General features: G+C 52.1%; 101 protein-coding genes and 1 riboswitch (1 of these 102 cut by a window edge). Of the genes, 46 read left to right on the forward strand and 55 right to left on the reverse strand.

The window, feature by feature from the left end:
- Window positions 1-308, forward strand: partial view of a magnesium transporter CorA family protein gene (locus BUB27_RS06365; RefSeq protein ID WP_159434831.1) — the 3' end only. The gene continues 406 nt to the left of window position 1, outside the view; 308 of the gene's 714 nt are visible here — the last part of the coding sequence; its start codon lies beyond the left edge, outside the window; the stop codon is at window positions 306-308.
- A gap of 15 nt (window positions 309-323) precedes the next feature.
- Here the strand turns inward: BUB27_RS06365 and BUB27_RS06370 are convergent, their stop codons facing one another.
- Genes BUB27_RS06370 through BUB27_RS18890 form a run of 5 tightly spaced genes read right to left on the reverse strand, consistent with a single transcriptional unit; the run spans window position 324 to window position 2,776 of the window.
- On the reverse strand, window positions 324-1,268 hold the full coding sequence (locus BUB27_RS06370; RefSeq protein WP_143158732.1) for a hypothetical protein: 945 nt from the start codon (window positions 1,266-1,268) through the stop codon (window positions 324-326).
- A 50-nt stretch (window positions 1,269-1,318) separates the two neighbouring features.
- Window positions 1,319-1,636 (reverse strand): type II toxin-antitoxin system RelE/ParE family toxin, encoded by a 318-nt coding sequence (locus tag BUB27_RS06375; RefSeq protein ID WP_143158733.1) that lies wholly within the window; start codon window positions 1,634-1,636, stop codon window positions 1,319-1,321.
- Window positions 1,637-1,639: 3 nt separating this feature from the next.
- Window positions 1,640-1,927 carry a type II toxin-antitoxin system Phd/YefM family antitoxin gene (locus tag BUB27_RS06380; RefSeq protein ID WP_143158734.1) on the reverse strand — a complete coding sequence of 96 codons (288 nt, stop codon included), beginning with the start codon at window positions 1,925-1,927 and terminating at the stop codon, window positions 1,640-1,642.
- Between the two features lie 38 nt (window positions 1,928-1,965).
- Window positions 1,966-2,559 carry a DUF4230 domain-containing protein gene (locus tag BUB27_RS06385; RefSeq protein WP_159434832.1) on the reverse strand — a complete coding sequence of 198 codons (594 nt, stop codon included), beginning with the start codon at window positions 2,557-2,559 and terminating at the stop codon, window positions 1,966-1,968.
- A gap of 49 nt (window positions 2,560-2,608) precedes the next feature.
- Complete coding sequence (locus tag BUB27_RS18890; protein ID WP_159434833.1) at window positions 2,609-2,776, reverse strand: hypothetical protein; 168 nt, start codon at window positions 2,774-2,776, stop codon at window positions 2,609-2,611.
- A gap of 228 nt (window positions 2,777-3,004) precedes the next feature.
- On the opposite strand from BUB27_RS18890, the gene BUB27_RS06390 reads away from it, so the two are divergent.
- Complete coding sequence (locus BUB27_RS06390; protein ID WP_143158736.1) at window positions 3,005-4,996, forward strand: beta-N-acetylhexosaminidase; 1,992 nt, start codon at window positions 3,005-3,007, stop codon at window positions 4,994-4,996.
- Window positions 4,997-5,059: 63 nt separating this feature from the next.
- On the opposite strand, the gene BUB27_RS06395 is transcribed toward BUB27_RS06390, so the two are convergent.
- Window positions 5,060-6,502 carry a hypothetical protein gene (locus BUB27_RS06395; protein WP_143158737.1) on the reverse strand — a complete coding sequence of 481 codons (1,443 nt, stop codon included), beginning with the start codon at window positions 6,500-6,502 and terminating at the stop codon, window positions 5,060-5,062.
- Between the two features lie 178 nt (window positions 6,503-6,680).
- Between BUB27_RS06395 and BUB27_RS06400 the strand changes: the two genes are divergently transcribed.
- Window positions 6,681-7,646, forward strand: a complete 966-nt coding sequence (locus BUB27_RS06400) for a PhoH family protein (RefSeq protein WP_143158738.1) — start codon at window positions 6,681-6,683, stop codon at window positions 7,644-7,646.
- A gap of 71 nt (window positions 7,647-7,717) precedes the next feature.
- The gene (locus tag BUB27_RS06405; protein ID WP_143158739.1) at window positions 7,718-9,232 is read left to right on the forward strand and encodes a sulfatase; all 1,515 of its coding nucleotides are present in this window, start codon (window positions 7,718-7,720) and stop codon (window positions 9,230-9,232) included.
- Window positions 9,233-9,238: 6 nt separating this feature from the next.
- On the opposite strand, the gene BUB27_RS06410 is transcribed toward BUB27_RS06405, so the two are convergent.
- Entirely contained in the window at window positions 9,239-10,003 is a 765-nt protein-coding gene (locus BUB27_RS06410) for a hypothetical protein (RefSeq protein ID WP_159434835.1), read from the reverse strand.
- A 425-nt stretch (window positions 10,004-10,428) separates the two neighbouring features.
- Here BUB27_RS06410 and BUB27_RS06415 point away from each other — a divergent pair, with 425 nt between their 5' ends.
- The 14 genes from BUB27_RS06415 to BUB27_RS06485 all read left to right on the forward strand — a co-directional run bounded on the left by BUB27_RS06415 (window position 10,429) and on the right by BUB27_RS06485 (window position 21,648).
- Window positions 10,429-12,081 carry an HD family phosphohydrolase gene (locus BUB27_RS06415; RefSeq protein ID WP_143158741.1) on the forward strand — a complete coding sequence of 551 codons (1,653 nt, stop codon included), beginning with the start codon at window positions 10,429-10,431 and terminating at the stop codon, window positions 12,079-12,081.
- Window positions 12,082-12,094: 13 nt separating this feature from the next.
- Window positions 12,095-12,538 carry an rRNA maturation RNase YbeY gene (gene ybeY / locus BUB27_RS06420; RefSeq protein WP_143158742.1) on the forward strand — a complete coding sequence of 148 codons (444 nt, stop codon included), beginning with the start codon at window positions 12,095-12,097 and terminating at the stop codon, window positions 12,536-12,538.
- A gap of 23 nt (window positions 12,539-12,561) precedes the next feature.
- Window positions 12,562-12,939 (forward strand): hypothetical protein, encoded by a 378-nt coding sequence (locus BUB27_RS06425; RefSeq protein WP_143158743.1) that lies wholly within the window; start codon window positions 12,562-12,564, stop codon window positions 12,937-12,939.
- A 480-nt stretch (window positions 12,940-13,419) separates the two neighbouring features.
- Complete coding sequence (locus tag BUB27_RS06430; protein WP_143158744.1) at window positions 13,420-13,746, forward strand: hypothetical protein; 327 nt, start codon at window positions 13,420-13,422, stop codon at window positions 13,744-13,746.
- 49 nt (window positions 13,747-13,795) lie between these two features.
- The gene (locus tag BUB27_RS06435; RefSeq protein ID WP_143158745.1) at window positions 13,796-14,287 is read left to right on the forward strand and encodes a hypothetical protein; all 492 of its coding nucleotides are present in this window, start codon (window positions 13,796-13,798) and stop codon (window positions 14,285-14,287) included.
- Window positions 14,288-14,388: 101 nt separating this feature from the next.
- Window positions 14,389-16,305, forward strand: a complete 1,917-nt coding sequence (locus BUB27_RS06440; protein WP_234991693.1) for an amidohydrolase — start codon at window positions 14,389-14,391, stop codon at window positions 16,303-16,305.
- Between the two features lie 65 nt (window positions 16,306-16,370).
- Window positions 16,371-16,775 (forward strand): hypothetical protein, encoded by a 405-nt coding sequence (locus tag BUB27_RS06445; protein WP_143158747.1) that lies wholly within the window; start codon window positions 16,371-16,373, stop codon window positions 16,773-16,775.
- Between the two features lie 71 nt (window positions 16,776-16,846).
- The gene (locus BUB27_RS06450; protein ID WP_143158748.1) at window positions 16,847-17,155 is read left to right on the forward strand and encodes a hypothetical protein; all 309 of its coding nucleotides are present in this window, start codon (window positions 16,847-16,849) and stop codon (window positions 17,153-17,155) included.
- A 60-nt stretch (window positions 17,156-17,215) separates the two neighbouring features.
- Window positions 17,216-17,581, forward strand: a complete 366-nt coding sequence (locus BUB27_RS06455; protein ID WP_143158749.1) for a hypothetical protein — start codon at window positions 17,216-17,218, stop codon at window positions 17,579-17,581.
- Window positions 17,578-17,850: a hypothetical protein gene (locus tag BUB27_RS06460; RefSeq protein ID WP_143158750.1), complete on the forward strand. Its 273-nt coding sequence runs from the start codon at window positions 17,578-17,580 to the stop codon at window positions 17,848-17,850. The genes BUB27_RS06455 and BUB27_RS06460 overlap by 4 nt, the downstream gene beginning before the upstream one ends.
- A gap of 361 nt (window positions 17,851-18,211) precedes the next feature.
- Window positions 18,212-18,805 carry a hypothetical protein gene (locus BUB27_RS06470; protein WP_143158751.1) on the forward strand — a complete coding sequence of 198 codons (594 nt, stop codon included), beginning with the start codon at window positions 18,212-18,214 and terminating at the stop codon, window positions 18,803-18,805.
- 76 nt (window positions 18,806-18,881) lie between these two features.
- Window positions 18,882-20,471: an NAD(P)/FAD-dependent oxidoreductase gene (locus BUB27_RS06475; protein WP_143158752.1), complete on the forward strand. Its 1,590-nt coding sequence runs from the start codon at window positions 18,882-18,884 to the stop codon at window positions 20,469-20,471.
- A 186-nt stretch (window positions 20,472-20,657) separates the two neighbouring features.
- Window positions 20,658-21,275, forward strand: a complete 618-nt coding sequence (locus BUB27_RS06480) for a ribonuclease HII (RefSeq protein ID WP_143158753.1) — start codon at window positions 20,658-20,660, stop codon at window positions 21,273-21,275.
- Complete coding sequence (locus BUB27_RS06485) at window positions 21,268-21,648, forward strand: YraN family protein (protein ID WP_200797082.1); 381 nt, start codon at window positions 21,268-21,270, stop codon at window positions 21,646-21,648. The genes BUB27_RS06480 and BUB27_RS06485 overlap by 8 nt, the downstream gene beginning before the upstream one ends.
- A gap of 349 nt (window positions 21,649-21,997) precedes the next feature.
- Here the strand turns inward: BUB27_RS06485 and BUB27_RS06490 are convergent, their stop codons facing one another.
- From BUB27_RS06490 to BUB27_RS06505, 4 genes are all read right to left on the reverse strand, one after another.
- On the reverse strand, window positions 21,998-22,531 hold the full coding sequence (locus tag BUB27_RS06490; protein ID WP_159434836.1) for a hypothetical protein: 534 nt from the start codon (window positions 22,529-22,531) through the stop codon (window positions 21,998-22,000).
- A 122-nt stretch (window positions 22,532-22,653) separates the two neighbouring features.
- Entirely contained in the window at window positions 22,654-23,178 is a 525-nt protein-coding gene (locus BUB27_RS06495; protein WP_143158755.1) for a hypothetical protein, read from the reverse strand.
- Between the two features lie 54 nt (window positions 23,179-23,232).
- The gene (locus tag BUB27_RS06500) at window positions 23,233-23,649 is read right to left on the reverse strand and encodes a hypothetical protein (RefSeq protein ID WP_143158756.1); all 417 of its coding nucleotides are present in this window, start codon (window positions 23,647-23,649) and stop codon (window positions 23,233-23,235) included.
- A gap of 1 nt (window position 23,650) precedes the next feature.
- Window positions 23,651-24,121, reverse strand: a complete 471-nt coding sequence (locus tag BUB27_RS06505) for a hypothetical protein (RefSeq protein WP_143158757.1) — start codon at window positions 24,119-24,121, stop codon at window positions 23,651-23,653.
- A 75-nt stretch (window positions 24,122-24,196) separates the two neighbouring features.
- On the opposite strand from BUB27_RS06505, the gene BUB27_RS06510 reads away from it, so the two are divergent.
- The 11 genes from BUB27_RS06510 (at window position 24,197) to BUB27_RS06560 (ending at window position 39,273) form a co-directional block, all read left to right on the forward strand.
- Window positions 24,197-24,448, forward strand: coding sequence for a hypothetical protein (locus BUB27_RS06510; RefSeq protein WP_143158758.1), 252 nt, complete (start codon window positions 24,197-24,199; stop codon window positions 24,446-24,448).
- A gap of 286 nt (window positions 24,449-24,734) precedes the next feature.
- Window positions 24,735-24,914: riboswitch (cobalamin riboswitch) on the forward strand.
- Between the two features lie 43 nt (window positions 24,915-24,957).
- A complete protein-coding gene (locus BUB27_RS06515; RefSeq protein ID WP_143158759.1) occupies window positions 24,958-26,865 on the forward strand; it encodes a TonB-dependent receptor plug domain-containing protein in 1,908 nt (635 codons plus the stop codon).
- A 120-nt stretch (window positions 26,866-26,985) separates the two neighbouring features.
- Window positions 26,986-27,816 (forward strand): ABC transporter substrate-binding protein, encoded by an 831-nt coding sequence (locus tag BUB27_RS06520; protein ID WP_143158760.1) that lies wholly within the window; start codon window positions 26,986-26,988, stop codon window positions 27,814-27,816.
- Window positions 27,817-27,832: 16 nt separating this feature from the next.
- Window positions 27,833-28,759 carry a helical backbone metal receptor gene (locus BUB27_RS06525; RefSeq protein ID WP_143158761.1) on the forward strand — a complete coding sequence of 309 codons (927 nt, stop codon included), beginning with the start codon at window positions 27,833-27,835 and terminating at the stop codon, window positions 28,757-28,759.
- Window positions 28,752-29,483, forward strand: a complete 732-nt coding sequence (locus BUB27_RS06530) for an ABC transporter ATP-binding protein (RefSeq protein ID WP_159434837.1) — start codon at window positions 28,752-28,754, stop codon at window positions 29,481-29,483. The genes BUB27_RS06525 and BUB27_RS06530 overlap by 8 nt, the downstream gene beginning before the upstream one ends.
- On the forward strand, window positions 29,480-30,451 hold the full coding sequence (locus tag BUB27_RS06535) for a FecCD family ABC transporter permease (RefSeq protein WP_143158763.1): 972 nt from the start codon (window positions 29,480-29,482) through the stop codon (window positions 30,449-30,451). Before BUB27_RS06530 ends, BUB27_RS06535 begins: the two co-directional genes overlap by 4 nt.
- 43 nt (window positions 30,452-30,494) lie before the next feature.
- On the forward strand, window positions 30,495-31,316 hold the full coding sequence (locus tag BUB27_RS06540; protein ID WP_143158764.1) for a PEP-CTERM sorting domain-containing protein: 822 nt from the start codon (window positions 30,495-30,497) through the stop codon (window positions 31,314-31,316).
- 1,098 nt (window positions 31,317-32,414) lie between these two features.
- Window positions 32,415-33,428, forward strand: a complete 1,014-nt coding sequence (locus tag BUB27_RS06545) for a TetR/AcrR family transcriptional regulator (protein WP_143158765.1) — start codon at window positions 32,415-32,417, stop codon at window positions 33,426-33,428.
- Complete coding sequence (locus tag BUB27_RS06550) at window positions 33,412-34,827, forward strand: efflux transporter outer membrane subunit (protein ID WP_159434838.1); 1,416 nt, start codon at window positions 33,412-33,414, stop codon at window positions 34,825-34,827. Before BUB27_RS06545 ends, BUB27_RS06550 begins: the two co-directional genes overlap by 17 nt.
- A 24-nt stretch (window positions 34,828-34,851) precedes the next feature.
- Window positions 34,852-36,039, forward strand: a complete 1,188-nt coding sequence (locus BUB27_RS06555; RefSeq protein ID WP_143158767.1) for an efflux RND transporter periplasmic adaptor subunit — start codon at window positions 34,852-34,854, stop codon at window positions 36,037-36,039.
- On the forward strand, window positions 36,040-39,273 hold the full coding sequence (locus BUB27_RS06560) for an efflux RND transporter permease subunit (protein WP_143158768.1): 3,234 nt from the start codon (window positions 36,040-36,042) through the stop codon (window positions 39,271-39,273).
- A gap of 68 nt (window positions 39,274-39,341) precedes the next feature.
- Here BUB27_RS06560 and BUB27_RS06565 read toward each other — a convergent pair whose 3' ends face one another.
- From BUB27_RS06565 to BUB27_RS06595, 7 genes are all read right to left on the reverse strand, one after another.
- Complete coding sequence (locus tag BUB27_RS06565) at window positions 39,342-40,088, reverse strand: metallophosphoesterase (protein ID WP_143158769.1); 747 nt, start codon at window positions 40,086-40,088, stop codon at window positions 39,342-39,344.
- Window positions 40,089-40,116: 28 nt separating this feature from the next.
- The gene (tal, locus tag BUB27_RS06570; protein ID WP_143158770.1) at window positions 40,117-41,064 is read right to left on the reverse strand and encodes a transaldolase; all 948 of its coding nucleotides are present in this window, start codon (window positions 41,062-41,064) and stop codon (window positions 40,117-40,119) included.
- Window positions 41,065-41,181: 117 nt separating this feature from the next.
- Window positions 41,182-42,921 (reverse strand): hypothetical protein, encoded by a 1,740-nt coding sequence (locus BUB27_RS06575; protein WP_143158771.1) that lies wholly within the window; start codon window positions 42,919-42,921, stop codon window positions 41,182-41,184.
- The gene (gene creC, locus BUB27_RS06580) at window positions 42,918-44,351 is read right to left on the reverse strand and encodes a two-component system sensor histidine kinase CreC (protein WP_159434839.1); all 1,434 of its coding nucleotides are present in this window, start codon (window positions 44,349-44,351) and stop codon (window positions 42,918-42,920) included. The genes BUB27_RS06575 and creC overlap by 4 nt, the downstream gene beginning before the upstream one ends.
- Window positions 44,352-44,374: 23 nt before the next feature.
- Complete coding sequence (gene creB / locus BUB27_RS06585; RefSeq protein WP_143158773.1) at window positions 44,375-45,064, reverse strand: two-component system response regulator CreB; 690 nt, start codon at window positions 45,062-45,064, stop codon at window positions 44,375-44,377.
- 26 nt (window positions 45,065-45,090) lie between these two features.
- Window positions 45,091-46,065: an SGNH/GDSL hydrolase family protein gene (locus tag BUB27_RS06590; RefSeq protein ID WP_143158774.1), complete on the reverse strand. Its 975-nt coding sequence runs from the start codon at window positions 46,063-46,065 to the stop codon at window positions 45,091-45,093.
- Window positions 46,066-46,166: 101 nt separating this feature from the next.
- A complete protein-coding gene (locus tag BUB27_RS06595; protein WP_143158775.1) occupies window positions 46,167-47,594 on the reverse strand; it encodes a Gfo/Idh/MocA family protein in 1,428 nt (475 codons plus the stop codon).
- 117 nt (window positions 47,595-47,711) lie between these two features.
- On the opposite strand from BUB27_RS06595, the gene hrpA reads away from it, so the two are divergent.
- On the forward strand, window positions 47,712-51,422 hold the full coding sequence (gene hrpA, locus BUB27_RS06600; protein WP_143158776.1) for an ATP-dependent RNA helicase HrpA: 3,711 nt from the start codon (window positions 47,712-47,714) through the stop codon (window positions 51,420-51,422).
- On the opposite strand, the gene BUB27_RS06605 is transcribed toward hrpA, so the two are convergent.
- The 26 genes from BUB27_RS06605 to BUB27_RS06730 form a co-directional block, all read right to left on the reverse strand.
- A complete protein-coding gene (locus BUB27_RS06605; protein ID WP_143158777.1) occupies window positions 51,417-51,692 on the reverse strand; it encodes an acylphosphatase in 276 nt (91 codons plus the stop codon). The genes hrpA and BUB27_RS06605 overlap by 6 nt on opposite strands.
- Before the next feature lie 105 nt (window positions 51,693-51,797).
- Window positions 51,798-52,073 (reverse strand): DUF2934 domain-containing protein, encoded by a 276-nt coding sequence (locus tag BUB27_RS06610; RefSeq protein ID WP_143158778.1) that lies wholly within the window; start codon window positions 52,071-52,073, stop codon window positions 51,798-51,800.
- Between the two features lie 247 nt (window positions 52,074-52,320).
- The gene (gene hpf / locus BUB27_RS06615; RefSeq protein ID WP_143158779.1) at window positions 52,321-52,905 is read right to left on the reverse strand and encodes a ribosome hibernation-promoting factor, HPF/YfiA family; all 585 of its coding nucleotides are present in this window, start codon (window positions 52,903-52,905) and stop codon (window positions 52,321-52,323) included.
- Window positions 52,906-52,956: 51 nt separating this feature from the next.
- The gene (lptB, locus tag BUB27_RS06620) at window positions 52,957-53,757 is read right to left on the reverse strand and encodes an LPS export ABC transporter ATP-binding protein (protein ID WP_143158780.1); all 801 of its coding nucleotides are present in this window, start codon (window positions 53,755-53,757) and stop codon (window positions 52,957-52,959) included.
- Between the two features lie 14 nt (window positions 53,758-53,771).
- The gene (locus BUB27_RS06625; RefSeq protein ID WP_143158781.1) at window positions 53,772-55,088 is read right to left on the reverse strand and encodes a hypothetical protein; all 1,317 of its coding nucleotides are present in this window, start codon (window positions 55,086-55,088) and stop codon (window positions 53,772-53,774) included.
- Between the two features lie 88 nt (window positions 55,089-55,176).
- A complete protein-coding gene (gene kdsA, locus BUB27_RS06630) occupies window positions 55,177-55,956 on the reverse strand; it encodes a 3-deoxy-8-phosphooctulonate synthase (RefSeq protein ID WP_143158782.1) in 780 nt (259 codons plus the stop codon).
- A gap of 32 nt (window positions 55,957-55,988) precedes the next feature.
- On the reverse strand, window positions 55,989-56,255 hold the full coding sequence (locus tag BUB27_RS06635) for a DUF1844 domain-containing protein (protein ID WP_143158783.1): 267 nt from the start codon (window positions 56,253-56,255) through the stop codon (window positions 55,989-55,991).
- Window positions 56,256-56,280: 25 nt separating this feature from the next.
- Window positions 56,281-56,595: a DUF3817 domain-containing protein gene (locus BUB27_RS06640; RefSeq protein ID WP_143158784.1), complete on the reverse strand. Its 315-nt coding sequence runs from the start codon at window positions 56,593-56,595 to the stop codon at window positions 56,281-56,283.
- Window positions 56,596-56,601: 6 nt separating this feature from the next.
- Window positions 56,602-57,096 carry a hypothetical protein gene (locus BUB27_RS06645; protein WP_143158785.1) on the reverse strand — a complete coding sequence of 165 codons (495 nt, stop codon included), beginning with the start codon at window positions 57,094-57,096 and terminating at the stop codon, window positions 56,602-56,604.
- Between the two features lie 12 nt (window positions 57,097-57,108).
- Complete coding sequence (locus BUB27_RS06650) at window positions 57,109-57,858, reverse strand: inositol monophosphatase family protein (protein WP_143158786.1); 750 nt, start codon at window positions 57,856-57,858, stop codon at window positions 57,109-57,111.
- 34 nt (window positions 57,859-57,892) lie between these two features.
- A complete protein-coding gene (locus BUB27_RS06655) occupies window positions 57,893-59,467 on the reverse strand; it encodes a class I tRNA ligase family protein (protein WP_143158787.1) in 1,575 nt (524 codons plus the stop codon).
- Between the two features lie 35 nt (window positions 59,468-59,502).
- Window positions 59,503-59,850 carry a tetratricopeptide repeat protein gene (locus BUB27_RS06660; RefSeq protein WP_234991694.1) on the reverse strand — a complete coding sequence of 116 codons (348 nt, stop codon included), beginning with the start codon at window positions 59,848-59,850 and terminating at the stop codon, window positions 59,503-59,505.
- Between the two features lie 98 nt (window positions 59,851-59,948).
- A complete protein-coding gene (locus BUB27_RS06665) occupies window positions 59,949-61,568 on the reverse strand; it encodes a SurA N-terminal domain-containing protein (protein WP_159434840.1) in 1,620 nt (539 codons plus the stop codon).
- 140 nt (window positions 61,569-61,708) lie between these two features.
- Complete coding sequence (locus BUB27_RS06670) at window positions 61,709-62,716, reverse strand: FAD:protein FMN transferase (RefSeq protein ID WP_143158789.1); 1,008 nt, start codon at window positions 62,714-62,716, stop codon at window positions 61,709-61,711.
- Window positions 62,717-62,893: 177 nt separating this feature from the next.
- Window positions 62,894-63,715 (reverse strand): DUF4198 domain-containing protein, encoded by an 822-nt coding sequence (locus BUB27_RS06675; protein ID WP_143158790.1) that lies wholly within the window; start codon window positions 63,713-63,715, stop codon window positions 62,894-62,896.
- Window positions 63,712-64,254, reverse strand: a complete 543-nt coding sequence (locus BUB27_RS06680; RefSeq protein ID WP_143158791.1) for a DUF2271 domain-containing protein — start codon at window positions 64,252-64,254, stop codon at window positions 63,712-63,714. The genes BUB27_RS06675 and BUB27_RS06680 overlap by 4 nt, the downstream gene beginning before the upstream one ends.
- Before the next feature lie 6 nt (window positions 64,255-64,260).
- Complete coding sequence (locus tag BUB27_RS06685) at window positions 64,261-64,926, reverse strand: PepSY-associated TM helix domain-containing protein (RefSeq protein ID WP_143158792.1); 666 nt, start codon at window positions 64,924-64,926, stop codon at window positions 64,261-64,263.
- A 149-nt stretch (window positions 64,927-65,075) separates the two neighbouring features.
- Window positions 65,076-67,775, reverse strand: a complete 2,700-nt coding sequence (locus BUB27_RS06690) for an RCC1 domain-containing protein (RefSeq protein WP_159434841.1) — start codon at window positions 67,773-67,775, stop codon at window positions 65,076-65,078.
- A gap of 333 nt (window positions 67,776-68,108) precedes the next feature.
- Window positions 68,109-69,344: a 16S rRNA (cytosine(967)-C(5))-methyltransferase RsmB gene (rsmB, locus tag BUB27_RS06695; RefSeq protein ID WP_143158794.1), complete on the reverse strand. Its 1,236-nt coding sequence runs from the start codon at window positions 69,342-69,344 to the stop codon at window positions 68,109-68,111.
- Between the two features lie 45 nt (window positions 69,345-69,389).
- Window positions 69,390-69,590 carry a sulfur carrier protein ThiS gene (thiS, locus tag BUB27_RS06700; RefSeq protein ID WP_143158795.1) on the reverse strand — a complete coding sequence of 67 codons (201 nt, stop codon included), beginning with the start codon at window positions 69,588-69,590 and terminating at the stop codon, window positions 69,390-69,392.
- A 16-nt stretch (window positions 69,591-69,606) separates the two neighbouring features.
- Window positions 69,607-70,743, reverse strand: coding sequence for a 2-iminoacetate synthase ThiH (gene thiH / locus BUB27_RS06705; protein WP_143158796.1), 1,137 nt, complete (start codon window positions 70,741-70,743; stop codon window positions 69,607-69,609).
- Between the two features lie 139 nt (window positions 70,744-70,882).
- The gene (locus BUB27_RS06710) at window positions 70,883-71,323 is read right to left on the reverse strand and encodes a hypothetical protein (RefSeq protein ID WP_143158797.1); all 441 of its coding nucleotides are present in this window, start codon (window positions 71,321-71,323) and stop codon (window positions 70,883-70,885) included.
- Window positions 71,324-71,331: 8 nt separating this feature from the next.
- Window positions 71,332-72,207: an indole-3-glycerol phosphate synthase TrpC gene (gene trpC, locus BUB27_RS06715; RefSeq protein ID WP_234991695.1), complete on the reverse strand. Its 876-nt coding sequence runs from the start codon at window positions 72,205-72,207 to the stop codon at window positions 71,332-71,334.
- 6 nt (window positions 72,208-72,213) lie between these two features.
- Window positions 72,214-73,359, reverse strand: a complete 1,146-nt coding sequence (locus BUB27_RS06720; RefSeq protein WP_159434842.1) for a TMEM43 family protein — start codon at window positions 73,357-73,359, stop codon at window positions 72,214-72,216.
- Window positions 73,360-73,468: 109 nt separating this feature from the next.
- Window positions 73,469-74,974: a DUF1501 domain-containing protein gene (locus tag BUB27_RS06725; protein ID WP_234991696.1), complete on the reverse strand. Its 1,506-nt coding sequence runs from the start codon at window positions 74,972-74,974 to the stop codon at window positions 73,469-73,471.
- Window positions 74,975-75,005: 31 nt separating this feature from the next.
- Entirely contained in the window at window positions 75,006-78,278 is a 3,273-nt protein-coding gene (locus BUB27_RS06730; protein ID WP_143158799.1) for a DUF1553 domain-containing protein, read from the reverse strand.
- A 518-nt stretch (window positions 78,279-78,796) separates the two neighbouring features.
- Between BUB27_RS06730 and BUB27_RS06735 the strand changes: the two genes are divergently transcribed.
- Both BUB27_RS06735 and BUB27_RS06740 read left to right on the forward strand, forming a co-directional pair.
- Window positions 78,797-80,914, forward strand: coding sequence for a thioredoxin domain-containing protein (locus BUB27_RS06735; protein ID WP_143158800.1), 2,118 nt, complete (start codon window positions 78,797-78,799; stop codon window positions 80,912-80,914).
- A gap of 83 nt (window positions 80,915-80,997) precedes the next feature.
- Window positions 80,998-82,176 carry a vWA domain-containing protein gene (locus BUB27_RS06740; protein WP_159434843.1) on the forward strand — a complete coding sequence of 393 codons (1,179 nt, stop codon included), beginning with the start codon at window positions 80,998-81,000 and terminating at the stop codon, window positions 82,174-82,176.
- 104 nt (window positions 82,177-82,280) lie between these two features.
- Here BUB27_RS06740 and BUB27_RS06745 read toward each other — a convergent pair whose 3' ends face one another.
- Window positions 82,281-83,798 (reverse strand): hypothetical protein, encoded by a 1,518-nt coding sequence (locus BUB27_RS06745; protein WP_143158802.1) that lies wholly within the window; start codon window positions 83,796-83,798, stop codon window positions 82,281-82,283.
- A gap of 127 nt (window positions 83,799-83,925) precedes the next feature.
- On the opposite strand from BUB27_RS06745, the gene BUB27_RS06750 reads away from it, so the two are divergent.
- The gene (locus BUB27_RS06750) at window positions 83,926-84,318 is read left to right on the forward strand and encodes a DUF4174 domain-containing protein (protein WP_143158803.1); all 393 of its coding nucleotides are present in this window, start codon (window positions 83,926-83,928) and stop codon (window positions 84,316-84,318) included.
- A 5-nt stretch (window positions 84,319-84,323) separates the two neighbouring features.
- Here BUB27_RS06750 and BUB27_RS06755 read toward each other — a convergent pair whose 3' ends face one another.
- Window positions 84,324-85,490 carry a KamA family radical SAM protein gene (locus BUB27_RS06755; protein ID WP_143158804.1) on the reverse strand — a complete coding sequence of 389 codons (1,167 nt, stop codon included), beginning with the start codon at window positions 85,488-85,490 and terminating at the stop codon, window positions 84,324-84,326.
- A 234-nt stretch (window positions 85,491-85,724) separates the two neighbouring features.
- The gene (locus BUB27_RS06760) at window positions 85,725-85,928 is read right to left on the reverse strand and encodes a hypothetical protein (RefSeq protein ID WP_143158805.1); all 204 of its coding nucleotides are present in this window, start codon (window positions 85,926-85,928) and stop codon (window positions 85,725-85,727) included.
- 133 nt (window positions 85,929-86,061) lie between these two features.
- Here BUB27_RS06760 and BUB27_RS06765 point away from each other — a divergent pair, with 133 nt between their 5' ends.
- Window positions 86,062-86,730: a PEP-CTERM sorting domain-containing protein gene (locus tag BUB27_RS06765; RefSeq protein WP_143158806.1), complete on the forward strand. Its 669-nt coding sequence runs from the start codon at window positions 86,062-86,064 to the stop codon at window positions 86,728-86,730.
- Between the two features lie 84 nt (window positions 86,731-86,814).
- Here the strand turns inward: BUB27_RS06765 and BUB27_RS06770 are convergent, their stop codons facing one another.
- Window positions 86,815-87,903: a substrate-binding domain-containing protein gene (locus BUB27_RS06770; protein ID WP_143158807.1), complete on the reverse strand. Its 1,089-nt coding sequence runs from the start codon at window positions 87,901-87,903 to the stop codon at window positions 86,815-86,817.
- Window positions 87,904-88,020: 117 nt separating this feature from the next.
- On the opposite strand from BUB27_RS06770, the gene BUB27_RS06775 reads away from it, so the two are divergent.
- The 8 genes from BUB27_RS06775 to BUB27_RS06810 all read left to right on the forward strand — a co-directional run bounded on the left by BUB27_RS06775 (window position 88,021) and on the right by BUB27_RS06810 (window position 103,523).
- Complete coding sequence (locus BUB27_RS06775) at window positions 88,021-88,938, forward strand: dihydrodipicolinate synthase family protein (protein WP_143158808.1); 918 nt, start codon at window positions 88,021-88,023, stop codon at window positions 88,936-88,938.
- A 23-nt stretch (window positions 88,939-88,961) separates the two neighbouring features.
- The gene (locus tag BUB27_RS06780) at window positions 88,962-91,709 is read left to right on the forward strand and encodes a sodium:solute symporter family protein (RefSeq protein ID WP_143158809.1); all 2,748 of its coding nucleotides are present in this window, start codon (window positions 88,962-88,964) and stop codon (window positions 91,707-91,709) included.
- The gene (locus BUB27_RS06785; protein ID WP_143158810.1) at window positions 91,681-92,880 is read left to right on the forward strand and encodes an AGE family epimerase/isomerase; all 1,200 of its coding nucleotides are present in this window, start codon (window positions 91,681-91,683) and stop codon (window positions 92,878-92,880) included. Before BUB27_RS06780 ends, BUB27_RS06785 begins: the two co-directional genes overlap by 29 nt.
- An 86-nt stretch (window positions 92,881-92,966) precedes the next feature.
- Window positions 92,967-94,967 (forward strand): sialidase family protein, encoded by a 2,001-nt coding sequence (locus tag BUB27_RS06790; protein ID WP_159434844.1) that lies wholly within the window; start codon window positions 92,967-92,969, stop codon window positions 94,965-94,967.
- A gap of 444 nt (window positions 94,968-95,411) precedes the next feature.
- Entirely contained in the window at window positions 95,412-98,972 is a 3,561-nt protein-coding gene (locus BUB27_RS06795) for a hypothetical protein (protein WP_234991697.1), read from the forward strand.
- Between the two features lie 3 nt (window positions 98,973-98,975).
- Window positions 98,976-99,737, forward strand: coding sequence for a hypothetical protein (locus BUB27_RS06800; RefSeq protein WP_143158813.1), 762 nt, complete (start codon window positions 98,976-98,978; stop codon window positions 99,735-99,737).
- Between the two features lie 86 nt (window positions 99,738-99,823).
- On the forward strand, window positions 99,824-101,683 hold the full coding sequence (mutL, locus tag BUB27_RS06805; RefSeq protein WP_143158814.1) for a DNA mismatch repair endonuclease MutL: 1,860 nt from the start codon (window positions 99,824-99,826) through the stop codon (window positions 101,681-101,683).
- Window positions 101,684-101,720: 37 nt separating this feature from the next.
- A complete protein-coding gene (locus BUB27_RS06810; RefSeq protein ID WP_143158815.1) occupies window positions 101,721-103,523 on the forward strand; it encodes a DUF389 domain-containing protein in 1,803 nt (600 codons plus the stop codon).
- On the opposite strand, the gene BUB27_RS06815 is transcribed toward BUB27_RS06810, so the two are convergent.
- Complete coding sequence (locus BUB27_RS06815) at window positions 103,520-103,864, reverse strand: DUF2288 domain-containing protein (RefSeq protein WP_143158816.1); 345 nt, start codon at window positions 103,862-103,864, stop codon at window positions 103,520-103,522. The genes BUB27_RS06810 and BUB27_RS06815 overlap by 4 nt on opposite strands.
- Before the next feature lie 82 nt (window positions 103,865-103,946).
- Between BUB27_RS06815 and BUB27_RS06820 the strand changes: the two genes are divergently transcribed.
- Complete coding sequence (locus BUB27_RS06820) at window positions 103,947-104,240, forward strand: hypothetical protein (RefSeq protein WP_143158817.1); 294 nt, start codon at window positions 103,947-103,949, stop codon at window positions 104,238-104,240.
- Between the two features lie 48 nt (window positions 104,241-104,288).
- Window positions 104,289-105,101, forward strand: coding sequence for an FG-GAP repeat domain-containing protein (locus tag BUB27_RS06825; protein WP_159434846.1), 813 nt, complete (start codon window positions 104,289-104,291; stop codon window positions 105,099-105,101).
- A gap of 89 nt (window positions 105,102-105,190) precedes the next feature.
- Here BUB27_RS06825 and BUB27_RS06830 read toward each other — a convergent pair whose 3' ends face one another.
- From BUB27_RS06830 to BUB27_RS06845, 4 genes are all read right to left on the reverse strand, one after another.
- Window positions 105,191-106,345, reverse strand: coding sequence for a Gfo/Idh/MocA family protein (locus tag BUB27_RS06830; protein ID WP_143158819.1), 1,155 nt, complete (start codon window positions 106,343-106,345; stop codon window positions 105,191-105,193).
- Window positions 106,346-106,383: 38 nt separating this feature from the next.
- Window positions 106,384-107,424: a sugar phosphate isomerase/epimerase family protein gene (locus BUB27_RS06835; protein ID WP_143158820.1), complete on the reverse strand. Its 1,041-nt coding sequence runs from the start codon at window positions 107,422-107,424 to the stop codon at window positions 106,384-106,386.
- A 47-nt stretch (window positions 107,425-107,471) separates the two neighbouring features.
- A complete protein-coding gene (locus BUB27_RS06840; protein ID WP_143158821.1) occupies window positions 107,472-108,986 on the reverse strand; it encodes a xylulokinase in 1,515 nt (504 codons plus the stop codon).
- Window positions 108,987-109,211: 225 nt separating this feature from the next.
- Entirely contained in the window at window positions 109,212-110,762 is a 1,551-nt protein-coding gene (locus tag BUB27_RS06845) for an MFS transporter (protein WP_143158822.1), read from the reverse strand.
- Window positions 110,763-110,998: 236 nt separating this feature from the next.
- Between BUB27_RS06845 and BUB27_RS06850 the strand changes: the two genes are divergently transcribed.
- Both BUB27_RS06850 and hrpB read left to right on the forward strand, forming a co-directional pair.
- The gene (locus BUB27_RS06850) at window positions 110,999-111,769 is read left to right on the forward strand and encodes an AraC family transcriptional regulator (RefSeq protein WP_143158823.1); all 771 of its coding nucleotides are present in this window, start codon (window positions 110,999-111,001) and stop codon (window positions 111,767-111,769) included.
- Between the two features lie 7 nt (window positions 111,770-111,776).
- Window positions 111,777-114,329, forward strand: coding sequence for an ATP-dependent helicase HrpB (hrpB, locus tag BUB27_RS06855; RefSeq protein WP_143158824.1), 2,553 nt, complete (start codon window positions 111,777-111,779; stop codon window positions 114,327-114,329).
- A gap of 1 nt (window position 114,330) precedes the next feature.
- On the opposite strand, the gene BUB27_RS06860 is transcribed toward hrpB, so the two are convergent.
- A complete protein-coding gene (locus BUB27_RS06860) occupies window positions 114,331-114,681 on the reverse strand; it encodes a ribonuclease III domain-containing protein (RefSeq protein WP_143158825.1) in 351 nt (116 codons plus the stop codon).
- A gap of 7 nt (window positions 114,682-114,688) precedes the next feature.
- A complete protein-coding gene (locus BUB27_RS06865) occupies window positions 114,689-115,207 on the reverse strand; it encodes a hypothetical protein (RefSeq protein WP_143158826.1) in 519 nt (172 codons plus the stop codon).
- Between the last annotated feature and the right edge of the window lie 136 nt (window positions 115,208-115,343).

Raw genomic sequence — 115,343 nt, forward strand, 5'->3', positions numbered from 1 at the left:
CCATTCGCGACCTCGCAGTGGCTGCGGAACGTGCTGCTGACCTGTTGGTGCAGGATGCCAAGAGCAGCCTGGATTTCCTGATCGCTAGATCTGCCGCCCAGCAGGCTGAAGCTGCAGCCAAGGCCACCAAGGAGGCACAGAAGCTCAACCGACTCGCTGCCTTCTTCTTCCCACTGATGACCCTCGCCGCCGTGTTCGGCATGAACCGCCCGAGCGAAATGGTCGGCTATGGCGGCGTGTGGGTAGTGTGCCTCTTTGGACTGATCCTAGGAGGGATCGTCTGGAGCGCTCTAAGGAATGGGAAGTAGGGGATAAACAAGCTTTTACAGTTCTCTTAGAATACCCACCGGGGGCATCTCAAGAAACACCTGTCTTGCTGACGATACAACCAATTTAAGGATGTTGTCTGGTACGGATGGAAGGTTCTCAGGGATATTGATTACAAATTTTGAATCCAACATGGGGTGTGATGGCAAAGTGGTTCCTAATCCAAATTTATTCCGGCAGGAGCGGAGAGCAAGTACAGTGAGAGGAAAGCAATTATGAGGATAACTATCGAATTCTAACAGACCTAGTTCTTTCTCCATTGAAGATTGTGTACGAAGAAAATATTCGTCACAAACATTAACGATTGTTTTGCTAAGCTTGTTGATGTCGTCCCAGTTTTCAAATAAATCACTATATAGTCCCAAATCAGGTAGATTATCTACATTGTCTTTAGGGGATAGTTTTTCATGTATGAGTAAATACAGTTTTATTACATATCCGGCGAACTCTTTGTCTTTTGGCCAGCCCGAAAATACCTTTCCCACGTAGTTTTTTCCAAAACACAGGTCAGTTTGACTGCGATAAATCCTTTCACCTAGCCATAATGCTTCACTCCACCGATTGAATGTTAGTAATAAGCAGAATAATGGATAGGCAGTATAATAGTTAATATTTGATCTTGGTTCAGCTTCATTACGAAGGAGCAGGTCGTACCTCATTGTCATCAGAAATACGTGTAGGAACTTGTAATCCAACATCCGAGCTCCTGAAGAACTTACGTCACCAGTGTTATCCCACAATTCTTTTAGAAAGTAATTATGCCACCATACAGAGAGGTTCCGTAAGCGGGATGCTTGTAAGGTTATCGATTTAAGATCATAAGTATCGGATAATTCAAATATGGTGGATACCGAGTCATCAAGCAACCTAGCTTTGTTATCGTTTTTGTTTAGCCATCGGACTATTTCGTTATAGTTTTTAACTGGGGTAAAATGCTTCATAGATAACGATGCTGTCTTAGCTTTAATTACTTCAAGGAGAGAGTTTTCTATTAGATAGGAAAATAACTCTCCTTCGTCTGTAGGTGAAAGTCCATGTATTCGTGGAGGACGCGGGCGGTTTCTACGGTGCTGTTTTTGACCCGGTAGACGTAGTAGTGGTGCTGGACACGGTAGGTGCGGCAGCCTTCGGCTAGGTCGTCACGGCTCTTGCTGCCGATGCCGAATGGGTCTGCGGTGATCTCTTCCAGTGCTTTTGTTAGATAGCCTTTGTAAGTATCTAACTGCTCAATTCCCCATGTTTCGTAGGTATAGGCGTAGATGGAGATGAGGTCTTCCTCTGCGAGAAGGGAGAGTTTGTAATCAGCCATGCTTTACGGCTGCTTAGCTTTCACTCTTGCGATGGCAGCCAATGCTAGGTCATCCATAGAGCGGGTGGAGATTTCTCCCTTGTCGAGCTGGGCGAAGCCTTCGTTCACGGCTTCTTTGACCTTCTTGTACTCGAGGAATTCCTGATACTCTTTCTCTGAAGTCATCACGACCGTGAGGCGACCATGTTTGGTGATGCCGACTGGGTGCTGGAGAGCGGAGTCGATGACCCGGCCCAGGTGCTGCTTGGCTTCGTTGGCGGTGAATGTTTCCATGGTGGTTCCTCTTTTCATCCAAATTAGATGTTTTGGATGATTTTGCAAGCAGGGGTTTACGTCCTACTCGAGTTCTGCCAGACGATGTCGATCTGCCAGTCGAGTTTTTGGTAGAAGCTTTGGAGGGTGGACTGGGCGTTCTGGCGGGCGGCTTGGAAGTTTTCATCGGAGGCGGCAGTGGACTCGACGAGTTTCTGGGCCTGCTTCATGGCGGTATCGCGGAGGCGGGCTTCATTGTCCTTGTTGGTGAACCATTTCTTTTTCACCACATCGTAGGTGCGGCTGGCTTCGTGATCTACCCGAGCGGATGTGACCTGAGGCTGGGGCAGAGTGAGTGTGGCGGTACGCTGGACCTGATCGATCCGGGAAATGGTGGCCTTGCTGAGATCGATGGTCAGGAGGGCGTCTCCACGGATGATCCAGGTGCCTTTGTACTGGTCGTTCTCGCCTTCGAGGATGTCTGAGATGATGACCTTGGTGGAGACGAGCTCGGACATCTGCTGGAGTTCTTCCACGGTGGGGCCGGCGGAGAGGATCTCAGTAGGAGATTCATCGTAGAACTCCCGCTTCACAAAATAGAGACCGAAGAGCAGGACAGCGGCGATGAGGATGGCCGCAAGGAGTCCGAGAGTCTGGTTGATTTTTAGCATTGAGTATACGTACCCGTCGCTGTGGTGAAATGTTTCAAGAGGGAGGTGGCTACTCGACCGCTTCGTAACCCGTATTGATGCCTTTCCATTTGGCTGGGAGGGGTTCGCCCTGATTGGTGATGACGCCAGTAACATAGAGTCCTAACATGGCGAGCGCGGCCAGGATGAGGACGATGAGAAGAGCTTTCTTGGATTTGTTCGGTTTACCAGATTGCACAAATCAGGACGCTAACAGGCTTTTCGCGTTTTACAATGAATGAATGCTGACGGTCTGGATCTCTCGGTTAAGCTACTAGTTGCGCAGCTTAGGGGCAAATTGTGCTCCTGTATTGTGCCGGGGCTGGATTTTGTGTTCAGTCGTTCGCGGCACAAGTCCACTCCTTGTGCTCAAGCGCAGTAGGTGCAAGCCTGCTAGCAAATTCACGCATTCTCATCGATACATCACATGATTAAAAAAACTGTTTTCAGTTGTCTTGTGTTCACCGCTTCCGCCTTCGTGTCAGCGGGTGAACCATGTTCCATTATTCCCATGCCTGCCCAAGTGGCGGTGAAGCAAGGCCATTTCACGATCAGCCAGGATACGGTGATTGTGGCTCCGGAGTCCTTGGCCACAGAGGCTGCGGCTCTTCGTGACAGGCTTGCTCCTGCCACTGGATTGAACTTGGAAATCAAAGGGCAAGCAGCAGGTCCACAGATCAAGCTGGCTCTGGATAAAAGTTTGCGAGAGCTGGGCCGTGAGGGATACCGCTTGGATGTGGTGGAGAAAGGAATCGTGATCAGGGCAGCTGATCCTGCAGGCGCCTTCTACGGGGTCATGTCTCTGCTCCAGCTTCTGCCTGCGGAGGTGGTTTCGAAGCAAGCTGTAGAAGCCAAGTGGGAGGTTCCTTTTGTTTCGATCCAGGACAAGCCTCGCTTTGCTTGGCGGGCATTCATGCTGGATGAGGCGCGTTATTTTAAAGGTGAGCAGGAGGTTCTCAAGCTGATCGACCAGATGGCGGCGCTCAAGATGAACGTCTTTCACTGGCATTTGACCGATGACCAAGGCTGGCGCATCGAAATCAAGAAGTACCCGAAACTGACCTCAGTAGGAAGCAAGCGGAAGGACACCCAGATTGGTGGGTGGAACAGCAAGAACTACTCCGGTGAACCTCATGAAGGCTACTACACGCAGGAACAGATCAAAAAGATCGTGGCGTATGCGCAGGACAGGCACATCACCATTGTGCCGGAAATTGGGATGCCAGGACATGCCCAGGCAGCTATTGCAGCGTATCCTTGGTTAGGTACGAAGAATGAAGAGGTCGAGGTTTCCACTAGATTTGGTAAGCACTTCCACACCTACAACCCGGCTAGTGATAAGGTGTACCAGGCGATGTACGATATCTTCGACGAAGTCATTGCCCTTTTCCCTTCACCGATCATCCACATCGGTGGTGACGAGGTGCGCTACGATCACTGGAAAGAAAGCGAAGAGGTGAAAGCACTGATGAAGCGTGAGAAGCTGAAGACCAATGCCGACGTGCAGATCTACTTCACCAACAGGATTGCCAAGATCGTGGAGTCCAAGAAACGCAACATCATGGGCTGGAATGAGATCATGGGGGTCAACGTCCACGGTGGCTTGAATGCTGGCGATGAGGCCGAGGCGGCAAAGCTTTCGCCAGATACTGTCGTCCATTTCTGGAAGGGTAGCATGGAGCTGGCCAAGCAGGCCGTGAAGGACGGCCACCGCATTGTGAACTCCGTGCACTCATCTACTTATCTGGACTATGGTTACGGCTCTATTTCCCTGCAGAAAGCCTATTCCTTTGATCCGGTCATCAAGGGGCTAACGAAGGATGAGGAGAAGAATATCATCGGTACCGGTTGCCAGATGTGGGGGGAGTGGATCCCGACGGTGGAGCGTATGGAGCAGCAGATCTATCCGCGCTTGGCAGCTTATGCTGAGGTGGGCTGGACTCCACTGGAGCAGAAGGATTACGCTTCTTTCAAGGAGCGTATGAAAGGGCAGCTGAAGCGATGGGATCTCCAAGGTATCCACTATGCCAAGGACCAGGTGGCCAAGATTTCCAAGGAGGATTTCTTCAACCATGTGAAGATTGACGAATGGAAGCCGGCACAGGTGACCGAGGAGTGGAAGGAAGTGGAGTTCCAGACTGCCGGGCAGTTCAAAAATGCCGGAGTGTACGAGGTGGTGTTCCTCTATGAGAAAGGCCTCCATGCGCTGGAGGTGAGCGAGGTCTCACTCTGTGAAGACGGTAAGGCTGTGTCCGTGGACAAACACAATGCCTTCAGTGGTGGTCAGCTCAAGGATATCGTCTACAAACTAAAGCTGGAGAAGGTGAAGCCTGGAGCCAGCTATACCCTGCGCGCCAAAATCAAGGGCTCCGGCGGTACGGATTCCCTCGGGGTGATCAAGATCCGTGCAGCGGAGTAAGTAGTTAGAATTAGAGGGGCGGTGTGGCTTAGTTGCTACACCGCCTCTTTTGTTTGAGAGGTACTACGGGGTGACGAGGATGCGGTAGAAATTTTCGCCACTTGTTAGTGGGGTGGTGAAGAGAAGCTGGGTGGAGTCGTCTGATGCCTGATGCGGGGCAGAGATGGACCAGCCTGCAGAGGTGCGGGTGGCGAGGGTGGTCCAATCCAGTGAGTCGAGGCTAGAGGAGTGCTGGATTTCCAGGGTCACGGAGTTGAGATTGTTCTGGTGAGGGAGGGTGAGTGTGAGGTCCGAGCTGTCGCTGCTGATGATATCAGGCCGGGACTCGGGATTGGCTGGGTTGGTGCCGGTGAGAGCCTCGATGAGGTTACTCACACCGTCGTTGTCCGAATCTGCGCTGAGATCCGGTGCGGGGGAGTTGGCGTTGTCGCCGAGGTAAGCCCCGGCACCAGTGGCGGGGAGATTGGTAGCGGTGTTGTTTTCAAAGGCCAGAGGTAAGGCCGCCAGAGTTTCCTCGGTGATGGCGGGGTCCGGGCGCTGGAAGCGGTAATAGTCTACGTAGGCGATGAGGTCGGGATTGAAAGAAGCTCCATCGAGCACCGAGTAGTTGTGCTGGAACTGGGAGGCATGGTCTCCGCTGTTGTAGTAGACGTTACTCATGCTACTCCAGTCCGTGTAGGTGGTGAGTCCTACTTGGAGAGTCTGGCCGAAATTTGGAAATTGCTGCTGGGGAACTGAGGGGCTCTCAATGTAGCGGTTTTCCACGATCCATGGGCCGTCATCGTGTTTGCGCATGGTGACGATGGTATTGCCGACGCGTACCATCTGGAGAGTGACGTATTGGGCGGAGGCGTTGTCAGCAGGGACGCCGTGAGTGTTGTAGTAGAGAGTGGATGTGCCGTTGGAGGTGGTTTTGACCTCGTACTGCCAGGTGTTGGGGTTTCCGGCACAACCGAAGGATAGGAAGAGGTAGTTTTCTCCGTCAGGTGTCCAGTCGGTAGTGTAGTGGCCAGGCTGTCCTTCCGCTGGAGATGGGTAGGTGGGCGTGCCGGCTGGGGCGGGATCTGGAGCTGCTGAGCTGATATTTCTGGGATTGCGGACGAAGATGCCGGCGAGGGAAAAGGCTCGGGATGGAGGGCCGGATTGCTCGGAGAATGTGCCGTCGTTTGGCAGGGTGCTGTTGGTGCCGCGGCGAGTGACGCGCATGCGGGTGGTGAGGACGAAGTCCCCGGTGATTTCCTTGTAGACGAGGACGCCTTTGAGGTCGGCATACCAGGAGGATGTGTGCGGGGCCATCACCATGTGACCAGGAGCATAGCTGGGATTAAAATCCCACAGCTCCAGCTGGTCGGCATCCCACCCTTCAGTCTGATATAGGCGGCTCCATTGGGGCTGAGTGAGTGAGGTGGTGAACTCATCGCCGAGGGCTTGGAGATCATCAGCCTGGAGGGAGGCAGACGCGTGGAAAACAAGGAGGCTGGATAGCAGAGGTCTAGTGAATGACATGAGGTTTTGTCTTTCTGAGGGTTGATGCGGGATTTGAGAGTTGAGTTTTCGGGGTTAGGGGCTTAGTACCCTGTCAGTCTGGAGAGACGGGCAGAGCATTTTTTGTCCCATAGAACCTATTTAGGGGCTAGATTATCTCAGGTAACGAAAAAAAATCCTATCCAAATAAATCGTCACGATGCCGACAGTGGAAGAAAAAGAAATCAGACTGGAGTTTGAGACTCCACAGTTTTTGCATGCACTCTTCGCTAACGAGCCGAAGGAGCTCAGGTACATGGAGGATAAGCTGGGTGTGAAAGCCGTGACGCGTGAAGGTTGGATGCTGCTCAAGGGTGAGCATGCGGCTGTCGAGCAGGCGAAGCAGGCCATGCTGGATCTGGAAGAGGCTCGCCGCAGCGGCTCGGATATTTCCGCCAAGGATTTCCGCATGGCCATCGATGTGGCTGGCACCGGAGGTGAGACCGGAGTGGCGGACATGGGCAAGGTGAAGTTACTAGGCTCCAGCGGGCGCAAGCCCGTGGTGCCCCGCACGCCTCAGCAGGTACGCTACATCGAGGCGATGGCGGACCACGACGTGATTTTCGGGCTCGGGCCAGCAGGTACCGGCAAGACCTATTTGGCAATGGCGATGGCGCTGAGCATGCTCAAGGCGCGCCTGATCAGCCGGATTGTGCTGACGCGTCCTGCCGTGGAGGCTGGCGAGGCGCTGGGCTTCCTGCCCGGTGATTTACAGGAGAAGGTAGCTCCCTACCTGCGCCCTCTCTACGATGCCATGCACGATATGCTCGATCCTGAACAGGGTAAACGCTACATGGAAGACGGTACGATTGAAATTGCACCTCTGGCTTACATGCGCGGTAGAACGCTTTCCAATGCCTTCATCATCATGGATGAGGCTCAAAACACGACCCAGGAGCAGATGCTGATGATGCTAACCCGTATCGGTGAGGGCTCAGTCTGTGTGGTCACGGGGGATACGTCCCAGATCGACCTGAAGAAGGGCGTGCCGAGTGGCTTGTTAGAGGCCGAGCGTATCCTGAAAGGGGTGGATGGCGTGTCCTTCTTACGCTTCACGGGGAGCGACGTGGTACGTCACCCTGTGGTGTCCCGCATCATCTCTGCTTACGAGAAGGGGCGGGAGTAGTTTAGTTTTTCTTGTAATAGGGGGAGTCATTCTTCTCATGATATGGCAAGGTGCTCTTGTACCCACTCATTATGAAAAGACTGCTTCTATTTCTGCTACTGATCACCTCGGTTGTTGCCAAACCTCTCACGCCGAACATTGTATTTATTCTAACAGATGATCAGGGGTGGACGGATCTGGAGGGCTTCAATGAGTACAGTAGCAAGTACTATCAGACTCCTGTCTTGAAGAAGCTGGCAGCGGAAGGGTTTTGTTTTCAAAGAGCCTACGTCGAGCCTGTCTGTTCACCTACACGGGCAGATATTCTGACCGGTCTGTATCCGACCCGCCATCACATGTACACGGTGACGGATCCCAAGGACTCAGCCAAGCATCAGCTTGGAAGACGCAAGAATGAGAGACAGCTGGACACAAAGTTTACTACCATCAGCGAGTTGCTCTCCAAGCAGGGATATCGCTGCGCGCAGATCGGAAAATGGCATTTGGGTAAGGCTGGCACAGATACGGGCCCGAAGGCACGTGGATTTGAGATCACCTATGGGGGGAGTTCGCAGGGGATGCCTGGGGGTGGCAAGAGTTCCACGACTGGGCCGCAAGGTCCGAAAGGTGGGAAATACTGGGCGGCTGAGGATGGATCTTTTCCGTTTCTGGCAAATCTCCCGGCCAATGGAAAGAAGGGTCAGTATCTCACCGACCGACTGACTGACGAGGCGCTGAAGGCAATGGAGGTGATGAAGGCGGAACCCTTCTTCCTGTATTTTCCGCATTATGGAGTGCACGCCCCAGTGCAGGCTCCGCAGTCAGACATCGATCTCTATAAGAACCAAAAGAAAGATCCCAAGCATCCGGGTCACAAGAATGCGGACTATGCGGGAATGGTTAGCTCTATTGATCGCAGTGTGGAACGAGTGGTGAAGTATCTGGAGGAGACGGAGGATCCGCGTAGTCCCGGGAAAAAGCTGATCGAGAATACCTTTCTCGTATTCATGAGTGACAATGGCGCGACCAGCCGGACGGATAACCTTCCGCTGGTCGGTAAAAAAGCGACTCCCTATGAGGGTGGCGTACGTGTGCCTCTCATTATCAAATGGAAGGACTATCGTGGAGGTACCGAGACTCCGGTACATGCGGTTGATTTCTTTGCGACGATCGGTGAGCTGTGTGGGGTTAAGTCTCTGCCTGAGACAGACGGCGTTTCCATCCTTCCCTTGTTAGAAGGGAAGGAGATCGAGGAAAGAGGGCTCTTCAGGCATCAACCCGTGCATGTCTCAGGGGCTCCATCCTCCACGATTATCAAGGGTAGGTACAAGCTGCTCCTTCAATACAATAGCCCGGACTCCAAGAAATACCTGGGCTACGGTCACTATGAGTTTTACGACCTGGAGTCACCAGAGGGTGAGCAGCTCAATCTGGCCGAGGGGTTAGACCTGGCTGCACCAGCCCTGGATCAAGCATTCAAAAACAAGCAGCACAAGGAGGTGTTTCTACAGCTGGCCAAAGAACTCAATCAGTGGCTAGCGGATACTGACGCCGCCTTGCCCTATGAGAAGGGGACTAAGAAACCTGTCAAATTACCCAAATGGTAATCCGGCCTACTGCATGATGGATTTGATCAGCTCTGCCTCGGCGGGTTCCATTTTCTGGTCTTCCACCAGCTTGTCGAGGCGCTTGTAGAAGCCGCGCAGGGCATCGGGGACGAGCTCGGGCTGCAGCTCCATCAGGCTGGAGGCTGCGTGGTTCAGGTCATCGATGGCGATGCCTCTGGATTTGAACAGTGTTCTGAGTACGGAGGAGTTGAACTCCGGACCGCGGTTGCTTTCGTCATAGAGGCGCTCCACGATGAGCGGAATGTCCTCGGCTTCGACTCTGGTGAGCGATTTCTCCAGGATGTCATCGAGGTAGTCCTGGCTCTGAAGGGAGCTGAGGCTGAGGCGGAATTGCTCTACGGGAGGTCGGATGCAGGTAAGCATGCTGTGCTTGAGCGTCTCCGGGTAGTGGTCACTGCTCAGGTCTACTTTTCTGACGATGCTCTCGGCGAGGCGGGGTGATTGCTCTTCGACGTTCTTGAGCATTTGTCCGACTTGCGCTGCTTCCTCCTCAGTGAGTGGTCGGTCTAGATCGTCCAGCAGGTCGGCGACTTGCTGGACGTAGTCGAATTCCAGATTGGGCTCTGATGAGCGCTCCATGAGATTGTTTAGGCGCGATTGCTGGTGGAAAGTGCGCGCGCTTTGGGTTCGGGATGGAGCTGTCTGGGAGGTCTTGCCTTTGCTCTCATTCTGTGAGGTCGTGGAGTCTTGTTTCTCGCTACAGCTGGTGCAGAAAATGAGGGCAAGAGGTAGGGTGAGATAGGGCTTCATAGAGTGAGTGTTTTGCGCAGTCGAGGAGAGAGACTGGATGCTTCTCTCTGCTGCGTCCATGGTAAAAATGGAACATTACGGTGAGATTACAGGTGGTTTGGAGGAACAAAATGGAGTGCAGAACTAGCTCTTTTTCAGGGTAAATTGCCCTGATTGCTGGACTTTATGGCTATTTTTTTCAGCTATCTAGATGGGCATGGTTACCTAGATAATTCTAGGTTTTGGCTTCCAGGTGTGACAAAATGGCGCGTTAAGGCGAAAGGAAGGGTTGCTATCTGGCGCCAGAGGGATTAGATGTTGGGAAGAAAGAGGGCGCAGAAGTCGGCTAAGTCGGTGAACGCGCTCTTTTGCATGTTAACCAACCCTAAAGCAAATCAGTGGGATTCATTGATGCCATCAAACGCTGGAGACTAGCCCAGAAGGGTATGTCCTCCGGTAAAAAACGTCGTACACAAGAACGTGCGGTCGCTGGATCTATTGATCGTAGTCTAGGAGTAAGAATACTCCTGTACGTGATCTTCATTGTGACCAGTGCTGCGCTGGTGTACCAGGTGCCGTCAGAAAGACTGATCGTGGGGAGCACCCGCTCTGCTGTCTTTGTGCACATCATCATGTCTCTGGGGCTGGTGACGCTATTTGACATGCAGCACCTGCATCGGGTCCGGAATGGCCGTGTCTCCCTGGTGTTTGGTAGTATTCTGTTTCACTTGTGCCTGATCGAGTTCGTCAGCTTCATGGCCTTCAGCAACGGCAAGGACCCGAACTACGGGGTGCTATTGATTCCTTTCGCCTTTGCTCCTTTGGTGAACTCCGTCCTTCTAGGAAGACTGAGCGGCATGTTTACGACCTATGTGGTCACCCTCTTGGGGGCTTTGATCGTCCCCCAGGCCTATTTACTGCAGTACATGGTGATCAGCTTGATTTCCGGGATTACGGTGGTTCTGATGACGAAGAATGTCCGCCGCCGCGGAGCTCTGCTGAGAGCAGGTTTTTACGCCGGTGTGGTGGTTCTGATTCTGGCCGTCGTGTTTGGCATGATCCAGATGCCTGAAACCACACAGCTCTGGAGAACCTTTGGTATCAAGGCAGCTATTGCCCTGGGTGTGAGTATCCTGATGGCTATGGCGGTGAGTGGTATCTTGCCGGCACTGGAGAGCATGTTCGGGGTGACCACGGATATCAGTTGGCTGGAAATGAGTGACCTGAACCACAAGCTGCTTCGTCAGATGCAGCTGGAAGCACCGGGAACCTTCCATCACAGCCTGATCGTAGCCTCACTGGCCGAGGCTGCAGCGGAGCAGGTGGGCGCGAATGCCACGATGTGCCGTGTCTGTTCCTATTTCCATGACATCGGCAAGCTCAAGAAGCCGACCTATTTCATCGAGAACCAGGGGGATGAGAATCCTCATGACAACCTTACGCCGACGATGTCCGCGCTGGTCATCATTGCCCACGTGAAAGATGGGGTAGACATGGCGATGAAGCACAAGCTGAATCCCGCGATCGTGGATGTGATCCGTGAGCATCATGGTGATTCCCTCGTCTACTACTTCTACCACAAGGCGAAGGAACTTCGCAAAGATGGAGAGGAAAAAGTGGAGAAGGGGCTCGAGAAGATCGAGGACATTCCGGAAGTAGAGGAAGAGAATTTCCGCTATCCAGGACCACGCCCGCGCACACCGGAGAGTGGTATTATTTCCCTGGCGGACTGTGTGGAGAGTGCCTCCCGCACCCTTGGTAAGCCTACGCCGGCCCGTATCCAGTCTTTGGTCGATGACATCGTGATGAAGCGTGTGAACGAAGGCATGCTGGATGACACTGGCCTGACTCTGCGCGACATCAAGAAGATCCGTGAGAGCTTCGCCAAGACCCTGCGCAGCATGCTACACAGCCGCATTGATTATCCTAAGGAAGAAGACGCCGCTGCGGATGAGGAAATGCGCAAGGCTGGTCGCCCGGCCGCCAAGCAGAAGAAGGTGGAGGCTGTGGAGATCGATCTGGATGAGCCTCAGCCGAATCCGAAACGCAATCCTGCGCTTGAGCGCAAGAAGACCAAGCGCGTAGCGAAGGCTTCCTAAGCGAGACAGATTCATGTTGGAGGTCTATAATAACCAGGAAGCCATCGAGCTTTCCGACGCACTTTTGGAATGGCTGGAGGACTGCGGGCAGCGCGCCTATCCTTTGGCGCTCAGAAACCCTGCCAATGGTGGCGGAGTGCTGCCTGAGCTGGATTTCGTGGAGATCAGTCTGGTGGACGATGAAACCATTGATCTGGTGCACCGCGACTTCATGGATATCCCCGGTGCTACGGATGTGATCACCTTTGCCCACGGCGAAATCGTCATTAGCACGGAGACCGCCCGCAGCTACGCGGAGGAGTACGGTAATAGCTTCGAGCGTGAGCTGCTGCTCTACATCATCCACGGTTTGCTCCACCTCTCCGGCCACGAGGACGCCGTCCCTGAGGAACGCAAGACCATGGAAAGTATCCAGAACACCATCCTCAAAGAGGTGTACACGGAGTTTTGCCAATGAATGTGGTTTTATCCAATTGGCTCATGGAAATCAGAAATGAGTCTGACCTGGATGTATGGTACATCTCAAAGGAGAGTGTTGATGCAAGTGTGCCCGAGTGGGTGGAATTTCTGCAGGAGGTATCTATCCTCAGAAAAGAGAAGTGGGGAGATGAGCTGCTCACATATGCATGGCATGATGGACAAGCCTGTCAGTTACGTTTCGCTTCTATTCTCAACAGAGATGACGAGTTGCCATTTGGGTGTGACATAGAGCGGGTGTCGGACGCTACAGAAATTCTATCAAGTTGGCTTTCGCTGCCAGCACATATCTCGTGGACAGAATTAGAAGGTGCTGACGCAAGTGATTCTGAGGGAGTAGAAGAGAAGTCTCTGAATAAGCTTAAAGTGTGGAGTTTATAATGATGTTAGAACGCAGGAATGATCGCAGAACTCAAACAGAAGGCGATAGATAATGTTGATGCAGGTCATCGTACGGCAGCAGATGTTGAGCTACTGATGAACGTTTTCCAAAATGCGGTGTCCTATTGCTGGAGTCTTGATGGACTATATGAACAAGAGAGCTGAGGGGGGATGAATAGGAAAAAGAACGTCAAGAAAGCCCCAGAATGTCCTCACTGTAGGAGTTCGACTTCGGTTAAATACATAGGAAAGCGCTATGCGGTATACCCAGCAGGATGCGTTGCCATGATCAGTCTGCCTTTTGCAGCATTGCATCAGGCTCAACAGCCAGTCATCTACAGCTGCGAAACATGCGAGAAGGAATTTGGCGTCAGGTCTTGGATCGCTTCGATGTGCCAATTCATTTTGTTTGTGTTGCTCGCCACCATCGGGTTGGTCATATTAGCTGTATTCTTTGGTTTTTAAGTGAGTGATGTGAAGATGATCAACGAGCGCGAGAAAAAACTCCTGGCCAAGCTGCAGAAGAGGCAAGTTTGGTTGTATGGGAAAGAGGCCCACGACAGCTTGCTGATCCGGCAAGAGGTTCGTGTGCAGTTTGGTTTGGTAATCGTGTTCGGCGTTTGGCTGGTAACGAGATTGCTAGGCTATGTGGATACGGAGCGGCAGACTCCTAATACATGGGTAGTGGTGCTCAATGCTGGAGTCGTGGTGATGTGTCTGGTCGAGGCGATCCGGGCAGAGATCTTGCGCAGCAAGATTGAGGATGAGCTTCAGCAGCAGGTGGTCAAGGCTGAGTCTGGGGACTAGAGGATCTTGTTGGACGCTTTAGATATCGGCTGTTTAGCTATTGTGTGAGATGATCAAGGGTACGGTAAGTGTGTTAGAGTCTCTCTCGAAGTGGTATGTCTTCGGTGTAGGAGATCAGGCGGCTGAGGTCTGCATCGCCGGGGAGGAACACTACCGGTTGATCTACCGTTATCATTTGGAGGGGTTCAAGTCCTGTCCGGAGTTTGTGCTTTGTGATCTGGAGGGGAGTCAACTGCGGCGGTGGAGGTTCCAGATAGGTATGTTGCGTACCCATCTGGATCTGAGCGAGGAGTCGGATTTTCCCATGAGCTATGTGGTGGGGATGTTTGGCCGACGTTACTTTAAGACGAAGGAAGGCAAGATCCCGTCCTATTTTCTGATCAAGGAACAGTCGCGCTCGTTTGAACTAGATGGCATGCATTTCGAGCACCGCGATTACCAGAGCAAGATTTCCTTCCGCTGCCCGCCTGAGCGTCTACAGCAGGCCATCATCATGGCCCATCTACTCTTCCAGCCACCGCTCATGGAGCAGAACGGGTGAGAGAAGCATGGTGTTTTTTGCACATCAACTTAGTGGACAATTTTCCAATTTGTTAGTAAAAGTGTGGGGTTAAGTTTTTTAACTTCAATGTGTAAAGTGTTATGAGTGTTCGTGTTTATATTCAGTCAGTAGTGTGTGCCTGTTCCATGGCTGCTATCCCGGCTCAGGCCGACAGTGGTAGTTTGCAGGATGTGCTAGATCCTCAAAATCCCTTGCCAAAAGCAACCATCTATACGGCCAAGGAGATCATAACCATGAACCCTGACCAGCCTAAGGCGACAGCAGTAGCCGTGGTGGGAGATCGGATTCTGGCAGTAGGGTCGCTTGATCAATTACAGCAGGCCGCGGGCGATCAGCCTATCAAGGTAGACGAGACTTTTGCAGACAAGGTGATTGTTCCAGGGTTCATTGCCCAGCACGATCATCCCTTGCTGTCAGCTCTCACCATGACATCTCACATTATTTCCATCGAGGATTGGGTCTTACCCGGTGGCACCATTCCCGCAGCCAAGAGTGCCGCAGAGTATATGGAAAGACTGAAGGCCGTGCATTCTGAAATGAAGCAACCTGATGCGCTGCTGCTCACCTGGGGCTACCACCATTATTTCCATGGGGACATGAGTCGTGAGATGCTGGATAAAGTGAGTGATACCAGGCCTATCGTAGTCTGGCACCGCTCGGCCCACGAATTTTATTTGAATACCAAAGCTCTGGAACTCATTGGCTTGGATGAGGCCTTTGTATCGGCCATGCCGGAAGCTGCCAAGAAGCAGGCCGACCTGAAGAAAGGTCATTTTTATGAGGCCGGCATGTTCGCGATCCTACCAAAGCTGATGCCTGTGATGGTCACTCCCGAGCGTTTTCAGCAAGGCCTGGAGCTAACCAGAGACTATTTCCATGCTAATGGCGTGACCCTAGGCTGCGAGCCCGGGGGGCTCTTCTCCAAGAAGCTGCAGGATGCTCAGAATGCTGTCTTCTCTCGTCCGGAAACACCCTTCCGCTATTACTTCATCCCGGATGGGAAGTCGCTCTACGCGATGTATCCGGACACGACCATCACAGAGACTGAGAAAATCCTGAACTGGGGGCAAGGGATGACGAGCATGGTGCCGAAGCAGATCAAGCTCTTTGCCGATGGTGCCGTGTACTCCCAGCTGATGCAGGTGCGAGAACCCTATCTGGATGGCCACCACGGTGAGTGGATCATGCCGCCCAAAGATTTCGCAAACGCGTTTCGCATCTATTGGAATGCTGGCTACCAGATCCATATCCACGTCACCGGGGACAAAGGTGTGGATATGGTGCTGGATAATCTGGAGGCTAACATGCGCCGTTTTCCGCGCTATGATCACCGTACGGTGCTGGTGCATTTCTCACTCTCTCAGAAAGACCAGATCGAGCGTATCAAGAGGCTGGGGGCGATCGTCAGTGGAAATCCCTACTACGTGACCATGCTGGCGGACAAGTACAGCGAGAAGGGGCTAGGGGCTGAGCGCGCGGACAACATGGTGCGTATGGGGGATGTGGAACGGGCTGGCATATCCTATTCCTACCACTCGGACATGCCGATGGCTCCAAGCCAGCCGCTCTTCCTGATGGACTGTGCGGTGAATCGCAAGACAGTCTCTGGCCGCGTAGCTGGTGAGAACCAGCGTAATACCCGTGAAGGTGCCCTGAGGGCAGTGACGTTGGAGGCGGCCTTCTCTTTGGGGATGGAGAAAGAGGTAGGTAGCATCGTGTCCGGCAAGCTGGCAAACTTTACGGTGCTGGAGGATAATCCGGTGACCTGTGCGGCGGAGAAAATTAAGAGTATCCCAGTATGGGGGACGGTGCACGAAGGTCGTGTGCTTCCCGTGCCAAAGGCGAAAGATACCAAGCAAGCCGCCTCAGGTCCCTCTGCGAATGAAGCCACGCTCAAAGTACTGCAGCTGCACGCGGAACACGATGGCTGTAGCCATGGTGGTGACATCTGCACCCTGAACCATCTCATCGGCAAGGCGATGTTCCCGGATGAGTAATTAGACGCAAATGAATAGAGAGGTCTCCTTTCCTCTGAGTAGATGGTGAATGGGGTTAGAATGTGATGAGTGCGAAAGATATAGCGGATCTTTTTCTGGAAGGGACTGGTAAGATTGAATTCTACTGGAACTTCTACACCGTCACCTTGCTAGCCTTGTTTGGCTGGTTCGTGACCTCCAGCCCCAGCATGAATGTTAGACTCAAGTGTCTGCTGACGGTGGCTTATCTGGGCTTTGCGGCGATGAATCTACTGGGGTTGTGGGGATCCTATGCCTTTACGGAGGCGATTCGGCATGACCTGCTGAGCATGCCCATTCCTGAAATGCCGCACACCCGGGCAGCCTTGCTCGCGAAAAGCTATGAATCCCAGCGCAACTGGGGCCTCGCCGTCCATCTGCTGGTCGATGCCTTCGTGCTGCTGGTTATCTGGAGGTGTAAGTCAGGCAAGGATGTGTCTCATGTCGCGTAGTCCAAGCTACGAGGTCCTACTGAGAGCGCGCGTTCTTGAATCGGGTCTACTCTCTTGCTAAGTAGTCGCTGATGAAATGTGGGTTCCTGGCTTTCCTCTCTACTGTGGCACTTGCTGGCTGTAGTGGTACCCGGTCGATGACGTATGTCGAATTCTCGGAGGAAGCTCGCGGTGCCTACCAGCGGACCTTGCATCAATCCTTTGTGGCCCAGACTTACTATATCGGCTCAGAGGGGGAGCTTGATTACTATCTTGTCGAGACGCCTTTGCATTCGAAAACATACGGGGTGACTCAGGCATCAGCCCCGCCCATGGAGAGATTTCCGCTGAATGCGGAGAAACGGGTCGAGACGAAGCGGGTGGTATTTGGAGCGGAGTAGATTTCTTCTTGGACGGGTGGGCTGATGCTGTTAGTTCATGAGAGTCCTGTTATCCGATCTATGTATCCTAAAATCCTCCGCCGCGTATTGTTTGTCTTTGGTCTCTTACTCCTGCTGAGACCAGTTGGGGGGCTGTTCACGACAGCTCATTTGCATGCTCCGGGGTGGGACGGGAGTTTTTTCATTACCCAGGAAATGGCAGCAGAGGAATATCTCGCCAAGACTCCAGCGATGGAGGAACTGGCCAAGCGCAACGAGGAGTTTCGTCAAGAGTATGATCTGCAGTATGATCGCAGTGATCGGAAGCTGAACATGGTCCTAGGCTACGTCCATCGCTCAGACATCCTTCTGTTGATCGCAGGCCTTCTGATGATCCTAGCGTCAGTGGCGATGAGGAAGATGGAGGCGAGTTTGGAACAACGATGAAAGCATGGCAGGATAGGTTTTTCCGACTCAACCGTGAGCATGAGGTGGAGTTGGTGGGGAGTTCTCCCGAGAAGGTGATCGAGGTGCTAGAAAATCTGGGTTGGGGCTCTGAGACATCTGCGTGGTATCCGGATCTGGAGGTTACCTATTTTCGCAAAGGGGAAGAGGAGATGTTTCTGGTTCTCGAAACCTATTTCGATCCCAAGCTAACTGGCCAAGATGAAGAGGTTCGTGAGGTGCAGGAGGCTTTGGAAAACAGTGGGAGTTGATTGAGCTTATTTATTGGAGGGTGAAGGGGGAATGAGTGGTCAATTACATAAACCTTCAGGCGAGACAGACGGAGCGCGTGTGCTGGGGGAGTTTGTGGTTGGATTTTTTTGATTGCGGCTGTTAGTACTGCGGTGTGGCGTTTGATAGATCCAAATACAAAATAGTCAGAGCGAGTGATGTAAGTCACCGTGACGGTATTGGTGTGGAGATATACCGCGATGGGCATATGGTCTGTGAGATTTTTAGAGATGATACGGATCGGACAAGGACCGTGTGGCTGGCTAAGCAAGATGCCGCTTGAGGCGCTGGAGGGTTTTATTGAGATCTTTAAGGAGAGGGTTGATTGGGAGTTTACTAGCTATGAATAAAGCAGCGGAGATTTTACAGGAGCATATCAGTGCGATATGGGATGCGGATGATGGTATGCCCAGAGATTATGTAATGGGGTCTCCATTGGGAATGGCTTTGAACCATATTCATGATTCGGATTCTGAGGCTCTGAGGTGGCTAAGTTATTTTGTGGCTCGCAGGGCATTGCCTTGCTGGGAGTCTTTGTGTGAGGAATCGCGGCCAAGAGATGTGCTGGAGATTATTGGGGAGTCATTTCATCGTGGTTTAAATATATCTGATGAAGAATGCAGACCTATTATATCACCCCATCGTGATTGCCTATATAGTGCTACACAGGGGGCCGCGGATGCTGTGATGCATGCTTCTTGTTATCTCAAGGATGGAAATGTAATGGATGCGATCTATGGTTTGAGTAGTGCGGATTTAGCTTATGATCATATGTTACTTGAGGATGAATTTCGCAAATGGCTTATTGAGGTGGCGGTTCCTGTTTCTTTTGAGCATCGTGAAATGAGCTATGAAGAGCGGGGAGCATTTCGGGTCTCTCAATGTGGGGTGAAGGCTACGATGATGGAACCGATCATTGTTAATTTATCCTTTTAGGTCAGAAATTGCTGTGGGGTAGTCCCCCCACTTTAGTTTTGACTATCTGTGGGGGGTGGAGCATGAGTTTTGGGGTATGGCTGAGGCGCGTGTAGAACTGGTTGATATTATTCTGGCTTTGGAGAATTCCGAGGATGAGGCGGCACGCAAGCGTGCGGTCTGCCGCAAGCTGGGGGTGAAGCCGGAGCGCGTGCAGGAGATGCGCCTGCAGAAGCATTCCATCGATGCGCGTAAGAAGCAGATCAAGGTGCAGCTGCGCATGGAGGTGGGGATCGATGGTCCTCTGCCGGAGTACGTGCAGCCGGTGCCTAGCTATCCTGCCCTTAAAGGGGATGAGAAGCGCGTGGTGATCGTGGGCTGCGGGCCTGCGGGGATTTTCGCGGCGCTGCGCAGCATTGAGCTGGGCGTGAAGCCTATCATTGTGGAGCGCGGCAAGGATGCGAGTACGCGCCGATTCGACCTGGGGCCGATCATGAAGGAGGGCCGGGTGATCGAGGATTCAAACTACTGCTTCGGTGAAGGTGGTGCGGGTACGTACTCCGACGGCAAGCTGTACACTCGTGCGACGAAGCGCGGTCCTGTGCGCGATGTGTACGAGACGCTGGTGGCGCACGGTGCACCGCAGAAGATTTTGACAGATGCCCACCCGCACGTGGGCTCGAACCTGCTGCCGAACGTGGTGAAGGCGATGCGCGAGAGCATCCTGACTGCGGGCGGGGAGGTGCATTTCAATGCGAAGGTGACGGACTTCCTGATGATGGAAGGTGGCAAGAAGATGCGCGGCGTGGTGCTGGCGGATGGCAGGGAGATCACTGGTGATGCGGTGATCCTGGCGACGGGGCACAGCGCGCGGGATATCTACAAGCTGCTGGCGGATAAGCATATCCTGCTGGAGCAGAAGCCTTTCGCCGTGGGCATGCGGATCGAGCATCCGCAGCCGCTCATCGATAGCATCCAGTACTCGTATGATCGCGGGCTGGAGCGTCCGAGGATTCTCCCTGCGGCGCGTTATCGACTGGCGACGAAGATCGACGGGCGCGGGGTGCATAGCTTCTGCATGTGCCCGGGTGGCTTCATTGTCCCTGCGGCCACGGAGAATGACGAGGTGGTGGTGAATGGCATGAGCTTGGCACGCCGCGACAGCCCCTTTGCCAATAGCGGCATGGTGGTGACGGTGGAGCCGGAGGATACCGCAGAATTTCAGAAGGAGCACGGCGTGCTGGCGGGCATCGCCTACCAGAAGGCGCTGGAGATCAAGGCGAGCAAGGCTGGCGGCGGCGTGCAGAAGGCACCGGGCCAGCGGGTGAAGGATTTCATCGCAGGGAAGCTTTCCGATGAGCTGCCGAAGACGAGCTACTTCCCGGGCCTGACCAGTGCGAGGCTGGACGAGATTCTGCCGCACGATGTGAGCTACCGCATGAAGATCGGCTTGAAGAAATTCGGCCAGCAGATGAAAGGCTACGTGGGCGAGGAGGCGAACCTCCTTGGTTTCGAGACCAGGACAAGCAGTCCAGTCAGGATCCCGCGTGACGAGTCTAGCCTGATGCACCCGGAGGTGGAGGGTCTTCTCCCTTGCGGCGAGGGAGCTGGCTATGCCGGCGGTATCGTGAGTGCCGCGCTGGACGGCATGAAGTGCGCGGAGGCGGCCTTGGCGGCAATCAAGTAGGTGGTTTTCTACCACGGAATACACGGATGGCACAGAAGCGGGGTTAATGAAACCTTGCTTGATGAAACGGGTGATACTGTTGGCTACTAGCCACATGCTCCTTTTTCCTGCCACAGATTATGAGGGGGTAGAGATAGATTTTTTCTATTCTTGATTCTAAATTCATCATTCTAGATTCTAAGAACTATGCCAGATTTTGAACATGAGTTGGTAGCGATGGGTAAGGGGCACCAGGTGATTGCCGGGGTGGATGAGGCTGGGCGCGGGCCGCTGGCAGGTCCGGTGTCGGCTGCGGCGGTGATCCTGCCAGAGGGATTCACGCATCCATTGTTAAATGACTCAAAGAAGCTGAGCGAGAAGAAGCGCGAGCAGATTTATGAGGACCTGATGGCGGACAAGAGCATCCGCTGGGGGCATAGCTACGCGGAGGTGGAGGAGATCGATGAAATCAATATTTTGAAAGCCACGCATGCGGCGATGGCGCGTGCGGTGAAGGCACTGGGAGAGCCGGGGGTGTATTGCTTGATCGATGGTCTGGCGGTGCCGAATTTCCCCTTTGGCTCTGAAGGACTGGTGAAGGGGGACGGCAAGAGTCTTTCCATCGCGGCGGCGAGTATTATTGCAAAGGTGTCGCGTGACCGGAAAATGCTGGAGTACGCGCAGGAATTCCCCGAGTATAGTTTTGAGAAGCACAAGGGGTACGGTACCAAGGCCCACTTGGAAGCTCTGCAGAACCATGGGCCTACTCGGATACATCGTCGCTCTTTTGCACCCGTCTCTCAACTTTCCCTGCCGCTTGACTGACCGGCAGGGCGAGCGCATTGCGCCGCATGAGATCGGCCGGATGGGGGAAAAGATGGCGCGCCTGCAGCTGATGAAGGAAGGGCGCCGGATCCTCTATAAAAACTTCCGCGGCCCGAAAGGGGGTGAGGTGGACATCGTGGCCCGTGATGGCGAGGTGCTGACCTTTGTGGAGGTGAAGACCCGCCGCAGGCGCGAGGGTAGCCGTCCGCTGGATGCGGTGACTCCTGCCAAGCAGGAACTGATCGAACGCGGAGCCAGAGCCTGGCTGTACATGCTCAAGGAAACCGACTTCCTCTGGCGCTTCGATGTGGTGGAAGTAACCCTGGAAGAAGGCAAGAAGCCTGAGGTCAATGTGGTGAAGGATTTTTTCTAACCACAGAATACACGGAAGGGACAGAAAGCTTGCCAGATGGAGCCCTGCTTGAAGGAGCTTGATTGATGGAACCATCTAGCCACAGATTATGGGGGATTGGAGACTGATTTTTTTCTGTGCTTGATGGAGTTTTTTACCACGAATTGCACGAATCTCACGAATGGGGTCTAGTTGAAGCCTATGCTTGTTGGTGCTTTTGCAGGGTGTCTCGATACGGGAAACCCCAATGGGGGTAAGAGTGTAGCCAGCGGTATGCAACCCCGGGCTTGTGTTGCGGAACCCCTTTGGGGGTCATGCCGGAAGCCAATCTTTTGCGAGGAAACCCGTGTAGGGTTCCGTGGTGGTGATTTTATAACCTCTTATAGCCTTTGTTGAGAAGTTTCCAGCCGCCGGTGGTTCGTTCTAGGTCGTAAATCCATTCTTCTGATGTTTCGGCAGTGCCGTAGGTGGCGCGTATACGCTGAGCCCCAGATGGAGAAGATGGAAGGCGGAGCACGCGAACGGGGCGGCCTGCGGCATCAGAATAATAGATCCATTCATCTCCTTTGAGTGTCGCACCGTTTTGCTCAGTTACCCAACGGACGAGTTCTTTGGGGGGTGACTCGTATAGAGGTAGTGTTAGGGCCAATTTTTGGAGGTCAGTGGAATCTGGAGGCGAGAGTGGTACGTAGTCCTTGATGAATCTCTGCTCCATAAGTTTTGCAGGTGAAGCTGATGCGCCATATACATAGCTGGGGCCTGATGGCTGCTGAGTCTTTTTGTTGGTGTGCGCAGTATTGGATTCGGCAGGTGTGCTCTCTGGCTTTGGTAGCTCAGGTTCATCTTTTTGATTACAGCTGATGAGAGCGAGTGGAATAATGATGAGTAATGCGACACGGTACATGCATGCCATGTTGTATTGCAATTTGCTTTATTTCAATAAGTTGTTTTGGTTTTGTTCGCCGTGTACTACGGCGCGTTTGGGGCTAGCCTCAGCAATGGCCGCGGCTTTGAGGTAGGCCATGACTATGCTCGGTGCGTCACAGGAGGGAGGGTGTCCTCTGGCTGGCTTGCGGGAGCGGTTTCAATACAGTGAATATCGCGTAGTTCCAGATGTTTGGAAAATGAGTCCACGCCACCATTGTCCCAACAAAGGAGCCAGCCCTCCCATCCGGAAGAGATGTCTTGGAGAAATCCCAAGTAATCTCCCTCGATGAGTTTAGTGTGCAGTGGGTCTTCTTCTGTTTGTCCGTCAGAGAGGTCTGCGAGTTCGTTCTCGAAGTCGAGGTCTAGCACATCCTCCATCATTTCCTCGCAGTCCATCGATTCGCCAAAAACGATTGCGGTTTTCTGGTCGTGGTCAATGAGGTAACCGCCTTCGGCAAAAGCCCAGTCCATAAGGGCGCCCGTTTCCTTGTATAGTTTGAGGGCTTCAAGAGCATGGTTAAGCCCTGCTGCGAAATCATGTACACAACCAAGGGCGGCCCAGTTGTCTTCATAGGCTGTTGCGTGTCCGTCTTTAATTACGACAAAATTGGCTCTATGTCCCATAGATCTCTGTCTAACAGTTCGCTGGGGGAGGGCAAGAAGAAAGCAGTAAGAGGATTATTCTCCCAGTGGTGGTAGAGTGTACAGTACGTCGTCTTCGAATTCGAATGCGTCGGAGATCAGATCCTCTAGAGGGAAGTTAAGCTTGGGGAATTCCTCGCGGGTGGTGTGGTGGTAGTTGTAGAGTGTTAGTATCCCGGTGATAGAGGTGCTATTCTCAGTGAGGAAATGGTGAAGTGCTTTGGCGCTTCGGAGCCGCTGGGCGTGGTCATCTTCTTGCTTTAAATAGGAGCCAAAGGCGAAGCCGCAGGTGCAGCCCATGTAGGAGCCGGGCTGGTAGATGTTCTTGGTGCCAAGGATTTCCTGAGGGAGGCGGTCGTCTTCCATGATGTGGTTCAGAAAGGAGCCGTTGGCTTTATCATTGAGGGTGTGGTCTTCGTCGTCGGCGAAGGCAATGTAGGCTTGGGTGCACATATCAGAGCTTCTTGTATTCTTTACTGAGAACGTTCCAGCCGCCGGTAGTGCGTTCCAGACCGTAGGTCCATTGGTAGGGGGAGGTTGGGCCTGGGGCGATGATTATTCGGATGCGCATAGGTTCGCTGTGTGATGCGCTTAGGTTAAGCACTCGAACTGCTGGTTGCGCCGTGTCTGCGGCTACTTGCCACTCCTTCATTTCACCAGTGCGGCGTAAGGCGTGGCCGGATTCTGTCATGACTAGAGAGACCTTACGCTTGGAGCCATCATCGTAGAATGGCAGTGTACTCAAAAGGTTCAGAAAGTTAGCGCGCTTGGTGTCTTCTAGCGGGGTTGAATCCGGGATGAATGTTTGCTCTAAGCTTGGGTATGGGGCTTTGGGGAGTTCTTTTTTGGTGCTAACAATCTTCTCAGTCTCTGTGCGGGTGCAGGCGAGTGTCGTCAGTGCGAAGGCGATGATGAGTAGGCGCATATCTCGATGAAATGGGGGATTGGGCTGTGTGCTGAAGCGCCGTAGACTACGGCGCGTTTGGGGCTAGCCTCAGCAATGGCCGCGGCTTTCGGGGAGGCGGTAGAGGCCGCCGTAGGCGAGCCAGCCGAAGAGGGGGACGAGGACGATGAGCGACCAAAGCAGCTTGCGAAAGAGAGGGCCTTCGTCGGTCCAGATGTTGCGGATGAAGTAGCCGGAGATCAGCAGAAACGCGCCGCCGATGCTGCAGGCACCGAGGATGGTGCGGGTGTCTCCGGCGGAAATGCGTTCAAGGATGGGATCGAAGAGGGACATGAGGTGGCGTGTTAGGTCTTATGTTTTAGGTGTTACGTTTCTTCGGTGCGGAGCTTGTATCATGGATGACTGATTTGGTCAGGACTAATCTAGGTCAAAGTAGAAGTCTTCAATTCAGAGGGTGTTGTGTTGACGGTTGCAGGGATGTTATTCGTCGGATTCGTGCAATTCGTGTTTCATTGAAGCGATAGACCTGTATAGCAATGGAGCGGTGCTAAGGTGATTCTCACAGTGAAAAAACTACCACCACGGCTAACATTCGGCGTTGTTATTTGCTGGGGAGTGTGTATGGCGGGGGAGTCATCTTTGGGAGGCCCGTGGCACGGGCAGGAAATAGATGGGGAATCCGGTGAGCTGGCCGGTGGGGTTTTCTCTAGATTGAGGGAGCTTTGCTGAGCTGGGTATTCCGGAGCGGTGCCGCCACTGTGAGCTTGCTGAGATGCAGGTGAGTCAGACTACCAGCCTAGGGATTTACACATGAACACGCCGCCGCGCGCAACGGGGGCACATGGTAGAACTGTTTAATGATTGAAAAAGTGAAGGCCCAGAAGGGTCTGGTACTTGTTGGCTTCACGGCCTGTGCACTGGGTGCTCAGGGTGAAGAGGTTTCCGCTCAGGCGGGTGAGAAGGTGGAGCAACTGGCGCCGAGCACGGTGCTGGCAAGCAGGTTCGAGGAGCCTGTGGATGGGACGGTATCTTCCGTATCCGTGCTTCGTGGTGGTGAACTCGGGAGAATGCAGGATTACCGTATTACCGAGAGTTTGAAGATTTTCCCGGGGATCCAGGGGCTTTCGACCTCCGGCCAGCGCGGGAACTTTGAGAGTGTTTTGGTGCGTGGTTTACCAACGCGCTATTCACAGGTGGTGGTGGATGGAGTGCGCGTGACGGACTCCAGCAATGGTTTGAACAATTTCCTGAGCAATACGCAGCTGGGCCTGGTGGATCGCCTCGAGTTCCTGCGTGGTCCTCAGAGTGTGCTCTACGGGGGTGAAGCTGTGGGTGGGGTGCTTGGTTACGAGACCAAGGTAGGTGATGGTGAGCCAGAGGGGTTTCTTCTTGGTGAGGCGGGCAGTTTCGATAGCTACCGTGCGGCGCTGAACTCCACCGGAGCTGTGGGTGATGTGCAGTACGGGGTAGAGCTCGGCCGTGAGTTCACAGGGAACGACACTTACTCCGCATTTCCTATCCAGGACTACACGCTCAATACCGCGATGCTGGGCCTGAAGTGGAATGTGAATGACGACCTGAGCGTGAAATTCAGCTACCGTGGAGCCGATGGCAACCTCATCACCCGTACGGAAGACCAGTGGGGCTACTACACGAGCGATGTGGATACCGACTATCATTTGTTTGCGCTGAATACCGCGCTGCGTGTGAACGAGAGCTGGAACAGCCTGCTGACTCTGGGCTACTACGAGGAAGCCTATGATGCTGATTTTGATGGCAGCTACGGCGGCTCCGTCTTTGGTTCGGACACGGATCGCTTCTCCGTGATCTGGAGTAACAAGGTGAAGCTCAGCGAGAAGCTGGATGTCGTGGCGGGTGCTGAGTATGCCTCCACTGGCTTCAGCAATTCTAACGGAAGAGATTTCGGTTTCGCCACCTATGCGGCTTTTGCGAATAGCTATTTCCGTCCCGTAGAAAACCTGCTGTTTGAAGCAGGCGCTCGTTATGATGAGCACGAGGAATACGGTGGTGAAGTGGCCTGGAATCTGGGCGTGAGCTATGATTTCGTGCAGACAGGTACTCGTCTGAGAGCGCGTGCGGCAGAATCCTACCGTACACCGGTGCTGGCGGATTCCGAGGCATTCCAGGACATCTTTGTGAACCAGCTGGCGAACCCGGATCTGGAGACTGAAGAAGTTCTCGGCTTCGAGCTCGGGGTGGATCAGGAGATTGGCCAGGATCACCTCCTGCAAGTGACTTATTTCTATCAGCAGCTGGATAACGCGATCTACACGGAGACCATCGCTCCGGGTATGTGGCCAAATCCATCCACCACCCAGCGCCAGAATAGTGAGGGTGACTCACTGGTGAGCGGTGTGGAGACAGCGCTGCAGGGCAGCTTTGCCGACGGGTCCACGAGCTATCGCATCGCGTGGACGGCACAGATCAAGGAAGAAGTCGTTGATGTGCCGGATCACATGTTAAGTGCCGACCTCTACTATGACGGCGGTGCGTGGCTCGTGGGCTGCGGAGCGACATACCTCACCGGAGCCAGCTATGGTAATCCGGATGATGTCAACTTTGTGGAGACAGACGAGCGCTGTGTTGCTCGCCTCTACGGTCACTATCAGGTCAGCGAGAATGTGAAGCTGCATGGCCGCATTGAGAACGTATTCGATGAAGAGTACGTGCTCTCAGACATTTACGGCTCACGCATCCAGGGGCAGGGCTTTGGTGCCTTCGCCGGAGTGACTCTTAGCTGGTAAATGATATTTGCATGCAAGCCAGTATTGGTTTGCTATGTCAAGGGGGTGCAGAGTTGTACGGTGTCGGCTGTACAACTCTGCTAATTTGGGAGGATTCCATCGAACGAAAATTTTTTATCCATGCCGCGCAGTATCCATAATGAATATCTGGACCATCGTTTTGAGATTTCTGGCGAGGTGAAGCGCGTGGTGAGCCTGGTCTCATCGGCTACCGAGTATCTTGGTGAGATGGGCTTGTTAGAGCGTGTGGTCGGGGTGAGTGAGTACTGTGATCGCTACGTGGATACCGAAGGCATGGAGGTGGTGGGGCAGTATGTGACGGCAGATATTGAGCGAATTGTGCAGCTGGAGCCAGATCTACTGCTGATGACGACGGGGATTCAGCGCAAGCTGGGGCTTCGTATGGCGAAGGCAGGGGTGCCGGTCTATAATCTGCCGCTTCCTGTGAGCTTTGAGGGCATGCTGGAGAATGTGATGCTGCTTGGTGGCTTGATGGATGAGATGGGGAAGGCGAGGCAGTTGGTCGAGTGGCTTCGTGAGCGAGCGGCCAAGCTGCGGGCGGAGCAGATTTTTGAGCAGCGGCCACGGGTGTACGTGGAGCTGTGGCTGGGCAGGCATATGCGTGCTGTCGGTGGTTTGAGTTATATCCGTGATCTGGTAGAAATGGCGGGTGGAGAATTAGTCTATGGAGAGCGCTCCCAGGGCTACTTCGTACCTGAGCTGGATGAGGTTAAGCGACTGATTCCTGATGTGTACGTCTTTTTCCATGAACCGGAATACCGGGTGGATGGCGCTGCGCTGGTGCGTGAGCGAGGGTGGGATGAGAGTATTCCTGTGGTGATGAGTGACGTGACCATGGGGGAGAATGTGATCCAGGATGGTCCGAGTATGTTGGACACGGTGGTGTGGCTACGTGAGCAGATGCGGATAGCCAAACGTGGAGGAATTTGACTAAGATTTCTAGCAAGTGAAGGAGATAGCGAAATACAAGGCGATAGCGATGGGGATCGGCGTGGTGCTGGTCTTCACGCTGAGCTATTTCCTTAAGGATATTTCCAGCCGCCAAGTAGAGGAAAACAAAGGGCTGACCGAGGCGAAGGAAGTCGAGCGGGTCGTGGCGCTGGCGCCAAGTACGGTGGAGATCCTCTATGCGCTGGAGCTGGGGGGCAAGGTGGCCGGGGTTTCCCGCTACACGACTTATCCGCTAGAGGCATTGGAGAAACCGAAGGTGGGTGGCTATGTCGATGTAGATATGGAGGCCCTAGTGGCGCTGAAGCCAGATCTGGTGATTCTGCTGATGGAACAATCACAGCTGGAGGACAAGCTGAAGGGGATGGGAATCGGCACTCTGAAGGTGAAGCACATGACCGTGGATGGGGTGCTGGAGAGTGTGCGCAAGGTGGCGGAGCGCTGTGGTGTGAAGGACAAGGGGATTTTGCTAGAGCAAGCGATGAGGCAGCAGATGGCCGAGGTGGTGAAAGTCAGCGAGGGGAAAGCGAAACCCAAGGTGCTGGTTAGCATTGGCCGTGAGGTGGGCACAGGCAAGGTGCGGATGCTCACTGCCGCAGGTGCTCAGGGGATTCACCAGGAGATGATCGGGCTGGCCGGTGGGGTGAATGCCTATGAGGGGAGTGTTCCATTCCCTCAACTGAATCGCGAACATCTGATCATGATGAATCCGGATGTGATCATCGATATGGTGCCGCAGCGCGATCTGGATGCTGTTGGCGAAGAGAAATTGCTGGCGGAGTGGCAGGAATTTGGTGAGCTGAAGGCGGTGAAAAACGGTCAGGTTTATGTGTTAGGTGGGGACCAGTACTTTGTGCCGGGGCCTCGACTGGTTGAGACGCTGAAACGCTATGCTGAGATGATCCATGGAGGTGGCCATGAGTGAGTGCCTGATAGAGCTCTGCGATGCGGGTGTTCAGGTCTCCGGTAAGGAGCTTTTGGGCGGCGTGAACCTCTGTGTGACTCAGGGGGAGCATTTGGCCGTGATCGGGCCCAATGGTGCGGGCAAGAGCACGCTGGTGAAGCTGCTGCTGGGGATGCACAAGGCAAGTGCTGGCACGGTGCAGATCGGTGGGAGAGATGTTTCTTCCTATCCGCGGCGTGAGTTGGCACGGATGATCGGCTATGTGCCGCAGCTGCTGGCGGCAGAGGTGCCGTACACGGTGAGAGAATTTGTAGAAATGGGTCGCTACGCTCATGGTGATCGTGATGCCAAGGCGGTGGATGAAGCAATGGAGCTTGTGGAGGTGGGTGAATTTTCTGAAAGAGTGGTGGCGACCCTGAGTGGCGGTGAACGTCAGCGGGTCTGTATCGCTGCGGCTCTGGCGCAAGAAGCGCCCCTGCTGCTGCTAGATGAGCCGTTGGCGCATTTGGACCCGGGGCAGAGGATCGAGGTGCAGCGGGTGCTGCGCGGAGTGAGGGAGGAAGTGACCCTCATTGCGGTGACGCATGATCTGGGCTGGATGCAGCGGGACTTCGAGCACGTGCTGGCGCTGCAGGCTGGAGGGGTGAAATTCGATGGATCCGTGCGTGATCTGATGGCTGGTGAAGTGCTGGGTGAGCTCTTTGGCTCTGCGGTGATGGATCAGTTAGGGAGGAGACTGGTGTGAAGAAATTACTCGTGCTTCTGGCTCTGGCGGTGCTGACGCTTTTAGTGGCTCCGCATCTAGGGCACACGGTGCTGGAGGGAAACGACCCTAAAGGTATCAATGATCTGGTGTTTCGGGAAATCCGCGTGCCTCGGGTCTTGATGGCGTTTCTCTGCGGGATGGGTCTGAGTCTGGGGGGGCTGGTTTTTCAAGCGATGTTCCGGAATTCGCTGGCGACCCCTTTCACGCTGGGTGTAGCTAGTGGTTCCACGCTGGGTGTGGCGCTGTGGGTAATGTTCGGGATTCAGTTCTCGTTGCTCGGGATTTCCGGGCTCTCTCTAGCGGCGCTGGCGGGGGCGCTGGTCTCGATTCTTCTGGTCTACGGGATGGCGCGGGTGACGGGTGGTTTTTCTCCGCTGGCCATGCTGCTGGGCGGTGTGGTGCTGAGTTTCTTTTTCTCGAGTCTGACGCTGCTAGTGCAGCATTTCGCGGATGCGGGGAGTACTTTCAGGGTGATGCGCTGGCTGATGGGGAATCTGGGAGGCGCGGATTATGAGGGCGTCTGGCAGGTGCTGCCCTTCGTGCTGAGCGGGATGATGATCGTGAGCTTTTTCCGCAATGAGCTGGACCTGCTTTCCCTCGGCGATGAGTTGGCTCAGAGCCGCGGGGTGGAGGTCGACCGTGTGCGGAAGGTGCTGTTTTTTGCCGTGTCCCTGATGGTGGCGGGGGTCATGACGGTCTGCGGGCCGATCGGCTTTGTGGGGATCATGGTGCCGCATTTCTGCCGCATGCTTTTTGGAGTGAGTCACCGAAACTTGGTCTGGGCGAGTGTGCTGCTCGGGGGGATTTTTCTGGTCTGGTGCGATACCTTGGCTAGGTCGATCTCTGTAGGTGGTGAGCTGCCGGTGGGGGTGCTGACTGCGCTCCTTGGTGGGCCGTTTTTCCTCTGGCTACTGGTTCAGAATGGGGGCCGGGGTATGCGCTATTGATTTCTTGACGGATCGTGGGGTGTTGCTTCATAGTATTTAGTGAATGAAATCTCACGTACTCCCTACACTCACTTTGTCTCTCGCAGCGCTGCTTCCTCTCAGTTATTCAGCTGATGCAGCGACGACTGCCTTTAACTTCTTTCATACCAGCTTTGCTGCGAATACGGGAATTGATGATTCCACCGAAAACACGGATGCTTTGAATGCTGTAGCCGGGCTGGACTCGCCGAATTGGTATAATTTGGGAATTGCGGGCTCTGGTGGACCGACGGGGACTGACTCTGGAGATGGAATTGGTGTCCAGTGGTGGTCCAGTAATGCTTTTAATGCAGGATCAGAAGGAGTGACTGCTGGTGGAGATGCTTCCCAGCAGGTTTTTCGGATGTATCTGGATGATGGTGATGGTGGTACTTCCTATGCTGCCGCAGACGGCTACGGAGTGACGATTAGTGTCACTGGCTTGTCAGCTTATCTAGCTAGTCAGAGTGCTACGAGCTATACGGTCACGCTTTTCTTGTCCACAGATAGCAGTGATTTCACGCAGCCTGAAATCCGGGATGGAGCGCTGACGGGTTCTAATAATGTGACAGATCTGAGTCTGCTGGGATCACCAACCGTGAATGTGCTAGGGGATGGTACCCAGCCTGTGCCGAGTGGGGCGCAGAGTAACACGGGCGGTACCCGTGGTGTCGCTAGCTTGACTGGTTTGACTGCGGATGAAATTACGATCGCCATGCCGACGAATGCTGGTGGAGGTGTCAGGGGCTCAATTGCAGGTTTTGCAATTACCGCTGTTCCTGAGCCATCTTCTACCATGATGCTAGGTCTTGCCGGGGTGGGATTCATACTGCGCAGGCGCAGGTAAGATTGGCCAGCTTCAGCTCGTTCGTAGCGCGTCTCTAGGGAGACGCGTTTTTTATTACTGGGAAGATATGGGAATCTTAGTTTCCTGGGGCAGGGGGTAAAAAGTCAGCAAAGGCTTTGTGTGAAGGAGTCGTTCGGTCATGGTTTTTATGTACAATTACGTACTCAATGTCGGCTGTTGACTGTCATGATTGTGACATGGAGTTCGAGCTGATTCTCTGGTTGGGGAGCGCTGTGACTGTACTTAGTTTACTAGTTTTGTATGTTCCTGATGTTCATTCTGGGGAGCTTGGTTTGTGCAGGCTATGAAGCAGGCGAATTCAAGGGGTGGGGCGGAGTGGTCGCCGGGTTGTCAGGATAAGGTTCAGGTGAGCTAACGATCGTGCTGCTGATAAGTGTGGCTGAGAGGGGGGAGGGAGTCAAAATTTGGGGGTGATTGCGGGGCTGTGGGGGGGGGGGCATGTCCCTCGTTGTCCGAGGGCTTGTTTTTTGTTCGTCTCATTTTCCCTTGGGGAAAGATTGATCCAGCACATAAATAAATCGGTTGTTTGAATTTGGGGTGCAACACGCCATCACTGGATGGACGTATTTTTACATCTAGTGTGGTGGACTGGTTTTTCTAGAGACTCGTGAGGGTAGCGGGGGGAGGTTTCAAGCGTAGTTTGCGAGTGTTGTTTTGAAGTGGATCTCGTGCTTTGTCAGATATTGGGGAGGAATTAGCTAGATAAAGCATTGCCTGGTGCAAGTTGAAGTCGTGCTGGAGGTGATAGTGGATGTTTCAGTGTGATCATTTCACGGGTTGAAGTCTGGACGTGGTGTCCAGGGTATTAATGATGCAAGTGTATCAAGCGAGTGTAAATGGATGGTAATATGTACAAAATACAATAAAAGATAGAATATATTTACATGGCTTGTGATGATGTATTTAGTTTCGGTTTTTAGGAAGCTTTTGATTTATGGGGTTGATGGTATTGAAGGATTTAATCAGTTGATTGAATAGGATTTTGCTTGTTGTAGTAGTTGATTGAAGGGCTTGTTGGTCGATCTGATAGAGTTTTCTTGCAAGATTCAATCAAATGCTTTAATTGTTCGCTAGGCTATGAAGGGATCAAAATCTAGTGAAGCAACTCGTGAGCGAATTTTGGAGGCAGCGGAAGTCTTGTTTGCGGAGCGTGGGTTCGATGGGGTGTCACTGCGTGACATTACGGCGGCGGCTCTGGCGAACGTGGCGGCTGTGAATTATCACTTCGGAACCAAGGAGGCTCTGATGGATCAGATTCTGCTGAGGTATCTAGTTCCGCTGAATCAGGAGCGCCTGGAGCTTCTGGCCGAGGTGGAGAAACGAGAAGGTGGTGTTGAGGAGATTTTGGGTGCTTTGTTGAAGCCGCTCTTGGGGCGGATGAATGAGGGTGGTTTGCAGGCAGGTCTATTTTTCAAATTGATGGGCCGCTGCATGATTGGTGGTGGGGAGCATTTGCCGGAGCAAGTGAAGCCGGTGGTGCAGAATGTGATGGGGTATTTTGTGAAGTCTCTGCGTCGCGCCCTGCCGGATTTCAGTGAAGAGGAATTGTTGTGGAGGATGCACTTTTGCGTTGGTTCGATGATGCATGCATTTCTGGCTTCAGAGAAGCTGAGTGACCTTACCGAAGGGAAATGTGGCGAGGTGGATCCAGAGCAAATGCTGAAGCGACTGATTGTCTTCTGTAGTGCTGGTTTGAGTGCTGGCCAGCTCGTTGAGTCTCCTGCCAGTTTGTTGGAGGAAGTGGAGGAAAAAGAGAAAAGTGATGAGGTGGCAGAAGTGAGCAGGGAAATGGCTGGGTCAATTGAGGAGCCTGTTGCTGAGGTGGACGACTCTGTCTCAGGGGCGGCGGCTATTGATGAAGACAATGCTGAGGAAATAGAGCCGGAGGAAGATGATGCTCAGATTTTACACGAGGATGATGAAATTTTTGTGGCAGAAAAGCTGAACCGTGCAAGTGAGTCACCAGCACAAGTTCAAGAGACCGCTGAGGAGGTGCCCGAGAGTCAGCCCGATGAGAAACCTAAGAAGAAAGCGAGCAAACGCAAGAAGCCGGAACCAGAGCAGGGAGGGCAGGATGAATTTTTGTTCTAAGGGAATCGTCGCAGTTTCCGCCTGTGTGTTCTTATCGGGATGTGTAGCGACACCGCCGGACTCCCGTATGGTGGCCGTGGCTGATATGGCGCCGGGCAGCTGGACTGCCTCGAAAGAAGGCAAGAGCGGTGTGGATAGACTCTGGGTGCAGCGTTTCGGTGACAGCAAGCTGACCAGGCTGGTGGAAGAAGCGGTAACGCGTAACCCTAACATGAAGATAGCGGCAGAGCGCGTGCAGCAGGCTCGCTATGCGGCGAGGATCGCAGGTTCTGACGGCCGTCCCACGGCGAATCTCGACCTGACTGGGGAAAAGAGAAAAATTCAATTCGTAGGCTTTCCTTTCGGAGGTTCCCAGATTGCCAACTCCTATAGTTCGGAATTCCGCGTGAATTGGGACATTGACCTTTGGGGCCGTGTACGTGCGTCGAGCTCCGCTGCGATGGCGGATGCCCAGGCGACCGAGCTGGATAGAAAGGCGGCCGAGGCGAGCCTTGCCGCGGAAGTGTGCAAGGCCTGGTTTGCTCTGGCTGAGGCGAGGCAGCAGGTGGCTCTGGTGCAGGACTCAATCAATCTAAAGAAGAGGACAGTGGAGGCGGTCAGAGACCGTTTCGAGAGGAATCTGCAGGAGGAAGGAGGTACCGCCAGCCAGCTGAGACTCGCGCAGACGGATCTCGCTACCACGATGGCAACCCTGTCAGAGAGACAAGGTGAGTTGGAGGCTGCCCAGCGCAGGCTGGAGCTCTTGGTAGGGCGCTATCCTGCGGGTAAAGTAATCGGGCGTGCTGTTCTGCCGAAGATGCCCAGCAAAGTGCCGTCGGGTGTGCCGTCTGGATTACTTCAGCGCAGACCGGATGTGATCTCGGCCGAGAGGCGCTTTGCAGCAGCAGGCATGAGGCTCAAGGAAGCCAAGCTGGCTGTATTCCCGGTATTTAGTCTGACTGGCACTACGGGAACTTCCACGGATTCCCTGATCAAGGTAGTGGATAGTGATTTCGGCGTCTGGTCGCTTTCAGGGAATTTGTCTCAGGCAATTCTGACCGGTGGAGTGCTCACGGCAGAGCGTGACTCGCGTGCCTCGAAGGAGCGTGAGGAGTTGGCCAATCTGCAGCAGACCGTGCTAAAAGCATTCGGAGAAGTGGAGAACGCGCTCGCTGCGGAGAAGTGGCTGAAGAGAAGAATTACGGAACTAGAGAAAGCGAACAAGCTGGCCAAGGAAGCAGCCGAGTCTGCTGACCAAGATTACCGGGACTCTACAGGAGATGTATTGACTCTGTTGGAGACGCAGGGGCGCAAGATCGACATCGCCTCCCAGCTGGTGAGGCTGAAGCGACTTCAGTTAGATAATCGCGTGGATCTTCATCTGGCCTTGGGTGGTGGATTCTACCTCTCGGGTAAATAAAGAGATTTTTAAACTATAGGAAACGTGGAAAATACGATTCAAACAGAGAAACGGGAAGGGGCATCCAAAGTGGGGGCTGTTTTCATGGGGCTGATAGCTGTGGTCGTGATCGCAGTTGGAGTTGGTATCATGATGGTGATGGTGAAGAATCCAGTCGAGGCTACGAAGGAGGAAAGGCGTGAGCTGATCCCCAGGGTGGAGACGGTGACGGTGGATGAGATCAATTACACGGTGCAGATCGCTACGCAAGGTCAGGTGCTGCCAGTGACTCAGACCCAGATCATCAGTGAAGTGGGAGGTAGTGTGACCTATGTATCCGATAAGCTGAAGGCTGGCGGTGCTTTTGCCAAAGGCGAGGAAATGGTCCGGCTGGAGCAGGCGGATTACGAGGCCACTCTGGCAAATGCCAAGGCTCAGGTGGCGGATGCCAAGTTGAACCTAGCGCAGGAAGAGGCGCGTGCTGAACAGGCACTGCGTGAGTGGAAGAAGCTGGGTAGGGGGGAGCAGGCCAGTGATCTGGTGCTGCGCAAGCCTCAGATTGAAAGTGCGAAGGCCCGCTTAGAATCCTCCGAGGCAGCCGTGAATAAGGCTGTGCGTGATCTGGAGCGTACCGTCACGAGGGCTCCCTACGATTGTATCGTGGAGTCGGCGAATATTGATGAAGGGGGCTATGTAGCACCTGGAGGTCGTATCGCAGAGGTTTATGCCTCTCAGAAAATGGAACTGCGTTTGCCGCTGAGTCTGGAAGACGTGGGTTTTCTGCCGGAGGAATTCAAGGGGACTGAGGTGACTGTGCGTGCTGTGATTGGTGGCAAGCCGGTGAATTGGCAGGGGAAGATCGTCCGTAGCGAGGGTGGAGTGGATCGAGAAACCATGACGATGATGATGGTAGTGGAGGTGACGCCCAAGCAGGGGGAGCAAAGGTTTGCTCTGCCGCCCAAGGGGCTTTTCGTGAATGGAGAATTCCAAGGTGAGAAATTGGAGGGAGTCGTTCGTGTTCCCCGCCAGGCCCTGACTGGAGAAGGTAAGGTCTACGTGATGGGAGATGATAATACTCTCCGCATCGTGGCCGTGGAGGTAGAGCGGACTGAGCGGGATTACGTGATTGTTACCAAGGGGCTCGAGCAGGGAGATCAGGTGATTACCAGTCCAATAGAGTTGCCTGTGGAGGGGATGAAGGTAGAGCCGGTTAAACAGAAAGGCCTGAAGTAGATGGAAAAGGCGATTCGATGGTTCAGCCGGAATCATGTGGCGGCGAATTTCCTCATGCTGCTGGTGATGGTAGCAGGTATCTGGACGTGGTTCCAGCTACGGAAGGAGGTATTTCCAGAGACCTCGCTGGATGCCGTGACGGTGAATGTTCCTTTCCCCAATGCGACTCCTGAGGAGGTAGAAGATGGGATACTTCTTCTGATTGAGGATGTCATTGCAGACATCAATGGGGTGAAGCGCTACACATCTACTGCGACTGAGGGTATGGGCGCGGTGACGATTGAGGTAGAGACGGGCTACGATGTCCGTGAGGTGATGGATGATGTGAAGTCCAAGGTGGATGGCATCACCAATTTCCCAGAAGAGGCGGAGGAGCCAGTGATCGAAGAAGCTCTGATTAGCTATCAGGTGATGAGTGTTGCTGTGAGTGCGGACACTGATGAGAAGACCTTGAGGAAAATGGCTGAGACGGTGCGTGATGGTTTGCTCAATTATAGTGCTCCTGAGCCAGAGACCTTCATGGAGAAGATGGACAGGATGATGCGAGGTGAACCCAAGATCACCAAAGCTTCTTTGGCCAACGTAAGGCCTTATGAAATTTCCATCGAAATTTCCGACGATACACTGCGCCGTCACGGTCTCAGTCTGGCCGGGGTAGCTACAGCATTGCGCCAAGCCTCGATCGATCTGCCTGGAGGCACGGTGCAGGAGAAGAGTGGGGAGATCCTGGTGAGAACCAAGGGGAAGATTCGTGATGCGGAGGATTTTGCAAATGTCACCATTGTCAGTGGAGATAGCGGTGAGGAGCTGAAGCTCGGCGATATTGCCAAGATTTACGATGGCTTTGAGGATGTGAGTCTGCGTGCACGATTTGATGGAAGGCGTGCAGCCTTGGTGAATGTCTTCCGTACCGGAGAGCAGGATACGATGCTTTTGGCGAAGGCTGTGCAGGACTACATTGAGAATGTCGCCCCGAATGAATTGCCGCCGGGTGTGAATCTGGAGTTGTGGAATGACCAGAGCAAGATGTTGCAAGGTCGCTTGGCTTTGTTAGGACGCAACGGGACCTGGGGTCTTGTCCTGGTGTTTATTGTGCTGGCTCTGTTCCTGAGACCGTCCTTGGCGGCTCTTGTGGCGATTGGTATTCCGGTCTCCTTCGCGGGAGGGGTCTGGATGATGCCTTACTTTGGGGTGAGTGTGAATATGATCTCACTCTTTGCCTTCATTTTGGTGCTCGGGATTGTGGTGGATGATGCGATCGTTGTTGGTGAGAACGTCTACAGCCGTATTCGTGCGGGTGAGCATCCACGGCATGCATCCTGGAAAGGAACTCACGAGGTTGGAGTCGTGGTGACATTCGGCGTGTTGACCACGATGGCAGCCTTTACTCCGATGTTGGGGTTGAGTGGCGTAAGTGGGAAGATCTGGCCGAATATTCCTTTGGTGGTGATTCCTGTACTCATGTTTTCCCTGGTGCAGTCCAAGTTGGTCCTGCCTGCTCACTTGGCGACGTTGCGGCCACGTCAAGAGGGGGTGAAGCATGGTCCGGTCACCCGTCTTCAGCATTGGGTAGCTGATGGGTTGGAGTGGTTTATCGAGCATCTCTACAAGCCGGCGCTCAGGCGCTGCCTACAGTTCCGTTATGTGGTTTGGGCTGTCTTCTTTGCGCTGCTGCTGGCCACCCTAGGACTAGTAGCGAGCAAGCGTATTCCATTCATTTTCATGCCGAAGGTGGAAGGTGATGTGATCACAGCCAAGTTGGTCATGCCCGTGGGTGTGCCCTTCGGGGTGACTGACGAAGCTATCCAGCGTATGGAGAGTGCTGCCATCCAGGTGGGTGAGGAAATGAAGGGGCGTGATGGGCAGAGTGTGATCAAGCACTACCTCGCTAGTACAGGTACCCAACCGTTCCGTTCAGGTTTTAATCCGGGCAGCAATCAGGTTAGTAGCTATCTGGGGGAAGTGACCCTAGAATTGATCCCGGCGGCTGACCGAGATTACAGCGCGGATCAGATTATCACCTCATGGCGTGAAAAGATCGGCCAGATCCCAGGCGTGGTTGAGCTGACCTTCCGTCAGGAAACTAATGCAGGGGGGAATGCTATTGATATCGAAATTACGGGTAAGGATCTTGAGGAGCTGAAGCAGGCTAGTGATTACATCACAGATAATCTAGCCGAGATGAATGGGGTGACTGACATTACTACCAACTGGCGGATGGGTAAGTGGGAAGTCGTCTATAACCGGGATGCTCTCACTGAAGCAGGGAAGTCGCTTGGTTTCACCGTTCAGTCTGTTTCCAGTCAGTTGAGATCGGTCTTCTATGGTGATGAGGTGCAGCGTATCCAGCGTGGCCGGGATGAGGTCAAGGTGATGGTGCGCTATCCTGAGAATGAGCGTAAGTCTCTGGAGACTCTGGAGGAAGTCAGGCTGAATGCCATGAATGGAGCTGAGGTGCCTATCAAGCAGGTGATTGCCAGTGAACCGAACCGCGGCCTCTCTACCATTAACCGGGTCGATGGGCGTCGCTCCATTTCCATCTCCGCTGATGTGGACAAAACGACTGGTGCTAACCCGAACGAAGTGGTGGCTACCTTTAATAAGGAAACTTTGGCTGAGATGGAGAAGCTTTATCCTGGGGTGAGGTGGGGATATCGTGGTGAGCAAAAAGACCAGAAGGACAGTGTGAGTGAGATGGGGGTAAAGTTTATTTTCGCCCTGATCATGATTTATGTGCTGATGGCGATCCCGCTGCGCAGTTATATCCAGCCGGCCATCGTAATGAGCGTGATTCCATTTGGTATCGTAGGTGCTGTGTGGGGACACATGTTATTGGGTATGGACCTGAGTATCATGTCTCTCTGTGGCGTGGTAGCTCTCAGTGGTGTGGTGGTGAATGACTCGCTGGTTCTGGTGGAGTATGTGAACCGCCACCGCAATGATGAAGGAAGCTTGCTAGAGGCGGTCAATAACGCTGGAGCGAGGCGCTTTAGGCCTATTTTGCTGACCTCCCTGACGACCTTTGCTGGTCTGATGCCGATGTTGTTAGAGACGGATATGCAAGCGCGCTTCCTAGTGCCTATGGCGGTTTCTCTGGGCTTTGGTATTCTCTTTGCGACCACGATTACGCTGCTGCTAGTGCCCAGTGTTTATGTGATGCTTGAGGATGTGAAGAAGGTCTTCTGCAAGATCTTTGGTATCGAGTATCACGAGACTCGATCCACGGTGGATTAAGAGTGAACTAAAAAAACCAATGGGGTGACCCATTGGTTTTTGAAAATCTTAGAAGGCTGGTGCCAAGCTTACAGTGATGGAAGTGGCGGGAGGACACTTCGTTTGACGTGTTCCCATGGTTCCAGTTCTGCACAGCAGCGGTATTTCACGTTGTTAACAACAGTCTCGATTGCGACGTGGTAGTGGCCGAAGGCAACGTGCTTGGTGCGGCTGGCAGCGACGATCTGACTGATCAGGGTGCGTTCAGCTTTCACATCCTTGCGGAGATCCGGGTCGATGTTTGAGTAGTAGGCGAAGCTTTCCTCGTCTCGGTCCATACCGGGCTGGGCCTCGATAGGGCCACAGTGGGTGCAGAGGAGGTCAGCAGGGCCATAGGACTCCACCATGTTTTCCACCAGTTTTGGCGCTGAGCGAGACACTGCCTCATCTGACCACCAGTTTTCACCATCGATACGCGCCGGGTGTCCCCGGTCCAGAGAGGTCGCGCCACCCACCATGATGACGTGGATGTTACCAATCATCATACGATGAATATCGGGCGGGATGCGGATGCTTTTAAGGTGGTCATTCCACGCGTACCTCTTGAACTTCCAGATCGCCGGGTCGTCGTGGTTGCCACGCATGAGCCAGACAGTCTGGTTCTTGATGGTGGCAACTTGGTCAGGCTCATCTAGGCAATGAGGGGTCAGGGAATCAGCGAAGCCAAGTCCAATGTCGCCAACGCAGATCACGTTGGCGCCATCAGGTAGCTCCCTGAGCCTGTTCGCCAGTTCGGGGAATTTTCCGTGAATGTCTCCGATGCAGAAAATAGCCATAATTTTGCTGGCGCGGACAATGTGCTACTTAGAGGGAATCTGCAATCAGCTTTTCAAGTTTTACGATATCAGCAGAGAATTTCCTGATACCTTCAGCTGTTTTTTCGGTCGCCATGGCGTCTTCGTTGAACTCAAAACGGAAGGTTTTTTCGTCGAGAGAAACCTTCGCTAGGTCGGAAGAGGCTGCGGTGCTCTCACTAAGTTTCTCGCTGATATCTCCCTCAGCGTTCTGGAGTTCCTCAAGGAGGTTCGGTGAAATCGTCAGGAGGTCACAGCCTGCCAGTTCGGTGATCTGGCCAGCATTTCGGAAGGAGGCACCCATGACCTCGGTCTTGTAGCCAAATTTTTTGTAGTAGTTGTAAATTTGTTGCACGGACTGGACACCAGGATCCTCTGCACCCTGGTAATCAGTGCCAGTCTTGGCCTTGTACCAGTCGTAGATGCGTCCAACGAAGGGGGAGATGAGCTGCACCTTGGCCTCAGCGCAGGCGATGGCCTGAGCGAGGGAGAAGAGGAGAGTCAGATTGCAGTGAATGCCTTCTTTTTCCAGTTCCTCCGCAGCTTTGATACCTTCCCAGGTGGAGGCGATCTTGATGAGGATGCGGTCGCGGGAGATGCCTTCGGCCTCATAGGCTGCGATGAGTTCGCGTGCCTTGTCGATGGTGCCCTGAGTGTCGAAGGAGAGACGGGCGTCAACTTCTGTGGAGACGCGGCCCGGGACGATCTTGAGAATTTCGAGTCCGAAGAGAATGAGGGTGCGGTCGATGATGGACTCAATGCTGGTATTACCAGCTTCCTTGGCTTCTGAGATCGCCTTATCCAAGAGGTGACGGTACTCAGGCTTCTCCACGGCGGAGAGAATTAGAGAGGGATTGGTAGTGGCATCCTGCGGCTTGTACTCGCGCATGGACTCAAAGTCACCGGTGTCTGCTACGATGGTGGTGAACTTCTTAAGGGATTCAAGATTGTTGGACATGTGTTTAGTTATTCATGCCAACCAGATTCCGCAAGGGACGATTTCGCCTTAAGGGAAAATATTTCACGACAGGGGTTATTTTACGTTTCGGTCCCTGTCGTGAAATGGAAAGTGTGCTTATCGTTTCTGGGCTTTCAGTGCCTGCACGAGCTCTTCTTCTGTTTCGACTTTGACGGAGCCGTCGAGGCGGCAGACGATGACTTGGCCGTCTTCGTCAGCTTCGGAGAACATCAGGATGTTGCTTGCTTTCGAAGTCATCGTGAATCCAGGTAAGTATTTGACTTTCATTCCTTTCTCAGGGAAATCGATGGTGATCAGATCCTGAAGGTTATCCACGTACCCGTCCTTGGTCAGGTCCTGCAGGCTTTTTGGAAAGTTGCCGTCGTGATCTTCAGCATAAGAGTAGCAGGCCATGCAGAGATTTTTGACCTCCTGAATGGATTGAGTGCGCTTGGAGGCTTTGATGTTGCGCATGATTGGTCCGTAAGACATGGCGGAGAGCCCTGCGGCCATGAAGGTGCTATTCATCACCTTGTTACTGCCTTTGTCCGGCACAGGCGAATTACCAGCTAGAAGCAGGCCGTTTCTATCATGGCGTGCTGCCCAGGCATAGCCGAAGGGGCTGGTGAGGGTTTTATTGAGAACTTCTGGGTCAATCATGCCCTTGAGGAAAGCCATGTCTTCATCTCCCTCGGCGAGAAGTGAGCCGAATTTTGAGAGGGTGAGAAGCTGTTTGCAGGCTGCTCCTGAAATGTAGGCGTGGGCGAAGCCTTGCTGAGGAAGTCTGTTAGTAGCCTTCTGATAGCTCTCGCTGTCTGCGAGCTTGGCTTCACTGGAAAGGCACTTGTCGAGGAAGCCTTGGTCAAAGGCCATCCAGATCTGGTTTTTATCGGTATCGATCACGCACACTGGCTGGCTAGGCCCCCATGGGGTGTCCATTTTTTCAGGAATGACAATCGTGTGGACATTGCCTTTGGAGCTGTACTTGATGACGGAGCCTAACATGTCTTTGTAGAGCGGCCAGAGTGTCTTGGCAGCACCGTCGATGCGTGTGCAGTAGTAGACGGCAGGGTAGTCTTCGCCGTCAGGGCCTTTCCAGGTTTTACTCTCATCCAGATCCACGATGAGTGAGTAGCGCAGATCAAGCTTCTCGAGTGTCTCGCCGATGCGGCTCTGAGTGGCTGGTAGTGGGCCGTCCAGAAAAGCTTCAAGTTGGCTCGCTTGCTCACCAGGAAGCATGGTGGCGATTTCACGAAGTGTCTGAGGGACAAGTTTCAGATTGATGTTACTCTCTACCACGAGATCCGCTCCAGCTGGCGCATAGGATGCAGAGGCCCAAGGCTGAGGCGTATTGCCAATCAGGGAGAGGAGCCCTCGGTCTGAGCCCTTGGTCTCGATAAAAGTTCGGTTGTGGTAGAAGTCTCCAACATGCTTGGAGCTTCTGCCAATGGTTTGAGCCAGGGTAAGGCCTGAGATTTCAAGAATCTTGGTGGCGGAAAGTTTGGAAAGCTCTGGTGATTCTTTCTTGAGGACACCAAGGAAGATCTTGTCGATCAATGTGGAGAATTCGCTTAGGTCTCCTTTGATATTGGTGATGGAAAAGTGGATGCCATCAGTATCCAGCTGTTTTACTGTCTGTTGGAGTGGGGGAGATATTTTTACAGGCTCAGCTTGTTGGGCGAGTACGGAGCATGGCAATGCCAAGGCTAGGATAGGAGTAGCGATTTTCATAACGAACACGTTCAAATATTGGAATACCCCATTGGATAGACCAAGCTGGGCGTCGGCTACAATGATATTCCGAGCCAGAGGAGTGAAGAACTGTAGCTTCAGTAAGGGGAAGCTTCTGAACTTCAATGAGGTAGGGTGATGGTGGCGATGGCTCCGCCAGATGCTGAATTTTCCAATGATGCAGCTCCGTTGTGGAGTTTGGCCACCTCCAGTACAAACGATAAGCCAAGTCCTGTGCCTTTCTGTTTTGTCTCCTCACAGGGCAGGGAATAGAAGTGTTCGAACACTCTCTCTTTGGCAAAGTCTGGAATACCGGGGCCTTGGTCTCTCACCAAGATCTTGGTTTTATTATCTTCCTCTAGCAGAGATATGGTGATGGTACCCCCTTCGGGCGAAAATCGGATGGCGTTTTCTATCAGGTTGGCAACAGCAGTTGCTAGCATGTTGCTGTCACCTGAAATGGTCAGGTTCTCTGGGATGTAGCGCTCAATGGTTAAGGATTTCGCTGAAGTACGAGCTTCGTATTCATCGCATACCTCGGTGGTGATCTCAGAGAGATTGATGGTGGTGGGTTTACTGAGCTCTTGCTGCGCCTCAAGTTGTGATAGCCTGAGTAGTCCATCAATGAGGTTGGTGGATCGATCGGCTTGGCGGCTGATATTTGCGAGAAACTTCTCCCGTTGCTCTCGTGGCATGTCCTCGTTAAGTAACTCGGCTGCCCCTTTAATTGCGGCGAGGGGGCTCTTGAGTTCGTGGGTGAGCATGCGGGTGTAGTTCTCTGTGTATCGCCGCCCCTCTAGAGACTCCCGCATATCACGTAAGGCTTTGCCGAGTGTGTTTACTTCGCGACCCTGGCCAATCTTTGGAAAGGTCGGGCGCTCTCCGCGTGAGATGGCATTGGCATAAGCTGTCAGTTTACCCAGCGGGCGGAACAGCCAGATAAAGACTGCGATAATGAAGACTCCAATGCCTATGCCGATCAGGAATAGAGAAAAAATAATCCAGCGGCGACGGGCCTCAATGAAGTGCAGGACGTCCTTCTGGGCTTTGTAGGCGCTCAGAACACCTATGATTTCTCCCTCTCTATTTTTGATGGGAACGGCGACGTAGAGGATCGAGCTGGCTGCATCATCTTCATCGTTACGGGAGGAGCGCACGGCGTACTTGTCTTGCAGGGCTAGAAAGACGTCATTGAACTCCGAGAGATCTTTGCCAACACGCTCCGGGGTGTGTGAATCGAAGATGACGATGCCTTTCTTGTCTGTAATGTAGGCATGAGTGCCTACATGTTCCTTGTTGTGCTTGAAGATGCTCGCTTTAAATTTGTGAGTGTCAGCTTGCTTGAGAGCTTCGTCGAGATTGCTCATCTCAATCTGGTTCCCATCAAGTTGGCATTCAACTAGAGCCGTGAGTAGGTGGGCGGTGTCCACCATCGCTTCTTCGGTAGCCTGGAAGGTTTGCTTTTCGAGGTCTTCGTTGAGGTAGTTGTAGAGAGAGTAGAAGCCGGATGCCGTGATGAAGGCTACCAGGAAGCAGAGTATGCGCGTAATGCGCATGGTGGAGTTTTTCCAGTCCTTGATCACGGCTGAGATGGGGAGTAAAGATAGCCTAGGCCCCGTCGGGTCTGGATGGCGTTAGAATGCTTCTCTGAGATTTTCTTAAGTTTGGCGCGGATAGATTTGATGTGGGCATCCACTGTTCTATCCATGGCGGCATAAGGGTCGTCCCATGCGCGTTCTAGCAGTTGTTCGCGGGTAAATGTGCGGCCAGGGCTAGAAAGGAAGGTCGCGAGTAGCTTGTATTCGTGGGCTGTTAGGTCAAGAACAGAGCCTTCACAACTAATCGTCATCGCTGAGGCATCGTGGTGGATGCCGCAGGGGGCTAGCACTTCTTCAGAGGAAATGTGGTTGGTAGTTCGGCGCAAGATGGCCCTGATGCGGGCGACAAGAGCCCTCGGGCTGAAGGGCTTGGTGACGTAGTCATCTGCTCCCAGTTCCAGCCCCAGAACGTGATCGATCTCTGAGTTTCTTGCCGTAAGGAAGAGTACGGGAATCTCCGAGTGAGAGCGAAGCTCTTTACAGACATCGAATCCTGAAATGTCAGGAAGGCCTACATCCAGTACGATGAGGTCGAAGTCGTGACTTTTGACCAGCTCCTGCACTTCCATCCCTTTCGTGGTGTGGACGGTCTGAAAGTGCTCGGTTTCTAGAGCGTAAATCAGGTTTTCCGCGATGGGGGTCTCGTCCTCAACTATCAGAATGGAATGCACGCTCTGAGTGGTATGTCGTTTTATAATTACTGTCCAGCTACCTTGTAGAGCTTCTGGATTTGGTGAGTGATTTTCTTGGCTTCTTGCTCGGCTTGCTCAAGAGGCATACCTTTCGGAATTCCCGGGCGTTCATGGCCAGTGTAGGTGAGCCAAGCGTCGCGCTTGATCTTCATGCGCTTGAGGGTGAGTTTGGCAATGGAGGCTGGGAGCCTGTGAAGTGAAAGAACCTCTTGAATGCTTGCTTGCTGAGCAGCCCCGAGGTCTCCGAACCAAGATAAAATCGGCTGAGTCATGAACCAGTGACCCTCGGTGTTTGGGTGAACAGCGTCTTTTTGCACGGTGTACTTGGGGGCGTCTTTTCGCTTCTCCATGATCGATTTTGTCATGGCGGTATTGAGGTCGATCACATTCCAGTCATTCTCAGTCTGAGACATGAGCCAGGCAGAGTATTTGGCAAGGACCTCGGTGTAGTAGGCCTTGTTAGGATTTACCATGGAGTCGTAGTAAGGGGGGGTAATAAAGATAATCTTGGCGCCGCTCTTTTCAGCCTTGGTTTTGAGTTTGAGAATGCCGTCTTTGTATTTTTGAAAGCGCTCTTCATCAAAAGGCTGCTGGATGCCGCAGTTCATACCGTAGCAGGCGAAGATGAGATCGGGTTTGGATTTTTCCAAGACGCTATCTAGGCGGGTGTGAAGGTCTGGACGAGGGAACTTGCCATTTGCGTGACCTTTCTCACTCAGGCCGGATACCGTCTCAGAGGGGAGGCCCAGGTCGATGATGTCAAACTTGCGTTTTGGGTAGTAGGCATGGAGCCAAGTGTCAAAATTAGCCACATACTCACCCTGGTAGGTAATACTGTCTCCGAGGAATACAATGCGTCTAGCTTCCACGAGAAACTGTCTGCGCTTTGAGTAGTCTGGTGTCTCCTCGTTTGTCTGCGCTGTCAGCAGAGGCGCTAGTAGAATGGAGGCGAAAAGGATGAGTTTGGTGAGTGACTTCATGTTTGATTGATTGTGAGTATTTTTTGAGATCTTGGTACAAAAAAACGCAGGCTAGTAGAGATACTAGCCTGCGTAGGAAATCTTACTCTTTATGGCAGAGCTTATTCGATGATTGGAAGTGGCTTGGTGTTCTTCCAGTTGCCACGTGTGAAGTCTGGGAACTCAACGGATGCACCGTTCTGAGCTACAGAAGCCTCACTGAGTGGGCCTACTACGGACCAGAAAATACCTTCGTAGAGGTTCTGGTCGAGTGGCTGACCGAGGCGGAGAGCTTCGATCACACGGAAGTTCATGATGAAGTCCATACCACCGTGACCGCCCATCTTCTTGGCGTCTTCCTTCATGCGTGTGTAGAGTGGGTGGTCCCATGCCTCGTATACGGCCTGAAGTTTTTCGCCCTGAGTCCAAGCGTGGTAGTTGGTGTGCTTCTTGTTTTTGGCAGCCATCGCATTGAAGACTGCTTCAGGAAGGTCACCTTGCTTGTAGTCAAGTGCTACGCCTGTTGGGAAGCCCTTACCACAGCCAAGGGTACCTTGGATGAGGTTGTGGCGAGTGTATGGGCGTGGGGATGTTTCATCCCACTGGACCATGACGGTCTTACCCATGGTGGTCTTGATGATGGAGGTGCTGAGGTCACCGCCCTTGAATTCAAGCTTGTTCCACTTGTGGTCAGCAGGGAAGTGCTTCTTGGCGTAGAGCGCACGGCCACGGGCTGGTGTGGAGAAAGAAGTGATGCGACCAAAGTTGTCGTCACCACGAGCAAGGTTCATGTACTGAGCTACTGGACCGAGACCGTGAGTTGGGTAGAGGTTACCATCACGGTTAGCGTAGTGATAGGTTCTCCAGGAACCGGTGCCGCGCTCAACTTGGTTCATCTGACCACGAAGCTCGTGGATGTATGAAGCTTCACCGTGAAGGAGTTCACCGAAGATGCCTTTGCGGCACATGTTGAGGAAGAGGAGCTCGTCACGACCGTAGTTCACGTTTTCGAGCATCATGCAGTGCTTGCCAGTCTTCTCGGATACGTCAACGATATCCCAAGCTTCCTTGACAGTCACGCAAAGTGGTACTTCCACACAAACGTGAGCACCTGCGTTCATGGCATCGATCGCCATTGGTGCGTGCCATTCCCATGGAGTGATAACGTACACGAGGTCAGGCTTAAGTTCGGCAAGCATCTTTTTGTATGCGTGCTTGTCGCCTGTGTAGAGTTTGACGTTCTTGTGGCGCTCTGCGTCGTGCTCAAGAACTTTCTTCTTAGCGCGCTCTGCGAGATCTTGGTAGAGATCGCAAATACCGACTACCTCAGTGTGCTCGATAGCAGCGAGGTGGTTATAGTGAGTACCACCACGAGCACCGCAGCCGATGATGGCTACGCGGACTTTATCCAGCTTAGGTGCAACAAAGTCACCCATGTACTTGGCGCCGGAAGGGCGAGCGGATTGGGCGGACGCATTTGAAATGGCAGCAATGCCAGCACCGGCGGCAGCCATGGTCTTAAGGAACGATCTTCTATCTTTGGTTTCCATAGTTTGTATTCTGTGAGTTTCAGGGGTGGTAATCCTTGCCCTTTCGATACTATAGACTATGCCTAGAGCTTTCACGCCGCAAAGTTATATTGCGTATTCGTGAAAATTGATGCATTGATGAAAGATACAACGCTAGAAGTTAGCTATCCAGAGCTTCCAGTTAGCCGTCTGAGGGGAGAGATACTATCAGCCTTGGAAGGCCATCAGGTTGTGGTGGTTGTAGGGGATACTGGTTCAGGAAAAACGACCCAGCTTCCTAAAATGGCTTATGAGTTTTCCCGTAAACATAAGTTGAAGGGAAAGGTTGGATGTACCCAGCCACGCAGGTTGGCGGCGGCCAGTGTGTCAAACCGGGTTTCAGAGGAACTCAAGGTAGATCTGGGACGGGATGTTGGTTACCAAGTCAGGTTCCAAGACAAGACTTCACGCGATACACGGATCAAGTTCATGACCGACGGTATTCTTCTGGCAGAGACTCAGGGGGATATAGATCTAAAGCAGTACAGTGTTCTCATCATTGATGAGGCGCATGAGCGCAGCCTCAATATTGATTTCCTGCTAGGGTATCTGAAAAATCTTTTGGCCAGGAGAAAGGATCTGAAGATCTTGATTTCCTCGGCTACACTGGATGCTGGTGGCTTTTCTGAGTTTTTTGATGGAGCTCCTATTGTTCAGGTCGAGGGGCGCACCTTTCCTGTGGAGGTGGAGTACCTGCCACAGAGCCGCGATGAGGATATGGCGCGTCATGTGGCGCGGGCTGTCGATGTGATCAGTCGGACAGACCGTAGCGGTGATATCCTCGTGTTTTTACCGGGTGAGAGGGAGATTCGTGAGTGTGCGGACGTCTTGATTGGACGAAACTGGGCAGGCACGGAGATTTTGCCCTTGTTTGCGCGTCTAGGGCTGAATGATCAGCAAAAGGTTTTCAACCCCCAGGGGGGAGTCAGACGTGTGATTCTGGCGACTAATGTGGCGGAGACTTCTCTCACGATTCCGGGAATCATCTACGTGGTGGATACGGGAGTAGCCCGTGTGAGCCGCTGGAGTCCGGGGCGCCAGGTCCAGAGGTTGCAGATTGAGAAAACTTCTCAGGCCAGTGCCAACCAGAGAAAGGGGAGGTGTGGCCGTATTTGTGAGGGTATCTGCGTGCGCTTGTATGACGAGGAGGACTTTGAAGGGCGCCAGGAATTTTCAGATCCAGAGATCCGCCGTTCATCACTTGCGGGTGTGATTCTTAGGATGAAGGCTCTGGGACTTCCGTCTATCGAGGATTTTCCTTTCCTGGATCCACCGTCTAGTAAGCACATCAGCGAGGGATATAGAACCCTTAGGGAGATCGGCGCTCTTGATGAAGTGGATGAACTTACCAAGGTGGGTGAGCAGCTTTCGAGGTTGCCAGTAGAGCCTAGGCTCGGGCGTATGCTGTTGGAATCGGTGAAGAGGCACTGTTTCTCTGAGATGCTGGTAATCGTGAGTGGTCTGAGTGTCATGGATCCAAAAGAGCGGCCGGCGGACAAACAGAAGGAGGCTGATGAATCCCATAAGAAATGGGATGATGAGAGCTCAGATTTCCTTTCCATTCTCAACCTCTGGCGCGACCTCATGCAGTTTAAAAATGGTCGCAAGTGGCGAGGTAACCAGCTGCGTAAGTTCTGCAGACAGCGCTATGTGAATTTTAAGCGAGTTCAGGAGTGGGATAATCTTTACCATGAGCTGGCGGTGCTATGTCGGCAGACATTTAAGTGGCATGCTTCCCCCTTGGACGAGAGTACTCTTCAGTGGGCGGATGCCGATGCCATTCATAAGTCTCTGTTGGCCGGAATGCCTAAGCAGATCGGTATCTATGACCGTGAGTCCCGGGCTTACAAGGGAGTGGGTGGCAAGGAGTTTGCCATTTTCCCAGGCTCGGGAGTTTTTGGCCAAAAGAAGCCCACCTGGTTGTTAGCCTACGACATGGTGGATACGACTCGTCTCTGGGCTAGACGGGTGGCGAGGCTGGATCCTGCCTGGGTGGAGGAAGTGGCAGGGCATCTTTGTCGTAGCAGATATCATAGTGCTGCTTGGAATAAAAAGCAGGGAGCGGTCTATGCCAAGGAGACCGTCTTGTGTGGTGGGCTGAAGGTGGTGGACGGGCGCAATGTGCATTTTGGAAAAATTGATCCTCAAGCTGCGCGCGAAGTGTTTATTCGTGAGGGGCTTCTCGGTGGGGGGATGAAGCGTAAGCCTGATGTGCTGAAGCAAGTCGATCTCTACCGTGAAGAGGTGCGTGAGCTTGAGCAAAAACTGAGGCGAATCGATGGCATTTGGAGTGAAGAGAGTGTGATTACCTTTCTTGAGGAGAGACTCCCGAGTGATCTCTGTACGGCAAAGGCTTATCACCGGTGGGAAAGTAAACATGCAAGTAAGCTAGAGTGCTCGGTGCAGGATTTCGTCTACGAGGACTTGGAGGCCCTGGGGGCTAAGTACTTCCCTGATACCCTGACTTATGCAGGTGATGAGTATACTCTCTACTATCGTGTCGCCCCTGGTGAGGTGGATGACGGGGTAACGCTTGGTGTTCATGTGGATCAGTTAGGTCTGATGCCTGAGTGGTTACCCGAATGGGGAGTGCCTGGTCAGCTGGAGGAGCGTGCATTTCTCATGCTGAAGTCACTTCCCAAGTCCGAGCGGGTGGCGTGTAATCCTGCCGCTGAGGCTGCGCAGGAGTTTGCAGAGCTCTGGCAAGAACGTGAGCCGCAGAGATCCTTCTATGCAGAGTTTGCCGCCTTTCTTTCCAGGAGATCAGGGATGGCGATAGACGCGAGGATGTTCAAGAAATCTCGTTTACCCGAGGAGATGGTCATGAAGGTGTGGGTCTGTGACGATGAGGGGAACGAGCTTGCGATGGGGACTGAGGTGCTAAAGCTCAAGGATCAGCTTGCCGAGATGATGGTGGAGCGCTTTGAAGAAGAGACTGGGGCTGAGTGGGAAATGCATGGCTTGAAGAGCTGGGGCTGCGGTGACTTGCCGGAGTTCATTGAGACTGCCAGGGGCAGGGCTTATCCGGCCTTGGTGGATGAGGGAGATGGGGTTGGTGTGAAAGTATGCGCTGATGAGCGTGAAGCGGCCCGAAGTCATCTGGCTGGATGTGTGAGGCTCTTCCTCATGAGGCATGCGGATCAGGCAAAATATGTCAGCAAGAACATGCCGCTGAGCATGGAGGCTAAAATGTATATGCCTTTACTAGGAGGTAAAGGTGTCAATCAGGCAGATATTCTGAGAGCGATTGTGGAAGGGGTATTTGTGGTCAAGATACCTCGGAATCAGGCTAGTTTTGAAAAGGTAGCGGATCAAGGAAGGGGGGATCTCTACCACATGGCTGGAGAGCTCTGTGGAAAGCTGGACCAGATGATTGCGAACTATCGTAAGGTTGAGCATTTCTTGGAAGATAATCGCTCTGACCAACATCTCTCTGAGATTGTGGAAGACATGCAGGAAGAGGTTCGTTGGCTTTTGCGCGATGGATTCATGGCGCAGACGGGCTGGTTAGGTGTGCCAGCTTATGATCGATTCTTCGCTGGTATGCTTGACCGCATAGGCAAGCTGAAGTCTCAGTCATTAATGCGAGATCTGGAGAAAATGGATCGGGTGCTCAAGTACTGGTTGCCGTGGCATGATCAATGGAAAGAGAGAGGGGATGAGCCAGCGATCATCGAACTAGGGATGGCGATCGAGCAATACAGGCTCTCTCTCTACGCCCCACAGTTGGCCGGTCAGCAGAAGGTGAGTGAGAAGATACTTACTTCTATGTTAGAGGCCCAAGGAATCAGACCCGAGGCTCTCTCATGAGGCAATGGAGAAGCCTTTGACGCTCTCAAGTTCCGGGATGTCCTCAATGGTATGCTTCTTGATGTGGTGGGCTACGGAGGATTCATCGACCAGCTCGTCGATAAACTCCAAAACCTCGTCATCTTCGCCTTGAATGATTAATTCCACAGTGCCTTCCGGAAGATTTTTTACCGTGCCGATGACATCGAAGCCCAGGGCTAGCTGTTTAGTGGCGTATCGGAAACCGACTCCTTGGACTCTGCCTTCGAAAATGACCTTTTTGGATAGCATGCTGCCAACATAAGCTTGCTAGGCGGGGTAATCCAAAACAAAAAAAGCCTGCATGCCCTGAGGCATGCAGACTGAATAGGTTAGGTAAAAGAAAAAGAGGTTGGCTTATGCGCCGAGACTTCTTTCGGCAGCGATCCAGTCTGACTTATCGTTTCCTGGGATGCCATTGCTGAGGCGTTCCAAGTAGATGTAGTACGCTGCTTCTTGAATAGCTTCACTGCTTGGTGCCAGAGCCTTGCTGGAAGTGCTTGTTTTCTTTGCAGCCTTCTTGGCGGTTGTCTTCTTAGCGGCTGCTTTTTTAGCTGTCTTGGTAGCAGCTTTCTTGGCTACTTTTTTCGAAGCTGTTTTTTTGGCGGTTTTCTTTGCTGCTTTTTTGGCCATTTTTCTAGGTGGTTTTCGTGACTAGATGAAGGAGCTTAGGAGTTTGCCTAGTTTCAGCAAACGACTATCTCCCACATGCTTACGTAGCACAAAAAATGCCAACAACAGAAATAGTCAACGCGGCCTTCGGGGAGGAATTGTCACATCCATGAAAAATTCAGAACTTACTGATGTTTCCTGGACAGAGAAAAGCCGCATTGGACTCCAATGCGGCTTTGGTCTTTTGGGAGATATTCTGGTCTAACGCTTAAGGTTCGATCACAGCATAGTCACCATCGCTACGTCTGTAGACGATCTGAAGTACGCCACGTCTCTCGTTCGTGTAGACGAGGAACGGACGGTCAGAGAGCTCAAGCTCCATGATGGCATCTTCCTTGGTGAGAGTCTTGAGTTTGACACTCTCGCGATGGATGATCATTGGCTCTGGATCTTCCTGAGATTCTTCAGGGAAGGTATCCAGAATGTTCATGCCGAAGATCTTCTCATCTAGATGCTTGATGGTTTGCTCTGGTTTTGGATGCTTTTTCTTGAGGAGGCGGGTCTTGTGCTTACGCATGCGGCGAGCAATCTTAGAGATTGTCTCATCGATGGCGGCGTACATGTCCGGTCCTTCTGTAGAAGCATCGATCGTGATGTGGTTCGCGCAGAAGAGGATGATTTCCGCGATGTGCCTGTTTTTCTGCACATCAAGAACGGCTCGAGCCTCAATTATTCGCGGGTAGTCTAGATGCAGACTGCCGATTTTTTTCGTCACGAAGTCACGGATAGAATCTGTGATGGTTTCGTTACGAACGACGATAGTTACCTTTGGGTCAGCATTTGCTGTTTGCATCTTTGTTTTTCCTTTCGTTTTGGGTTTGGGTTAGAAAAGTCCGATAGAGTGTTAGAGTGTGAAATCCTCGCCCAGATAATGCTTTTTCGCAAGGGGATCATTTGCGATTTCTTCAGCAGTACCTTCTAGGATGACTTTACCATCATCCATGACATAGGCGTGGTCCACGATTTTAAGGGTTTCACGTACGTGGTGGTCAGTGATAAGGATGGAGAGGCCGTCCTGGTCACGCAATTCACGTACAATGCGGTGGATGGCTTCGACGGCTTTTGGATCGACTCCAGCGAAGGGCTCATCCAGCATCAAAAGCTTGGGGTTTGAGCAAAGGCAGCGGGCGATGGTGAGACGTCTTTTCTCACCGCCAGAAAGTGTTAGCGCCTGGGACTTGCGCAGCTTGGTAATACGGAATCTCTCCATGAGTTGCTCCGTTTTTTCTATACGCTCTTTCTTGTTGAGATCTTTCCGAGTTTCGAGCACTGCGAGCAGGTTTTCCTGCACGGTAAGTTTGCGGAAAATGGATTCCTCCTGAGGCAGGTAGCCCATGCCTAATTTGGCGCGCTTGTGCATAGGCAGGGAGGTGATGTCCTTACCGTCGAAGGTCACGACTCCAGAGTTAGGGGGAACCAGTCCAGCGATCATGTAGAAGCTGGTTGTCTTGCCGGCTCCGTTTGGACCCAGCAGTCCAACGATTTCGCCTTGGCCGACGGTCATGCTTACGCCATCTACCACTGGACGGCCGCTGTAGACCTTCCTGAGGCCTTGGGCACCAAGAAGGAATTGGATGTCCTTGTGGCGTGATGGGGTGTCTTGACCCGCTTTAGTTGACTGTTCTTTAGAGAGTGTGTTCGGCATTGGTTTGGGAGTGCCTATGGTTTCTCTGGATTGTTCTGTAAATCTTTGACGTTGGCTTTCAGTTCATGGCTGCCGTGGAAACGGATGCTCATGTTTGGATAGATGATGATGTAGCCGTCTTTGTCTGTGACTTTACCCATGTTACTGCCTTGAGTGATAGTGGGTGATCCGCCTTTCAGGATGATCGTACCATCGCCCTTGTACACTGCTGTAGCTGCTTTGGCTGTGACTGGCTTGCCGTCAGAGTCCTTGCCTTTCACCACGACATTGCCTGTAGCGATTGCCTGCTCCACACCGTCAAATGAAGAGCCGGGGTTGAGGTCCAATGGGCCAGACTTGTCTTCAGTTTTGGGATCCTTGTTTGTTGGTTTATCGCCAGTTTGTTTGTCGGCTGGAGCTTTCTTCAGGATGATTTTTAGCTCGTCAGAACAGGTGAGTGTGTACTGAGGGTGGGTAACCACGATGTCCTTGGAGTAGACGATGTGGCCAGCCTCGGCGTCGAAGTACATGCCATTGTCTGACTTGACTGTGACGAACTCAGTCTCCTCTTTGGGCTGGATGTCTGCGGGCTTCTCAGTGTTTTGGACCAAGAGTGCCTTTTCGCCGACTTCCTGCTGGAATTCAGCCATTGCGGAATCAACCGTTCTAGATGATTCCTGAGAGCTGCTGATGATGGAATTGGCTTTCTCATCGGCTTGTTGGATGTGTTCAGTCGCTGGGCGCGCCAGGACATCGATTTGTTCAAGCTGATTTGCCGTAAGTGGAGCTGGGAAGGTAGAGGCTGCCAGGGCGACACTGGCGGCAGCCATTTTAGAAGTTTTGGTGGTTTTAGGTGAGCTCTGCTCCTTAGTGGATGAAGTCATTTGTTTAGCCTTGTTAATGTATAACAATGTCTGGGTATTTCCTAGTAAAAAACCTTTGCGTTTTTCCCAGTTCAACACAACGCCTTGACAGGCAGCATCTAGGTTTTCTCCAGAGAGGGTCAAATTGTCTCCAGATTGAATAATGCCAGTCTGCTGATCATAGGTGACAGACTTCAGGAGGGTATTGGCCCGTATGGAGCCATCATCATCAAAGATGGTAATGTCCACGTTGGAGCCAGCTACGGCGTGATCGGAGAGTACTTTGAGTTGCTCGGCGTGAAGGAGGGAAGCCGGCTTGTAGTCAGCCGTGTAGCGGGGCACGCGCACGTTACTCAAGATACTGCCTTGAGGTAGTATCTTGAGCGCGGGAAGTGCATCTGTGGTTTCTTCTTCTTTCTCAACATCCTCTTCAGCGTAGCAGGGCAGCAGAAGGTACAGGGATGCAGGAATGATGAGAAACTTACGCATTTTGAATCTATGGGGTACTGTACCAAGTGTTGGTACTGATGCTAGTTGTTTCTAGCACGATGGACTACATTTTTTGCACAGCCAAATCTTAGCAATGTGCGGCTTCGTGGACGGCAATGAGACGCTTGAGAACTTCCTCGATATCCGAGAGTGGAATCTGGTTTGGTCCGTCGGAAAGTGCCTCAGCCGGGTTGGAGTGAGTTTCCATGAAGACCCCGTTGACGCCTGTCGCCACTGCTGCCTTTGCGAGCACTGGTGCAAGCACACCATCGCCACCTGTAGCGCCGCCGAGGCCGCCTGGGCGTTGTACGGAGTGAGTGGCATCAAAGATCACACGCAGGCCTTCTTCTCTCATCCAGTAGAGGGAGCGCATGTCTGCCACGAGGTTGTTGTAGCCGAAGGTGGTACCGCGTTCGGTGATGTAGAAATCTTCGCAGCCGAAGGAGCGGAGTTTGTTGCCGATATTGACGGTGTCCCAAGGAGCGAGGAACTGGCCTTTCTTCACGTTTACCGAACGGCCAGTCTTAGCGCAGGCTTCGATGAGGTCTGTTTGACGGCAGAGGAAAGCAGGAACCTGAAGGAGGTCGATGTTTTCAGCGGCAATTTCAGCTTCAGCCGGGTTGTGAATGTCTGTGGTGACAGGAACTCCAAGTTCTTTGGAGATCTCTCCGAGAATGCGGGTACCTTCTTTGACGCCTGGGCCGCGGAATGCGTCGCCAGATGTGCGGTTCGCCTTGTCGTAGGAGGCTTTGAAGTACCACTTGATGTCGAGACGGTCTGCGATTTCCTTGATGGAGCGAGCCATGTCCCAGGCGAACTGTTCGTTTTCGAGTCCGCAAGGGCCAAGGATGAAGAATGGTTGTTCCATAGTACTAATATTCGGTATTGGTGAAAGTCAGGTTAGCCAAGGTTTTCGGCTGTGGCGTAGAGTGAACGGATGTTGACCAGCGCCTTGTCTAGTAACTGGTTTTCCTGCTCGGTAAGATTTCCTTGGGTCTTTTCGTGAAGCATTTCCAAGGAATCAAGAACCGTCTTGGCGGCTTTGAGGTTCACGGAGCGCTCACCCGTAGCAGGGTTAGGTAGCTGGCCAAGGAAGAGGCCAGCATTCTGAGCTTGGAGGAAAATGAAGTCGGTGAAGCGTTGGTCAGCTTGTGGAGTATCGGACATAGGATGATAAATCGCACTATGGAGATTATTCCGGGCGTGGACAAGCGCGGTGATCCTCTTTTTTCAGCCATCCTTCGATAAAGAATGGAACGATGGGGACGAGGGAAGTGAGGAAGATCAGGAAGGCTGTTTTGATGGTCCAGCCCGCTTTTTCCATGGCTTGGTAAAGGGCCATACAATAGACGCAAAAAAGAACCCCGTGGATCATGCCTGGGACGCGGATGGCGGAATCATCACCCATCATTCGCTTCAGATAGATGGAGCAAAAGAGTAGGTAAATGAAGGAGAGAGCCTCGAGAATACTGATGATGCGGAGTCTGCCGATAGGTGAATTCAACATGGTGTCTTAGATGTGTGTAAGTTGCTTGTCTGGGAATTGGGCAGAATGTGCAGCCATTTGGTCATATGGCAAGAAGATGATGACAGAACCAGGCGTGTGACCTGGGGCAAAGTGGTACTCGTAACGGTTTATCTTCACCGTGCTGTTTTCTTCCTTGGTCTCCGGGCTAATCTGGAAGGTGGCCAGTAGGAATCCCTCATGATTGCGGATCTCATAGAAATAGTGAGAACCCGCAGTGAGTTTACGAGTTGCCAGCTCTTTGGGGACATGGACGGTTTTTACCAGTGCGAGGTCAAAATCCTGATAGCGAGCCACCATGTTGCCATTGAGGGTGTACTCACGGCCATACTTGGCTGGGACGACAGTCGCGTGCTCATCGACCTCATGGTAGAGGGTTTGTATCTTGGAGGGGTCTACTGAAGTGATTCTCCATGAGCAGCTGGCCAGACTCAGAGTGAGACTGGCTAAAGCTAGGCAGGGCCATGTGCTGAGTTCCCTCATGCAGGATCTTGATCAGAGTATCTCGTCGATAGGTATTTTGCCATTGCTGGCCACGATGGACCAGACATCGGACTCGCCTTCCTTAGGACTGAGTTGTGTAGTGCCGCCCGCAGCTTCCAGCAGGAGCTGGCCTGCTGCGATGTCCCAGAGGGAGATGCGGGATTCCACATAGGCGTCGAGACGACCACAGGCGATGTAGGCCATGCCGAGAGCGGCAGAACCCATCATGCGCATTTTGCGGGCTCTGAGAGAAGCACGCTTGAAGCGCTCAAGGCCTGTCTCCAATGCTTCCTCGGTTTTGCCACAGCCGACAAAGAGGATGGACTCCTCAAGCTTGGTGCGAGGAGAAATTGAGATCTCCCGACCATTGAGATACGGTTTGCCGCCTTTTTCCACAGTCCACAGCTCGTCCATGGATGGATCATAGATCACTCCCAGGATGAGATCTTCCTTGTGACGTAGTGCGATGGAGACACAGTAGTGAGGGATTCCGTAGTAGAAATTGACGGTGCCGTCGATGGGGTCGACAATCCACTGGTAGTCAGAGTCCTGATTACCGGCAAGACCTTCCTCGCCATAGATCGCGTGATCCGGGAAAGAGTCGAGCAGGATGCGGGTGATCAGATCCTGTGACTCTTTGTCGAGGGCGATCTTGAGGTCGTGATGGAGAGCTTCGTCCACCTCGATGGTGGTCTCGAAGTTTTCTCTGAGCAGGGCACCTGCTTGGCGGGCTGCTTGTTCGGCGGCTTCCAGGAAATTCATGTGTCTCGTTTTGTGTAGTTCGAAGGGTGAGTGATTAGGCACTAGGCTCAGGTTCTTCCAGAGTGATGCGCGGGAAGACAGGCTTTGGCTTGGCGACCGTGTGACCAACAGGGATGAGTCCCCAAGCGAGGTCCTCAAGACTGATGCTGTTCAGGTGGTCCGCCTGCAGCTGGGCAATAATGCGCTCGCTAGCATGTGGAATGACTGGACGGAGAAGCACGGCGGCAATAGCCACGACTTCTACCATGTGGTTCAGCACGGCAGTGACTTGCTCGAGATTCGCTTCGTCCTTGGCGAGTTCCCATGGCTTTTGCTTCTCGGCATAGACATTGGCAAGCGTGATGAACTTGATGGTGTGCTCTAGGGCCTCAGAAATACAGAAGCGGTCCATGGCTTCCTTGTAGTCTGCGATGGTCTTGGAAGATGCTTCACGGAGTTCTTTGGATAGATCGTCGTCGTAGCTGCTTTCCTTACATTCGCCGCCGAGGTAGCGCTTGGTCATATTGAGGCCGCGGTTGCAGAGGTTGCCCAGGTTGTTCGCGAGCTCGGTGTTGAAAAGCATGACGAGACGGTCAGGATCAAAATCACTGTCACGGCCAGTATGGATGTCACGTGCGAGGTAATAGCGTACGGCGTCTACACCGACTCTCTCAGTGAGTTCAACTGGGTCGACCACGTTTCCGAGTGACTTGGACATTTTGCCACCTTTGATGTTCCACCAACCGTGGACCAGGAGGCGAGGCATTTCTTCATCAGCAAAGCCCATGGCCTTGAGCATGCATGGCCAGTAGATGGAGTGGGAGGGGACAAGGATGTCCTTACCAATGATGTGGATCTGTGCTGGCCAGAGATCCTTGAAGTCTGGTAGCTCAGAGCCTTCAGGCTTATTATAGCCAGCGAATGAAATGTAGTTGATGAGAGCGTCGAACCATACGTAGGTCACGAAGTTGGTATCGAACGGGAACTCGATGCCCCACTGCAGGCGCTCTTTCGGGCGGGAGATGCAGAGGTCTGTATCGACCGCGCGCTCGACGGCATTCAGCACGTCAGCCTTGCGGAAGGCTGGAATGACAAAGTCTTCGCTGTTGGAAACGAACTCACGCAGCCAGTCCACGTAATCGGAGAGGCGGAAGTAGTAGTTCTCTTCCTCCAGCTCTACGACTTCGCCCCATTCCTCGCCAAACTCACCGTCTTCATTACGCTCCTTGTCAGTGAGGAATTGCTCCTGGCGGATCGAGTAGTGGCCTTTGTAGGCTTTCTTGTAGATCTTGCCTTCATCGAAGAGTTTCTGCAGGATTTCTTGAACGCACTTCTTGTGAGCTTCGGCAGTGGTTTCTGCAAAGTCATCATATTCTACCTGAAGGGCTTCCCAGGCTTTTACGAATTTCTTGGTCGTGCGGCGGACGTAGGTGGCAGGGTGTACCCCTTCGGCTTCGGCAGTCTGCTGCACTTTTTGACCGTGCTGATCCACACCTGTGAGGAAAAATGCCTCGTCTCCTCTGAGGCGGCGGTAGCGGGTAATGATGTCTGCCAATACCTTCTCGTAGGCGTGCCCGATGTGCGGGGAGCCATTCGTGTAATCAATCGCGGTGGTGATGTAGTATTTCATGGTAGCAATGTAGCGTGCTGCTAGTAGCTGGTAGATTATTGAGATTTGTCGACTTTGCCACCGAGTCCGAGGATGGTGGCGTTCTGTTTAGCGTGCTCAGCTTCGGCGATCTGGCCATCCTGCACATACATCTGGGAGAGTGCAGTCCAGGCGAGTTGATCGTTAGGTTTCAGGATGGTGGCTTGAAGCCCACAGCCGATAGCTTCCTTGAGCTGGTTGGTCTTCATGAGTGCCATGCCAAGAGCCTGCCAGCCGTCAAAATAATTCGGGTCTAGCTCGACACATTTACGGTAGCCCACAATGGCTTCCTCGAGTTCTCCGATGGCAAGGCTGCCGTTGGCGTCGTCAAAGATATCTTGGATTTCTTGGCTGATTTCACTCATAACCTGTATTCAGAAGAAAGCCCGCTGTTGGGCGGGCTGAGAAAGTTAACGGATTGTAGCAAGTCTTCGGCTGGCTTACCAGCGCATCTTGTGTCTACTTATTCCGTCTTAGGGAGCTTCATGTCTGCGTTGCGGCGAAGATTGCCGAACCAGGACTGGAAGGTCATGTACTTGAGCTGATTAGCACTGTTACTCAGTGTTTCAGCCTCAAGAGCGGCAGCATTAGGCGCAGCCTCAATGGTGCGATCCTTGACGAAGACGACTGTGGAGGAATTTTCTGTAGAAGAGAGCTCTTCAGCGACCTCACCAGGAGTGGTGACCATGGCTACTCGGAAGAGGTCCTGAGCTGACTTGGCTTGTGCTGGCTGGTCTTGGGCACCGAATGGACCTACAGGAACCACAGTGTAACCTTTTTCCTTGGCAGCTTCCTCGAATGTCTTACCAGATTTAACCAATTCGCTAAGAGTCTTGTGGGCAGACTCGGCCTCCTTCTTCATGGCTTCAGCGGCACGCTCAGCAATGAGGTCTTTGGTGGCTTCTTCTTTGGCTGCTTCGAAGGTTTTTGGTTCTGGCTTCTTCTCGTCGTCTAGGCGGACGGCAATGTAGCCATCTGGTGTGAGCTGGAAGCTTTCAATTCTGTAGGCAAGATCGTCACCAAACTTATGCTCGAAGAGGGCGCTAGGCAGAGCCCCAAGGCGAGCTGCATTCAGGTTTTTGAGCTCCGCAGGAGCATTCTTGAGTGTGAAAAACTCTGTGGTTACCACTTCAAAGCCGCTGGTCTTGGCTGGCTCTTCGAACTCCTTGTAATCAGTGTCTTCGGAGAACTCGATGAAGGTGGCGTACTTTTTCTTCATCTCATCGACTTGGAGGGCTCGAGCCTCGTTGTATGTGTCTACAGCCATCTGATGATCCAGTCTCATCTTGCTGGCTACCGCAGGCTCAGTGCCTGGGGCGATAGGAGGCATGACTGGCTTGCCTGCTTGTGAAGCTTGCGCGAGGACGTAGGAAACTTTCAGCTCACGGTCAGTGAGGTACTTCTGCTTGCGGTCGTTCCAGTATTTTTTGACCTCTTCTTCAGTAGGCTTGATGGCTTCTTTGAATTTGTCGGCTTCAAAGACGACGGTAAGGAGATCTACTTTTTGCTTCTGAGCTTCGTCGAGCTTGAGAGTCATTTCTCGAGGAGCTACGAGACCGCCGCCGATGAGGTCGCGGGTCTTTACAAAGACAAGGTACTCTGCGACGAGTGCTTTGAAGTCTTTTTCGTCGAAGCCCTGGTTACCAATGTTCTCGATGTATTGAGCGTAGGCAGCAGCGTCGTATTCGCCGTCACGGTTTCTGAAGATAGTTTCCTGGATGAATTTCTCAGCTGCTTCAGTGGATGGGTAGATACCCAGATCTGCGGCGGCCTTCTTAACGAGCAGGCGGTTTGCCACGAAGTTGACGAGAGCCTTGTCGGAGACTCTGTTGGTGGCGAGCTCGTAGTAGCTGATACCCAGGGACAGAGGATACTCCATCATGCTGGATCCTGAAGATTGCAGAATTCTGAGGGCACCAGGGCCTTGCTTTTTGAAATCTTTCTGGGCGATGGACTCGCCATTGACAGAGATGAATTCATCACTGAAGCCTCTACCACCGCCGCCGCCTGGCTGCATGGTGAGCACGAGGCCTGCTGCTAGCAGGATCAGAGTCACGGCCATGAGGCCGGTGTATTTACGCATGTTTTCGATCATGATCTTAGCGATGTAGTGTGATAAAGAATGGATGCGGGGATTTTGCCGCGATGTTGATGCGCGGTTTTAGAGTGGGAAGCAAGCTGCATCAAGCGTTATTCGCGCAGATATTTGGCAGTCTAAAGAAATTAGTCCAGAAGAGCTGCAAATTCTTCTGTGTAATGCTCCACTATGCAGGAGTCATCCAGAGAGCAAAAGTAGGCCATAAGTTTGTATTGCTCGGCCATTTTGAGTCCATCCTCCAAGCCCAAAACGAACAAGGCGGTAGCCCAAGCATCCGCTTCCATACAGTTGGGGGCGAGTACGGACACGCTGACTATTTCGTCAGTAATGGTCTGACTGGTGTGTGGATCCACGAGGTGGGTGTACAGCTTGCCATCAAGCGTGCGCTGTTTGATGGAAACTCCAGAAGTCGCCAGTGAGAGTCCACAGAGCGCTGCTGTGATTTCGGCTGGTGAGTTCTCGGATTTGGTCTGTTCCAGGCTCACCCACCACGGTTTGCCATCAGCTTTGCAACCTTCACCTCGGAACTCCCCGCCAATTTCAACCAGGCAGCTATGGACTCCCAGGGCTTTGAGCGCTCTAACGGCGTGGTCCACCGCATAGCCCTTGGCGATGGAAGATAGGTCCAGAGTGACGCCACCAGCCTGAAAAATCTGGTGCTCTCTCTCTCCATACTTCAGTTGCTTCCACCCAGTCAGGTTCCTTGCGGTGCTGACTTCTTGTGCTGATGGAGGATGGGGGAGAGGTGTCTGAGGACCAAAGCCATACATATTGACCAGCTTGCCCACAGTGGGATCGAAGGCGCCATGGGTGAGCTGCGAGATTTCGATGGCTTGCCTCAGAACCTCATAAAATTCATTAGAAAGATGGTGCCAAGTGCCAGCGGGTGAGGAGTTGAAGCGTGAAAGCTCCGAGCTGCTATCCCAGTGATTCATTTGATCGATGATCTCCTGGAATGCTTTCGTAATAGCGTGCTGGCATTCTTGCTCAGAAATTTCTCGTGGGATAAGGACATGGGCATTCCAATAAGTTCCCATGGTTTCTCCAGAGAAGGTACTCACGGGAAGTCCTGATCCCGCCGTTTGTAGGGCAGAAGGAAGAATGTCGTGTGGTATGAGAACTCTGCGCTCCATGTAAATTGTCGATCTAAAGTTCAGGCCTGCTGATCTCTAACCTTCTATGTAGGCGATTAATGCTGTGCTTAACGTGGTAAGTTACCAAAGGTTATGTAAGAGTTACCACTTAAGGGTTTTTACAATGAGTTCTGATTAAGGGCAGGTCTCACTGCCTGCCCTTAAGGGGGGGCAAGCCTACTCAGGCAGAACCTCAAAAGTAGCAGCGTATGAAGCGCGCTTGCTAAATGGGACTCCCTCAATCTCTCCGCCTTCTTCGCTCACAGATGTTTCAAGCCAGTAGCGACCAGCCTCTTTCCAGGTAATTGAGAATTCACCTTTTTCATTGGTCTTCACGCTTGTTTCACCTGCATCGTTTCGGAAGCGGTCATTACCTTTGATGATAGCGACTTCTACGTTAGCGGCTGGTTTGCCGTTGAGGTGCAGGGTGAAGGTGGTCTCTTCGCCGGAAAAAAGATCGTTGGGATGCGTGGTGGTAAAAACGATTTCGAGTCCTTTGCCCGTTGGCTTCAGTGCAGTCTTGCTCGGTTGGCCGCTAGTCACAAATGTTTCTACTCGGGAGAAACTTTCGGATACTCGAATGCCATCTTTGTTCTGTAGCCCAGCCTTTTGAAATTCTTCAGGAGTACCGCGCCAGCGCTTGCGTTCCTCGCCTTCTTTCCAGAACGCTCCAAAGCCGCCTCGTGTGGCTGCGATGCGGTAGGTGCCTTCTTGAGCGAGTTCCAAGTCAAAGGTAGAGCGGAATTTGCCTTCGGACCCATTCTGGATTTCTACCTTCTTGCCATCTGGGGCGATGGCCTCAATGGAATCCAAACTGGTAGCCCGGTGATTGGGGAAGAAGAGGTTGTTGGAGACAGCGGCATCGAAGGTAACCCAAGGTGTGTCACCTGAGAGAACCGTGGTGGAGGGTAGGATCCAAGCGCGGTGTGCTAGGGCTGGCTGTGTAGCTGAGGCTAACAGAAGGGCTATGGGGATGGTGTGTCGAATAATGGATTTCATGATTTCGGTTCGTTAGATGTTTCTTTTGAGACTGTGGTTGTGGTGATATTGAGCGTGACTTCTCCAAGTTCAGAATTGCCTTTGCCAGAGATGCTAACAGCTGTCTTGCCGTCCCACTTGAATGGAATTTTTACAAGCTCACGGCCTCCGACTTCGCGCGCGGCTTCAACCACCAGCGTGTATTCACCCTCTGCGAGAGGGGGAAGGTTTTCGGAGCTAGTAGAGATGTCATGTTTTCCAGCGGGCTTAGTCGGACTACTTACGCCATCCATGGGCATCTCTGAGCTACGGCCCACTTTGCGCCACCATTGGCGCAGGTCTTTGAGCCATTTCTCGCCACGGCCTTCCTTCATCTCTGTGTCGTACCAGACCGCTAAATTAAGTGTGGGCTTGCGATCTGGGGACTCAATCCAAGCCGCGACATAGGGGCGATGGTATTCCGCTACATTGAGGCGTGGAATTTCTACGTTTACCTGGATTTCAGCGGCTTGAGCGGTGGCCGCTATGCCTGGAGCTAAGAGCAAGAGTTTTGGATTCATAGGTATCTAATGGATAAAGAAGAGAATAAGAATGAGGGGGATAAGAATGCCGGCGATCACGACCGGCCAGGTAGTCGGTCGGCGTTTGGCGTGGACAAAAAGCAGACCCAGACCAGTGAGGCAGAAAATGACGCAGGCAGCGGAAAAGATATCCAGGAACCACGACCAGGCTGCACCAGTGTGTCTCCCTTTATGTAAATCGTTCAAAAATGAGAGAGTGCCGCGATCTGTCAGCTCGTAAGTGACTTCATGGGTTTCGCGATCGATTAAAAGCCAGGCATCTCCTCCGGGACGGGGGAGACTCAGATAGATCTCATACTCACTCCACTCGGCTTCTTTCTTTTTGAGTGGGGTTCCGAGCTCTTTGGTCAGCCATTTGGCCAGATCATCAGGCAGGGGAGCTTTGAAATCATCCTCACCTTTCAGGGATACTGTAGACCGTAATTCACTCGGTACTTGCAAGGTTTTCTCGGTGACCTTCGGCTCGACCTTGATGTCTGCGGCATGATTCAGAGTGATCCCTGTCACCGCAAAGAGCAGCATCGCTGCTAGGCAAATAGCACTGCTAACCCAGTGCCAAAGATAAAATTGTTTCGTCCAGAAGGCTTTGCGGCGGTTTTTCTTCCGGCGTACTTGCTGGCTTTGTTCACTGGTTGACTCTTCCTCTTTCATCTCACGTAGGGACGCGAGTCATTGGAAGTTCACTCCTTAATCTCGCTGTTGAGACTAGGTCTCATTATCAATAGCGAGAGTCAACGCGAAAAAGCCCCGATGATGCATTGAGAAGCGAGATGGACAGAAATTGACCTAAAACATCCCGCTTATGGCAAGGTAATGCGTACCCTACCAAAGCCTGTGCCTGAACCATTTGGGTCGATCGCTTTCTCTATCGTTACCTTTTCCCAGGTGCCATCAATACTATCAACCATGGTAGTGCCAGTCATTGCCTGATAGGATTGCAGGTTACTGGAAAATTCCGGGTTATAGATGAGACTGGAATTCTTGCGCCTGAGGAACTCGAGACGGAATACCATACCTGCTTCTGTCTCCACGGTGCTGAAATGAGGTAAGCCACTGGTACCAGCGTTTGGCTCTAGCGTGTGATTCGCATATGATGAGAGATCCATGTTTGACGACCACTTGAGTAAGTTGGATATTCCATCAACAAAGGGAACGGAGGTGATCTCTAGATCGTCTCCGCTAAGACCTGCCGCTAACATATCGGTGGTCAGGTTGTCATAAGTCTGCTGACCTGATGGGCCGAATTGGTAGAAGGTTGAGTTTGAGAAGGCATTACTGGCAATAGAGGTTACTGGTATACTCATCTGGTGGAGATGGTGTTGCCCGTTTCTGGTGTCACCCCAGGTAATTATTGAGCCATCACCCTTGAGCGCTACAGAGTGATATTGACCTGCCGCAATGCTGATCACATTAGTGAGGCCTGATGGTATATCAGATTGGCCATACGTATTATTTCCCCAGGCATAGACAAAACCATCTTCTGAGAGAGCCAGGGTGTGGGACGCGCCACATGCAATTTCTTTGATGGGGGGGAGGTCTAGAGGTACGTCGTTCTGGCCTGAGCTGTTCTCCCCCCATGCGATCACTGATTTATCTGTCAGCAGGGCAGCAGCATGAGAGCTGCTGGAAGAGACTGAGGTAACAGGCCCAATTGATTCAGGAATATTTGAAACGATAGGGTTGGCCGGATCGCCCCAGACTCTCAAAGTTTGATCTGGTTTGACGACCAGACTGACGTCATCGCCTACTGCTACAGAGATTGCTCCATCAACATCATTGGGGATGGTCGCTATATCATAGTTATCGCGACCCCATGCGGAGAGTGATTGATCCTCGCCAATGGCTAATCCATGCTTGCGGCTGATGGCTGCTGAGTGAACAGAGTTCTCAGGTGCAGCATTGATTGGATCAAACAAACCTCCCCAAGTATGGGTAGTTCCATCTTCTTCCACCACGGTGACATGCTCCCCTCCAGCTGCTACCTGAACAGCGTTGGTGATCTCAGGGTGCTCTATGAGAGTATCTCCAATAATAGAGACAACCGTGCCGTCAAGTCGTCTAGCTATCGCTAAATCGGCGCCAGTGCAGGCATCAACCTCTACGAAATTCTGAGTTCCTGCAAATGTAGTCAATGTTCTGGTCGTGCCACTGGCGTACCATCTTACGAGGGTGTTATCTGACCGAATGGCGAAAAATAGAAAGCCTGTACCCACTGCATCGATACATTCACCTAACCCATCGGGTAAAACTGCTGTTGTAGAGGAACTGGTTCCAGCATTACCCCAAGTCACTACAGTATTATCATTCTTGATAGCTATTTGTTCGTACCAGGTACAAGCGACCTTTTTGACATCAGTCAGGCCTGCAGGAGGCCTATCACCTGATGATAGCCAACCTATATGAGTAAGGGTGCCATCAGTGTGAATAGCATAGCCTCTATAGCCGCCAAGAGCTACATCTTTACAAGGTTTGAGATCAGCAGGCAGAGTTCTGATAAATCGGTTTTGTGGCCACAATGCGAGCTCTCCATTTTCTCGTACGGCGATGACATTGTCCCATTTAGCCTTTAGCTTGATAGCGTCCGAAATATTGGGAGGAAGACTATTGTCTCCTCCATAATAACTGCCAAAACTCGACAGTGTTCCATCAGCATTGATGACATGCGTGGCATACCTTGAGGCTGCTACAGCTTTTGGTGAAGGAATATTAGTTGGGATCGTATGCTGATCGGCTAGAGCAGTGAGGTTTGATCTGAGTTTGCCACCATATTGAATGGAGGCGTTATGACTACCAGCATTACATGCCCAGAGTGATCTGTTGAGTATGACTGGGGGGACTCCGAAGCCATAAAACGAATAACTTCCATCATTGAACTGGATAAAGGCGGTAGAACCATAGGTGGTGGCATGGGCTACATTGGTCAGATCATTCAGCTCTTCTATATATTTGCCGCCCCAAGCGACAACCGATCCATCATTCTTAATGGCCAGAGCTAGACCATTACTGATGGAAATAGCTTCAATATCACTTAAATCCGAAGGGGGATCTGAAACCGCGCTCGAACCGGTATTCGTCGCAAGATGTGTTAGGGTGCCATCTTCATGGAGGAAAAAATGATCGATACCCGTGGTGAGAACTTGGCAAATGTTCGTTAAGTTTACCGGGAGATCAAGTAGCTCTCCTGTGTCAGCTTTCCAGCCGACCACAGTCTTGTCGCTAAGTAGTGCGAGCCTGTATCCGCTGGCCGCGCTGAAATCTGTGACTGAGTTGGTAAATGTGGGAATGGTTGCAGATGGGTTTCCTAGGTAATCCCATTCAAGAATCTGTCCATTCTCACTGAGGGCCACTGTACTTGTGTCGTCTACGATCAGCTTGGAGAGTAGTGGCGGCGTGGGTGGAGCATTGAAATTCACAGCGGAGTCTCCCCAAGCAACGATATCACCTGACTGTAGTTGTGCTACTGCCAGGCTTGAGCCTAGAGCGAAGCATCTTGGATTCACTAAGCTTGGCGGTAGTGCATTAAGGCCTGTGTTGTTAGTAGTGCCCCATGATACGAACTCTCCATTTTCCAGTTGTGCTAAGTAACGTCCATTACCGCTTACTGCGACCTTTTTAATCGGGAGGTATGATGTAGGTTTGTGAGTCGAGGAAAATTCTGGCGACACATACCCGGAAAATGTCCATTGATCAGCAAACAGATTAGAGGTGCTGGATGCAAGGACACAGGATAAAATTGAAAAACGGAATAGCCTGGTAGATTTGAGAGCAATCAACTTCACGAGACATTACCTAGTGGCTGAAATCTCAGTCAGCAAGTAAACAATGAAGGTAAATCACTTGAGCTGTATGAGTGCAGCATACGCGCCGTCAGTGCCTTGTGCCTGAGGAGTGATGACTTCCTCTTTGCTGAGAGAGAGCTCGGGGTGATTGTTGAGGAAGCTTTGAATGAGCTTGGTGTTTTCCTCGGAGTCGATGGAGCAGGTGGAGTAAACGAGTCTTCCGCCGGGCTTGAGGCAGGCGAGGGCGTTTTCCAGAATACTGGTCTGGAGGGGAATGAGGGACTCGATGTTCTCCGGCTTGATGCGCCAGCGGGCATCGATGCGTTTACGCAATACTCCCGTGTTGGAGCAAGGAACGTCCAGGAGGATGGCGTCGAAGTGCTGGTGCCATTTGGCCGGTGCAGGTTTGGACCAGTCGTGGGCCTCAGTGGTGGCGATGTCGATTCCAGCTCGGGTGAGATTTCCAAAAAGGCGAGGAAGGCGGCGCTCATTGGAGTCGGTGCAGAGCAGGGAGCCTTGGTTTTTCATGGCTGCGGCGATCTGGGTGGACTTGCCTCCAGGGGCGGCGCAGGCATCGAGGACGGTTTCACCAGCCTGAGGTGCGAGGAGCTCGACGGCGTGCATGGTGGCTGGGTCCTGAATGTAGATGAAGCCTTCATTGATCCAGTCGCGCGGGGGAAGGCCTTGAGAAGTGTAGAAGCTCGGGTGTCCCTCCAGTGGCTTGGCTTTGCTGGAGATAGAAACGATTTCTTCAGCCTCCGGCTTGAGGGCATTAGTGCGGAAAATGGTCTGGGATGGTTGCTGGTTCCACTCTAGCAGCTTGAGCGTGTCCGCTTCGCCGAATTCTTGAGTCCATTTTTCAACCAGCCAATCAGGGTGTGAGTAGCGGATCGCAGGAGGGAGGGTTTCAATCTCAGCGAGAAGGGAATCACGCTGACGGATGACATTGCGCAGGATGGCATTGATGAGGCCACGGATGCCTTTGCGGGCGGAGTTGACTGTTTCGTTTACCGCTGCGTGGTCTGGCAGCTTCATGATGAGAAGCTGGAGTACTCCGACACGGAGATGACAACGGGTCTGGATATCCAGTGAGCCGTCGCGAAGCTTTCCAATCCAATGATCTAACAAACGCTTGTGGCGGATGCAGCCAATGACCAGTGCATTGAGGAGGTTGCGGTCCTCCGGGCTGAGTCCGTGATCCTCGGCGGCGTGCTGGACGAGGGTTTCAGCATAGGTGTGGCCGTCTTCCCATTGTTCCAGGGCTTCTGCGGCGATTCGTCGAATGTTCATGCGGTTTGCTAGAGAGATTGGTTGGGGTAGGAAAAGGTCAGGTGTTTAGCCGCCTGCAGCAATGGTGATGATTTCCACCTGATCGTTGTCTGCCAGCTGCGTGCTGTCGTAGTCACGCGGGAATAGAGCGGTGTGGTTGTGCTCTACGACAACGGGTTTGCCTTCCAGACCGAGGGACTTGAGGAGCTCGCTGATGGTGGAGGCGCTATCCAGTGAATGCGGTTTGCCGTTGAGGGTGATACTCATGGTTCAGGTAGATAGTTTAAGTGTTAGCGAGAATGGATTCATCCCAGTCTTTCCAGACGGGTTCGTAGCCCTGAGCCTGGAGTGCGGCGGCCACCTCTGCAGGGCCACGTTCATCACTGATTTTGAATTGCTCTGTGGCGCGCTGACAAGGGGAGGATTCCTCCAGTTCAACGCGGCGGCCTTTGACGGTCAGGTGAAGGTCATCGTGCCCTGCGCCCGTGTAACCACCCGGCTCGGTACGGGCACCGGCAGACATGTGGGTGACGCCGAGCTGGATGAGAGAATTTCTCAGCTGGGCTGGTTCGCGGGTGCTGAGAACGATGCCTACCTGTGGGAAGCAGATGCGGAAGGCGGCGATGAGCTGTACGAGGGTGCGGTCATCGAGGAACAGATCTGGATTCGGCGTGTACTGGTAGTTGCCTGCATAGGGGCGCATGCGTGGGAAGGCGACAGAGAAAGATGCCTTCCAGCAATGCTTGTAAAGGTACTCAAGGTGCGCGGCGAGAGCCATGGCTTCTTCTTTCCATGGAGCGAGACCAAAGAGGGCTCCGATGCCTATGCGGCGGAAGCCACCCGCGTAGGCGCGCTCAGGGCAGGCCATGCGCCATTCGAATTTTTTCTTCGGGCCGGCAGTGTGAAGCTTGGTGTAGACGTCCTTCACATAGGTCTCTTGGTACACGATGAGACCTTCGCCGCCGTGGTCTACGATTTCCTTGTACTGGTGGTCTTCCATCGGGCCGACCTCGATGGCGACGGTGGGGATGAAAGATTTGATGGCGTCGATACATTCCTGCAGGTAGCCATCGGATACAAATTTCGGGTGCTCGCCCGCGACGAGGAGAATGTTTCGGAAGCCGAGAGAGTGCAGGTGCTTGGCCTCGGTGACTACCTGCTCCACGGTGAGCGTGGTGCGGAGAATGGGATTGTCCCGAGAGAAGCCGCAGTAGGTACAGTTGTTGACGCACTCGTTGGAAACATAGAGTGGCGCGAAGAGACGCATCGTCTTGCCGAAATGCCTGCGGGTGATGCGCTGGGATTCGGCGGCCATGGCCTCGAGTTGCTCATTGCTGGCGGGGGCGATCAGTCGCTCAAACTTCTGCAGGAGCGGTGATTTGTGGGCGAGGGCGTCTGAAAATGTGTCTGGGAAACTCAAGTTCGTTATTCGTTATTTGGTATTCGTGAAGTGGGGTAATGCGGCTCTGGGGAGCCGATCGCTCATAATCGGCGGGAGCCTTTTGCCACAGATTCACCAGATTTTATACTGATTTTTGCGCCTGTGTGCATTCCGTTCTTCACTTGATGTGTGCCGGGTACTCTTTGGCACCCGCAAAGTAAGGTTCCAAGAGCTTTGACGCGGAGCTGACCTCAATGGATTGGCCCTCGGTGATCTGGATGAGAATGTTCAGATCATGGAAATTGCTGGCGAGGGTTTTGAGAATGTCGCAGTCCTTCTTGATGGTGGATTTCAGTTTCGGGTGCTGCTCAAGTTGCCGGTGGATCTGGATGATGAGACCAATGAGTGTAGCGGCATCGCGCTTGTTGAGGCGGTGGTTGATGTCCGGGATCTTGACTGTCTCCAGGTAGCCAGAGAAATCGTTGTTCTCGGTGATCAATTCAGCGGGGGGAAGCTTGATTTGGACGGTGAGAGGCTGACGCTTTTCTTGAGAAAAGGCCGAGCTTGTTGATAGCAGAGCTATACAAGAAAACAGCAGTGCGGAACCAAGCCTCGTCATCTCTCAATTTATGCCTCGATTATCTCAGGATCATTGGGAGACGCGACGAGTTCCAAGTAATGCGGGATGGTCTCTGATGGGGAGTTGTCGCGCATCAGGGATTCGCCGACGAGGATGGCATTGGCGCCGGCGTTGAGCACGCGCTGGGCGTCGGCCGGAGACTTGATACCGGACTCGGAAACGAGGAGGACATCATCCGGGACTTCATCCACGAGTTGTTCGGTGATGCCGAGGTCGGTGGTGAAGGTCTTGAGGTTGCGGTTGTTGATGCCGACGAGGTCGACCTTATCCAGATCGAGGGCGCGTTCCATTTCCTGCAGGTTGTGAACCTCGACGAGGACGTCGAGCTGGAAGTCGCGGGCGGTACCGTAGAGGCGCTTGAGCTCTTCGTCGTTAAGACCTGCTACGATGAGAAGGATGGCGTCTGCTCCGGCGACGACGGCTTCGTAGATCTGGACTTCGTGGACGGTGAAGTCTTTGCGGAGAAGCGGAATCGGGGATTCCTTGGTAATACGGGAAAGATAGGAAAGGTGACCCTGGAAGTATTTTTCATCGGTCAGGATGGACATGCAGGAGGCGCCTCCATCGATGTACATGCGGGCCTGACGCACAGGGTCAAAATTGGGGTCGATGATGCCTGCGGAGGGGGAGGCTTTCTTTACTTCGGCAATGATGCCGAGCTGGTCAGGGCCGCGGTCGAGAGCGGAGCGGAAACCACGAAAATCATTGCGCTCAAGAGCAGCTGCTTTGAGTTTCTGGAGGCGTGGCAGGACGGATTCGATTTCCTGCCTCTTGTAGTTCATGATTTCGGTGAGCTTGTCCACAAGGCGGACTTTGGAGACAGCAAGTGAACTTTCAAGTTTGAAGTTTACTTGCTGTCTCATAAAAGTTCACGCTCTCGCTTTTTTGAGCTTCACGATCAGCAAGACGAAGAATCCAACCGCGAGCACGATGAGAGGGATGCCGATCAGAGGGCGGTAGAAAATCCAGGCGACCGCGATGGTGCAGAGGGAGAGAGGCAAGGAGAGAAGAAAGGCGATAATGCTAGTGCCAGCGCCCACGATGCTGCCAGCTAAGGGGATGACGTCGGCAATGACGGAGAGTGGGGCGAACAAAAGGCCAAAGCCAATCCACATTACAATAAAGCCTACCGCTCTGAGCACCCAGGTCATGACCTTGTTGCTCTGATGGGCGGCCTCGAACATGGCGGCGGCCGATTGGTTACCATGAACCAGCATGTTGATCTTCCCACCGGCATCGGCGGTGTAGGACTCGAAGCTCTGGTCTTTTTGTTTAGAAATGATAGAAATTTCTCCGGGGGTGACGACGCTGTAGCTGATACGTAGGTCTCCCAGAGCTGGATTACTTGGATCAGCACCTAGGTAGATGTTCTGGTCGCTGACCGTCACTTTCTTACCGACGATTGTTTCTGGCATCGGTCCCACTGGTTTGATGGGGAGAGGAGTGAAATCGCTGAGTTTTGATTTCAGGGAATCCGAGAGGGTGAAGCCCCCAACGGTGATGGGATCGGCAGTCAGGCTCTGGGATTGCTCAGCAGCCATGGGGTTCTTGTATTCCGCTGACTTGTGAAAGCTAGATGAGTCTATGCGACCTTCATGCCAGACTTTGTTGTAGGAGTAGGTGGTGATGGTTTCCTCACTGCCGCCGAGTTTTTTCTTGGTTTCAGTTTTTTCATCCTCCTGCCACTGGTACATTTCCACAGTTCTCTTGAGCACGAGAGCTTGAGTGCTGATATTGTATTTCTCATCCTTGAGGACCTGCTCTGTAGTCGCTTCACCTGTCAGGTGGACGAGTTTGCCATTATTGGCGGAATCCGGCGTCGTACTTGTGAGTGAGACCACTTCATTGGATCCCTGGTCCAGGCTTTTTCTGGTCTTCACTGCGCGGCCTTCATTCCAGAACAGCAGAGGAAATGAAATGACGATGAGGAGGAGACCAAAGAGGATCCCTTTGATGGAATCACCAATTCTGCTGAACCATCCTGTGGTAGTAGAGGTAGTAAAAGTATCCGACATAACCAAGTCTCTAACCAGAAACTCGTCAGAGATACAGACCTTTTCGGGCATAAAAAAGCCACTGGAGGTGTCCAGTGGCTTGGGATCGTAGTATTGGGAGGTTAGTTAATTATCCGTGGCCCTTCTTGGCCATGTGGGACGAATGGAGAATGTCGGTGACGACTCTTGCTGGTTCGACCCCTGTGAGCTTGTTTTCAAGGCCCTGATAGAGATAAGAGAACTTGTGGAAGTCCAGACCGCAGCGCTCCAAGATAGTCGCATGGAGGTCACGTACGTGTACCTTCTGATCAGGCGTAACGATATTGAAGGAATATTCGTCTGTTTCACCATAGGTCATGCCGCCTTTGACGCCTGCACCTGCAAGCCAGAGGGAGAAAGCACGAGGATGGTGGTCACGTCCGTAGTTCTTATCTGTGAGCTGCCCCTGGGAATAAACTGTACGGCCAAACTCACCACCAAAGACAACCAGCGTGTCTTCGAGCAGACCGCGTTGCTTAAGGTCCTGAATGAGACCGTAGCAAGCCTGGTCCACATCCTTACACTGAGAGGAGATATCGCGAGGCAGGTTGCCGTGCTGATCCCAGCCGCGGTGGAAAATCTGAGTGAAGCGTACGCCACGCTCCGCGAGGCGGCGAGCCATGAGAGCACAGTAGGCAAAGGAGCCTGCTTTCTTGGAGTCTGGGCCGTAGAGCTCGTAGGTGGCCTCGGATTCCTCAGACATGTCGGTGAGTTCAGGCACTGACATTTGCATGCGGTAGGCCATTTCGTATTGCTCGATGCGGGTCTGAATTTCAGGGTCACCGACGTTTTCGAGCGTCTTTTGGTTGAGGTTGGAGAGGCCATCTAGCATGGAGCGGCGCATGTCCCTGTCGATACCTGGTGCATCTTTCAGGAAAAGCACAGGGTCGCCACTGGAGCGTAGGTTGACCCCAGCGTGCTTACCAGGAAGGAAGCCGGAACCCCAGAGACGGGAGGAAATAGCCTGCACGTTCGCATAGGGTGATGAATGCTGGGCATGGAGTACACAGAACGTTGGCAGGTCATTATTCAATGAGCCCAGACCATAGGATAGCCATGAGCCCATGGAGGCCTTACCTGACTGCATGGAGCCTGTATAGATAAGCTGGTTGGCAGGCTCATGGTTAATGGCATCCGTGTGCATGGATTTGATGATGCAGAGGTCATCAACCATTTTTCCTGTCCAAGGAAGGAGGTCGGACACCCAGGTGCCAGATTCACCGTATTGTTTGAAGTCAACGAATGATGGGGCCACTGGGAACTTGGTCTGGCCAGCAGTCATGCCAGTCAGGCGCTGCCCGGACTTCACGAGGAAGTCTTTGATGTCCTTCTTGAATTCCTTTTGTAGGTGGGGTTTGTAATCGAAGGTTTCAAATTGGGATGGAGCGCCAATCAGGGAAATATAGATGACTCTCTTGGCTTTTGGGGCGAAATGGCTGTTACCGGTGGCTTTCTCAATCGCACCCATGACCTCTTTCGGGAGCAGAGAGGTGAGGGCAGCAGCACCCAGTCCCATCGCGTTCTGGCGGAAGAATTGCCTGCGGGAGAGCGAGTTGTTGTGGAGATCCACAGCTTTGAAGATGTCAGTAAAGTTCATGACAATAAGAAGGTTGAGTTAAATTGAAATGTTATTTGTTGAGGGTTTCGTCCATGTTGAGGATCTGGTTAGAGATCAGCGTCCAAGCCGCGAGCTCGGGAGCTGGAAGGTCCTCGGCCACTTTACTTTCACCGACAGAGATCAAAGCCTTGGCTTTATCTGGCGATTTTGTGAATTGCTCCGTGGCGTACTGCAGGGTCTTTTCGATGTCTGAGCGTTCCTCGGTCGTCATCGGACGGGCGAGTAGACGCTCGGCGATGAAGTCGATGCGGTCCTGTGTGGTTTTTGCCGATTTGAGAGCATGCGTCGCGAGGACTCTGGATGCCTCAACAAACTGAGGGTCATTCATGATCACAAAGGCCTGCAGTGGGGTGTTGGTAAGTTCTCGACGGACGCAAGATACCTCGCGTGATGGAGCATTGAGGATCTCCAAGCTAGCAAATGGAGCCGTGCGCTTCCAGAAGGTGTAGATGGAGCGGCGGTAGAGCTTGTCTCCGCTGTCCTGCTTGTAGTGGCGCGTGTTAGACTGTTTCATCGCTACTGACTCCCAGATGTTCGCAGGCTGGTATGGTTTGACCGGAGGGCCACCAATCTGCTCGTGAAGCAGGCCAGAGGAAGACAGTGCGAGGTCTCTGATCTGTTCGGCATCCAGTCGGTAGCGTGGACCACGGGAGAGGAGCTTGTTGAGAGGGTCTTTCTCTAGCTTCTCGTCACTGATGACTGCAGACTGCCTGTAGGTGGCTGAAGTCACGATGGTTTTCAGGAGATGATGGAAGTCCCAATCATTCTCGACAAAATCGACTGCGAGCCAATCTAGGAGCTTGGGGTGGGTCGGGCGAGCGCCCATGACGCCGAAGTCATTGTTGGTTTCCACGATGCCGCTGCCGAAGAGGTAGTACCAGTAGCGGTTCACAGTGACTCGTGCTGGAAGCGGATTCTTCGGATCGGTGAGCCACTGGGCAAGACCAAGTCGGTTGCGAGGCATGTCATCGGTCATGGCTGGCAGGGAATCAGGTGTATTTGGAGTTACCTTCTCACCTTTGTTAGCATATTGACCACGAACGAGGATATGCGCAAAAGGTTCGGCGTTTGCTTTTTCCTGCATCACTAAGGTAATGGTGCCGCGCTTATCGATCGCTGCCTTTTCAGCATTCAGCTTGTCAACTTCCTGATGAAGTTTGGCAGCGGTGCTATCGGCTTTGGAGAAGTAGTACTCACGGAGTTGGTCGACCGTTTTCTTGTTGTCCTTCGCATTCTTCTTAAGGGCCTTGAGGCGGCCTTCGAGAGAGAGGGCGAGAGCTTCGTCGTGGTTGAGCTCTTTGTTGAAGAGCTGGAAGTTCTGTAGCTGTCCGTTCTGGTATTCTTGTGTGTTGTAGCGTTTGCCCAAGAGCAGCGGTGCAGACGTTTTGATAGAGTCGGTCAGTTTATTACCGTTTACCTTCACCTTGGCTTCTGTGCCGTTTACATAGATCTTAACTCCGTCAGCTTTGCTGGAGCCGTCATAAGTCACGAGGACATGGAACCATTGGTCTGCTGGGAATTTCTCAGCTGTAGTGACTTTGATGTAGTTTTGTGGCCAAGAGTGAATGAGGTGAACTGCTAGATGGCCCTTCTCAACCCAGAGGTCGTAACCTTGGTGGGACTCGGTAGTGTGCATCTTAGCAATTGGAGAACCGGAATAGCCATGGTTTGTCTTCAGCCACGCACCAAAGCTGAATGCTTGGTCGCGCTCGAAGTCGCCAGCATTGCCAAGGTTGATTGCATTTTGATTGCTGAAAAGGACTGCATCGCCGTAGAGACCGCTGACCCACTCGATAGGTTGCTCTGAAGGGTATTCCTTGCCGTTCATGTCGGTAAGACCCTTGGCCTTGTCTGACAGGGTAAGGCGCAAGACTCGGTTTGGAGTCACTAGCTCAGGGTTCTCAATAGATTTCTGGGAGTTGAGCCATGAGATGAACTTGGGCTCGTTGTCTTTACGATACGTGTTGTACTTGGCTTTGGCTGAGGCTAGCTCTTGCTTAAGCTTAGGGAGGCGTTCGCGGTCTGCCTGCGTTGGTACGAGTATGTTTGGCGGGTGATTGGCATTATTCCGGTCCAGAGCAGACATGGTGGTATTGCGGAAAAATGCGGTGAACTCGTAGTTCTCTTTGGTCGAGATAGCGTCGAACTTATGGTCGTGACAGGCAGCACAACCCATGGTGAGACCCAGCCATGTAGCAGCCGTGGTATCTACGCGATCTTGTGCGTAGATGGCATTGTATTCTTCAGCAATCGCGCCACCTTCACCCGTTGTAGGAAGACAGCGGTGGAAGCCTGAGGCAATCTGTTGCTCAAGAGTGGCATTAGGCATCATGTCGCCGGCGATTTGTTCGCGGGTGAACTGATCGAAGGGCATGTTCTTGCGGAAGGCATTGATCACCCAGTCACGATAGGGCCAGATAGAGCGGTAGTTGTCGATGTGAATGCCGTGGGTGTCGGCATAGCGAGCTACATCGAGCCAATGACGAGCGAAATGCTCTGCGTACTCATCAGACTCAAGCAGTTGATCGACTTTCTCACTGTAGACTGTCTCGAAGTCTCGTGAGTCACTGGTAAATTTCTCAATCTCTTCCGCAGAGGGAGGGAGGCCGGTCAGGTCGAAGGTCAATCGGCGTAGCAGACGCGCTTTGTCTTCTTGGCTATTTGGCTCAAGTCCAGCGTTTTCAAGTTTGTTGGCAACAAAGTAGTCAATGGGGTTTTTCGCCCAACCCTTATGAGCGATCTCAGGAAGCTCGTGCTTTTTCGGAGGAATATATGCCCAGTGGTCTTCGTAAGGTGCACCTTCTTTGACCCAGCGTCTGATCAGGGCGATTTCCTCTGGAGGCATGATCTTGCCGTGTGGATCCTTGGATGGATGCGGAGGCATGATCTCATCATGATTCTTGGTCTCCATCAACTGGACCAAGAGAGAGTTGTCCGGGTCTCCTTTGATGATGACCGGCTTGCCGTTCTCGCGTTTTGCAAAGGCACCTTCTTCAGTGTCCAATCTCAGTGGGTTGGAATCAGGCCTGCGGGTACCAGAGTCTGGTCCATGGCAGTGGTAGCAGGAAGCCGAGAGAATAGGCTGGATGTGCTCGTTGAAGGAGAGAGGCTGGTCATCCGGGATAGAGCTAGTTTTCGTGGTGGAGACCAGAAGGGTCTCTGCCTCCTCGGCATTAGGGACTGCAGATGTGTCCGCCGATGCTTGTTCCTGTTGCTTGCAGGCACTCAGGAAGACCACAGGAATGCCTGTGACGCAGAGTAGCGTAGTGTGTAATTTACTCATGTAGTGGAAAATTGAGTTATTGAGATAGAGAGTATGTGTGTGATCAGTCTAGAGGTAGATACGGTTATGTGCAAAAAATATTGCACAGTAATGTGTCTTAAATAAAAGCATGAATTTCAGTACTTTTGAAGACGATCATTCAACTATTACGGACAGGTGAAGGAAATCTGTCTAAAGAAGCAGTCCTTATTAGGCTATTGATGTGCAAAATAGTGACTTGATGGGTCTGGAGGGGAGTCTTGCTGTATCCTACCAAAAACAAACCCGCAGGCTGTTGTAGCAACCTGCGGGTTTAATTTGTTCACCCAAAGAGCGTATCAAATACACTCGTTATAGCCCTAGACATCACATGTTCGGAGGCGTTCAAAAAAAATCTATTTTTCTCAGAATAAGGATGAAATTGTTTGATTGGTGCGTTTTTGGAATTCGTGATGTGATAAAGGGTCCAAAGGGGGTGTTTTGTAAGTGAAATACTGATATGTCAGAGCAGACTCTCAAGAAAGGTATAGATTAGAGGGATGATCAGGTGGCTCATCATTGTCTTATATTTGAGTGTTGCTGGGTTGTTTGCCGACGAGCTAGCGGGTAATACTGGGGCAATGCAAGAAGGTGAGAAGAAGCTAAATCGCTTGGCGGGAGAGGCCTCCCCCTATTTGAGGCAACATGCAACCAATCCGGTAGACTGGCATCCATGGGGGGAAGCGGCCTTTCAAAAGGCCCAGCGGGAGAACAAGCCGATCCTGCTCAGCATAGGCTATTCCACTTGTCACTGGTGCCATGTGATGGAACGAGAAAGTTTCGAAAATGAGGAGATTGCGAAACTTCTCAATGCGCATTTCGTGGCGATCAAGCTGGATCGTGAAGAGAGGCCTGATGTGGATAAAATCTACATGACGGCCTACCAGGCGATGATGGGAGAGAACGGAGGCTGGCCGCTCAATATCTTTCTGACTCCCGGTCTGAAGCCATTCTATGGAGGAACGTATTTTCCCCCAACGAGCCGGGCTGGTCGTGTGGGGTTCCAAGAAGTTCTAATCCAGCTCAAGGATGCCTGGGCTGCGAAGCAGCAGGAGATCGAAGGATCTGCCGATAAAATTCGCCAGCATCTCAGTGAGGCGTATGGCAAGGCTCATCCCAGTGACGGGGTGCCACCCGTGGATATCCTAATGATGGCAGGTGTCAAACTTCTGCAGCACGGGGATAAACGGCAAGGCGGCTGGGGAGCAGGGCCGAAGTTCCCTCAGCCATCCCATCTCTTGTTCTTACTGAGAGAGTGGCGGCGAAGTGGGAATCCCGATATTCTAGAATTCGCCAAACTGACGGCAGATAGAATGGCTGCGGGGGGCATTCATGACCAGCTGGGAGGAGGATTTCACCGCTATGCTGTAGACGGGAAGTGGCTGGTACCGCATTTTGAAAAAATGCTCTACGACCAGGCACAACTGATGGATTTCTATACTGAGATGTGGGTCATCACCAAAGACCCGACTTATGCACAGGTGGTCAAAGGCATCGCGGAGTACGTGATTGGTGAAATGCAGGCTGAGCAAGGTGGTTTCTACTGCGCAGAGGACGCCCAAAGTGAAGGCAAAGAGGGCAAGTACTGGTGCTGGACCATGGCAGAGCTCAGGGAGCTGCTTAGCGAAGATGAGTTGAATGTGGTGACATCCTACTACGGCCTGACTGATGAAGGGAATTTCTACGATCATAGTGATCCCGAAGCTCTTGAGAACCAGAATGTCCTCTCTGTGGTGAATCCAGACGTGGCCAAGAAGTCGCCAGATCTTCTACAGCAAGCTCAAGTCAAAATGCTGGCAGTCAGGCAAAAGCGTGTGGAGCCTTCCACGGATGACAAGGTATTAGCGAGTTGGAATGGGATGATGATCGGTGCCTTGGCAAGAGCTGGCGCTGCCTTTCATGAAGAGAGTTATACCAAGGCATCAGAACGAGCCTATGATTTCGTGAAGAAGGAGATGTGGAATGGAGCACGCCTCGCTCACCGGTGGCACGATGGGGATTTGGACGAGAGTGCCCAGGCTGAAAGCTATCTGCTGATGCTTCAGGCCGCTCGCCGGATGTATGAGATCCGCTTGAAGCCAGATGACTTGGAGTGGGCAATCCAATTGGCTGAGGCTGCGGAGAATTTATTTTATGATCGCGAGCATGGAGGCTTCTTTGAGTCGGCAGAGGCGGCTGATGTGATAGTCCGCATGAAAGGGGACTATGACGGCGCGATGCCTACTGCCGGCAGTGTTGCTGCATTGGAGTATTTGAAACTTGCTGAGATCACGGGCAGAGAGGATTTTCAACAACTGGGTCAGAAGACATTACAGGCCCAGGGGAGGGTGTTAGAGGAGGCTCCTACCTCCCTTACTTTCATGTTAGCCGCTTTGGATTTTTATCATTCCAAGCATCAAAGACTTGTCTTGGTGGACGGTGAAGGTGGTAAGGAGGCTTTTCAGCAACAGATCTCAGGCAAGTACCTTCCCAATCTCACTGTGATGAGTAACGAGGGCAAAGTTGCTGAGTTTGAGCGAGGTCTACGAGCCAAGGAAGGTAAAGCGACTGCCTACTTCTGCGAAGGGGAAGCTTGTCAGCCTCCTGTCACTGAGGCTGCGGCCTTAAAGCTGAAGTGAGGTGATTTTTACAGAACCTTTACACACGAGTAGTCAGCAATATGCGAGGATGTGATTGTTAGGAAATGACAATCCATCCAGCTATGAAGACATCAAAAACTATTGCAGCCCTTCTGGGGCTCACTTGTGTGTGCGCTACCCCTCTCTTGGCTAAAGAGGGGGAAGTTGCCAGTTCGGCCTCCAAAACTATTTCAGGACCAGCCAAGGAAGGGCAGGCGAAAGTACAGATCGCTATTCTGCTAGATACTTCGAGCAGTATGCAGGGACTGATCGAGCAGGCTAAGTCAGAGCTCTGGAGTATCGTGAATACATTTAACAGTGCTCATAAAAACGGCCAGGCCCCCTATGTGGAAGTGGCTCTGTATGAGTATGGAAAGCAAAGCTTGAACTCCGAAAGTCATTGGCAGCGCTGTATCGTGCCATTCAGTCGTGATCTGGATCAGATTAGTGAAGAACTCTTCAAGCTCAATACCAATGGCGGTGAAGAATACTGTGGAGCCGTGATTCAACGAGCCGTTGAGGATATGAAGTGGGATGAAGATCCGAACACCTATAAAGCAATCTTTATCGCTGGCAACGAGCCCTTTACCCAAGGCCCTGTGAACGTGACGGAAAGCTGTCAGGCTGCGAAAAAGAAGGGAGTGTACGTTAATAGCATTCACTGTGGTAACCAGCAGGCTGGCGTGCAAGGCGGGTGGAATATCGGCCCGGTAGTTGCTGGCGGTAGTCTGCTGACCATCGATCATAATGCAGCGATTGCTCACATTGATGCTCCACAAGACAAGGTCATCATCCAACTCAACGTGGAGCTGAACAAGACCTACATTCCTTATGGAAAGATGGGGGCTCAGTATCAGACGCGCCAAACTACTCAGGATGCCAATGCGATTAGTAAATCATCCTCTGGTGCTCATGTGAAACGTGCTGTATCCAAAGCATCTCAAAACTACTGCAACGTCTCCTGGGACCTGGTGGATGCCTGTAAGCAGGAGAAATTCGATTGGTCTACGGTGAAGGAAGATGATCTGCCGGAGCCCATGAAGAAAATGACGATCGAAGAGCGCAAGGCATACGTGGCAGAGAATGCGAAGCAGCGTGAAGCGATTCAGGAGAAAATCCGCAAAGCGAATGAAGAGCGCTTGGCCTACATCGCCAAAGTCAGGAAAGAGCAGGCCGGAGAAGGCAAGAACACCCTCGATAAAGTGGTGGTTGAGACGGTCAAGAAACAAGCAGTGCTGCGAGGATATAGCTTCAAGGAATAGAGCATTCTTTTTGTCCCAAGGTCAGTGTGTGTAGAACAAAGGACTAACAAAAAAGCATCACCCTTACAGGTGATGCTTTTTTTGATCGTAGGAAGAGAAGTAACTTACCAGCTTCTTGTTTCTTCTTTGGATAAGTTGTGCTCTGGGTGGGAGCAGCGGCAGGCTGGTTCACCTTCTTTCGGGAAAGTTGGTGAGAGCGTGTAGGTGCCACCTGCTGGGCATGTTGGACGCTCAGGGATTGGCTTGCTGTTATCTCCGGAAATCATCTCCCATGTGAGTTTGTCTCCAGCTTCGTAACCCTCGATATTTTGGACTACCCAAGTCGCTTTATGAATAGCATTGGTGTTCACCTTGCATGCAGATTCGTCCGCAGCGTCTTTATAGTACTTAGCGCCAACGAAGAGGGTGGAGACACCAGCCAGCATGATAGGGAGGCTTGGACCACCTTTATCAAGCATCGGTGATTTGCTGGCGAAGAGTATACCTTGATCGGAGGACTGAAGGGTGAAAATGTAACCATTCTTGGAGGCAGTCAGCTTCTCTGTAATGGCGTCGACCAAAGTGGCGACCATGTCTTTTTCTTCAGCTGAAGATGCGGAAGCCTTTGCTTGCTCGGCTAGGTTTACAATGCTTTTGATCGCATCTGGTGATCCATAAGCGAGCATATTGCCTGAGCTAGGCAGAGATTTGAGAGCGGCTTGGAAATGAGGTGTGGAGCTTAGCTTCGGTCCATCGCCCATGGCTTCAGCCAGGTACTTCATATTCAGTGCAAACCAGATTTGGTCTTTTGCTTTATCGACTGCGATTACTGGGGTGACCTCACCCATAGGGGTTGGAAGCGCCTTGGGCGCGGAGTAGAAGGTGATACCGTCTTTCTCGGTGATCTTTGAATCGTTTTCAACCATCATGCCGTAGTGATCCCACAACCAAGTAGCGCCGTCGATGCGACCAACGAGGTCGATAGTGGGTAGTGATACGTCCTTGCTCGGGTTCCATGTTTTGCTGTTGTCTAGGGAGGCAGCTAGTGAGAGGCGGAAGTTGAGCTTCTCGCTGAGTTGCTGGACGGTAAGCCCCTTAGGGGATACTGGCATCTGCATTTTAGCCGTGACTTGCTCGGCCATCTCTTGGCCTAGTGCCAAAGCTAACTGTTTTTGAGCAAGTGGCAGCTGAGTCAGATTGATTTGAGTTTCAATCACGAGGTCGGCCGAGGCTGGAGCAAAGCTAGGTGCCGACCATGGCTTGGCCTCGCCAATAATCGTGGAGAAGCCACTAGGCTTGCCATTGGTCGCCAAGAATTTCCGGTTAAGAGCGTATTCACCCACCCACTTCGAAGAGGAGCCAGTGGCCACGTATTGATCGATTCCGATAAACTTACAGAGCTTTTCAGCGTCTTGGATTGGGAACGGTGAACCTTGTTCCTGACTGATCTTACTGAACATATCGATCGTCTCAGCGAGTTTCTTGTAGTCGTCCTTAATGTAGGTGACCGCCAGATGTTCTCCATCTGTATCCAGTTTTTCAATGACTGGTGAGAGATTCTTGTGGAAATTAGGAGAGTCTTCCTGAGCGACACAGGGAGAGGTGGCCAATAGGGGCAGCAAAGCAAGTGACTTCATTTTCATGATGCGCGGAGCTTACTTGTTAGTGAAGGGGGCTGAAAAGGTTTTTTATCCTGTGAGTTTCAGCGGTGCCGTGGTTCCGACATGATGGTTTAGTTGATTCTGAGCAGTTTCTGAAGCATAGTGAACAATGCGTTCACTTGTAGTCATTGCCGTATGTGCCTTGGTAGGAATGAGTTTTCTTTTCGCCAAAGCCCCGAAATCTCTGAGTTCTTATCAATGGAAAAGCCGGGTGATCGTTTCCTATCACAAGTATGAAGAGTCCAAAGCTGAGCAGCAAGCCATGGCGAATGAGAAACAGGCAGAGATCTTAGATCGAGATCTCGTGATTCTGGATTTTCAAGATCTCAGCAAAGAAGATCAGGCCAAATTGCAGGCGCAACATGGAATGAAGCCCGGAACACATCTCTTGATAGGTAAGGATGGCGGAGTGAAGGGGGCGCAAGATACCCCATTGGATTTTTCCAAGTGGTTTACACTCATCGACACCATGCCGATGAGGAAGCAGGAAATGCGTGAGTAGCGCGGCTAGACGGTAGGTGCTTCGATCTGGCTTGGTTCAGGGTAAGTGAACCTCTTACCCTCGTAGTTGCGCAAAGTGACTTGGTTGTCCGTATGTTCGACCACGTAGCCAGGATTGATTGGGATTTTACCACCGCCACCTGGGCCATCGATCACGTATTGTGGAATGGCATAACCAGTCGTATGGCCGCGAAGGCCTTCGATGATTTCCAGGCCTTTGGCGACTGAAGTTCGAAGGTGGGAGGACCCTTTGATCAGATCGCACTGATAGAGATAGTAAGGGCGTACACGGCACATGAGAAGCTTGTGAACCAGAGCTCTCTGCGTGGTGACGTCGTCATTGACTCCTTTGAGCAGAACCGACTGGTTCCCCATGACGATGCCACTATCCGCCAAGCGACCAAGAGCTTCCCTTACTTCCTCCGTCAGTTCCTTGGGGTGGTTGACGTGGATGGAGATGAAGAGGGGATGGTACTTCTTGAGCATGTCGCAGAGCTCTTGGGTGATCCTCTGCGGAAGGAAGACTGGAATACGGGAGCCGATACGGACAAACTGGATGTGAGGAATGGATCTCAGGCGGGAGATGATCTTTTCCAGTTTTCCATCGGAGAAAAGCAGGGGATCGCCGCCGGACAGGAGGACGTCGCGTACCTGAGGTGTTCTTTCGAGATACTCAAAAGCGGCTTCATACTGAGTTTCTAATGTTTGCTCGCCCACGCCGGAAACGACACGGGAGCGCGTGCAGTACCGGCAATAGGAGGCACATCGGTCGGTCACGAGGAAGAGTACGCGATCTGGGTAGCGGTGAACGAGACCAGGAACTGGCATGTGGGAATCTTCTCCACAGGGGTCGTTTAGTTCAGCCGGGTCATCCCAGGTTTCTTCAACGCGGGGAATGATCTGTCGGCGAATCGGGCAGCCCGGGTCATCCTTGTCTACCAGATTCATGAAATGAGGGGTGATAGACATGGCCAGCTTGTTGCCAGAGAGCAGAATGCCTGAGCGTTCTTCCCGTGATAGATTGATCTTGTCTTCCAGAGCAGCTAGAGAGTTGATCCGGTTTTTGAGCTGCCATTTGTGGTCCTGCCATGTGGCCATGGCAGACTCCGGCCAGTAGCCCGGTGCATGAGATTGGAATGAGATAAGTTCGTCGTAGCGGTCTTGATCAATCATGGATATGAGCTGAGTGTATGCGCATATTTTGTGATGTCAAAGGGGCTAAGCGCATTGATTGAGTGTCATTTGTAGTATTTTACGCCCTCTCAGATCTGGTGTGAAGATAATACCAGGTGTGTAAACTCTCCTAAAGTGAGTGTCTTGTGAATAAATCCATGCCAGTGGATTTGCCCCTGAACTGGAGCAGATCACTGAACGACGATTTCAAAATCGGGTGAAATTTAACAAAGATCAGACCAATTTAGCCGCATCCAGAAGAGCAATTGGTGCTGTTTGTAGCCCGTAAGCCAATCTCCCTGAATCATAGATACAGGAGACAGCGATAGCCCCCGTCTGGAGTGGGAACTGGTAGGGGGCTATCGCATTTTCTTCTTCTGCTTTGGTGAGGTTTTCAAACTGGTCGATTAGTAAAACCAACAGTGATTCTTTGAGCATTAGAATGATGAGTTTTAGGGTTTTAGGTGAATTTACTGCCAGAGTCTTCCTGATAGATGAGAAGAAACTCCCATTCACTTGGAGGACGGATGGCAGTGAACGGAAAAAACCAAACACGAATTAAAACACTGTGATGAAAAAACAATTAACATGTGCAGCACTCGCACTCATGCCATTTGCTGCGAGCGCGGCTACCATCGTGACGTCTTACGGTACAGTAACTGGAGCTAATGATGGAGACCAAGCTGGTCCAATGTTCGGTCAGGGGATCACTGTAAACGTTGGAGCAGATACTGCGGACGCTTCTATTCCATCAACTGTCTATCTTGATCAGCTCTCCTTCCAGAGTACTTCCAGTGGAGTTGGGATTGGTACAGCGACTGTCTACATTCACGTCTATGATGCCTTTGATGTAGACGGAACCAATGCTCCATCTGTCATTGGTAATCTTGTAGCTGTATCCAGTACTACTATTGACCTCTCAGCAGTGGGAGCCAATGAAACGATGACCTGGGACTTTGCGGGTGAAGGTATCGATAAGTCCAGTACCTACTATTACGTGCTGGCGACTGACACCAATGCTGCAACGGTTGGTGACTCTGCAAATCTTACAGGTAGCGGTTTTGAGCTGAATACAGGCAATCAATACACAGGTGGCCAAGGTTACAGAGCGAATGGTACAACCACAGATTGGGACCTAGAGTTCGAACTGGTTACCAGCACAGCTGTACCTGAGCCATCTTCAACAGCACTTCTCGGTTGTGTGGGTGTGCTCGCACTGTTCCGCCGCAGAAGAGCTTAATCCGCTCTCTTACACATAGAGTTAGAGTATGGTGTACAATAAGCCGGGCAGAGTGAGTAGCTGCCCGGCTTTATTGTATCTAGATTAGTCGTTGTTGAGGGTTTTGACGGAGTGGCCATGAGCTTCCTCCGGAATTACAAAGTGGGAGTAATTATCCAGGCTGCTTCCCTGCATGAGGCTGTTTAGTCTGCGGGATAGTGCTGTAGCCATCTTGATGTGTGAGATCTTGTAGTGGGTGATGGTGGGGATGATTTCCTCAAACCAGGAATCGTAGCAAAGTCCCACGAGAGACAGGTGCTCAGGCACATGGAAGCGGTGGGAGGCCAGCCAAGTGATTGTGTTGAGAATGTGTCTGGGCCTCGTGAGAATGAGTGCGGTGATGGAGGGGTTCTGCGACAAGCCCTTCTGGATGCTGTGGACGACTCCGTCTTTGTCTCCTTTCTCCGTGAGGATATCGACCCGGCAATTTTCGCTGTCGAACTCAAAGGCTTCTTTGAGGCCTTCCTCTGCAGCTTTGAGGCCCTGCAGAGGCTGGTTAGGTACGAGCAGGGCTACATTGGTGTGGCCTTTCTGGAGTAACTGGGTGCCTACGTGATAGGCTGCAGCTTTCCAATCCTCATCTAGGTAGGGGAGGAGGACGCCGGGTTGCGGATAGCCCCGGATAATACAGGGTAGCTTTTTGGAGGCAAACCAGTGCTGAATTTCGCGGGTGCAGCGATACAGGATCCAAGCATCTGCCTGGTTGTCATGGATGAATTGTTCCAATCGCTTGTCAGGATTGGTGGTGTGAAAGACAGCTGGAGTCAGGATTTCCAGACTGGTGTTGCTCTTGGCAAGAATGGCTCGTAGCGCGTCCAGCTCGATCAGCATATTACGCGGGAGTTCCTCCAGTGGTTTTGGGGACACAAATCCTACCAGTTTGGTGGCACTCTCGGTAGGGCTGGAGCTTGGTACTTTTAGAATTTTTCGGCGACTACCCTGGTTGCCGGCGCTGATCCACTGCCTTCTCTCTAGTTCGGAAAGTGCACTGCGCAGCGTGTCTCGCCCGATGTGAAGGCGAGCGGCCAGGCGGCGTTCTCCTGGAAGTGGGCTCTGGAGTTCACCGCTCTGTATCATTTCCTCAATGATGGCCACAGTCTGGCTAACAAGTGAATTGCGTGAGGGTAGTTTCATGATACGATTTTATAGTGTATAACTGGTCGATAGTACCAACCGTGTTGTCTGGTCTGGTTATGATACCAGAAGACTGGGGTTGTGGCAACGATAGGCTAAATCTTAAGAATATAGGCGATGAAACCACTTTCAATAAATGGTCTGGTAACAGCATCAGTTACCCCGATGAAACCAGATGGCAGCATCTGGGATGAAGCGATTGCTCGTCAGGTAGATTATCTGGTCGAGAGTGATCTCAAAGGTATCTATGTCTTGGGGAGTACAGGTGAGGGGATGCTGCTCACTGATGACGAGCGTAAGTATGTCGCTGAAAAATTTGTAGAGGCTGCGAAGGGGAGAATTCCAATCTTCGTGCAGGTCGGTCACAATAGCTGGAAAGCATCAGCAGAGCTCGCAAGACATGCGCAGGAGATTGGGGCAGATGCTATCTCTGCAACTTCCCCTGGGTATTTCAAACCGGGCAATGCTGAGATCTTGCTGGAGGGCGTCCAGGAAGTCTGTGAGGCCTCTTCCAAGACTCCATTCTACTACTATCACATCCCTCAGCTCTCAGGAGTGAGTGTGGATATCTTTGAGTTTACCAAGCTTGCCAATGAGCGTTTGGAGAACTTTGTGGGAATCAAGTACTCGGATGGTGCTACCCTGTATCAGCTTCAGGAGCTGCAGAGCATCGCACCAGACTGTGAGTATCTGGCTGGTTCTGATGAAGCTTACCTGATGAGTTGTGCACAGGGTTACAAGGGGGCTGTAGGTAGTACCTACGGATATGGTAAGCCTCTCTATGACCAAGTACGTGAGAATGTTTTGGCGGGTAATTTTGAGGAAGCTCAAAAGTGGCAGCATCGTGCGAACACCATGATTACGATCTTGTTCCGTGAATGTGGTCGTGCAGGCCTCAAGGCTATGTGGGATGCGATCGGTCTGCCTATGGGAGCAAGCCGTAACCCGATTCAAACTCCAACAGAATCTCAGGTGGAGGGGCTCAAAGAGGCTCTCAAGCGTGAAGGTTTTTACGAGTGGTTGAGAGAAGGATGATCTGTTAGCTTCACTGGTGCTCGATGCGTCTATACCTAAAAACCTTATTAGTCATTACGGTCTGCCTCTTCTACTGGGGCGGGCCTAATGTGTGTGCGGACAGTTCGGTCAATTGGGAAGAAGGGTATCCAGCGCTTCCCGACGAACACGGATTTGCCGGTGGATATGCCGGTGTCGTGAGCCGAGGAGACGAGAGATGGCTGCTTTTTGCCGGAGGAGCCAACTTCCCAGCCAAGGATCCTTTTCAGGAGGCTGTGCCCAAGACTTATCATGATGTGGTCTACAAGCTGCGCTTGAAAGGAACCGGCTTGTCTCCAGATGGTCAATGGGAGCGTTGCCAAGAGACGCTACCTGAGAAGCTGGCTTATGGAGCCAGTGTGACTCTTCCAGAGCGTGGCTCAGTTCTTTTCATTGGCGGAATGCGTTCTGAGGGAGATGGGAGTTATGTTTCCAATGCGGTTTATGAAGTGACCTTGGCGGAGAGTGGGAGCCTGAGTTTCAGCAAGGTAGCTGATTTGCCGGTTGCTGTTTCGGCTACATCTGCCTGTTTGTTAGAGGATAAGGTGTATGTGTTTTCCGGAGTGGGTAAAGAGGGCGAAGTCCAAGGTGCCTGGAGTCTGGACATTGCTTCAGAAAATGCCTCGGACTGGCAATGGTCTGAGATTGCATGGCCGCAGTATGAGAGCGGCGTAGATGCCAGAGCGCGTGGCCATCACGTGACTGGTGTTCGAGATGGGAAACTGTATGTGTTTGGTGGTAGAGCCAAGCAGGTGGCGGGAGACGCGCGCGTTCATCCCGATGATATCAATTCTATTTATGGCACGGATGATTTCAGGGATGCCTATGCTTTTACTCCGGGTGCTCAAGGGGGGGCATGGAAGCGCATCACTGATCTACCTTATGCCATATCGGCCGCTCCGGCCAATGCCGTACAAGCAGGGGCTAGCCACCTACTCTTGATGGGAGGAGTCAACTTAGAGCTGCTTCAGTCCATCATGAGTCGCAAGGATGAGATTGGACTGAATGAACTAGGGCATGGCTTCAGTCATCCTGGTTTTTCGAGAGATATCCTTGCCTATCATACGATAACGAACACGTGGTCCAAGCAGGGAGAGATTCCTGCGGAATATCGTTCACCGGTGACGGCTCCTGTCGTGAGTTACAACGGTGATTTTGTGATACTCTCCGGTGAGTGGAGTCCTAAGCTTCGCACCAGTGGCATGCTACATGGTGCTATTGAATCCAAGAAGGCGGCCTTTGGTGTGGTGAACTGGATTGTAGTGGTAGTTTACTTGTTAGGAATGGTGGGGATTGGATACTGGTTCATGAGAAGGGAGGCCGCGTCCTCTACAGATGATTACTTCCGCGGCGGCCAACGTGTCCCTTGGTGGGTAGCGGGCCTCTCAATCTTTGCCACATTGCTGAGCTCAATTACTTTCATGGCGATTCCAGCGCTTTCGTATGCGAGTAACTGGAACAAGTGGGTGGGCCAATGGCCGATCCTGCTGATCGTCCCGCTCGTGGTCTTTGCTTATTTGCCATTCTTCCGTGGACTCAATATCACGTCCGCTTATGAGTATCTGGAGGCACGTTTCAACCTGATGGTACGACTTCTGGCGAGTGCTGCCTTCATGATTTTCCATATTGGGAGAATTGCGATCGTCCTCTATTTGCCTGCCCTGGCTCTATCCAGTGTGACCAATATCCCAATCATCGTGGCGATTGTCATGATTGGTGTACTCTGTGTGATCTACACCGTGATGGGGGGGATCGAGGCCGTGGTTTGGACAGATGCCATTCAAGCTGTTGTCTTGTTAGGGGGAGCCTTGGGCTGTTTCTTTCTAGTGGTATTTAACGTAGATGGTGGCTTTGGTGCCATCACTGAAACTTTATCCAGACAGGAGAAGTTTATTTCCCTGGACTGGGGATCTTTCGATATTAGTAGCAAGACGAATTCCGGATGGATGTTCTTCTTCGGTTTCTTCTTTGCGATGCTGCCTTCGTATACATCCAGTCAGGATGTGGTGCAGAGATACGTTACCACTTCCAGTTATAAGGAAGCGTCCCGAAGCCTCTGGGTGAATATTCTGATGAGCATGGTAGGTTCAGCGATCTTCTTCGCTTTGGGGACAGCACTCTACGTATTCTACAAGCAAGCCCCAGAGAAATTGGATCCGTCGATGATGAGCACGGATGGTATTCTGCCATTCTTCATCATGCAGAACCTTCCAGTAGGTGTTGCAGGTGTGATCATCGCTGGTGTTTTTGCTGCGGCGCAGTCCACGGTATCCTCATCGCTGAACTCGGTGGCGGCAGCCTTCGTGACGGATTTCTATGGCAGAGTATTTAAGCCTCAGAGCTCGGATCATCAGCGCCTGAATGTTGCTCGTAACGTAGTGATTATTCTCGGTGCTCTGGGAATTGGCGTAGCTATCTGGGTGGCCAAGAGCAATGTGAAATCTGCTTTTGACGCCTTCAATACCTTCATCGGGTTCATTCTAGGGCCTCTCGCTGCGATGTTCGCGCTCGGTATTTTTGTGAAGCGGGTCGGGGGAGTCGCCTGTTTGTTGGCAGGTCTGCTGGGAACGATCAGTGTGGCTGTACTCAAGCACTTCAATGATGCTGGTGTAGTGGATGTGTGGCCACTTCTTAATGGCATGGTGTGCTTCATCGTGACCTTTGTTTCAGGCTGTGTCCTGGGCCTTATCTTCAAGAGTGAGACAAAAATCGAATTAACAATCTATGGAAAACGTGGGAGCAGTGCAGACTAAAGGGTATTCTCAGCAGGAGCTGAAAGAACTTAAAGATTTTTATCTAGATAGTCTGTTAGGTGACACCTTGCCTTTCTGGTTGAAGGAAGGTGTGGATAGGGAGCATGGAGGCTATTTGCTGATGCGTGATGCGGACGGAAGTCTCATTGATGATGATAAGTCCGTATGGTTTCAGGGGCGTTTCGCCACCATTCTTGGAATGCTGTACAACGAATACGAGCAGAGGGATGAGTGGTTGGAAGCTGCCAAAGCTGGCGTAGATTTCCTGAAGAAACATTGTGTCGATACAGACGGACGGATGTTCTTCATGATGACTCGAGAGGGAAAACCTCTCAGGAAGAGGCGCTACTTTTTCTCTGAAGCATTCGCGATTTCGGCCTTTGCTCAGGTTGCTAAGGCAAGTGGCGATGAGCAGCTTGCTCAGGAGGCTAGAGACCTCTTTAGAAAGTGCATGAGCTACTACGATGGAGAGATTTCTCTTGAGCCTAAGTTTACTGATGAGCGTCCGGGTAAAGGCATCGGTGTGCCGATGATTTTCCTCAATGTAGCCCAGCAATTGGTGGACACTGTCGGTTGTTCGTATGCGGAATCTTGCATTGATCGCTTTATTGATGAAATGCGTGCATTCGTAAAAGATGACATCGCCTGTGTCATGGAGGTGCTCAGCCCGGCTGACGATATCATTGACCACATTGCAGAGAGAACCTGTAACCCCGGGCATGCTATTGAGGCAGCCTGGTTTATTCTTCATGAGTCTATCAGAAGACAAGGGGATGATGAATTACAGGCGCTCGGTCTCAAGATGCTGGACTATATGTGGGAGCGTGGCTGGGACAAGGATCACGGGGGGATTCTCTACTTCGTTGACCCTACAGGTAAACCAGTCCAGGAGTACTGGCATGATATGAAGTTCTGGTGGCCACAGTGTGAAACGATCATCGCAACTCTCATGGCTTACCAGCTCACAGGTGACGAAAAATATGCAAAGTGGCATCAGATGATTCATGAGTACACGCACCGTGTGTTCCCTGATAAGGAGCACGGTGAGTGGTTTGGGTATTTCCATCGTGATGGCGTATTGGCCAATCGTGCGAAAGGCAATCACTTCAAAGGGCCATTCCATCTGCCGAGAATGCAATGGGCCTGCTACAAATTACTTTCTGATCAATAGGCTTATCCATAGATGGTCTGGCCTGTTGGCTAATCAGACCAGTCATTCTGTGAAGAGAAAAACTGGGGTGCGCGTACCTTATGGTCATGAGATCGTTGATGATGTTTCTTATGGCTGGTACAGTGTGTGCGGCACCCGAGAGTTTTGAAGCCATTCAGGCTGGTGCTGGGATTTCCCAGTATGAAGTAGGTTACGGTTCATGGCAGACGAGTGCAGACTCGGCTGTTGTGATTGCCGGACACTCTAAGACTGGTTCACAGAGCCTGCATTTGAAGGGCGGAGAGGACCAGTCTGTCGAGCTTATGTTCAAGCAGCCTTTGGCGGAGGAGATGTGGCTGAGCTTTTGGTCTGAGCGCTGGACCAGTCGGACCCCCTTTGAATATAAGCTGGAGGTGAAAATTGGAGGGCAGTGGCGAACTAAGAAAGACCTTTCCAGCGAAACCAAGCTAGGTGATTTTCATGCTCGTACGGGTCTTCTGCTAGAGCAGGGGACTGAAGGGCTCAGGTGGGTGGCTACGACGCCGGAAAATACAGGTGTGCTCATTGATGATGTCTGGGTGCAAAAACTGAAGCCCATGATGGTCTCCAGTATTGAAACGATGCAGCCTGTGGTGCCTGTGCTTGTGGGTAAGAGTGTCAACCCGGTGGTGGGGTTTACCGTGGACACTGACGGGAGAACGGAGCCCAAAACTGTGGAGGAATTCCAACTTAGCTTGGAGGGAACGGGGCGTATACAGGACATCAAGTCTGTGAGTGTCCTCTATGCCGGAAACGAGGAGGAGCCTGGAGCTGGCAAGGTGATTGCTACTAGCTCGGACATTGCTGAGATGATGACCTTGAAGGGTTCTGCTACTCTGGAAAGCGGGAGGAATCAATTTTGGGTATCGGTAAGCCTGAAAGAGAACGCCAGTCTCGATGGTTCTGTTGATGCGGGAATTTCCAAGGTCAAATTGGGTGATGGTGCCGAATTGCAACCAAGTGTGGTCAGTCCGCAGGGGGCTCAACGGATTGGTGTAGCATTGCGCCAAGGTGGTGACGACGGCTCCAAGGCATTTCGCATTCCGGGGATGGCTACCACCAATAAAGGAACTCTCATTGCGGTTTATGATGCACGATGGAACGGAGGTGGAGATCTGCCCGGCAACGTTGACGTGGGCATGAGTCGTAGCACAGACGGGGGGCAAAGCTGGGAGGACATGAAAATCATTATGGATATGGGCGATGATCCCAAGTGGCATCATGATGGGATTGGAGATCCGGCTGTTTTGGTAGATCGTTCTAACAACCGTATATGGGTCGCTGGAGTATGGAGTCATGGCAATCGAGCTTGGCATGGCTCAGGGCAGGGAATGAAGCCAGAGGAGACAGGACAGTTCATGCTCGTCTATAGCGATGATGACGGCAAGAGCTGGTCTAAGCCCATCAATATTACAGAACAGGTAAAGAAGCCCGAATGGCACTACATGCTGCAAGGGCCAGGAGCTGGTATTACCATGAAGAATGGGACGCTGGTCTTTGCGGCCCAGTATCAGGATGGCGATAAGAATGCGGACGGCAAAAAAGTAGGTACGCCTTATTCGACCATTATCTACAGCAAGGATCATGGTAAAACCTGGCAGGCTGGCAATGGCATCAAATCCAATACCACCGAGGCTCAGGTTGTAGAGTTAGGTGATGGTAGTCTGATGCTCAATTGCCGTGATAATCGAGGTTCCTATCGAACTATTGGCCTGACTTATGATTTAGGAAAAACTTGGGAGCTGCATCCGACTGACCGAGAGGCGCTCAATGAGCCGATTTGCATGGCCAGTCTCTATCGTTTCGAGAGAGAGGGTGAAGCTGATTTGCTTTTATTCTCCAATCCAAATACTCAAAGTGGACGTAACCATATGTCGATCAAGGTATCCGATGATGAAGGGCTGACTTGGCCTTCAATATGGCACAGCCTCTATGATGTGCGTTCCTGCAGTGGGTATTCCTGCCTGACGAGAATCGGAAACGACAAGGTAGGCGTTCTCTATGAAGGACCGCATGAAATCTATTTCCTCAGGTTTACACTAGAGGAGCTACTGAGAGAGTCCAAGTAAGGAGCTCTTGATATGGGGAGTGATAGTCGCGCAAACTATCACTCTCATTCGTTTCAGATTTCAACTGTGGGCTGAGGGGGAGCTTTCTGGTTAGGGTAGTTTTTGTTAGAAGGTGGCTTTGGAGGATGAAAATTGCGCTTATTCTTCTCCCGCATGGGAGAGGGGGCAGGGTGCTCTGAAATAGGCGTTCTATGCACATTCAAGACAGAGCAAGGTAGAAAGAAATCTGGTAGGCTTGCCTTTTTGAGGTGGTCGGCTGTCTAGACCAATTGCGCTTGGGTGACAGGCTAGTAAAGAGTGCTAGCTTGTTGCGGTATGAAGCAACCTTCAGAGAATCAATCTTTTGTGTCGTGTGGGCATGGGTTCGAAAACAAGGGTTTTGCCCTTGTGTCGACCCTTGTTGTGATGATCCTGTTGATGGTCATTGGCATTGGGGTAGTTACGATGTCTGCACAGCAATCAAAGATATCCGCTCAAGATAGATATCAGATGGAGGCTCAATCGAATGCTCGCTTGGCACTGATGATGGCGATTAGCAAGTTGCAAGAGACCATGGGGCCAGACCAGCGTGTCAGTGCAGAGGCTGATATCTTGGGTAGCGAGGGCTTTGCAGGTTGGGACCGTGCAGATTCTAAGAAACATCTGGTAGGGGTTTATTCTTCTGAAGTTCTCAATGAACGCGATAGTAGTGGTCTTTTTTCTTACTGGCAGCCGTACGAAAAAGACCGGAACAAAGAAGCTTTTGTTGGTTGGTTGCTTTCTGGTGATGAGAGCAAGCTTGATGAGCTTGAGTTTGCCAAGGGGGAGTTTAGTGAGGAGAATTTGGTGACTCTTTTGGGAGAGGGAACTCTTGGTAAAAAATCTGATGATAGTGAATACATTGAGGTGCCGCCTGTAGCGCTTGAAATCAATCAGAAAGTTGTCGGTCGATACGCGTGGGTGGCTCTGGATGAAGGGGTAAAAGCCAATGTTGTGCCGAATAAAAAGGACGAATCTTCATTTAGTGCTGATCAGCGCAGCCGTATCAGCTGGATGAGCCAGGACTCGACTGGTACTCAAGCGCTTGATGGATACGAGAAGGTAAAAATATCTGAGAATGAAGTCTCTTCCTTGATTACACGTAATCAGCTGGAGTTGATTGGCGATTCCCTGGAGAGCGAAGTCGTTGAGGAGAGCTACTTTGATACCACTGTTCACAGCCGTTCAGTATTGAGTGATGTCGTGAGAGGTGGACTAAGGAGAGATTTGTCTTTGCCCTTTGAGTTGCCGAGCAACAAAGCCGATAGCTCTGCTTCAGATTGGAGCTATGAGCTGAATCAGGCAGATTCCATTAAAGACAGACCAAGCTACTTCAGCTCCATCTGGGAATTTAATAATTCAGGAGATCAGAACAGTGATTGGCGTCATGCCCGTATGAATATGTCTGGTTATCGTCCCTACTGGTGGTCGAAGAAAATGGGCTATGTCTTTGCTTATCCTGAAGGGGGCGGTAGAACTGATAGAACGGGCAATAAACGATATTTGCGTGGACCCTCATGGGACCTGTTACGCTCTCACTATAGGCTATACAAAAGAGATCTGGAGTCGAAGGCCGCTTCACATAGAGACCGACGCGGTGTACGAGCACCGTCTACTGAGCGTAGCTGGCTAGCTCGTCCCTATGAGCCGTACAGTTTCAGAACGGATTCAATGGGGCACACACTCTTATCCCATACCTATGTGGGTGAATCCTTGACTGTGGGTGGTGGATACAGCTCTAACAGTGTATGGGATCCATTCTACAGCTATGGCTCAGCGATTCCTGCAAGCAATCGCCCATGGAATAATATGGGATTCACCTCCTATGGAATTGCCCCGGTGCTGACGAAATTCACCTTGGTGTTCAGTGTTCTCACCGAACCGTATCGAGGCAAGAAACGTCTAAGTGTCTGTGTGGATGCAGTGGGCAACTTATGGAATCCTTACAATGTCCCAGTAGAGGCGGAGGCTGTATTCACTCAGCTGAACTTGAATGGTCTGAGATGGTCTATGGAGTGCAAGCGCTCCTCTGGCGCTACAGAGCAGTGGGCCAGTGAACCAGGTAAAGGATATGGAGCCGACATGGCTTTCCCGTTCAAACACATCCGTATTGGTGTGGCTAACAAAGAACCGGGGCAAGCTCGTCCGGGATCCAATCTCGTTCTGATGCCTGGTGAGGTGCGTAGCTTTGCTTTAGATTTTGGAGCACCCAAACCCTATTCTTATGCTCAGCTTTACACAGAACCAGGTAAATTCACTAACAACTGGAGCGGCGGATATCGTTTGTACCACTCAGACAAATGGCTCTTGGAAAACGGGGATAGCTTGAAGTTCATTCTTAAGCCTGATGACTCCCAGCGTTCTACATTCAGCACGGTGCTAGGATACTTCGAACAGCTGCACGGTGCTCCCTATAATCCATTCGACACCAATGGATCTGGGAATCTGATCGATCAGCCTGAGATCTCATCCGTACATATCAACAAGAGCAGTGAGATGGTGGATGATGGGAAGTTTGAAGTCTCTTTGTCGAATATACCTGTCGGCATTTCCAATAAGAAAGCCATAGCGAGTCTTGAATTTAGGAGACTAGCCGCTGATGAAGCAAGCTACGGCATAGCTACTCAGATTGATCCTAGGTCTATTACTAACCATGCCAAGGCGATGGGGGACGGGCCAGGAATCCCTGATGGATGGACTGCGAAAATTTCCAAGGTAAGCGATTTTGATTTGCTACAAAATGGCATCGGTAGTCGAAACAATGGTTTCTGGGGGAGCTCACACGATGGGTCTGGCGAAACTCATGTGGTCTACTATGATGTGCCGGATTCACCACTGGTAAGTCTCGGGGCATTCCAGAGCTGCCAGATGGGATCTACGGGCTGGTCCTCTCCCTACACGATTGGTAGTTCATTCCCTCATCCAAAGATTACGCAGGACAAGCTCATCAAGGAGGTTTCCCAGTCTAGATTCAAAAACGTGTTCTATGACATGCCCTATCTGGTGAATTCTACGCTATGGGATCGATATTTCCTCAGTGGTCTCTATCTTGAGGGGCAGTATGATGAGTCGAGTGGGTCTGCTGCGCTTAAAGAAGCTGAGGAGAAAATGCAGGAGTTTGTCGATACTAACGGCCAAAAAGGATTGGCGAACTTGAAGCTTTCACTGGCTTCGTCAGCCTACGATAAGGGTGAGCGACTGATTCCAGAGTTGACCCACTATCGCTGGATGGCAAGGAACCTCATGTTGGATGGTGGATTCAATGTGAATTCTACCCGTAAGGAGGCTTGGAAAGCATGGCTCTCCAGCATCTATAAGAAAGATGTCGCGCAGGTGAATAAAGAGAATGGTTCGGTGTCTGTTGGCACCAGCGCCAATGAGGCAAGCTTCTCTCGATTGACTGTACCTGCTGGTGGAGATGGGGAAGAATGGGGGGGGTATGTCTCCTTGTCTGACCAAGAGATCGACAGCTTGGCCGATGCCATCGTCGAGCAGGTAAAAATACGTGGACCTTTCCTTTCCGTGGGGGACTTTGTGAACAGACGTCTTGCAAAAGATGATACGGGTAAGTCGGGAGCTTTGGAGTCGGCAATTGAGAAGGCGCTGACGACTAGTGACTACGGCAGTGGTAATCAGAGAGGGATTACTGGAAAGATTCGCCAGAGTGATATCCTCACAGGATTGGGTAATGTACTGGTTGCCCGCTCGGATACCTTTGTGATCAGAGCCTATGGTGAGTCCGTTGATCCTAAGACTGGTCGTGTACGAGCCAAAAGCTGGTGCGAGGCCGTAGTTCAGCGTCAGCCGGACCTGTTCAATGACGATGACAAATTGAGCGATGCCGTGAACCCTGAATACGACAGCGCCAAAGACCCCGCTGGAGTGGACCCGTTTATTGTCAACCCAGACTTGAGCCAAGAGTCGAAGAAGTATGGCCGCAGATTCAATATTGTTTCCTTCCGATGGCTGAATAACGACGAAATTTAGACAATGAAAACCTACGTAATGATGAAAAAATGGATCAGCGTTACCATGTTTGGTGCGTTGGTAATGCTTGGGCAGACCCTGTATGCGCAGGGTGAGGCTGGCTTGGTGTTCCGCTCAGCAAGCTGGGAAAAAATCGATGAAGAGCTGTATTATCTGCTTCATAAGAGGGAAGGTCAGCAAGAAGGCGGTGAAAAAGCGACCCATGCCGTCATGGCCATGCATCAGATGGAGACTTCACCTGTATACGAGACCAAGCGCAGTACGACGGTCCGTTTCTACCGCAAGACTGTGGTGGAAGGTGAGGACAAGTATCATGTGGCAGCCAGTGTGAAAGTACCTAAATTGCAGGGCCAATACATCTTCCTGTTCTTCCCGAAAGACCCCAAGACGAACCAGTATAATGTTTATGCTATTGCTGATTCCAGGGCGGATTCTCCTTTTGGGGCTTATCAGTTTCATAATCTTACCAAAATGGCGATATCCGGTAAGTTGGGTTCCAAGCAATTCAAGATCTCTCCAGATAAGAGAGTGAGCACGGTGAAGTTCAATTACTCTGATGGCAAAGCGCTGCCCTTCGGGCTGATCACTCAAGTCAACGGCAAGTCCAAGTGGCTTGCGAGAAATACCTACCAGTTTAATCCGAACAAACACCTCAAGGTGTTTATCTATGTCGTCAATGATGTGAACGGTAATCCCAAGGTTAAGGTCAAGGGCTTGGTAGACTTCTTTGAGCCGAAACCTGAGGAATTGTCCCAAATTCCCTAAATTTCCTTTCAGCGTGTGGAAATCTGGCCGGCTCTCGAAAGATAGGTATTGAATGTCGGGCGAGGGCTGGTTCAGATTGTGGCCGGATGGGAAAGATAGCGATATTGCCGGATATTCTGGCCAGCCAAGTGGCGGCTGGTGAAGTCGTTGAGCGGCCGGCGAGTGTCGTCAAAGAAATGGTGGAGAATGCTTTGGACGCGGGTGCCAAGCATGTGGAGGTTGAAATTTCCAAAGGGGGAACGAATCTGATCAAGATTACCGACGATGGGTCGGGTATGGGGCGAGAGGATGCCATGATGTGTCTGGAGCGACACGCCACGAGTAAGCTGAAGGATTCCAAGCAACTCATGGAGATTACCACCATGGGGTTTCGTGGGGAGGCTGTACCGAGTATTGCCAGTGTGAGTAAGTTCCGTCTGGCGACACGTGAGCACGATGCCGTGGAAGGTACCGAATTGATTGTCGATGGTGGTGTCTTAAAGGATGTCCGAGCTGTGGGCTTACAGCCTGGCTCGGTGTTTGAGGTGCGGAGCTTGTTTTTTAATGTTCCAGCTCGAAGAAAATTCCTGAAAACGGAGAATACCGAAAGTGCCCATGTGGAGCACCAAGTACGCTTGCATGCTTTGGCATGGCCTGAGGTTCGATTCACTTATCGCAAAGACGGCCGGGTAGTTTTTGACTTGCCGGGGACCGGTGACCGCAGAATGCGTATCGCGGGGCTCAGTGGGGCAGAGGCTGGACGAGCGGTGATTGAGGTGCCTGAGACCGAGGACGCTCAGATGACGGTGAGCGGCTACGTTTTACCCTCTGATTATGCACGTAAAGGGAAGCGCCAGCAGTTCATCTTTCTAAACGGAAGACCGATCGAGGATCCGGCGATTAGCCGGGCCATCAAGGATGCCTTCAAGGGGTCCGTGGGTGAGGGCATGCACCCAGCCTGCTGGCTGTGGATCACCATGGATCCAAGCCTGGTGGATGTGAATGTTCATCCTGCCAAGAAGGAAGTGCGCTTTCACAAGCCGTTTGAAGTCAGGAATCTGGTTCTCAGCGCGGTAGAAGCAGGCTTGGAGGCGAAAGCGCAGGCTGCGGAGAAGCTTCGTGGTGTCGCCAAGATTGTATCACGCAAAGATGGGGCAGAGACACCTGTCCGTAAGCCCTTCGAACAGACAGAGGCCATTGCTGATGAGACGAAAGAAGAGTTAACCGGTATACCTGAGGATTCTGACAAGGCCCCGAAATCACCTGCAATAGTGAAGCCCACTCCCGCAGCAGTGAACAAAGCACCAGTTACTACAGCCGCTCCTTTCAAGGCTCAAGCCTCAGAACCAAAGCAGGAAGAGCTCCTGCATACCGAGCAGCAGGATGATGGGCCCAAACATAATTTTCAAGTGCTCAGTGTTCTGCATGATCGTTATTTTCTCATGCAGGGGGATGATGGCTTGGTGCTGATGGACCCCAAGGCTGCCAGAGAGCGCATCGTCTATGAAGCGTTCTTGGCTGGAGACGAGAGTTCTCAGCTCGAAGCTCAAGGATTGCTGGTGCCCGAATTGATTGAGCTAGATGCCCGGGACTTGGACGTCGTGATGTCCAATTTGGAGAATTTTACCGAAGCTGGTATTTCCGTAGAACCTTTTGGCGGTGGAACTTTACAAGTGAGAAGCATGCCGGCCTTGCTGAATGATAAAGACCCGAGGAGCTTTATCACTGCAGTGATTGATGAGCTGATAGAGACAGTTGGTGGTAAGCGTGGTAAGCGGATGGCCTACGAAGTCTTTGCTGAAAAACTGGCGGAACGTGTGGCATGGGGTGAACCATGCCGCTTGGCTGGTGCTGAGCGTATGTTGGATGAACTCTTTGACTGTGAGCTCCCTTATTGCACGCCGGATGGTAGACCTACCTTGATTCATATTTCTCTCAAGGAGATTGAGAGAAAGTTTGGGAACTGATTACACGTATCTTTGTTAGATAGTATTACTTGTGCCAATGGATGTATTGCTGGTTGTTAGGGATGGGTTGTCGGCTGAGGCGCTCACCAGATGGAGTGTACGTTTTGCCCATGGGAAAGGCGCGCACTTGCGGATTCTGAGAGTGGAGGAAGGCAAGGGGATCGGCCAGCCGATCTGGCAGAACTGGAATGGTGACGCTGGAGATAGCTGGTGGCATGGAGTAGAGCAGGGGCTCTCAGAGGTCGAAGGTATCGGAATAGAGCTAGGTTCTGTCGAAACGGTGAATGTTTATCGCAGTGTGATGAACATCGTCAGCGAGTTGAAGCCAGGGCTCATGATACTGCAGGACAGGGCAGACCATCCGGAGTATTATCGTGGTGCTTTGGAGAACCTGATGGAGGATGCTCCGTGCGCCTTGATGATTTTACGTTTGGGAGAGGGGGCCAGTGGTGGTGGGAAAGTCTTGCTACCTTGTGCAGGTGGTCCTCACTCCAGAAGAGGTTTGAAGATAGCCGCGGATTCGGTCGGGATGGACGTGACGGCTTTCTTCGTGGAGCCTGACGTGGATGATGTGTCCCGGGCGGTTGGGGGTGTCCATTTGGAGCGCTATGTGAAACGTGCCGGGGTGGACCCCATGTCAGTGGAGCGTAAGGTTTCCCTGAATAGCGATGTGTACGGAGCTATTCGTAAAGAGGTAGAGACCGGCGAGTATGGGCTCATGTTGATCGGAGCCAGTGGTGCCAGTAGTATCCGGCGTAAGCTCTTCGGTACGGTGCCAGACCGCTTGCTTCGCGGAGGCGAGGGTATGAGTGTCGGGGTGATCCGTGGAGAGCGTCCCATAGGGCACCGTATGCGTGAGCGCTTCGAGCGTTTGCTGCACCTGAGCATTCCTCAGCTAAACCGCGGGGAGCGTGTAGCTCTTTTTGATGATATTGAGGACAAGGCTCGTTGGTCGTTTGACTTTGCCTCCTTGATGATGATGGCAACGGCGATTGCAGGTTTGGGGCTTCTGGCCGACAGTGGAGCTGTAGTCATTGGAGCCATGCTGGTGGCTCCGCTTATGACTCCTTTGTTGGGTGGCGGGCTGGCCTTGGTCCAGGGTAACTGGCCATTGTGGAAGCAATGTCAGCGTGCAGTGATTTTCGGCTTCTTCTGTGCCTTGAGTATTGGATTTTTGATGGGTTTGGCTGCCCGAGCACTCACTTTTGAACTGACCAGTGAATTGGCGGCGAGAGGGGCGCCTAGTATTCTGGATTTGGGAGTCGCCTTTATTTCTGGAGTGGCAGCGAGTTATTGTTTGGCCAGACCTAAGCTCAGTGGGGCTCTGGCGGGGGTGGCTATTGCTGCCGCCTTGGTTCCACCAATTGCGACGGTAGGTATCTGTCTGGCGATGGGCAAATTTGCGGTGGCGCAGGGCGCGGGCTTGCTCTTCGGAACCAACGTGGTGGCTATTGTCATTGGTAGTGCGGTTAATTTCTTCCTGGCGGGTATCCGAGGGAAATCCTCCAATGGGGGAAGCTGGGCCAAACGTATGGCCATTACCTTTGCTTTGGTTATGGCTGGTCTGGTCGTTCCTCTGTCCTCAGCATTGGTGAGCAAAATCGCAGGTGCTGCTGATATTGAGCAGAAAGTGACTTCCGCAGGACAATCTGAAGGGCTGGATGTCCTCAGTGTTCAGCGCCTGAAGTATGAGAAAGGGGTGCAGATCCTTGAGGTGCTCGTAGAGGCCAGTGAGCCCGTGAGCAAAGAACAGGTGCAGGCCCTACAGCAGGCTGCGGAGAAATCGACCAAGGGAAAAGTCAAAGTCCGTGTGGTGACTCGACTCGTCAGCGAGGCTTAGGACTCTTGTAAGGGCTGCGCCAAGACGAATGGATTCACGACCACCGCATTGAAGCGGCTGTTATCGTGCTCCCACCAATCGGCGTGCAGGTGAGATGGTTTGACGAGGTCGGCTTTTTTCAGCCAGGCTTCTACCTTGGCCTTGTCATCATCAGTGAAGGCTTTAGCGACCTCTTTGAGGTCCAGGCTGGGATCGACATAGATCATGGCCCCAGTCTTGTAATGTGGCTTGAGATACTCCCAGTCGACGTCGCCAGTGTATTTGGCGATCTTCTCTTCGTTGGTCATTCCATCGTCACCGAGAATACCATAGTTGAGTTTGTCTGGTTGCTCTGAGCTCATAGCGAAGGAGTGCGATGATTTACGCCCATTTTCAAGTCATTAAATTTAGACAAGATATCCTACAGATGGCGCTTTTGGCAGGATGAAACATGTTATTTTGAGTGGCGTAGCTCTGCTGCTTCCACAATTACACGCAGCCTCATTTGAGGAACCACAACTTCTTAAAACTGCCGAGGGGACTCTTTCTGTGGAGTCTCCCGGATATGCCTGCCCGAGTTTGGCCGATATCGACGGTGACGGTAAAAAGGACCTCGTGGTCGGTCAGTTCCGTGGTGGTAAAATTCAGGTCTTCAAGGGGCAAGAGGGCGGCAAGTACGCTGCAGGTGCGTGGCTCCGAGCTGGTGGAAAAGAAGCCAGTGTGCCGGGCGTCTGGTGATGCACCTCATCGACTCCACAGTTTGTGGATCTGAATGGTGATGGTAAGATGGACATCCTTTCCGGCTGCTACGCGGCCAAAGGTGTAAAGCCGATGACTGGCTATTTTTATGTCCTGTGGGGAGAAGACGGTGGAAAGTTCTCTGCTCCTATCCCGCTGAAAGGGGAAGATGACAAGCCCCTCTTGATTGACGAGGAGAGTAACGTGGAGCGTATTTGTACCCGTCCAACAGCAGTTGATTGGGACGGTGATGGAGATTTAGACCTGATTGTAGGTAATTTTAAAGGGACGTTCTACCTCATCAGAGGTGAGGGCAAAGGAGCATTTGCCAATAAGGCAGAGCCTGTCATGGCAGATGGGGCAGCATTGAAAATCTCCGGCGTTCATTCCGATCCAATCTGTGCGGATATTGATGGAGATGGTGATTTGGATCTTTTGTCTGGCTCATCCTCAGGTGGTGTCCAATGGGCCGAGAATACGGCAGGTCCGGGCAAGGAGATCACGCTTAAAGCATTCAAATGGCTGATTGAGCCTACGAAAATCAGTCAGGTCTGGTCAGATGACATTTCCGGTGGGCCTGCGGGATCTACACGAGTCTTTGCGGACGATGTGAATGGTGATGGGAAACTCGATATCCTAGTGGGAGATCAAGTGACGGTCAACGAGCTAGCCAGTGGTGCTACCCGTGAAGACGCCCAGCGCAAGTTTGATGAGATGGCTGAGTTGCGTTCCAAACTACAGAAAGGAACTGGCGAGGAGAGAGCTGCTCTCATGAAAGAATATAGAGACATCAGCAACAGTATGTCTAAGGTGGTGAAAAGTAACCGCACTGGACATGTATGGCTCTACCTAGGGAAGTAAGCCCATAATCATCAAGATGATCATAAAATAAGGCGGCAGGTAATCCTGCCGCCTTATTACGTTAGTAGGTTCTTAGTATAAATGTTGAATTAGCAGTCGAGCTTGGTCCAGGCTGCATTCTTCGCACTGGAGGCCACGACTGCTTCGATGAAGGCCATACCGCGGATACCATCGTCGATGGTCGGGTAATCCTTGGCGACTTCACTTGGGGTTTCTCCGGCTTCGATCGCACGAATGTGGTTGGAGAAATTCAGGTAAAGGTTGGCGAATGCCTCGAGATACCCTTCCGGGTGAGCGGGCGGTGTGCGAGTGCCTGCTTGGGCAGCTTCGCAGAGGTAACCCTGGCCGGTACGGTAGATCTCAGTAGGGCGGTCATTGTACTTCACATAGAGTGAGTTTGGCTCGTTCTGGTGCCATTCAAGACCCGCCTTGGTACCCCAGACACGGATGGCTAGATTGTTCTCTTCACCTACGGCGATCTGTGAGGCGTGTAAAACACCCTTGGCTCCACCTTCGAAGCGAAGGAGCACATTGCCGTCATCATCGAGGCGGCGTCCCGGGACAAAGGCGGTCAAGTCGGCAGCGAGCTCGTCAATGTGGAGGCCTGAGATGACCTCGGCGAGGTTCTCGGCGTGGGTGCCGATGTCACCCATGGCACCCGCGGCGCCAGACTTGGATGGGTCGGTACGCCAGGCGGCCTGCTTCTGATCTTCACTCTCAATGGCTTCTGCAAGCCAGCCCTGTGGGTACTCCACGACGACTTTGCGGATATCACCAAGATGACCGTTGGCAACCAGGTGACGAGCCTGCTTGACCATCGGGTAACCTGTGTAGGTGTGGGTGAGGCCGAAGAGTTTGCCGGATTTCTCAATGATTGGCTTCAGTTCCTTGGCTTCCTGGAGGTTGAGGGTCGCTGGCTTGTCGCAGAGTACGTGGAAGCCAGCTTCGAGAGCTGCTTTGGCAGCGGGGAAGTGGACGTGGTTCGGAGTCACGATGGCTACGAACTGCATGCGCTGATCAGCAGGCAGTGCGTTTTCCTTTTCCATCATCTCTGCGTAAGTGCCGTAGCAACGGTCTGGGGATAGCCCAAGGTCTGCTCCGGAGTCTTTGGAACGCTGAGGGTCTGAGGAGAAGGCTCCACAGACGAGTTCGATCTGCTGGTCGATCGCGGCAGCGATGCGGTGTACGGCACCGATGAAAGCTCCACGGCCTCCACCGATCATTCCCATTCTAATTTTTTCCATGATTCGAGAAAGGTGTTCGTTAGGGTTAGATGCAGGGTTTAGCCTTGTTTTGAGTTATCGAATGCTGAGTCAAAGAGACCGTCCTCGTTTACCGGGAAGTCGAGTTTGCGAAGATACTCGTAGGATTCCTTGGCACCGTGGAAGCGGTCCATGCGGGTGTCTTCCCACTCTACAGAAAGTGGTCCGAAATAGCGGATGTCTGTAAGGGCGGTAATGACTTCACCGAATTTCACATCACCACGGCCGATGGAGCGGAAATCCCAGAAGCGGGATGGATCGCCAAACTCTGTGTGACCGCCGAAGACACCTACTGTGCCGTCACCATGACCGAACCAGGCATCCTTCATGTGGGCGTGGTAGATGCGGTCTGGGAATTCACGGATGAAGCGGATGTAGTCGACACCCTGATAGACGAAGTGAGATGGATCGTAGTTGAAGCCAAAGCGCTTATGGTGGCCTACTGCAGCAAGTGCACGATGGGCAGAAGCGATGTCGAAAGCGATCTCTGTCGGGTGAACTTCGAGGGCGAAGTTGACGTCGCATTCCTCAAAGACATCAAGGATAGGGAGGAAGCGCTTGGCAAAATCGTCGAATCCATTCTGGATATACTCTTGGGATGTCGGTGGGAAAGAGTAGACTGCGTGCCAGATGGAGGAACCAGTGAAGCCGTTCACTACTGGAGCAAGAACATCGTCCTTGTTAGGCTTGGCATCCATGAACTTGCGGCAGGCGCGAGCTGCATTCGCCATGTGCTCTGCCGCACGTTGACGTACACCTTCAGGCTCACCATCACCCCAGACGGATGGGGGAAGGATGGCCTTGTGGCGCTCATCGATATTGTCGCAAATAGCCTGGCCTACCAGATGGTTGGAGATGGCGTAGCAAGTCATGCCGTGGGACTCGAGCAGGGCCCACTTTTCAGTGACGTAGGAATCGTCGGCAAGTGCCTTATCTACATCGAAGTGGTCGCCCCAGCAGGCGAGTTCTACACCGTCATAGCCCATTTCCTTGAGCTTCGGTAGTAGCTCGGCGAGAGGAAGGTCGGCCCATTGTCCTGTGAAAAGTGTGATTGGTCTCATATTGCGGATATATCAATTGGGAACTTTTGCGTAATTGCGTGTCGCGATTATTCTTTAAGGTGATCGGAGAGGGATGCGAGGAATTTCTGAGTAAGTTTTTCGTAGGTTTCGCAAACGGTCGGGTTTGGTTCGCAGAATTTAGAGGAAGGGTCACAGAAGAGTTCTGTGAGAAAGTCGATGTCATGGCCATCCGTGTGCGCGGCGATGAGGGCGGCCCCCAGTGAGGCAGAGGAAGATGTAGAGATTCTTTGCACGGGTCGCTGGAAGATATTGGCGATTGTCTGGCAGACTGAGTTGCTACGTGAGACTCCACCTGTGACCAAGATGGTCTCAGGTAGCTCACCCAGCCACTCCGAGTGATGCTTCATATTGAGAAATTGTCCATCGACCAGAGTGCGTGGCGTAGTCGAACTTTGATCAACGGCTCTCGCCGGAGGTGTGATTTCGGTTTCGTAGAAAGGGAGAGCGGGTATCTCGTCCTCGCTGGGAAGCTTATGTAGAGCTTGGTCAAACTCTTCCCAGGAAATGCCCAAATGCTCTTTCAGGGCAACGCAGGCTAGAGCTCCGTTTTTAAAACATGAGAGAGCCATGTAGCCGCCGATTGGATTTCCAAAGACATGACCGTAACCTTGCGGGTCTGTATGCGGTTCCTTCAGTGCGGAGAACAGAGTGAATGACGTTCCTAGGGATATGATCCACGTGCCAGGTCTGACAACGCCCATACCTACCAATGAGCATGGGTTGTCTCCTGACCACAGACAACATTGAGTGTTGGGGGAGAATCCATATTTGGAAGAAAAGTAGGAAGAGATCTTTCCTGCGATGGTAGTGGTGGCCGCCAGTGGAGGAAGGCGATCCAATGTTCCCTCATGAGTCGCATTGGCCATAGTGGGATCCCAGCTAAGAGTTTCCAGGTTCATCAGGTTCATCCCGGCGCCGTCTCCGTAGTCGATGGCTACTGACTTGCCACAGAGAATCGAGGCGAGAAATGATGAGGCCAGGTGAATCGTGGTCGTCTCATCCCAGCGCTCGCTGTATTGACGTGAATATTTACGAATCTGGGCAGCCGAAAATCGCGGGGTGACGGCAGAGCCAGTTGTGCTGATAGAAACCTCATTGCCGCCTATGGCTTCGATGATTTCATTGCACTCACGGCGTGTGGAGCCGTCCAGCCAAATGGGGGATACAGGTCGAGAGAAACAGCCGATGAGTTGTTCTCTGAGTGAAAGATTAGGGGTGAGAGTGGCGAGGGATGAGTGGAAGCAATCCTTCAGGTAAACGGTGGCATGCTGTTGGCCTGAGCCTGAAATCACCTTAACCCGGTGAAGCGGGGCGTTTTGTTCCTGCATACGGCGGAACAGAAGATCAAGGGCGTCAACCCACATGAGCGGGTCTGAGAAGAACTCATCGGGCTCTGTGCCGCGCACGAAGCCGTGAGTCGTTTTGTACTGTGATAGATCTTGCTCAAAGTTGACCGAAGTCTCATGGATGATCTCTCCATTTTCAGCATCAATGATGATGGCTGAGAGACTTTGTGTAGAGCAATCGAGACCTAAGTACATGTTTCTTTGAATGTCGGCTGACTCAAGTCTAGCGGCATTGCCGTTTACTTGAGTGATGAAATGCTAGGTGATTACGGTGAAGGTAATCACCTGCATGTGTGGGAATTTCGCTGCATACTTAAGCACATCACAGCCAGCCTTAGTACTATATTTTGCGAATTCCTTTAAAGTGTATCGCGCACCTCAGCTGGATGTACTCAATCCGTGCTGAGGTGCGTGAGTAGATTATTCCCAGCTGGCTTCGAGTTCTACTGGCTTGTATCCACCGCGAGACTTGAAGTAGAGGGCAATGAAGCCGAATGCAATTGCTAGCACGATAGGGAACTGTGCTGCATACTTGAGCACATCTCTACCTGCTTTTTTATCATTTGCAGTGAAATCAGCTTTGGCTGTTTCTTTCTCAGTTTCAGGAAGCTCATCTACTACAGTATTGAATTTCTTCGCATCGATCGTTTTGTTGTGCATCCAGAGGAAATTTTTATCCTGCTCTGTCTGCTGCACGAGTGCAGGCTGATCTTTAGTCATACCATCGTGAATAGATTTATCGAAAGCAATTCCCAGTAGCTGGCCGCCTATAATTCCTACAGATAGGAGACCAATAGCTGAAACTGTATTCAGGGTGAGAGCACCCCCGCGAGGGTATCTCTCAGCTACGAAGCCAAGTACACATGGCCAGTAATAGGTTTGACCCAGTGCATAGAGAACGAATGCAATGAAAATAGCTACGCTCGTGGCAGAGGAGAGCCAAATGAGGCCAGCAGCGGACAGGATGCCACTGATGGCAAGTAGTGCTGGCGGTGAAAAGAACTTCAGTACGTTACCCGCGAAGAAGCGGAAGAACATCATAATGCCTGCAGAGATGACCAGAGCGAAACCTGGATTTACATCCATACCCTCAAGTACAGGTCTCATTAGTTTGCTGATCCACTGGTCTGTACCGAGCTCTGCTGTTGCGAGAGGTATCATGAGCAAGCACATAAGGAAAAATAGAGGCTTGCCAATAGATTTGGTGACTGCTCCAAAGAGAAGGCCTACAGCAGCTCCTGCACCAAGACTGATATAGAACCAGTTAGCAGGAAGTTCCCATGTCGTGAGCTTGGCTGTCTGATTACCTATTTCAAAAATAAGAAGGAATGAAGCAAGGGCTGCACTAAGGAAGCCGACTTGCTTGAGCATCTCCATGTATGGGACACCAGCCTTAACGCGTTCATCGACAGGGAACTTGGATTTCAAGAATAAGACACCATAGATTACGACAGGGATCGCCATCCACAATGAGTGGTATCCCCATGGTAGCTTACTGGTGGAGATGATGAGTAAACCTGATGCTACAATACCACACGGCCAAGCTGCGTGGAGAATGGTTAACATCTTAGTTTTTTGTTTGTTGTAGATGCTTGCTGTTACAGGGTTGATAACACATTCAATGATACCATGGCCTAAGCCCGCTAGAATTGCATATCCGTATAGTTGTGCATAGCTGGTTGCGAAACAGGTACCTACAGCTGAAATGAGTTGTAACACAAATGCACCAAACATCGGCCATTTATAGCCCGTTTTATCGATGATTAAACTGAAGCCAATCATTGTGATGGCGATTGGCCAGAGAGAAGCCCCGAAGATTTGCCCTACCTCATGGTTGTCGAGTCCTAGTTGTCCTCCATACTCTCCACCTTTTAATACCCTGAATGCAAAGCCAAAGCCGGCAGCAGCGAGAGAGAGGAAGCATGCCCAGAAGAGCGTTTTACGTTCTTTTTCCGTTAGTTGTGTGTCCATTGACGTGTGTTTTGTTGTGATAGTGGTGTGATCTTGCGACCAGACGCAAAAATCAAATGTAGATGTTGGTCTAGAGGCTTGAATTACGTGTGTCTAGCTCTGAGTTGTTCATCTCTAACGGATTGTTGTGTGTAAAAATCGTCAGATGCTTGCGGTGGGTAGAATGTGGTTTCCTTGTAACTATTATACTTATAAGGTCTGGACGATTTAGCTAATTGGTGATAAATCTGCAGTATATGACAGAGATCGAGGGAATATCAGGCAATCCAAGGGTGGTAGAATTTTTGGAGAAACTGCAACCGGGGCAGATTGCGCCGGTATTGTTCCAGGCTATGCCTGATGTGATCTTCTGGATTAAGGATAAGGAAGGGATCATCATTTTTGTGAATGATGCCTTTGTTAGGGAGATGGGGAAAAGGACTGCCAGTGAGGTGGTTGGGAAGACGGATCGAGATCTGTCGCCAAGTGAGTTGGTGGCTATTTATGAGGCTGACGACCTTCACGTGATGACGACAGGAGAGGCTATCTGGAATAAAACTGAGCTCATCAGTAATTCATCTGGAGGAGTCGAGTGGCGTGCCACGAGTAAGGTTCCGCTCTATGACCGTGAGGGAGTTCTGATTGGTACTGCTGGACTTGCGCGAAAAGTCGGTGTGGATGAAGGTCTGCCAGTGCCTACCCAGCACCGAGATATCGCTTCCATTATCGGGGCTATCTATAAGACTGTTGACCGTGATGTGAAAGTTAGCGATCTGGCAGAGGCCGCGGGAATGTCCGTAAGTACTCTGGAGAGAACTTTCAAGGAACACATGGGGACCACGCCCAAGCAGTTTATCATTCAGGCAAAGATTTCTACGGCATGCGAGCGCTTGCTGGGCTCCCAGATGAGTGTGAAGGAGGTGGGGGCTAGTGTGGGCTACACGGATCATGCCAATTTTACCCGAGGCTTCCGCAAGATCATGAACATGAGCCCGACCGAATACAGGCGTTCCTACAAACGTAAATAGTTCAACCATGGGCGATCTGCCAGTGTATGAGGTGAGGGAGGCTTTGCTAAAGTCTCTTGGTGAAGAAAAGCAGGCTCGTATCCTGCTGCGTGCTCCTACGGGGTCAGGTAAATCAACGGCCGTGCCCTTGATGTTGTTAGATAGTGGGCTGGTTGATGGGATGATTGTCGTGGTGCAGCCTCGCCGCATTGCGGCCCGCATGCTGGCTAGGCGAGTCTCATCGGTGAGGGGAGTAAAGCTCGGTAGGGAAATCGGTTATGTGGTGCGGCATGATAACAAAATGAGCGAGCATACCCGTGTGGTGTATGTGACCGATGGTGTGCTGCAGCGCTGGTTGAATGAAGCTGGAAATCTGCGCGGCGTAGGTGCTGTGCTATTTGATGAATTCCATGAGCGCAGGCTACCAAGTGATCTCTGTTTGGCACATTGCTTGGATCTTCAGGAGGGGGCTAGGCCTGATCTTAAGGTTGCTGTGATGTCTGCGACTTTAGAGGTGGCTGGGCTGGAAAAGTATTTGGCACCTTGTGAGCTGATAGAGGCTGGCGGAAGGACATTTTCCGTGGAGATTGCTTATCGGGCTCCTCAGGTGGTCACGAAACGGGGAGGTAATAGCCGGGAAGGTATCTGGGATAGGGCTGCTGTCGCCGTAAAAGAGGTGATCAAGGACAGTGACTGTGGTCATGTGCTGGTCTTTATGCCGGGGGTTTACGAGATTCGTAGGACTGTCGAGTTGATTGAGCGAGCCTCATGGAGTCAAGGCTGGAAGGCGCTTCCGCTATACAGTGCCTTGAGTCCTGAAAAGCAAGATGAAGCCGTTTATGGTGAGACGGGTAAAAAGATCATCGTTTCTACGAATGTGGCTGAGACATCCTTGACCATTGATGGAGTGAGGACGGTAATAGATGCGGGGCTTGCCAGAGTCTCACATTATGATCCTTTACGCGGTGTAGATACGCTTTTGATACAAAAGATTTCGCGTGCCAGCGCCGAGCAGAGAGCGGGTCGTGCTGGTCGTACTGCTCCTGGACGATGCATTCGCCTGTGGAGTGAGTCAGAGCATGGTAGGCGCGAGGCCTTTGAATTGCCCGAGGTACAGCGCGTAGATCTGGCGGAGACCATTCTTGAACTCAAGGCCTGGGGTGAGAGAGATGTCATGGGCTTTCGCTGGCTGGATAAACCCAAAGAGGAATCAGTGGCGGAAGCTGAGGAGATGTTGCGGGAGCTGAAAGCTATTGATCGTGAGGGGGAGCTCAGTGAGGAGGGCAAGCGTATGGCCAAACTGGGGCTGCACCCTCGCTATGCTCATTTGTTGTTAGCTGCTGATAGAGAATCTTGTGTGGCTGAGGCTGCCTTTGCTGCGGCCAGCGTACAGGGGGAAGGCATTTTCGTGCGTAAGGGGGGAAGTGAATTTGGCAGAAATGCCTTCGTCTATGATGAGGATGGATCTGATTTTGAGAGCGAATGGCGTGCCTTCGACTCTGCTAGACGGATGAATTTTGACCCCAGGCGTTGTAATGACTTGGGGATTTCAGGTCGTGGATCTCGTGAAGTCATGATGAATCTCGAACAGCTGCGAGCAGTTTGTAAACGGGCGGGGCTGAATTGGCACGAGGTTGATTTCTCGAAGAACCAAGAAGCATTTAGCCGGACGATGCTGGCTGCCTTCAGTGACCGCCTGGCTATTCGCCTGAACAAAGGGACTCTGGCCTGTAGGCTCAGTGGGGGGAGGAAAGGCAAGCTCGATGCGGAGAGTGCTGTGAAGGGACAGGAGGTCTTTCTGGTCACGGAAATGAGAGAAGTCGATGGCAAGGAGGTGGTCGTCTACCTGAATCGCTGTGTGGGCGTCACGCTGGACGCTGTGAAGAAGATGTTTCCGGATGATTTCAGGGAGGTGGATCAGGCTGTCTATGATGAGACGATCCGAAGGGTGGTCAGGCGCTCTGAGACGAGGTTTCGGGATCTAGTGATTACGAGTAAGGATGGAGGGGAACCCGATGCCGAGGCTGCAGCGTTCTTGCTGGCTGAAAGGGTTGCTAATGGCGAGCTGAAGCTGAAGAAATGGGGAGCTGAAGCTGAGCAGTGGATTGCCCGCCTGCTCTGTTTGCGTGATTGGATGCCTGAACTGGAATTGCCGGGCTTTGATGAGGAGGATCGCGCCATTGCCTTTGAGCAAATTTGTGAGGGGGCTCTCGGCTACAAGGATATCAAGGACAGGGAGGTAATGCCGGCTTTACGTGGATGGCTGTCAGCAGCTCAGACTGCCGCCTTGGACGCTTACGCTCCGGTGAAAATCAAACTAGCGAACGGGCAGATGACCAAGGTGCGCTATGAAGTGGGAAAACCGCCGGCAATTTCCATGCAGGTTCAGCGGCTTTTCGGTGTCAAAGAATCTCCAAGCTTGGCTGGTGGTGCCGTGAAGGTGCTGGTGAATATCTGTGCCCCGAATCAACGGCCTTGGCAAATGACTCAAGACCTCGCTGGATTCTGGGAATCTGGCTTTGAGCAGATGAGGAAAGACTTGGGCGGCCGCTACCCTAAGCACAAGTGGACTTTGGATTAATCTACTTCTTCTTCTGTTTGCGGAGTTTACGAGGGAGCTGGGTCGCCACATGGCGCTGGTATTGCTTCTCTTTCTCGAGGAACTTCGGGTAGAGGTTTTCAGCAATCCAGTCGAACCCGGCCTGTAGGCCGTTCTCTTTGTAGACGCGGCCGATTTCGGCCTCTACAGAAGTGGGGTTACCCGCGCAGCGAAGAAAGTCATTGGAGGTAAAGCGGACAAACATCTCGCCATCCATGGCTCCATGCTCTTGGAGGATCCACTCACGGACATAGAGGGCCAGAACGGCGTCGCCAATCCAGGCTTCTTCGCGTTCGATCGTGATAGCTTCGTCTTTTTTCTTCGGTGCTGCCATGGCGGGCTCACCTTCCATTTTCCATGTGTTTTCGTAAAGCAGTTTCCGACTCGGAATCCCAATATCCGCTCTCAAGTTCGACATACACGCTGGTGTAGGGGAGTGATGTCTGGGATTTGATGACCAGAATCCGGTATTTCTTGCCAGATTCCAGTACGATCGAGCGCATCGTGCTCTCTGGGAGTGCATAGGCCTCGTAGCCGTGCAGAGCTTCATGCAGCTTTTCTCTGTGACGTGTGATTCCTGGAGCATAGTCCTCCTGTAGCTCCTGAGACTCCCGCGTTACGTAGATGCGTGGTTTCACATGTCCGCTGCTTTCCATGCTTTGGATGACCTCGTGAAGCGTAGAGGGGAGGTCTGTGGGGGAGATAATAGTGTGTGAAACTGAATTGCCCAGAGCGGGGAATGAGGAGTCCGTGACGATGATCCAGTTCAAGGCTCCAAGGCTATTGATTTCCGAGTCCAAAGCATTGACCCAGAGAGCTGGAGGTTTGGACGAGGAATTCAGGCAGGATGCAAACAGCACGCTGCTGAGACATAAGAGTATTTTATGAGTAAGAACCATAAAGGTGAATGGAAGCCGGAATGCTAACAAGTAGTGGGAAACTAGCCGCTTCTGACGACATCCATACGTTGGAGTAGAGCTAGTTATTTCGCCAGAA

This window comes from Rubritalea squalenifaciens DSM 18772 (genome assembly GCF_900141815.1).
Lineage (GTDB): Bacteria > Verrucomicrobiota > Verrucomicrobiia > Verrucomicrobiales > Akkermansiaceae > Rubritalea > Rubritalea squalenifaciens.

Bases quoted from the DNA above. Each gene is read 5' to 3' on its own strand.
- BUB27_RS06755 (WP_143158804.1), bottom strand. From the start codon at position 85,490: ATGATTGATCAAGACCGCTACGACGAACTTATCTCATTCCAATCTCAT.
- hrpA (WP_143158776.1), top strand. From the start codon at position 47,712: ATGAAAGATACAACGCTAGAAGTTAGCTATCCAGAGCTTCCAGTTAGC.
- BUB27_RS06860 (WP_143158825.1), bottom strand. From the start codon at position 114,681: ATGGCAGCACCGAAGAAAAAAGACGAAGCTATCACGATCGAACGCGAA.
- BUB27_RS06540 (WP_143158764.1), top strand. From the start codon at position 30,495: ATGAAATCTCACGTACTCCCTACACTCACTTTGTCTCTCGCAGCGCTG.
- BUB27_RS06380 (WP_143158734.1), bottom strand. From the start codon at position 1,927: ATGAAAAGAGGAACCACCATGGAAACATTCACCGCCAACGAAGCCAAG.
- BUB27_RS06495 (WP_143158755.1), bottom strand. From the start codon at position 23,178: ATGGGACATAGAGCCAATTTTGTCGTAATTAAAGACGGACACGCAACA.
- BUB27_RS06830 (WP_143158819.1), bottom strand. From the start codon at position 106,345: ATGGAAAAAATTAGAATGGGAATGATCGGTGGAGGCCGTGGAGCTTTC.
- rsmB (WP_143158794.1), bottom strand. From the start codon at position 69,344: ATGAACATTCGACGAATCGCCGCAGAAGCCCTGGAACAATGGGAAGAC.
- BUB27_RS06850 (WP_143158823.1), top strand. From the start codon at position 110,999: ATGACAGAGATCGAGGGAATATCAGGCAATCCAAGGGTGGTAGAATTT.
- BUB27_RS06460 (WP_143158750.1), top strand. From the start codon at position 17,578: ATGAAAGCATGGCAGGATAGGTTTTTCCGACTCAACCGTGAGCATGAG.
- BUB27_RS06475 (WP_143158752.1), top strand. From the start codon at position 18,882: ATGGCTGAGGCGCGTGTAGAACTGGTTGATATTATTCTGGCTTTGGAG.
- BUB27_RS06405 (WP_143158739.1), top strand. From the start codon at position 7,718: ATGAAAAGACTGCTTCTATTTCTGCTACTGATCACCTCGGTTGTTGCC.
- BUB27_RS06835 (WP_143158820.1), bottom strand. From the start codon at position 107,424: ATGAGACCAATCACACTTTTCACAGGACAATGGGCCGACCTTCCTCTC.
- BUB27_RS06670 (WP_143158789.1), bottom strand. From the start codon at position 62,716: ATGGAGCGCAGAGTTCTCATACCACACGACATTCTTCCTTCTGCCCTA.
- BUB27_RS06395 (WP_143158737.1), bottom strand. From the start codon at position 6,502: ATGTCATTCACTAGACCTCTGCTATCCAGCCTCCTTGTTTTCCACGCG.
- BUB27_RS06645 (WP_143158785.1), bottom strand. From the start codon at position 57,096: ATGAGGGAACTCAGCACATGGCCCTGCCTAGCTTTAGCCAGTCTCACT.
- BUB27_RS06800 (WP_143158813.1), top strand. From the start codon at position 98,976: ATGAAAACCTACGTAATGATGAAAAAATGGATCAGCGTTACCATGTTT.
- BUB27_RS06455 (WP_143158749.1), top strand. From the start codon at position 17,216: ATGTATCCTAAAATCCTCCGCCGCGTATTGTTTGTCTTTGGTCTCTTA.
- BUB27_RS06435 (WP_143158745.1), top strand. From the start codon at position 13,796: ATGATCAAGGGTACGGTAAGTGTGTTAGAGTCTCTCTCGAAGTGGTAT.
- BUB27_RS06845 (WP_143158822.1), bottom strand. From the start codon at position 110,762: ATGGACACACAACTAACGGAAAAAGAACGTAAAACGCTCTTCTGGGCA.
- hrpB (WP_143158824.1), top strand. From the start codon at position 111,777: ATGGGCGATCTGCCAGTGTATGAGGTGAGGGAGGCTTTGCTAAAGTCT.
- BUB27_RS06505 (WP_143158757.1), bottom strand. From the start codon at position 24,121: ATGCGCCTACTCATCATCGCCTTCGCACTGACGACACTCGCCTGCACC.
- BUB27_RS06685 (WP_143158792.1), bottom strand. From the start codon at position 64,926: ATGAAAGAGGAAGAGTCAACCAGTGAACAAAGCCAGCAAGTACGCCGG.
- BUB27_RS06515 (WP_143158759.1), top strand. From the start codon at position 24,958: ATGATTGAAAAAGTGAAGGCCCAGAAGGGTCTGGTACTTGTTGGCTTC.
- BUB27_RS06625 (WP_143158781.1), bottom strand. From the start codon at position 55,088: ATGCGTAAGTTTCTCATCATTCCTGCATCCCTGTACCTTCTGCTGCCC.
- BUB27_RS06675 (WP_143158790.1), bottom strand. From the start codon at position 63,715: ATGAAATCCATTATTCGACACACCATCCCCATAGCCCTTCTGTTAGCC.
- BUB27_RS06650 (WP_143158786.1), bottom strand. From the start codon at position 57,858: ATGAATTTCCTGGAAGCCGCCGAACAAGCAGCCCGCCAAGCAGGTGCC.
- BUB27_RS06820 (WP_143158817.1), top strand. From the start codon at position 103,947: ATGAAACATGTTATTTTGAGTGGCGTAGCTCTGCTGCTTCCACAATTA.
- trpC (WP_234991695.1), bottom strand. From the start codon at position 72,207: ATGAGACAGCAAGTAAACTTCAAACTTGAAAGTTCACTTGCTGTCTCC.
- BUB27_RS06815 (WP_143158816.1), bottom strand. From the start codon at position 103,864: ATGAGCTCAGAGCAACCAGACAAACTCAACTATGGTATTCTCGGTGAC.
- BUB27_RS06480 (WP_143158753.1), top strand. From the start codon at position 20,658: ATGCCAGATTTTGAACATGAGTTGGTAGCGATGGGTAAGGGGCACCAG.
- BUB27_RS06425 (WP_143158743.1), top strand. From the start codon at position 12,562: ATGGAAATCAGAAATGAGTCTGACCTGGATGTATGGTACATCTCAAAG.
- BUB27_RS06375 (WP_143158733.1), bottom strand. From the start codon at position 1,636: ATGGCTGATTACAAACTCTCCCTTCTCGCAGAGGAAGACCTCATCTCC.
- BUB27_RS06635 (WP_143158783.1), bottom strand. From the start codon at position 56,255: ATGTCCGATACTCCACAAGCTGACCAACGCTTCACCGACTTCATTTTC.
- BUB27_RS06610 (WP_143158778.1), bottom strand. From the start codon at position 52,073: ATGGCCAAAAAAGCAGCAAAGAAAACCGCCAAAAAAACAGCTTCGAAA.
- BUB27_RS06595 (WP_143158775.1), bottom strand. From the start codon at position 47,594: ATGGAAACCAAAGATAGAAGATCGTTCCTTAAGACCATGGCTGCCGCC.
- BUB27_RS06390 (WP_143158736.1), top strand. From the start codon at position 3,005: ATGATTAAAAAAACTGTTTTCAGTTGTCTTGTGTTCACCGCTTCCGCC.
- BUB27_RS06680 (WP_143158791.1), bottom strand. From the start codon at position 64,254: ATGAATCCAAAACTCTTGCTCTTAGCTCCAGGCATAGCGGCCACCGCT.
- BUB27_RS06450 (WP_143158748.1), top strand. From the start codon at position 16,847: ATGAAATGTGGGTTCCTGGCTTTCCTCTCTACTGTGGCACTTGCTGGC.
- BUB27_RS06725 (WP_234991696.1), bottom strand. From the start codon at position 74,974: ATGAACTTTACTGACATCTTCAAAGCTGTGGATCTCCACAACAACTCG.
- BUB27_RS06730 (WP_143158799.1), bottom strand. From the start codon at position 78,278: ATGAGTAAATTACACACTACGCTACTCTGCGTCACAGGCATTCCTGTG.
- BUB27_RS06385 (WP_159434832.1), bottom strand. From the start codon at position 2,559: ATGCTAAAAATCAACCAGACTCTCGGACTCCTTGCGGCCATCCTCATC.
- BUB27_RS06760 (WP_143158805.1), bottom strand. From the start codon at position 85,928: ATGCTCAAAGAATCACTGTTGGTTTTACTAATCGACCAGTTTGAAAAC.
- BUB27_RS06770 (WP_143158807.1), bottom strand. From the start codon at position 87,903: ATGAAACTACCCTCACGCAATTCACTTGTTAGCCAGACTGTGGCCATC.
- BUB27_RS06520 (WP_143158760.1), top strand. From the start codon at position 26,986: ATGCCGCGCAGTATCCATAATGAATATCTGGACCATCGTTTTGAGATT.
- BUB27_RS06710 (WP_143158797.1), bottom strand. From the start codon at position 71,323: ATGACGAGGCTTGGTTCCGCACTGCTGTTTTCTTGTATAGCTCTGCTA.
- BUB27_RS06440 (WP_234991693.1), top strand. From the start codon at position 14,389: ATGAGTGTTCGTGTTTATATTCAGTCAGTAGTGTGTGCCTGTTCCATG.
- BUB27_RS06370 (WP_143158732.1), bottom strand. From the start codon at position 1,268: ATGAAGCATTTTACCCCAGTTAAAAACTATAACGAAATAGTCCGATGG.
- BUB27_RS06590 (WP_143158774.1), bottom strand. From the start codon at position 46,065: ATGAAGTCACTCACCAAACTCATCCTTTTCGCCTCCATTCTACTAGCG.
- BUB27_RS06545 (WP_143158765.1), top strand. From the start codon at position 32,415: ATGAAGGGATCAAAATCTAGTGAAGCAACTCGTGAGCGAATTTTGGAG.
- BUB27_RS06775 (WP_143158808.1), top strand. From the start codon at position 88,021: ATGAAACCACTTTCAATAAATGGTCTGGTAACAGCATCAGTTACCCCG.
- BUB27_RS06490 (WP_159434836.1), bottom strand. From the start codon at position 22,531: ATGTACCGTGTCGCATTACTCATCATTATTCCACTCGCTCTCATCAGC.
- BUB27_RS06550 (WP_159434838.1), top strand. From the start codon at position 33,412: ATGAATTTTTGTTCTAAGGGAATCGTCGCAGTTTCCGCCTGTGTGTTC.
- BUB27_RS06735 (WP_143158800.1), top strand. From the start codon at position 78,797: ATGATCAGGTGGCTCATCATTGTCTTATATTTGAGTGTTGCTGGGTTG.
- BUB27_RS06750 (WP_143158803.1), top strand. From the start codon at position 83,926: ATGCGTTCACTTGTAGTCATTGCCGTATGTGCCTTGGTAGGAATGAGT.
- BUB27_RS06785 (WP_143158810.1), top strand. From the start codon at position 91,681: ATGGAAAACGTGGGAGCAGTGCAGACTAAAGGGTATTCTCAGCAGGAG.
- BUB27_RS06400 (WP_143158738.1), top strand. From the start codon at position 6,681: ATGCCGACAGTGGAAGAAAAAGAAATCAGACTGGAGTTTGAGACTCCA.
- BUB27_RS06530 (WP_159434837.1), top strand. From the start codon at position 28,752: ATGAGTGAGTGCCTGATAGAGCTCTGCGATGCGGGTGTTCAGGTCTCC.
- ybeY (WP_143158742.1), top strand. From the start codon at position 12,095: ATGTTGGAGGTCTATAATAACCAGGAAGCCATCGAGCTTTCCGACGCA.
- BUB27_RS06810 (WP_143158815.1), top strand. From the start codon at position 101,721: ATGGATGTATTGCTGGTTGTTAGGGATGGGTTGTCGGCTGAGGCGCTC.
- BUB27_RS06825 (WP_159434846.1), top strand. From the start codon at position 104,289: ATGGACATCCTTTCCGGCTGCTACGCGGCCAAAGGTGTAAAGCCGATG.
- hpf (WP_143158779.1), bottom strand. From the start codon at position 52,905: ATGCAAACAGCAAATGCTGACCCAAAGGTAACTATCGTCGTTCGTAAC.
- tal (WP_143158770.1), bottom strand. From the start codon at position 41,064: ATGTCCAACAATCTTGAATCCCTTAAGAAGTTCACCACCATCGTAGCA.
- kdsA (WP_143158782.1), bottom strand. From the start codon at position 55,956: ATGGAACAACCATTCTTCATCCTTGGCCCTTGCGGACTCGAAAACGAA.
- BUB27_RS06765 (WP_143158806.1), top strand. From the start codon at position 86,062: ATGAAAAAACAATTAACATGTGCAGCACTCGCACTCATGCCATTTGCT.
- BUB27_RS06720 (WP_159434842.1), bottom strand. From the start codon at position 73,359: ATGTCGGATACTTTTACTACCTCTACTACCACAGGATGGTTCAGCAGA.
- BUB27_RS06660 (WP_234991694.1), bottom strand. From the start codon at position 59,850: ATGAGTGAAATCAGCCAAGAAATCCAAGATATCTTTGACGACGCCAAC.
- creC (WP_159434839.1), bottom strand. From the start codon at position 44,351: ATGCGCATTACGCGCATACTCTGCTTCCTGGTAGCCTTCATCACGGCA.
- BUB27_RS06560 (WP_143158768.1), top strand. From the start codon at position 36,040: ATGGAAAAGGCGATTCGATGGTTCAGCCGGAATCATGTGGCGGCGAAT.
- lptB (WP_143158780.1), bottom strand. From the start codon at position 53,757: ATGCCGAACACACTCTCTAAAGAACAGTCAACTAAAGCGGGTCAAGAC.
- BUB27_RS06640 (WP_143158784.1), bottom strand. From the start codon at position 56,595: ATGTTGAATTCACCTATCGGCAGACTCCGCATCATCAGTATTCTCGAG.
- BUB27_RS06665 (WP_159434840.1), bottom strand. From the start codon at position 61,568: ATGCGTAAATACACCGGCCTCATGGCCGTGACTCTGATCCTGCTAGCA.
- BUB27_RS06430 (WP_143158744.1), top strand. From the start codon at position 13,420: ATGATCAACGAGCGCGAGAAAAAACTCCTGGCCAAGCTGCAGAAGAGG.
- BUB27_RS06445 (WP_143158747.1), top strand. From the start codon at position 16,371: ATGAGTGCGAAAGATATAGCGGATCTTTTTCTGGAAGGGACTGGTAAG.
- BUB27_RS06510 (WP_143158758.1), top strand. From the start codon at position 24,197: ATGGCCGCGGCTTTCGGGGAGGCGGTAGAGGCCGCCGTAGGCGAGCCA.
- BUB27_RS06790 (WP_159434844.1), top strand. From the start codon at position 92,967: ATGAGATCGTTGATGATGTTTCTTATGGCTGGTACAGTGTGTGCGGCA.
- thiS (WP_143158795.1), bottom strand. From the start codon at position 69,590: ATGAGTATCACCCTCAACGGCAAACCGCATTCACTGGATAGCGCCTCC.
- BUB27_RS06470 (WP_143158751.1), top strand. From the start codon at position 18,212: ATGAATAAAGCAGCGGAGATTTTACAGGAGCATATCAGTGCGATATGG.
- BUB27_RS06780 (WP_143158809.1), top strand. From the start codon at position 88,962: ATGCGTCTATACCTAAAAACCTTATTAGTCATTACGGTCTGCCTCTTC.
- BUB27_RS06795 (WP_234991697.1), top strand. From the start codon at position 95,412: ATGTCTGCACAGCAATCAAAGATATCCGCTCAAGATAGATATCAGATG.
- BUB27_RS06410 (WP_159434835.1), bottom strand. From the start codon at position 10,003: ATGAAGCCCTATCTCACCCTACCTCTTGCCCTCATTTTCTGCACCAGC.
- BUB27_RS06745 (WP_143158802.1), bottom strand. From the start codon at position 83,798: ATGAAAATGAAGTCACTTGCTTTGCTGCCCCTATTGGCCACCTCTCCC.
- BUB27_RS06655 (WP_143158787.1), bottom strand. From the start codon at position 59,467: ATGAAATACTACATCACCACCGCGATTGATTACACGAATGGCTCCCCG.
- BUB27_RS06500 (WP_143158756.1), bottom strand. From the start codon at position 23,649: ATGTGCACCCAAGCCTACATTGCCTTCGCCGACGACGAAGACCACACC.
- BUB27_RS06605 (WP_143158777.1), bottom strand. From the start codon at position 51,692: ATGCTATCCAAAAAGGTCATTTTCGAAGGCAGAGTCCAAGGAGTCGGT.
- BUB27_RS06565 (WP_143158769.1), bottom strand. From the start codon at position 40,088: ATGGCTATTTTCTGCATCGGAGACATTCACGGAAAATTCCCCGAACTG.
- BUB27_RS06740 (WP_159434843.1), top strand. From the start codon at position 80,998: ATGAAGACATCAAAAACTATTGCAGCCCTTCTGGGGCTCACTTGTGTG.
- mutL (WP_143158814.1), top strand. From the start codon at position 99,824: ATGGGAAAGATAGCGATATTGCCGGATATTCTGGCCAGCCAAGTGGCG.
- BUB27_RS06415 (WP_143158741.1), top strand. From the start codon at position 10,429: ATGTCCTCCGGTAAAAAACGTCGTACACAAGAACGTGCGGTCGCTGGA.
- BUB27_RS06840 (WP_143158821.1), bottom strand. From the start codon at position 108,986: ATGTACTTAGGTCTCGATTGCTCTACACAAAGTCTCTCAGCCATCATC.